Raw genomic sequence first — 109,761 nt, 5'->3', positions numbered from 1 at the left:
GACTTGCTCATGCACAATGATGCAAGCTGCACGCGCCGAACAACAAGGATAGAACAATGGAACGCGTCCGTCTCGGGAGGAGCTCACTCGAAATCACCCGCCTCGGCCTTGGCACGGCGCCGCTTGGCGGCCTGTTCGAGCCGGTCAGCGATGGCGATGCCGAGGCGACGATCGCGGCGGCGTGGTCGCGCGGGGTGCGCTTCTACGACACCGCGCCGCTCTATGGCTTCGGTCTCGCCGAGCAGCGGCTGGGCGCGTTTCTGCGCAAGCAGCCGCGCGACAGTTATGTGATCTCGACCAAGGTCGGCCGGCTGCTGCGACCGGACCCGACGGCATCGGACGAAGATCCGCACTACAAGGGCACGCCGCCGCTGCGGCCGCGCTTCGATTATTCCTATGATGGCGTGATGCGCTCGGTCGAGGAGAGCCTGGTTCGGCTTGGTCTCGATCGCATCGACATCCTGCTCGTGCATGATCCGGACGATCATTACAATGACGCCGTCGCCGGCGCCTTCCGCGCGCTGCAGCGGCTGCGCGACGACGGCAGCATCAAGGCGATCGGCGCCGGCATGAACCAGTCGGAGATGCTGACGCGCTTTGCCGAGGCCGTCCCGGTCGACTGCTTCCTCCTCGCCGGCCGTTACACGCTGCTCGACCAGGGCGCGCTGACGGCGCTGTTCCCGATCTGCGAGAGGCAGAACGTCGCCATCATTCTTGGCGGCATCTACAACAGCGGCATCCTGGCCAACCCTCATGGCCAGGCGAAATTCAACTACGAAGATGCCGACGCGAGGCTGGTGGCCCGCGCGCGCGAGCTCGATGCCTTGTGCAGGCAGCACAACACCGAGCTCAAAGCCGCGGCGATCCAGTTCTGCCTCGCCCATCCCGCCGTCACCGTCGGCCTGCAGGGCGCCCGCACGGCTGATGAGGCCGCCGACAATATCGCGATGGCGCAAGCGCTGATCCCCGACGCGTTCTGGCGCGACCTGCGCGCCCGCAATCTGGTCGATCCGCGCGCGCCGCTGCCGGGAGATGCAACATGAGCCGCGTCATCGATGCGCATCAGCATTTCTGGGACCCTGATCGCGCCGAGTATTCCTGGATGGCCGGCGACGCGCTGGCGCCGATCCGCCGCGCTTTCGGTCCCGCAGACCTCGCCCCGCTGCTCGCCGAGAACGGTCTGGACGCCAGCATCCTGGTGCAGACCCGGTCGTCGCTCGACGAGACCGAGGAATTTCTGCGCGTCGCCCACGCGACGCCGTTCATCGCCGGTGTCGTCGGCTGGGTCGACCTGACCGATCCTTCCGTGGGATCCACGATCGACCGGCTGCGCCGACTGCCCGGCGGCAACAAGCTGGTCGGCATCCGCCATCAGGTCCATGACGAGCCGAACGCGGACTGGCTCCTGCGCAGCGACGTCCGGCACGGGCTCGAAGCCGTGTTCGCGCACGATCTGAGCTACGATCTGCTGGTGCGCACGCGCGAGCTGCCCTTGGCGACCGCGACGGTGCGTGCCTTCCCGCGGGCGCGCTTCGTGCTCGACCATTGCGCCAAGCCGCCGATTGCAACGGGCTTCGACCGCAAATGGGCCGACTGCATCACGGAGCTCGCCGCCTGCGGCAACGTCTGGTGCAAGGTCTCGGGGCTGGCGACCGAGGCGGTGTGGGCCGATTGGGACGCCGCGCGGCTGCTGCCCTATGTGACGCATGTCGCCCGCAGCTTCGGCGAGGACCGGCTGATCTTCGGCTCGGACTGGCCGGTCTGCCTGCTGGCCGGCAGCTATGGTGCGATCAAAAAGGCGATCGAGCACTGCCTGGCGCAGCTTGGTCCGACCATACCTACCAAGGCGTTCGGTCCCAACGCTGTCACGGCCTACCGGCTGGCACCGTAGCGGCGCTCAGAACCGCATCACCATGCCGATATGGCTGCGGGCAAAGCCGAGGCGCTCGTAGAAGCGCTGCGCGTCGGTGCGGCTCTGATGCGTCATGAGCTCGATCAGATTGCAGCGGCGGCTGCGCGCCTCTGCGATCGCCCATTGCAGGAGCTGCTCGCCGATGCCACGGCTGCGGCGGTCCGTTGCGACGCGAACGTCCTCGACCAGCGCCCGCGACGCCCCTTGCGAGCTCAGGCCCGGCAGGATGCAGAGCTGCAGAGAGCCAACCACGCGGCCAGCCTCCTCGGCCACCACGAGCGTGATGTTCGCATCCCGCGAGATGGCGTCGAAAGCCGCGAAATATGGCTCCGGCAGCGGGTCCTCGACGCGCTCGCGCGCCCGGCCGAGGTGATCGTCGGCGAGCATCGCGACAATGGCGGCGACATCCTCGCGGCGCGCGCGCCGAATCGTGATCGACATGGACTCTGACATCATCCGTCACTCACCCCGCCGGCGAAAGCCCGAGCAGCGTCTCCGCCTCGCCAATCCAGCGCCTGACTGCGCCGCGGTGCGAGAGATCGAAGCCGCCTTCATGGGCGAGCCGGGTATAGGCCAGCAGCGCGATGTCGGCCAGCGACAAGGTCTCCCCCGCGAGGAAACGCGAGCGTTCGAGCTGCCGCTGCATGTGATCGAGCGCGGCATAGCCACGCTTCACCTTCTCCGGGTCGAGCTCGGAGGCCGGCTTGCCGAGATAGACCATGTGGAAGCGGCACGTCGCGACGTAGGGTTCGTGGCTATATTGTTCCCAGAACAGCCACTCGTCCATCTTCGCCTGCGCATAGGCATCTGCCGGGATGAGCCGGCTGTCCCGCGCCAGATAGCGAATGATCGCGTTCGACTGAGCAAGGGGGCGGCCATCGTCGAGCACGATCGCGGGGACCTGCCCCCATGGATTGAGCGCGAGAAAGTCCGGCGTGCGGCTCCCGCCTTTCATGATATCGACATCGACCCAGTCGTACGGGAGCGCGAGATGATCGCACACCCATTTCACCTTCAGGCAATTGCCCGACTTGAGATCGCCGTAGATCCGCATTCCCGCTCCCCTGTCCGTCGACTGGAGAGCAGCAGGCGCCGCGGAAACTGTCAACCGGCAGGACCGCCGGGCGATCCCGCGGCAAGCTCAGAACTTGTAGCCGAGACCCGCGCGCACGGTATTGATGTTGGTGTCGACGGTGGTCGCGAAGCGGACATATTCATATTCAAACCGGGCAAACAGTCCCGCGTAAAGGTTCACGTCGACACCAAGTCCGGCGGAATAGCCGTAGATGAGGCGATTATGCTGGCCTTCCGCCGCGCTCAACGTCGCACAGAACGGCGGCGTCGCACTATTGCAGGATGAAACCGCAACGGCGTAAGTCGCTGCATAGTTGTCGTCGACGGATACGCTCCGGGTCGTATCGGCTTTTCCCAATGCCAGCCCGAAGAATGCGTAGGGCAGGAAGCTTCCCATGGCGTAGCCAGCCCGGCCGCGAATGGTGGCCACGTCTGAGATCGATATCGACGAAGCTGCGTTCGACGTGACGGCGTGATAGAAGCCGGAAATCGGGGTACTGAACGAACGCGACATGCTTGCCGAGGCGGTGCCGCCGAAAGATCCGTGCATATAGCTCATTTCGACGCCGAGCACGACATCATCCCACTGCGAGTTATAGCCCGCAAAGGCTCCAAAGGCACTTGTCTTCCCTGTTGTCTTTCCAAACGGAAGTGGCCATTGCGACACGCCGTAGGCGCTTTCGATCGCTGTGTTGGCGAGCAGAGCGGCGGTCATCGTCTGATTGCTGCCGCTGAACTTCTCGTCGGACGCGCCATAGCCGGCCTGACCACCGACGTAATATCCGTCCCAGTTGACCCTGGAATTGGCCAGGCCTTCGGTGAGGCCGCCCCTCAGGATCGGAAGGTCGGACAAGTCGGCGGCCTGGGCAGCCGAGACCATGCCAAACACCGAAACCGCCACAACCAGGCTACGCATCGCAACGCTCCAATCAGCTACTTGAACTCTCAGTCGCGATCATCGCGTGTTAACCTTAATCATTCGTTGTCGCAAAGCTTCGCGCGGCAATTCTTTCAGCGCGAAAGCGATCGAACGGACACGCGAAAAGCGAAACGGCGCAGGAGACCCGCGCCGTTCGTCCATCACTGGAATGATTAGTTCAGACCTCAGCCCTTGCGGATCAGCGGCGGCATCGGGGGCGGCGGCGGGTTGTCGAAATTCCAGCGCACGCCGAGCTTCAGGTCGTGCGAGGTGATGTCCTTGAACTTGAAGACGTTGCCGGTGGTGTTGCCCACGTAGTCCGACAGCACGCCCGTTTGCCCCTGGCCGAGATCGACGTAGCTGTAGGCCAGTTCGAGCACGAGGTTCGGATTGACGGCGTAGGCGAGACCGGCGTGCGCCGCCCAGGCGAAATTCCACTTCGAAGCGGTCGGCGCCGTCGCGAAGCTCGTCGTCGTGAACGGCAGGTTGTTGATGCCCGTGTCGGTGAAGTTCGCGATCGAGACTCGCGCGCCGCCGACGCCGGCGCCGATGAATGGGGTGACGCACCACCAGGTGCCGAGATCGACATAGGCGTTGGCGAGCACCAGCCACTCGGACTTGGTGCCGTTGTAGTTGTCGATGCCGTTGTAGGGCACGCCGCCGGCGGTAGCCGTGAAGCGGTCAGTGGCCTTGAAGTTCGAATTGCCGCGATACTGGCCCGTCACGTCCATGCGGAACCAGCTGTTGAAACGATAACCGAGGCCGACGCCGTAGATGCCGGCAGTGTCGAACGCGGATGTCTGGTTGAACGAGGTCATCGGCGTATAGGCCGACTCGCGCGTATAATGGACGTCCTTGACCTTCTGATTGCTGAACCCGATATCGCCGCGCAGGTACCAGCCGCCAAAATCGGCCGCCGGGGGCGGCGCGTAGACTGGAGGGGGCATGATGGGCATGTCGGCCGCAAAGGCCAAAGTGGAAAACAGAGAGGCCGCTCCGGCGGCGATCAAAGACTTAACGCTACGCATTGGCTTCGTCCCTTTGGCCGGTGAGGCGTTCGGAAATGGGCCCCACATCACAACTGACGGCTGTACAATCGCACCAAATGCTTAAGCGGCGCTTAACCCTAATAATTAAGGTTGACATTCCATGAGCACGCCGGAACCGTTCACTGCTGCGTAACATCTCCTAACGATTCGTTAGCAAGCAACAGGGCGATGCGATCGACACAGCTGATTAGTTCTGCGTCCGCCGCCAACTCACACGAACGACCGCCTCGATCGCCGACATGAAAAACCTGCCGTCGGGACGTGACGGCAGGCTCGAAACAGACGATATGGTTTGCCGATGCCTATGCTGCCGCGGCGGCCGCGTTGCCGACGGCAGCGACGATCTCGTCGACCACCTCCTCGACCAATGACCGGTCGTCGCCCTCGCCCATGACGCGGATCACGGGCTCGGTGCCGGAGGAGCGCACGAGCAGACGGCCGTGGCCGTTGAGACGCTTCTGCCCGGTATCGATCGCCGACTTCACTTCGTCGGCTTCCAGTGGCCTGCCGCTGCGATAGCGTACGTTCTTGAGGATCTGCGGCAGCGGATCGAAGCGGTGGCAGACCTCGGAGACCGGACGGCGCAGCCTCTGCACCGTTGCCAGCACCTGCAGGGCAGCGACGAAGCCGTCGCCCGTCGTCGCGTAGTCCGACAGGATGATGTGACCGGACTGCTCGCCGCCGAGATTGTAGCCGTCGGCCAGCATGCGTTCCAGAACATAGCGGTCGCCGACCGGCGTGCGCACCAGTTCGAGCCCCTGCCCCTGCAGGAAGCGCTCGAGCCCGAGATTGGACATCACGGTGGCGACGATGCCGGGCTGCGCCAGGCGACCGTCTTCCTTCCAGCTCTGCGCGATCACCGCGAGCAGCTGGTCGCCATCGACGATGTGGCCGCGCTCGTCGACCAGGATGACGCGATCCGCATCACCATCCAGCGCGATGCCGATGTCGGCGCGCATTTCACGGACTTTCCGACAAAGAGCTTCCGGCGCGGTCGAGCCGCATTCCTTGTTGATGTTGAAACCGTCGGGTTCGACGCCGATCGAAATGACGTCGGCGCCGAGCTCCCACAGCGCCTCGGGCACCACCTTGTAGGCCGCACCGTTGGCGCAATCGACGACCACGCGCAGACCGTCGAGCGAGATGTCGCGCGGCAGGGTGCGCTTGGCGAATTCGATGTAGCGATCGTGCACGCCGTCGATGCGGCGGGCACGCCCGAGGCTCGCGCTCTGCGCCAGCTTCTTGTCGAGCGATTCATCGAGCAGTTGCTCGATCTGCCTCTCGACGTCGTCGGACAGCTTGAAGCCCTGCGGACCAAACAGCTTGATGCCGTTGTCCTCGAACAGATTGTGCGACGCCGAGATCATGACGCCGAGATCGGCCCGCATCGACTTGGTCAGCATCGCGACCGCAGGCGTCGGCATCGGGCCGACCAGCAGCACGTCCATGCCGACCGAGGTGAAGCCGGCCACCATCGCGTATTCGATCATGTAGCCGGACAGGCGGGTATCCTTGCCGATCACGACCCGGTGGCGATGCTCGCCGCGCTGAAACAGAAGACCAGCCGCCTGCCCGACCTTGAGCGCGAGTTCCGGTGTGATCAGGCCATTGGCGCGGCCGCGAATCCCATCGGTCCCGAAATAGTTACGGCTCATATGACCCCCAGCAACGGCTTTCTGGATTTCCTTAGCGGGCGGGCACGAATCACGACATCGGTCCGCCCGGTCAGCCCGCGGGTTATAGTCGCCTTAAAGCTAAGATGGCTTCAAAAAATGTGATCAATCATTACCAGGAAACTGCCACGACATCCATAAGCTATTGTTAAGGCTAATTTTTCCCCTGGTCGGAGCCGGCAGGCAGGGCTCGCGCAGCGCTTCGGCGCCGTCTCCGCGACGGTAAAGTCTATCACCTTCGCCGAAGTTCCTCAGTCGGAGGACAACCGAAGGTGCGCTGTCGCACGGCGGCCCACAGCTTGCGGTGTCTGCCTCAACCGCCTTGCCGTTCCAAGTTGGATTTGGCAGCCGCCGCAAAGATGCTAGATGACGGGCACGCCCAAGAAACGACCGTCGGTGGGGAGCCGAAGACTGCGATGAAACACATCACCTGCATTGAAGACCTGCGCCTGCTGCACAAGCGCCGCGTGCCCAAGGCATTCTTCGACTACGCCGACCGGGGCTCCTATGCGGAAGAGACCCTGCGCGCCAATCGGGACGACCTGCAGAACATCAAATTCCGTCAGCGCATCCTGGTCGACGTCTCCAAGCGCGATCTGTCGACGACCATCCTCGGCGAGCCCTCGGCGATGCCGCTGGTCCTGGCGCCGGTCGGCCTTCTGGGCATGCAGCACGGCGACGGCGAGATTCACGCCTGCCGCGCCGCGCAGGCCGCCGGCATCCCGTTCACGCAGAGCACGATGTCGATCTGCTCGATCGAGGACATCGCCGGCAGCGTCGAGAAGCCGTTCTGGTTCCAGCTCTACGTCATGAAGGACCGCGGCTTCATCAAGGAGCTGGTTGAGCGCGCCATCGCGGCAAAGTGCACCGCGCTGTGCCTGACCGTCGACCTGCAGGTGATCGGCCAGCGCCACCAGGACATCAAGAACGGCATGAGCGTGCCGCCGGAATGGACGCTGTCGAAGCTGTTCGACTTCGCCACCAAGCCGGCCTGGGTCTCGGGCGTGCTGCAGGGCAAGCGCCGCACCTTCGGCAACATCGCCGGCCACGTGAAGAACACCGAGGATCTCACCAAGCTCTCGGCCTGGACCGCGGCGCAGTTCGACACCTCGCTGAACTGGAAGGACGTCGACTGGATCCGCTCCATCTGGCCGGGCAAGCTGATCATCAAGGGCATCCATGACATCGAGGACGCCAAGCTCGCCGCCGAGACCGGCGCGCAGGCGCTTGTCGTGTCGAACCATGGCGGCCGTCAGCTCGACGGCGCGCCGTCGTCGATCCACGTCCTGCCGGGCATTGCGGAAGCGGTCGGCGACAAGATCGAGATCATGTTCGACGGCGGCATCCGCTCCGGGCAGGACGTGATGCGCGCGCTCGCGCTCGGCGCCAAATCCTGCATGCTCGGCCGCGCCTACGCCTACGGCCTCGGCGCCGGCGGCCAGGCCGGCGTCGCCAAGGCCATCGACATCATCCGCAACGAACTGCTGACGACCATGGGCCTGTGCGGCGTCAACACGGTGGCCGAGATCGACCGCAAGGTCGTGGCGAGTTAGCTCGCCTCAAGTCCGACAATCGTCCCGGGCGAGCGCCGGTTTGGCGCGCGTCCCGGGGCTAGACAGCGAGATTTATCAGGACACGCGACAGCACGCTCTTGCACGGCAACATCCGCCTCGGGCCTGGGGCTCCCAACTTTCGCAGCGACGGCACCATTGTTGTTGCCCGGCATTCAGCGGAACGACCGCAACGCGCTCACATTGGCGGCGTGATGCCATCGCGGCCGACATTGACGCGGTTGGCCTCCAGCACGTCGTCCTTCTTCACCGCTCCGAAAATGATGATGTGGCTGCCGGCCTTGACCTCGGACTTGTCGCTCGCGACGAAGGTGACGATCGGCGTCTCCGGCGGCACAACGACCTTCTTCTCACCGTCCTTGTACTTGACGGTGATGTTCTGGCCGTCGGTGCCCTTCACCGTCTGCGCAACGGTCGCATTGGTCATGGTCGAATTCGGCTGACGGTCCCAGGGACGAAAGCCTTCCGCCGCGCCGCGCTGGTTTTCCGGGAAGATGTGAACCGCGATCGCCTTCTGAGTGCCGTCGGGCTGCGGCATGCCGGTAACGCCGATATAGGAGCCATCCTTGATCTCCGACAACGAGGTCTTGACTACGGCGAACACGGCGACATCGTCGGTCATCTTGACCTTCATGTCGGTCCCCTCACGGGTCTTGATCGAGAGCATCGGACCGTCGACGGCTTCGATGGTGCCGCGAATGCGAACCGTCGACGGCTGCTGCGCCAGCGCCAGCGTGGAAACCAGGCTCAGCGCAAGCATTGCGAGGCCCGACTTCAATGACAAAGACTTCGACATAACCCCTCCCAACGGGATGTTGATACGATCAATCACGCACGCGGGCCACTCCACCGGAGGAGCCATTCCCAAGTCGACGCCGCGGCTGGCCACAAGCGAGTTACGAGCCGAGACGTCGGTTGTTACATCGGCGGTGTCACACCATCACGGCCGACGCTGACGCGGCTGGTCTCGAACGAGCCGTCCGGCATTGGCTTGATGAAGGCGATCACCTTGGCGCCGGCCTTCAGCTCGGATGTCTCGCCGGGCACGAAGGTCACGATCGGAGTGTCAGGCGAGATGTCGACCTTCTTCTCGCCGCCCTTGTATTTGATCAGCAGCGTGTGGCCGTCGCTCGACACCGAGCTTTCGGAGACGGTGGCGTTGGTCATGCTGGAATTCGGCTTCAGATCGTAGGGCCGTGAGCCCTCGCCGGTGCCCCGCATGTCCTCCGGGAAGATGTGAATTTCCACTGCCTTCGGCTCGCCGTCCGGTCCGGGCACCGTGGTGGCGCCGATGAACGACCCGAGCTTGATGTCGGACAGCTGCGCCTTGATGACGCCGACCACGCGCAGATCGCTGGCCATGTGCAGCTTGAAGGCCTCGCCGCTGCGGGACTTCACCGTCAGCATATCGCCGCCGACGTTTTCGATGGTGCCGCGGACGCGCGTCGGCACGGGAACCTGTTGGGCAATCGCGAGCACGGAGGTCGCCGCAACCATGACGAGTGCAGCGACGGGGCGGATCAGGGCGAAACGAGCAGACATGAAGGGGGCTCCGGGGCTCTATGGCTTGGACTCTCGTTCAGGTCCGCTAACGGACCGTGCGCGAGCAACGTGGATTGAGACGCCGCTCAGCGACGCTTATTCCATTCTCAAGCCAATGTGAAAGCGGCTGCGTCCATCCGCGCGGACCTGTCCGGGATAGAGCCGGCGCAGGCCGCTGGCGCTAGCGGATGCTCAACGGGACTGCTGCGGCAGCAGTTCCGGCCGGTACTCGAAATGCATGGTGTCGTAGTGATACCATCTGCCGCCCCAGATGAACCCGTGCCGCTCGAAGATCTCGACGATCTGCTGCGGGAAACGATTCTTGTAGGGAATGGATGGTGACGACTTGGCGCCCCAAAGCCAGTAGTCGGAATAGCCCAGGTTCAGATCGATCGCCGCCGCATAGCCATGCATGCTCATCCGGCCGGTGTCGGCAACCGGGCGGCAGGAGAGAACACCCGCGATCGGAAAGGCGGCTCGTTTGATTTTGGGGTCGAGATCGTCGATCTCCCTGGAAATCTCCTTCAGCCGTTCGGCGACGCCGTTGACGCGTGTCACGCTGACGGTCTTGCCCCAGCTCTTCGGCAGCCAGGTGATCGAGACCAGATTCGGCGTCACGCCACCTGCGCTGCAGTCGCCATACATCTTCTTGAAAAAGGCCTCGTTCCTGAAGCGGCCGGGATCGGCGTCGACGGACGGCGCGGACGGTTCGCCGCGAACATAGGGCTGGCTGAGCTGATCGAGGATGGTCGCGTTGCGCAGCTTGTCCGCGAAGGGCCGCTGCGTATCGGGCCTGCCGACCGGCATGCGCGTGCCGTCGCGCCAGATGATGAAGTCAGCGTCATGTCCGGCCAGGGCTTGCGGATAGGCAAGCACGAGCCGATCCAGCATGTTGCCGATCGTTTCACATCGCGCGACCGAGGCCGACAGCAACGGCAGGCAGGCGCCGATCGACCGGAGAAGAATGGCTACCGAACTGGTCACGGTCGCTTGCCGATCTGATCCATCAATTTGACGTTGGCCTCTTCGATCCCGTTCAGGGTCGGATTCCAGGTCGACGGCACGTACCAGGCGAAGCGTCCGAAATGGGCTTTGAGATCCGGCGCATCGAAGAAGCGCCCGCGCCGGGCGAAGATCTCGTTCTTGGCGAGTCGGAGCTCGGCCTTGGACAGCCGCGCCAATTCGCCTGATGTCACCAGGCGCCTGTCGGAGTCGGGAATGATGAAATCGCTCGCCGGCCCCCCGCCCTTTTCGGCACGATCGAGAAAATCGACATTGGCCGCCTCGATCGGACTCAAGGCAGGATCCCACGTGCTCGGCGCGTACCAGGGGAATCTATTGAAATAGGCGGTGAGCTCGGAAGAAGAGAAATAGCGGCCGCGCCGCGCAAAGATCTCATTGCGGGCGACGCGAAGCTCGTCCTTCGTCCGTCCCTTCACGTCGACGGGCGACAGCAGACGCTGGTCGGAGTCCGGGAACACGAAATCGGCAGCTGGCCGAGCGCTTGCCAAGGCAGGCGCCGGTCCAGGTGATGGCGTGACGGCTGCGGTGACCGGCGCGGCCGGCTGCCCGCCGGATGGTCCAGCGAAATAGAATGCACCGTCGATCGGCGAAGACGCGATCCAGGGCTGCTGTGCGCTGGCCGTGGCCTTCTTCACCGTGAGGCCGACCTGATTGAACGCCTGCAGGACGTCCAGCCCCGGCCGCTGTACCGCGTCGACCAGGGCTCTCGTGTACGGGCTGTGTCCGTCATCGCCATCGAGCGCCACATTGCCGGGCTGCGTCGCATAGGACAGGATCGTCCCCTCGGGTGCACGGATCTGCGCGAGGCCGCCATCGCCCGACCTCAGGCCGCGTCCGCCGAACGGATTGTTGCGGCAGGCGTCCAGGATCACGATGTTCAGCTTGGTGCCGGCGGCTTCCATCTGCCGCAGGATGAGGCCGACATCGACCATCATGAAATCCACATCGGCTTCGCGTGAAGGGTTCGCGCTGACCGGAACGAGATAGTTGGTCCCGCGCAGCTGGATGCCATGGCCCGCGTAGTAGAACACGGCGACCTCGGCGCCCAGCAGCTGGCGGCCGAATGTCTGCACCACCTGGTCGAAACGCGGCTTGTCGAGATCGAGTTGAGCGCCGCCGCCGATCAGGGTGAAGCCCAGACGTTGAAACGTCTCGGCAACCAGGCGTGCATCGTTGGCGGGATTGGCGAGCTTGGATACGCTTTGGTAGTCGGAGTTGCCGACCACCAGAGCGACATGCGTCCCTGCCGCGCACGGCGCAACGCCGAGCAACAAGAAGACCAAAATACCGATAGCCGATCGTCCCATCGTCCGTCCTCATATCCGGACGTCGTTCTAACTTGCCCGGCGGGCCAAATCGACTGTGCCATTGCGGCCAGATTGCATCGCCGACGCGACGTCGGCGGAAGCGTCGGAAGGCCCCCTATCGCCGCCTGAGATCGACCTCGACCAGCGCGCGCAACTCGGGCGTGACCTGAGGCCGTCGGCCAAACCACAGTTCGAAGCCGCGCACCGCCTGGTACAGCAGCATGCCGAGCCCGTCGGCGGTGCGCAGGCCCCTCGCCCGCGCCGCTCCGAGCAACTGCGTCTCCAGCGGCACGTAGACGATATCGGCGACGACGGCGTGCGCCGACAGCAGGTCGATGTCGAGCTCGAGCGGCGGCTGACCGCTCATGCCGAGCGAGGTGGTGTTCACGAACAGACCCGCGCGCGGCAGCAGCGCGCCGACACGATCCCAGCCTTCTGCAACGACACGGCTGCCGAACTGATCGGCCAGCGCTTGGGCACGCGCGGCGGTGCGGTTGATGACATGGACGCGGCCGATGCCGCGCTCGAGCAGGCCGAACACGACCGCCCGTGCCGAGCCGCCAGAGCCCAGCACCAGGGCTTCGTCGGTGCGGTCCCAGCCCGGTGCTGCGGCATCCAGATTGTCGATGAAGCCCTCGACGTCGGTGTTGGTGGCGCGCAAGCTGCCGTGCTCGTACCAGAGCGTATTGGCGGCCCCGACCGCGCGGGCGCGCGCGTCCGGCTCGGTCAGCTGCAGCACGCGCTCCTTGTGCGGGATCGTGACGTTGGCGCCGACGAAGCCGCGCTGATCGAGATGGCTGACGAAGTCCGCCAGCTCCTCGGGCGGCACCGCCTCGATGGTGTAGCCGCCGGGGATGCCGAGTTCGTGCAGCCAATGATGATGGATCAGCGGCGAGCGCGAATGCGCGGCAGGCCAGCCGATCAGGCAGGCGGCGCGGGGTTGGGCGGCGCGGGTCATGGCCGTGACATCGGACAAGGTCCGGCCTGAGTCAATGCCGGACCGCTCGCACGGGATTCAGCTTGCCGCCAGCCCGTCGGCGGAGATGTCGTCCGTGGGCGTTTCCTTGCCCTTGATATCGGCCACGGCCCGCTCGATGGTCTCGCGGAAGCGCACCAGCGGCGGCCGCACGCCATGGGTCAGCAGCGCCCGGCGCACGGTCGGCGAGGCCCCGGTGATGAACAGGCGGATGCCCTGGCGCTTGGCCTTGGCGGCGACGCGGCTCATGGCGTTGGCCGCGGTGGAATCCAGGAACGGCACGGCGGCGAAATCGACCACGAAGGCCTTACGGCGGTCGGCGATGGAGTCGAGCACGGTGCCGACGGTCGAGGCCGCGCCGAAGAAGAACGCGCCGGTGATGCGATAGACCAGCACGTCCTTGTCGGCGCTGAGCTTGGAATTGTAGGGCACGCGCGCGCCGTCCTCGAAGTCGGCGCGATCCTTGGCGACCAGCGGGGTGCCGTCCTCGACGCCGGTCATCTGCGCCATGCGGTTGATGAAGATGACGGCGCCGAGCGCGAAGCCGACCAGGATGCCCTCGGTGAGATCGCGGAAGATGGTCAGCCCGAAGGTGGCGAGCAGCACCGTGGCGTCGCCCCAGGAGGAGCGGATCAGCGTCGCAAATTCATGTCTCTCGGCCATGTTCCAGGCCACGACGACCAGCACCGCGGCCAGCGCTGACAGCGGGATGTAGCTCGCCAGAGGTGCGGCGATCAGCATGAAGACGAGCAGAAACACCGAATGCAGCATGCCCGACACCGGGCCACGGGCGCCGGCGCGGACGTTGGTCGCGGTGCGCGCAATCGTGCCAGTGACGCAGATGCCGCCAAACAGCGCCGAGCCGATATTGGCGAAGCCCTGCGCCACCAGCTCGCAATTGGAGCGATGACGGCGGCCGGTCATGCCGTCGGCGACGACGGCCGAGAGCAGCGACTCGATGGCGCCTAACAGCGTGAAGGCGATCGCGCTGGGGAACACCGCCTGGATCTTGGCGAGCGACACGGCCGGCAACGACGGCGCCGGCAGCTCGCGCGGGATGCCGCCGAATTTGGTGCCGATGGTTTCGACCGGGAGCTGCAGCGCATAGGTGAAAACTGCCGCGACCACGACCGCAATCAGGATGCCAGGCCAGGTCGGCCGCAGCCGCTTCAGGCCGACGATGATCACGATCGACAGCGCGGCAAGCGCGACTGCCGAGATGTTTGCAGTCGGCACCCCATGCGCAAGCGTGGTGAGCTTCGGGATCAGCTCGCCCGGCTCCTTGGCCGTGAGCGTGATGCCGAACAGATCCTTCAGCTGGCTCGCGAAGATGATGACGGCAATGCCTGCGGTGAAGCCGACCGTGACCGGATAGGGGATGAACTTGATGTAGGTGCCGAGCCGCAGGTACCCGGCGATCACCAGCATGGCGCCCGACATCATGGTCGCGAGCAGCAGGCCGTCGAGGCCCTGGCGGTCGACCGTGGCGGCAACCAGCACGATGAAGGCGCCGGCGGGACCGCCGATCTGGAACCGGCTGCCGCCGAGCAGCGAGACAAGAAAGCCGCCGATCACGGCGGTGTAGAGGCCGCGGCCGGGCGAGACGCCCGAGGCGATCGCAATCGCCATCGACAGCGGCAGCGCGACGATCGCGACTGTCAGGCCCGAGAGCGCGTCCGCGCGGAAATCGCTGAGGCTATAGCCTTCGCGCAGGACCGTCAGCAGTTTCGGCGCGTAAAGCTCGGCGAAGGTGGGCTCATGATGTCCGCCCCGCCCCCGCGCGCCGTGCTCGCTCGCAATGCTCATGCCCATCATGCTCCCGTCGCATCATCGGGCTGCTATGCCGATGATGATGCGTCTCACACGGACCGGCTGAACGCCGTCTGCCGTGCCGCGCGATGAGCCTCAAGCCGCGCCATCGCGCGCAGTCTCAGTTTGACGGCCCATGCGGCGGGGCGATCCCGGGTCTTTCAGGCGAACACCGCGCCCGCCATCCTCACTGCGGGCATGCTCGCCGATCAGATCCACGCCCGCACGATTGAGCGCATCGATGACCTTGGTCAGCGAGTCCACGACGCCGCGGACGTTGCCCGTGGAGGCTTCCATCCGCTGGATCGTCGGCAACGACACGCCGGCCAGCTCGGCCAAGGTTTTCTGATCTATCCCGAGCAGCGCTCGCGCTGCCCGCATCTGGAACGACGTGATCACGATGGCCTCACGTGGCACACACCATAATTGATGCATGAAACAAAGACAATGATGTAAAATACATCACATCTAGTCACGTGAAGCAAGTGGAACCCAGCCATGGCCGACCGTTCCCGGCGCCCTGCAAACCGCAGAAGGCCACAAAGCCATCGGCCCGCCATCCCCCATGTGATGGGGGTGACGGGCCGACGATGGTCAGATCAGAGACGGGGGCCTACGCCGCGTCGCGGTGCGAGGCGATGATGTGATCGGCGGCGCGGCCGGTCACTTCGGCCATGTGGTCGAACTGGCGGGTGAAGCTGCCGGCGCCGGCCGTGGCCGAGCGCAACTCGACGATCAATTCGCCGATCTCGGCCTCCGGCATCATGGCGCGGACGCAATCCCAACCCGGCCAACCGTCGCGGGTGTCGAACGACAGGATCTGGCCGCGCCGCGCCGACAGGATCGCGTTGATCCTGGCGGTCGCCTCCGTCGGGCAGACGATCTCGACGGTGTGGATCGGCTCGAGCAGCACCGGCTGGCACTGCGGCAGCCCCTCAGCGACTCCGCCCCTTGCCGCGGTCCGGAACGCGAGGTCGGAGGAATCGACGCTGTGATAGGAGCCGTCGGTCAGCGTCACCGCGACGTCGATCACAGGGAAACCAAGCGGGCCGCGGGCCATTGCATCGACCACGCCCTCCTCCACCGCGCCGATATAGTTCCGCGGCACTGCGCCGCCGACCACCTTCTCCTCGAACCGGAAGCCCTCGCCCCGCGGCAGCGGCTTGATCTCAAGCACGACATCACCGAACTGGCCGTGGCCACCCGACTGCTTCTTGTGGCGGCCGCGCTGCGTGATCGTCTTGCGGATGGTCTCCTGATAGCCGATCGCAGGCGTGTGCGATTTGACGTTGATGCCGAAGCGGTCGCGCAGCCGCTCCAGCGCGACCCGCAGATGCATCTCGCCCTGCCCCCACAGCACGATGTCGTGGGTGCGCTGGTTCTGCACCATCGACAGCGACGGATCTTCCTCGTTGAGCCGCATCAGCGCCTGACCGAGCTTGACGTCGTCCTTGCGGTCGACGGCGGCGATGGAGATCGCCAGCACCGGCGGGCAGGCTTCGAGCTTTGCCAGCGCCTGGGGCGCCGTCTTGCCGGTCGCGACCGTATCGCCGGTCTTGACCGTGTCGAGCTTGCCGAGCGCGACCGTGTCGCCGGCCTCGGCCGCCGCGCGCTTGCTGTCATTGGCGCCGGTGGTCGCGAGGATGCCGGACACGCGCGCGGTCTCGCCCGAGGCGGCATGCACCGTCGCACCGTCGTCGAGATGGCCCGACAACAGCCGCGTCAGCGACAGCTTGCCGCCGTGCTGCAGATGCAGTGTCTTGAACACATAGCCGAGCGCCTCCTTCGTGTCCTTCACGCCGAGCCGCTTCGCGGTCTCCGCCACGCCGGGCGCCTCGTGGCGCAGCGCCTTCATGAGTCTCAGCACGCCATTCTCGCGTAGCGCCGAGCCGAGCAGCACCGGGCAGATCAGGCCGTCGCGCAGCTCTTGGGCGAGATCGTCGAACACGGCATCGCGCGGCGGCGGGATATCCTCCAGCAATTGCTCCATCAGGGCATCGTCATGGTCGGCGAGCTTCTCCAGCATCGAGAAGCGCGCCTCCTTCTCGCGGTCGAGATCGCCGCCTTCGAGCGCGATCACCTCGGAGGCCTTGTGCTCGCGATAGATGAAGGCGCGCTCCAGCGCGAGATCGACGAAGCCTTCGATCAGTTCGCCGTTCCAGATCGGGATCTGCCGGAGCACCAGCGGCACGCGCGAGGCCGGCTGCAGGGTTGCGAGCGTCTCGCGGATCCGCGCATTGGCGCGGTCGATCTTGTTCAGGAACAGGAAGCGCGGAATGCGCAGCTCTTCGAGCTCGCGCAGAATGATCTGCAGCTGCGGCAGCTTCTTCTCGTCGGCCTCGCAGACCACGATCGCGGCATCGACCGCCGGCAGCGCGGCGCGCATGTCGTGCGCGAATTCGATCGAGCCGGGACAGTCGAGGAAGGTGTAGCTGTCGCCCATGAAGGTCGTGGTCGCCGCCGTCACCGCGACGCTCATCTTGTGATGACGCGCCTCGGGGCTGGCGTCGCCGATGCACGTACCGGCATCGACGCTGCCGGCGCGCGGGATCGCGCCCGTCCGCGCCAGGATTGCCTCCAACAGAGTGGTTTTACCGCTTTGGAAAGGGCCCACCAGCGCAATGCACCGTGGACCGCGGGGACTTCTCAGGTCTTGTCCCATTCGCCGCCTCCTTCTTCTGGAGCTCGGCCCGTGATTGGGTCGGCAAAGCCGAATGCTCTGCCTGACCAGCCGCTTTGGCAAGCGGGAAGGACGCGAAAAACGTTGCTGCGGTGCGGGGCCTGCGCCACTCCCTCCCGCACAATTGCGGGAAGAATGCCTATCGGAAGCAGTACCTGTTCACCACAAAGGGCAGATCAGCGGCCGGGACGCAGCTCGAGGCTTTCCAGTCCCGCCGAGACCGCGAGGCCGACCTGGCCCTGCACGCTGAGCGGCTGCAGCGCGATCGAGTTGGCCGAGCCGCCGATCAGGACGTTGCCGCCAAGGCCGACGCCGACCGAAGCCGAGCCCTGCGCGCCGGCATAGTCGCCGGAGAGATCGCCTGCACCCAGCCGCGCGACCGGCGCATAGACCACCCAGGCGAGCAGCGATTCCTGCGTGATGCCGAGATCGACGCCCACCTTGCGGATGGTCGCGACATAGCGGTCCTCCGGCAGTCCGTCGGCGCGCAGCACGCAGCCGAGATGGGTGACCGAGCCGACGATGAACCCGATGCTGGCGCCGCCGCGGCATTCGAGGACACCGATCCGCACGCGATCTTGCGCCTGGGCGGCGCCGGCGATGCAGAGGACCATAGCGGCGAGCCCGGCGAGGATGGTCGAGCGCATGAATAAACTCCGGCTGAAATGAAAGAGGTGATGCAGGCCCGTCGATCGGGAGCTTGATGGCAGGCCGTCACATCTATGGCACAGGGCGCATAGCTGCACCAGATTCGTCGCGCGTTGATCTTGCGCGGTTCAATCGCGTTGCTCGAACGCAACGGCGCATGCGAGGCGTTCGCCTGGACGAGACGATTGCACGCGTGGCGAGATCGCTCAGCGATAGAACCTGGAGAAGTACGATGATGAACGGCTCGGACTCGGGTGCATCGGCAGCACCGGCACCAGCTCGACCTCGGTGACGCCGGCAGCCAGATTCAAGCCGGTCTGACCCTGCAGGCTGATCGGCTGCAGCGCCGGAGCCCGGTTCGATCCGCCGAGCAGGAAGTTGCCGCCGAAGCCGACAATGGCCGCGGCATTGGCGGCCAATCCGCCGTAGCGTCCGCGCAGCTCGCTGCGACCGAAATCGTTGACCGGCGCGTTGACGGCCCACGCCATCCGGGTCTCGTCCGTCAGTCCGAGGTCGACGCCGTAACGGCGGACCTTCGCGACATAACGTTCCGGCTCGTGACCCTGGCTGCGAAACATACAGCGCAAGCGGGCGTGCGACGTCACGAGCTGGCCGGAATTCCTGCGCCCCAGGCATTCGAGCACGCCGGCGCGTGTGGGCCCGTCCTGACGGGCCTGCGCGAGCGGCATGATCATCACTACGAACGCGATCGACAGCAGGAGCAGCCGCATCGAACTCCAATCCCACACCACTGAACTTACCGCCGGACACAAGAAAAGCGCCATGTTCAAAACATGGCGCTTTTCTGGGCGGAACTTGGCTGCCGGAGATTCGGAGGTCGCTGTTGCCAGATTACCTCAGATTGCCACAGAAGCGCTGAATGCGCTTGCAGGCGTCTTCCAGGTCGGAGGTCTTGGTCGCGTAGGAGATGCGGAACGCCGGGCCGAGGCCGAAGGCCGAGCCCTGCACGACGGCGACGCCTTCGGTCTCCAGGAGCTCAGTGACGAAGGTCTCGTCGTCACTGATCACCTTGCCCGACGGCGCGGTCTTGCCGATCGTGCCGGCGCAGGACGGGTAGACGTAGAACGCGCCTTCCGGCCGCGGGCATTCGATGCCATTCGCCTGGTTCAGCATCGACACCACGAGGTCGCGGCGCTCCTTGAACACCTTGTTGTTCGCCGGGATGAAATCCTGCGGACCATTCAGCGCTTCCACCGCGGCCCATTGCGCGATCGAGCACGGGTTCGAGGTCGACTGCGACTGGATCGTCGCCATCGCCTTGATCAGCTGCGCCGGGCCGCCGGCATAGCCGATGCGCCAGCCGGTCATGCAATAGGCTTTGGAGACGCCGTTCACGGTCAGCGTGCGGTCATAGAGCGACGGCTCGACCTGCGCCGGGGTCGTGAAGACGAAGTCGTCGTAGACCAGGTGCTCATACATGTCGTCGGTCATGATCCAGACATGCGGATGCTTGACCAGCACGTCGGTCAGCGCCTTCAGCTCGGCCTTGGTGTAGGCGGCGCCGGTCGGGTTCGACGGCGAGCACAGGATCAGCCATTTGGTCTTGGGCGTGATCGCCTTCTCCAGCGCTGCCGGCTGCAGCTTGAAGCCATGGGCAGCGGTGCAGACCACCGGCACCGACTCGCCGCCAGCGAGCGCCACCATCTCCGGATAGCTGACCCAATACGGCGCCGGGATGATCACCTCGTCACCCGGATTGATGGTCGCCATCAGCGCATTGTAGAGCACCTGCTTGCCACCGACGCCGACGATCACCTGGTTCGGCTTGTAGGTCAGGCCGTTCTCGCGCTGGAACTTGCCGATGATGGCTTCCTTCAGCTCCGGAATGCCGTCGACCGCGGTGTACTTGGTCTTGCCGTCCTGGATCGCCTTGATGGCGGCTTGCTTGATGTTTTCGGGCGTGTCGAAATCCGGCTCGCCGGCCCCGAGGCCGATGACGTTGCGGCCCGCCGCTTTGAGCACGCGCGCTTTATCCGTGACCGCGATGGTTGCGGACGGCTTCACACGGTCGAGCGCAGCGGCGAGAAAAGGCATCATCAGCTCCTATGCAGGCGTCGTGGATCACTGTTCGGCCACGACCAGTCATGTCAGGGAAACGCCCGTTTGTAAGGCCCGCAGCGCGGCATCGCAAGAAGCTTGGGCACATGGCTCCCAAGACTTTAGGGAACGTTAAAGCCGCCCCGGCTAGGCTGCCGGAACGATCGTTCACATTTTCAGGCCGAAATGACCGATATCGGGTGCGCTCTGCGATCAGGCGGCTGGCTGACGCCGGCGCGGATCACGACCTACAGCCGGCTCCTGCTCGCGCTCACGATCGTTGCGATCGCAGGCTGGATCGCGCTGTCCGATGGACTGGTCGACCGCAATGGCAAGCCGATCGGCACCGACTTCTCCAACGTGTATGCGGCAGGCGTGCTGACCCTTCACGGCAAGTCGGCCGACGCCTACGACCCGCCGCTGCAGCATGCGATGGAAAAGGCCGTGTTCGATGGCCGCGACGTACCGTTCTTCGGCTGGCACTATCCACCCTTCTTCTTCGCGATCGCCGCCATCACGGCCATGCTGCCCTATGCCGGCGGGCTGGCGCTCTGGGTGGTGTCGAGCCTGCTCGCCTATCTGGCTGTCATGCGCGCAATCCTGCCGCGTCGCGAAACTCTCCTGGTCGCTGCGGCCTTTCCTGCCGTCTTCGTCAACATCGGCCACGGCCAGAACGCGTTCTTCACCGCAGGCCTGCTCGGCGGCGCGCTGCTGCTCATGGAGCGGAGCAGGCCCTGGGTCGCGGGCATTCTGATCGGGTTTCTCGCCTACAAGCCGCAATTCGGCGTCCTCATCCCGGTCGCGCTGGTCGCGGGCGGACGCTGGCCGACGATCGCAGCCGCAGCCGCCACGGTGACAGCACTGGTCGCGATCAGCTTCGCCGCGCTCGGCAGCGAGGTCTGGCATGCCTTCTTCCAGTCGATGACATTCACCCAGACGGTCGTCCTCGAGCAAGGCGGCACCGGCTGGGAAAAGATCCAGTCGGCATTCTCGGCTGCGCGTCACTGGGGCGTCGATGTTCGTACCGCCTATGCGGTGCAGGCCATGCTGGCGGTGTCTCTCGCGGCCGGCCTCGCCTGGCTCTGGCAGAGCGACACGGCCTTCGATCTCAAGGCCTCGGCGCTGGCAAGTGCGAGCCTGCTGGCGACACCTTACGTCCTCGACTATGACCTCGTGGTGCTGGCGGTCGCGATCATCTTCTTCGTCCGGCATGGCTTGGCCCACGGCTTTCGGGACTATGAGCTCAGCCTGCTCGCGGCCGCCTGGATCGTGCCGCTGCTGTCACGCAGCGTCGCCGGGCTGACGACCATCCCGCTCGGCCTGATCGTGCTGATGGCGCTATTTGCACTGACCTTGCGCCGCGCGCTGACCGATCGCGCATCCGAGATCGGAGAACAGGCGCGCATCGCGCGGGCGTGATCTCGATTGTTTGAAGTTGATGGAAAGTTGTTGTTTGAGAGTGCACTGCAGTAGCGCTTTTCGACTTTTTCCATCCGTCGGCTCTTGCGGCCTGCGCCCATCGGCATCATTGTCTGGCCGCATTGCGGGACGATTTGGCGTCCAGATGTACGATGCTTCGAACACGATGATTCCTCGAACTCGAAATGGCCGGATGTATAAGCTCTATTCGATGCAGCGGTCGGGCAACAGCTACAAGGTCCGCCTTGCGCTCGCGCTTTTGAACGCGCCTTATCAGGCGATCGAGGTCGACATCCTGCGCGGTGAGAGCCGCACGCCGGAATTCCTCGCCAAGAATCCGAGCGGCCAGGTGCCGCTGCTGGAGGTCGGCGACGATCGCTACATCGCCGAGTCCAATGCGATCCTCTGGTACGTCGCGGGCGGCACCCCGTTGGTGCCGGAGGCGCGAATCGAACGCGCCGAAGCGCTGCAATGGATGTTCTTCGAACAGCATGCGCTCGAGCCGAACATCGGGGCGGCCTATTTCTGGCTGCTGCTCGTGAAGGGCGGGCGAGACCTGCAGACCCATGCGCTGGAAGACTGGATGGAGCGCGGCTACGCGGCGCTGCAGGTGATGGAGAACCACCTCAAGAGCAACGACTACTTCGCTGCCCGACAGCTGACGGTCGCCGACATCGCGCTCTACGGCTACACCCACGTGGCCGACCGCTGCGAGTTCGATCTGTCGACGTTCCCGAAAATCCGCAGCTGGCTGCGCCGGGTCGAGCAGGCGCCCGGTTTCGTGACGATGAACTGGCAGCCGGCGCTGATCGACTCGGCCGGAATCGCGGCCGACTACGATTGATCCGTCACCGTAAGACTACCGCCTCCCCGTAGAGCAGCGGGGAAAATACACCCCTTGGCGGGAACAAATACCGCAACCGCCACGCTTTTGCCGCTTTCAGCAGCCCACCGCCGCAATCCTGCCCAGCGTTACCTTAGAATTTACCTCTGCGAGTGATTCGCTCGCGGATGTAGGGGTAAGGGATTTCGACTTCATGTACCGGTGGCGTCGTGCTTCGGTTTCGAAGTTCAGTTGGGTCCGCGGCCACACGTCGCCGCAGGAACCGGAACACCGTGAAGAGCCCTTCCACGCAACGATCAGCGGCTTTCACCACAACGCCACGCTCACCCTCTCACCCCGCCTGACGACCGCAGTGGTCGCAACCATCGCGGCGAGCACACTCTCGTTGGGTGTCAGCGTCACCATCGTCATGGTGTCGTTCCGGGCCATCATGTCAATACCCGCTTAGCAGGAAGCCCTTTTGACAACCCTTCGCGGATTTCGCGACAACAGGCGATGATTGTCTCGCGCTCCAAATGGCGATGAAATCAACGGTCGTAATCGTTGCCTTGACTCTGGCACTCGCGATCCTGCTGGCGGCGTCACTGCTGCTCCTGATCGAGCGGCGTGGCGAAGTATCGCTTTGGCCGCTCAACGAAGGGCCGGTGGTCCAGGCACAACTGATGAACCCGAACCTCTGCGATGCGCCCGTGACCGATTGATCGGAGGCGCAACGGCGCGTATCGAGGGCTATCGAACTTCGAACAGGCGGCGAAGCCCTGATGACTGACGCGCTCACCATTCGTGCCATTGCGCGCGAGGACTACGATCACTGGATGCCGTTGTGGGACGGCTATAACGCCTTCTATGGCCGGTCAGGGCCGACCGCGCTGCCCGCGGAGATCACAGCCGCGACCTGGACGCGCTTCTTCGACGCCGACGAGCCGGTGCATGCGTTGGTGGCCGAGCGCGACGGAGAGCTGCTCGGCCTTGCGCATTATCTGTTTCATCGCGCCACGACCTCGATCGTGCCGCTCTGCTATCTGAACGATCTCTTCACGACCGAAGCCGCGCGCGGCAAGGGCGTGGGGCGCGCGTTGATCGAAGCGGTCTATGCGCAGGCGCGGACGGCCGGCGTCGCGCGCGTGTATTGGCAGACCCACGAGACCAACATCACGGCGCAGGCCCTCTACGACAAGGTCGCCGAACGCTCGGGCTTCATCGTCTACCGCAAGACCGTGTGAGCCGCGAGATGCTGTCACGCGGCCGTCACGCCGCGCGCCTACGCTCCATCGAGCGCCTGATCAGACCCCCCGTCACCGGTCACGCGTTTCAGCGGTCCCCGTCAGTCGCCGTCTCTGACCGGGGCCGCATTTTTTTTGGCGTTGACCGAAGTCCTGATATTCGGATTGGAGCCGCAACCGCGAGCACGGTGCGCTCCCTCTCCCCGTTCTTTACGGGGAGAGGGTTGGGGTGAGGGGCAGACGCACGGGAAGTATTAGTCTCAAGACGAGCTACTCTTCGCTCATCAGCTCGCGCTGAATTGCCAAGAGTACACCCTCGATGTTTCCCAGAACATCGTTGTTCCAGAAGCGGAGAACCCGATATCCTTCCTCCGCCAAACGACGGTCGCGAACAACATCCTGCTTCGACTCGCTGTGCTGCCCGCCGTCGACCTCGATGATCAAGCATTTCTCTCGACACACGAAATCGCAGATGTATCCGGCAACGGAAGCTGCCGAACGAATTTATGACCGTCAACCTGGCGGTTTCGAATCTTGTTCCACAGCACCGTCTCCGCGTTCGTCTGATCGACGCGGAGACGCCGTGCGAGTCCGATGGACTTCCGATCTTGGCCCCGCATATGCCATGCCCCTCACCCGGATTGCTTGCGCAATCCGACCTCTCCCCGCAAAGAGCGGGGAGAGGTTGCACCGTCCGTGCCGGGACAGCGTGCCTCAGTGATACAACAATCTCACTTCCTCCCGCCCACCGTCTGGCGCACCTCGAAACCCTCGAACTGCGGCGGGCCGAGATAGAGCGGCTTGTTGTCGCCGGCGCCCTTGTGCGCGGCGCGGAAGGCGTCCGACTTGGTCCAGTCTTCGAAGGCGGCTTTCGACGCCCAGATCGTGTGCGAGGCATAGAGCGTGTGGTCCTCGGCCTCGGGTCCTCTCAGCAGATGAAATTCGACGAAGCCCGGCACCTTGTCGAGATGGCTGTCGCGCGACAGCCAGACCTGCTCGAAGGCGGCCTCCGAACCCTTGGCAATCCGAAAACGATTCATGGCGATGAACATGTTGATCTCCTGAGGGGTACTTGCCGCTGTCCCCAGGGATAGCAGACTTCACGCCGCGATGCGCCTGCGGTGATCGTCGCCGATGCCACGATGTTTTGAGCAACCGACGGCAGCCATGATCCACGCGGATGCCGGCTGGCGCTACGCGACGAGCCCCTTGATCGGCTTCAGGGCTGTGCTCTCGGGAAATACGTTGTCGGCCAGTGCGCGCTCGCTCAGCCCGAGATGGTCGGCGAGCACGCCCTTGAACACCGCGCGCAGATCCGTCGTCGGCGCGAGGTCGCGGCCTTGATAGAGGCTCGCCATCTTGAGCGTCGGCCAGTCGGCAATCACCCGGCCGCCCTTGACCGCGCCGCCGGCCAGCAGCGCAATCGTGCCCGTACCGTGATCGGTACCCTGCGTGCCGTTGATCTTCGCCGTGCGCCCGAACTCGGTCGCGACCACGACCACCGTATCGCGCCAGCGCGGCCCGAGCCCGCTCTCGAATTCCGCAAGCGAACCATCGAGGCCCGACAACAGCTGCGCGAGCCGTCCGGCCGCGCCGCCCTCGTTGGCGTGCGTGTCCCAGCCGTCGAACGCCAGCGCCGCAATGCGCGGGCCGTCATCGGCCGCCATCAGTTTCGCCGCGCCGCGCGCCACCTGGCGCATCGCCGTGATCTGGTTGCCGCCCGGCTTCGGCTTCATGTCGTCGCCGAACGCAACTTTCTCCAGCTTCAGTCCCTGCGACAGCGCCGCGGCGAGTGCGGGATCGCGATGCGCATAGAGATCGACCAGCCGCATCGCGGTGTCGTCGTCGGCCTGCGGCAAGGTCACCGGCGCCCAACCGACCGTGGGCGCGGCGCCGCGCAGCACCAGCGGTGCCGTCGGTCCAACCGCGAGCGCACCGGCGACGCGTGGGCCGCGCGGCAGCGCTTCCAGCGCACGGTTGAGCCAACCCGATTGCACGCGACCGGGACCGGCGAAGCCGCTTTCGAGCACGTCCTGGCCGTCGAAATGCGAACGTTCGCGATAGGACGTTGCGACCGCATGAATGACCGCCGCCTGCTTGTCGCGGTACATGCGCGCGAATTCCGGCATCGACGGATGCAGCGCAAAGAACGAATCGAGCGGAAGCGCCGGATGCGGCCCGTCCGCCGTGAGCGCGATCGCGCCATGCAGGCCGGCGTAGTCAGGGTCGCCGATCGGCGCGACGGTGGCGAGCCCGTCGAGCGCGCCACGCAGGATCACGACGATCAGCCGCGGGTCGCGCTGGTCGGCGGCGCGGGCGAATTTCGGCACGTAGGCCCAGGCGGCAAAGGACGCGCCCGCCAGCAGCAAGTGCCGTCGCGAGGTCAACAGCGAAGGCGTGATCCGATCCATCGTCATCTCCTCTGGAATTCCGGCGACATCAGCAGCAGTGCCAGCGCCTGCTGACGGGATTCGGCGCGCTCGATCGTGCGCCGCGTTTCCGTCGAGGCGGCATCGGCCGCGACGAGATCGAGCAGGTCGCGGGGATCGAGATTGTTGCCGAGACGCGAGGCCAGTTGCGCCGAGATGTCCAGCCGCAGCTTCATGCCTTCCGGCGCGGCCCACATCGCGCTGGTGTCGGCAAATCCGTTCGGGCCCGCCGGCGCCCATAGCGGCTGGCCGAGTGTGCCCAGCGAGTTGAGATAGAACCCGGGATCTTCGGGCACGCGCGCCAGCAACCGGCCGCCTGCGACCAGGAATTCATAGGGCGAGCGGATCTTGGTCAGCGGCGCCGACCAGGCCTCGTCGGAGTCCAACAGCGCCAGTGTCACCGCCTTGAGGTCGCCGTCGCTCTTCTTGAACACGGATTCCAGCCGCGCCACCAGCGCAGGCGGCGGATCATCGGCAACGAAATGGCGCGCGAGCTTGGTCGCAATGAACTTCGCCGTCGAGGGATGCTGGGCGATGTCGGAGAGCGCCGCCTCGCCCTGCGCGAGGCCATCATCCTGGTAGATCTTGCCGAGCAGGGTCTGCGGCCCCGGCTGATGCGCATTGGCGTTGAACACGAAGCTGCCGGGCGCGCCGTTCCGGCTGTTGCGGCCGGCAAAGCTCCAGCCGGTGATGATGCGCGCCAGCGACGTCACATCCTCCTGGCTGTAGCCGCCGCCGACGCCGAGCGTATGCAGCTCCATGATCTCGCGCGCGAGGTTCTCGTTAAGGCCGCGCTTGCGATTCTGGCCGGCACGCGAGTCCGGTCCGAGCGATTCCTGGTTGTCGAGAAAGAACAGCATCGCCGGATGCTGCTCGACCGCCTTCAGCATGTCGGCGAAACGCCCGAGCACATGCGGCCGGATCGCCTCGCGCTCGAACGACCCGGCCCACATCCGCGCCAGTTCGCCCTTGCCAGCGGAGATGCAGAAATGGTTCGACCAGAACGCGACGAGCCGCTCCGTGAAGCCGCAATCGGCGAGCACCGCGCGCTGCAACCGCGCCAGCGCTTCGGCACGAAACGTCTTCTGGACAACGTTGGGCGGCTGCTGCGGTTGCGCCGGCTTGGCAGGCGCCGCCTGCATCGCTGGCGCGGGCTCACCTGCCGCCATGCCGGCGCCCGTCGCCATCGCTGATGGCGGTAGCGGCGCCGGCGTATCCGCGCCATTCGTGGAGAGGCCGCGCGTCTGGCCGGGCTGGTCCGGTGGGGTCGCTTCCGACGCCGACTTCGCCGCGGCTTCGCGCGCCTGCTTGACCTCGTCCTGATAGGCAAACACGGCGTCGGCGAGCGCGGGCGTCGGCTGCAGGCCCGGCACCTCCAGGAGCGCACCGTTGGGACGGCCGAGCTCGGCCTTGACGAAGCCGCGCGGATCCGACGCGGCATTGACGAGATCGCCCGAGGCGCCGCCGCGTGCGCCGAAGCCGAAGCGGTTCAAGGCCACGAGAGCTGCCAAGGGATCACGGGCCATGCCACGTCCTCATCAATCGCTGCGCCAGAGTGAGTGCGCCAACATCATGAGTGGGTTCGGCACCGGCGTGCTGGCGCCGGGTGTTGCTGCGCACTATACTTGCTGTGGCAGATGAACCGGACATGAAAAGGACTGGTCGGACGTGGTTCCGAACGTGACAAATCGTTTAGCAAACGTTACCGCGCGACAACTGACGTGCGAGTCGTGCGGGGCGGAATTCACGTGCGATCCCGGCGGTTCCTGCTGGTGCTTCGACGAGGCCGTTCGCCTGCCGCTGCCGAAGGCCGGGCAGAGCCGGTTCAAGGATTGCCTGTGCGCCAAATGCCTGATGAAACTGGCCCGCGAGTCGGAGACCGGTTCATGACGCGCTGGCACGTCGCGGCCGTGCTGCTGGACATGGACGGCACCCTGCTCGATACCGAGAAGGTCTATCTCGAAGCGTCGATCGCGGCCCTTCGTACACTCGGCTACACCGACGGCGTGACCGAGCTCTGTCACGCCATGATCGGCATTCCCGGACCTGACAACGAACGAACCTTGCTCAACCATTTCGGCGACGACTTTCCGCTCGACGACGTCAACCGCCTGTTCGCGGTCAATGCCGCCGAGATCCTGCATGCGGGGATGCCGCTGAAGCGCGGCGTCATCGACCTGCTCGATGCGATCGAAGCGGCCGGCCTGCCCAAGGCGATCGTCACCTCGTCCTCGCGCAGCACGGCCGCGGAACATCTTCGCCTGGCTCGCATCGACCACCGCTTCGACGCGATCCTGACGCGCGACGATGTGAGTCGCGCCAAGCCGCATCCCGACCTCTATCTGCTGGCGGCCAGCCGTCTGGGGACCACGGCGAACGCCTGTGTCGCGATCGAGGATTCCAACCCCGGCGTCGCCTCTGCGCATGCCGCCGGCGCGATCACTCTGATGGTGCCCGACATCGTGCCGCCGACCGAGCAATCGCGCGCCAAGTGCGCGGCCGTGCTGCCCGATCTGGATGCCGCCATCGCCCTGCTCGCAACGCGGTCGGTGTTGCCGGTCAGGGCTTAACGCGGGATCGCGAAGCCAATCCTTGCAGCGGCATTACCAGTCGCCCTTCTGATGTCTTCAAAAGCCCTCGAAAACGGTCATGATCGATTCACGCCGTCGTGCGTGGCCTGCGGAATTGGTCCATGCATTAACCCGAGCAAACTAACTTGCGCACCGCTTCTGGGTGGGCTTCTTTCATGTTGCGATTTATCGGTGCCGTCGGCGCTGCATTCGTGGTTGCGTTCGCGGGCGTGAGTTGGGCGGTGAGAGGCTTTCCCTCTCCAAATGGAATGCTGCGGAGCACGATGTGGACATCATCGTCCGAAACTGCCTCCGTCCAAGCTGCGCCAGCGCCGGGGAGCGGGGGTATCGTGGCTCCTCTGTCGCCGCTGGTGGATAAGACCTTTGGCGGTCCAGACTCAAAGGAGTTCGAGCGCAAGGCCTGGATCGCGCAGCATACCTCGCAGAGCGACAAGAACCCCAAGCTCGATAAGTTGCGCATGGATGCGCTGCAGGCCGCAACGGCCTACAAGCTGTCGCCATGCGACAAGACCATGAAGAAGAACCTGGTCGATGCACTGACCGCCTACACGCGGGCCTGGGTCATGAAACTGGACTGCACTCGTCCGATGGGCATGATGCTGTTCTGTAGCGACAAGAAGATGCAGGACGCGGCCGAGACCTTCGACACGCCGCTCGACAAGCGCGTCCAGGAGGCGCTGCACGAGGCATTCGACGAGCAAGGTATCATCAGGGCCGATTTTCCGGCCGATATCCGTGAGGATGTCCTCCAATTCGCAGGGCCGGGGCTCTGGTCGGACGAATCGCCCGTCTGCCGCGCACGGCGCGTGCAGATTGAACCGCGATAGACGGCGAACAAGGACACCGCAATGCGCCGGCTTATCTTCATCATCGCGGCAATCGCGATCTTGCAGGTCGCGGGACGCGTGTTCCTCCCGGACGCGACGACCGCCGTGGCGTCGTTTCCGCCAGTGACCGGCGCGGAGTTCCAGGATCACGAGAAATACATCGAGGACGCCCGGAGATCGCAACGCAAAGACGCGCTCAGGTCGCTCGATCTGCCCTGGAGCGACCGCTGCGGCGCGAATCGCAGGAGCTTCATCAGCGGCCTCAATCATTACTACTATCATCGCCAAAACCAGCACGATCGCTATCCCGAGACCTATGGTCCGGCCGGCGCTACCTACATCGCGGGCGTATGGACGACGGCCGAGGATCGCAGAATCGAACGTTTGACCCAGGAAGCCTATGCCGCAGGCTATCTCAAGCCATCCGATTTCGATGGCATGGCAAGCCAGATGGTTGCGGCCATCGTCCGCGACGAGCGGATCAGGGGACGCGGCTGCGCCGACTGATTTGGCGGTGGATGTCGAGCCGCCCGCCGGCTGGCAGCGCCGCCGCGACCAGCGCCCGCGCTGCTTCGCCTGCGGTCTCCATGTAGCTGGCGTCACGATGCAGCAGCACGACGGCGAACGAGCCGTCGAGCAGCAGCAGCATCTGGCGCGCGAGTTCGCCTGAGCCGGCGATCCCTTCAGCTTCGAATATCGCCTGCAGCCAGGCTTCGAACTTCTTCTTGTGCGCGGCGCCGATCCTGATCGCGGGATGGCCGGGCAGATTGGCGAGCTCCGCGGTCGTGCGCAGGAAACCGCAGCCGCGCCATTTCGGATGCCGCGCGGCGCGCGCAAGCTGCCGGAAGATCGCCGCGATCTTGTCGGGCAGCGGTCCCGTGGCCTCGTCGAACCAGCGCTTGAACAGCTCCAGGTTGGGCTGGTCGCGCGCGGCGAGGTAGGCCGCGACCAGATCGTCCTTGCTGCGGAAATGGTAGTACAGCGTCTTCTTGGTGATGCCCGCCGTCTCGGCCACCGCATCGACGCTGACGGCGCGGATGCCCTCGGCATAGAACAGCTTGCTCGCGGCGGTGACGATGCGCGCGCGGGTCGGATCGGAGGAACGGGCCATGGCAGCGCTCGGCTTTGGTATACTGACCAGTGAATATACCTTGTGCGGCGACGCGCCTAGTCTGGGCCGGCTTCAATTGTCAGCCCGCAAGGAGCCGCCATGACCGATCCCGTTCTGCTCGACATCTCCGACCGCGTCGCCCTGCTCACGCTCAACCGGCCGGAGCGGCTGAACGCGCTCAGCTATGCCTTGATCGATGCGCTGATGGCCGCGCTCGATCGCATCGAGACCGATCCCGGCATCAGGGCCGTGATCCTCACCGGTGCCGGCGACCGCGCCTTCTCGGCCGGCGCCGACATCGATGAATTCACCGACAGCGTCCGCCACGGCCGCGCCACCGCGCTGCGCGACTTCGTGCGCCGCGGCCAGGCGATGACCGCGCGGCTCGAAGCGTTCAGGAAGCCGGTCATCGCCGCCGTCAACGGGCTCGCCTTCGGCGGCGGCTGCGAGATTACCGAGGCCGTGCATCTGGCGGTGGCGAGCGAGCGCGCCAGCTTCGCCAAGCCCGAGATCCGGCTCGGCATGCCGCCGACCTTCGGCGGCACGCAGCGGCTGCCGCGGCTCGTGGGCCGCAAGCGCGGGCTCGAACTGCTGCTCACCGGCGATCCATTCTCGGCACAGCGCGCCCTCGACATCGGCCTCGTCAACGCCGTCGTGCCGCATGACGAGCTGCTGCCGGCGGCGCGCGCGCTCGCGCAGCGCATCATCCGCCACGGGCCGGATGCTGTCGCCAGCGTCATCACCGCCGCAACCCGCGGCCTCAACATGGCGATCGGCGAAGGGCTGCAGCTCGAGAGCGAGCAGTTCGCGAGCCTGGTCGGCAACCGCGACCTCGACGAAGGCTTGGCGGCGTGGCGCGCACGCCGCCCGCCGCGCGCCTCCTGATCAGACCGGATAGCCTGGCGATCTGCGCGCCAGCCCGCCGAACGCATCGAGCAGCCGCTCGCGCCAGGCATGGACGCTGTCGGTCTCCTCCAGCAGGCTGAACGGGCTGACGACGCGCGCCCATTGGAAGCCGCCGAACACGATGTAGTCGGCATAATCGGGCGCATCGCCGCCGATGAAGGGCTGCGCCTTGAAAGTCTGGCGCAACGGCTCGAGCGATTTGCGGAAGCCGACCACGGCCTGGTCGCGCGACGCCATGACCTCTTCGAGGCGCTTGCCGAACCGCGCCTCGCGCGAGGCCCGGAAATAGGCGGCGTCTTCGACGGCGAGGTTGGTCGGGATGTCGGCGATGATCAGCGGAAAGATGCCGCCGACAATAGCGATGTCGCCCCACGCGTTGATGAAACGCGCCGTTGCGCGGCCGCCGGCGCCGCCGAACAGCGACGGCCGGTCCGGATAGGTATCCTCGAGGTAGTTGGCGATGGCCCATGAATCGACCACCGTCCGGTCGCCGTCGAGCATGACCGGCACCTTCTCCGATCCATGCGGCGCGATCGCCGCCTTCTCGGTGAAACGCCAGGGAATCGATTCGGCGGTCAGCCCCTTGTGGGCCAGCGCCATGCGCGTGCGCCAGCAAAAGGGACTGAACGGGCGCCCCGCATCGGTGCCGACGAGCTCGAACAGTTTCAGTGCCATGCGCGGTCCATCCTCCGGTTGCGGACCGTTCTTACCCGACGACGCGGCCGCTGTCGCGCAAGAGCTGCGCGCCGGCGTCGGTGACCATGACGAAGAGCCCCCGCCCCGCGATCGCCTCCCGCGCGACATAGCCGAGGTCGGCGGCATCCTCCCACACCGTCAGCCGAGGGCAGCTCGTGCGCCAGGTCTCAATGACCTCGGCATGACTGCGCGGCGCGCGCGCGACCCATTCGACGAAGTCCAGCACCAGGGGATCTGCGGTCACAGCCATGATGTATGTCCTCATTCCGCCGCGACGGAGCTCTGCGCCAGCACCAGCCAGCCGCCATAGAGGATGTAGTAGCTCGCCACCGCCGTGATGATGCGGTTGGCCCAGGTGCGGAACTGCTGCTCGCTCATCGCCTCGAGGATGCGCCGCGCCAGGGTCGTGCCGAGCATCGAGGCGGCGACTGCCACGAGCGCGAGCACGGGATCGACGCTCGCGGCCTGGTCGATGATGCCGCCGAAATAGATCAGCTTGGTGAGATGGCTCGCGACCTGGCAGGTCGCCTTGGTGGCGACGATGGACCTGCGGTCGAAGCGCGCGCCGAGGAAGAACGTGTCGAGCAGCGGTCCCGACACGCCGGTCATCAGCATCAGCCCCATGCAGATCGTGCCGTAGATCGCGCCCTGCCAGAGGCTGTCCGGATCCGGCCGCAGCCGGGCCGGCATCAGCCGCGCCATGAACGGCGTGACTCCGAGCAGCAGCAGCGCGGCCGGCTTGTCCGGCACGTAGCGCACCAGCGACCACAGGCCGAGCGCCAGCGCGCAACCGACGAGATACACCGCGACCGGCCGCCAGCGGATGTGCCGGCGCCACAGCACGGCGCGCCAGCCGTTGGAGGCCATCTGCGTGATCGCGTGCAGCACCATCGCCGCCGGCAGCGGCATGATCGCGAGCAGCACGCCGATCAGGATCAGTCCGCCCGCCATGCCGAACAGGCCAGACAGGAACGCCGTTACCACCATCAGCAATCCGAGCGCTGCAATCAGGGCGGGCGTCATGGCTGATCTCCTTCACCCGCAAGGATGTTGCACTGGCGGCGGCGGCGCAAACCGAGTTATCTTGCCCTCCATCAGTTTTCCTGAGGGCTGGCATGCGGCGGCTTCTGTTCCTGAACGGCATCAAGGCATTCGAGGCGGCGGCGCGCACCGGCAGCTTCGCCGCGGCCGGAACCGAGCTCAACGTCTCGGCCGCCGCGATCAGCCGGATGGTCAACCTGCTGGAGCAGCGGCTGGGCGTGGTGCTGTTCGAGCGCAAGGCCAACCGGCTGGCGCCGACGGCGGCCGGCCGCGCCTATCAGAGCGGGCTGACGCCGATCTTCGACGCGCTGTCGAGCCTGACCGCGCAGATCATGGCGCCGTCGACGATGCGCGTGCTGACGCTCGGCGTCGGGCCGACCTTCGCGATGAAGTGGCTGATCCCGCGGCTCGCGGATTTCAGCAAGGAGGAGCCCGACATCGAGGTCCGCATCACCACCGGCGGTGCGGCGGTGCCATTCGGCGACGATTGGAGCTGCGGCATCAGGCTCGGTGACGGTGCCTGGCCGGGTCTCGTCGCCGAGCCGCTGTTCGCCGCCGACCTCGTGCCGGTGTGCACGCCGCGGCTGGCGGCGACCTTGAAGCGGCCGGCCGACCTCAAGGGCCCGAGCCTGTTGCGGGTATCACATGCCGCCAAAGACTGGTCGCTATGGCTGAAGGCGGCCGGCGTCACCCGCGTGGTCGCGCGCGGTACCGAGTTTCAGTATTACGGCCATGCGCTGCAGGCCGCCATCGACGGGCTCGGCGTCGCGATGGGCATCCGCCCCTATATCGATGACGATCTCGCGGCGGGACGCCTGGTTGCACCGTTCGCGCTGACCGTCCCAAAAGGCGAGCGCTGGTATCTGGTCTACCGCAGCTTCCAGGCCGGACAACGCGATTTCGCCGCGTTCCGGCGCTGGATCATGCGCGCGGCGGCGCAGTCCGCGACGCGGAATTCACCGCGAAAGGACTCGTACAAAAAAGACGCCATCGTGTGAACCGGTTCACAATTGGCATGACCAATCCATGTTGTTGTCGCTGTTCGGGTTATCCAGGACTGCGCAATGACGTACTTGTATGAGGATTTTGCCATCGAGCCGTTCGAAGCAGGAAAAGGCTTATGGCACGCGCGGATTCGCCGCGCGGACATGACTCCGGTGGTGATCAATGGTGTTTCGTTCCCCTCTCTCGAAGTCGGCTTCGCATGGTCGGATGCGGAAATGGCGATCGCCGATGCCAAGAGCCACATCGATCGCTTCCGCAAGCGATGGGGATAGTGCCGCCGATGCAAAGTGCGGCACCGGATTCGAGAGTTTCTAGTGCGCTGAGTTTCCAAGGCTCGTGAGAACTGGATGGCCGAGACGGTGCACGAGCTGCGGAAAGTGGGTTCTGGTGCGGCGAATTTACAGCTACTGGAGGATATCGAGCGAACCCCGGGAAAAGACGGATAGCGTAGTGTGGAACAATCTCCGAGAGTGAAGTCCCCGAGAGTCCACCCCCGCTCCCCGCGGTTCCAAGCCCCAATTCGAAAAGCCAACATTCGAAACGCCAATTCGAAATGCCGAGTGTATTCGTAATGCGGACTGCAATTCATGGCTGAGCCTGCCGTCAAACACCTCACTTATTCGGTTCGTACCAGATGCCCGGACTGCGATGCGGAACTGAGCATCCTGAGCGTGATCAACGGCCGCGGCGGTGCTGAGTACTGGGCTCTGCAATGCGTGGCCTGCCACGGCGTGCATCTCGACATCGTCGAACTGCCGACCCGGCATTGACCTGCTGACGGCTGCGCCCGCGCGGCCGCGCCAATCACCCTGACGGTTGGTCATCCGATTGATCACCTCGCGTGATCGCCGGCACTCGCGAACGATTCGTCCACAGGACGCGCTGCTGCCACCATGCTGTCAGCAGGGCTGGTGATGACCGGCGTTCGCTCTTTCATGTCGGCGCCATCGGTCCCATATTCGGGCCATGGCGAAGACCCCAGAGACCCCCAAAAAGCCCGGCCGCACCCCGAAATCGAAAGCCCACCGGCCCGACGTGCAGCCGATCGGGCCGGCGCTCGCCGAGCTGCTCAATCCCGCCATCAACCGCGGCGAGAGCGGCATCGGTTCCTCGACCGGACTGAAGCCCCCGCCGGATAATTCATGGGACCGCCGCGCCGGCGGCGAAGCGGCCGCGCATCGCGCGCGCGCGTCGACCAAGGGCAAGAGCGAGGATGCGGCGAAGCGGGATGCGTCGGGTCGTCCGATGCCACTCCGGCCGAATCCGCAGCCGGTTGAAGGGCGTTCCATATCAGACGACGCGTCGCGCGGCTTTCCCCCACCCAACCCTCCCCCGCAAGCGGGGGAGGGCTCCAGGCGGCGAGAGCCGGGCGCCGCGGCAAGCAATGATCACGAGACCGCGCCGCTTGCGTCCCCTCCCCCGCCTGCGGGGGAGGGCCAGGGTGGGGGCCTCTCTCCTCCCCACCGGCCCCTCATGGAGGATGACGCCAACACCCACCCCGGCCTCGCCGAAGCCCCGCAGGCCAACTACGGCACGACAGCCACCATCCCCACGCTCGATCCCGATCTGGCGCGGCAGCTCGGCCTGCCCACGGCCGAGGATGACGACGAAGCGCTGGCACGGCCGCCGCGCAGCAAGATGGAGGCGCTCGGCGTCAAGGCCACCGCGGAAGCGCTGGAGGCGCTGATCCGCGACGGCCGCCCCGAGTTCCGCAGGGACGACGGCTCGCTCCAGGTCTGGACGCCACACCGGCCGCCACGCCCGGAGAAGAGCGAGGGCGGCGTCCGCTTCGAGATCAAGTCGGCCTATGAGCCGAGGGGCGACCAGCCGCAGGCGATCGCGGAGCTGGTCGAAGGCATCGCGCGCAACGACCGCACGCAGGTGCTGCTCGGCGTCACCGGCTCCGGCAAGACCTACACCATGGCCAAGGTGATCGAGGCGACGCAGCGTCCGGCCATCATCCTGGCGCCGAACAAGACCCTGGCCGCGCAACTCTATGGCGAGTTCAAGAGCTTCTTCCCCGACAACGCGGTCGAGTACTTCGTCTCCTATTACGACTACTACCAGCCGGAGGCCTACGTCCCCCGCACCGACACCTATATCGAGAAGGATTCCTCGATCAACGAGCAGATCGACCGCATGCGCCACTCGGCGACGCGCGCGCTGCTGGAACGCGACGACGTCATCATCGTCGCCTCGGTGTCCTGCATCTACGGTATCGGCTCGGTCGAAACCTACACCGCGATGACTTTCGCGCTGAAGAAGGGCGAGCGCATCGACCAGCGTCAGCTGATCGCCGATCTCGTCGCGCTGCAGTACAAGCGCACCCAGCACGACTTTACCCGCGGCACCTTTCGTGTGCGGGGCGACGTCATCGACATCTTCCCGGCGCACTACGAGGACCGCGCCTGGCGCGTGAACCTGTTCGGCGACACCGTGGAGAACATCGAGGAGTTCGATCCGCTCACCGGCCACAAGCAGGACGAGCTGGAATTCATCAAGGTCTACGCCAATTCGCACTATGTGACGCCGCGCCCGACCCTGGTGCAGGCGATGAAGTCGATCAAGTCCGAGCTGAAGATGCGGCTCGACCAGCTGCATGCGCAAGGGCGCCTGCTCGAAGCGCAGCGGCTGGAGCAGCGCACCACCTTCGACATCGAGATGATGGAGGCCACGGGAAGCTGCGCCGGCATCGAGAACTACTCGCGCTATCTCACCGGACGCCGCCCCGGCGAGCCGCCGCCGACCCTGTTCGAATACGTCCCCGACAACGCGCTGGTGTTCGCCGACGAGAGCCACGTCACGGTGCCACAGATCGGCGGCATGTTCCGCGGCGACTTCCGCCGCAAGGCGACCTTGGCCGAATACGGCTTCCGGCTGCCCTCCTGCATGGACAACCGCCCGCTGCGGTTCGAGGAGTGGGACATGATGCGGCCGCAGACGGTCGCGGTGTCGGCGACCCCCAGCGGCTGGGAGATCAACGAGGCCGGCGGCGTGTTCGTCGAGCAGGTCATCCGTCCGACCGGCCTGATTGATCCCCCCGTGAACATTCGCCCCGCCCGCACCCAGGTCGATGATCTCCTCGGCGAGGTCCGCGCCACGGCGCAGGCCGGCTACCGCTCGCTGATCACGGTGCTGACCAAGCGCATGGCCGAGGATCTCACCGAATATCTGCATGAGCAGGGCATCCGCGTCCGCTACATGCATTCGGACATCGACACCATCGAGCGCATCGAGATCATCCGCGATCTCCGCCTCGGCGCGTTCGACGCGCTGGTCGGCATCAACCTGCTGCGCGAGGGCCTCGACATTCCCGAATGCGCGCTGGTCGCCATCCTCGACGCCGACAAGGAAGGCTTTTTGCGCAGTGAAACGTCACTCATTCAGACCATCGGCCGCGCCGCGCGCAACGTCGACGGCAAGGTGATCCTCTATGCCGATCAGATGACCGGCTCGATGGAGCGCGCCATCGCCGAGACCAACCGCCGTCGCGAGAAGCAGGTCGAGTACAACACGGCCCACGGCATCACGCCGGAGAGCGTCAAGAAGTCGATCGGCGACATCCTCAACTCGGTCTACGAGCGCGACCACGTGCTGGTCGAGACCGGCAGCGGCACCGCCACCGACGACGCCATCTCGATCGGGCACAATTTCGAGGCCGTGCTGGCCGATCTCGAAACCCGCATGCGCGAGGCCGCAGCCGACCTGAACTTCGAGGAAGCCGCCCGCCTGCGCGACGAGGTCAAGCGCCTGCGCGCCACCGAGCTCGCCGTCGTCGACGATCCCACCGCCAAGCAGCGCACCGTACAGGGCAAGGCCGGCGCCTACGCCGGCGCCAAGAAATACGGCGACGCCGCCAATCTGCCGACGACAGCGTTGAAGGGCCGCGGCGGCTCGCGCGGCGGCGGTGCTTCTTCACCCTCCTCTGGAGGGGGAGGGTCGGCCGCCCAAGGCAGCCGCGGAGGGGCGAAGCCGCGCGACAGAGACCCCCTCGCGCCACTCCTCGACGAGCTCACGGGCGGCTCTTCACGCCGCGCGGACGGTCCCTCCTCCCCCTCTCCCCGTTCTTCACGGGGGCGGGACGAGCGAAGCTCGCCCTTGGAGGGTCGGGGTGAGGGGCGCCCCATGGGCAGTCCCTCCGGCTCCAAAGTCCACAAGCCGCATCTCGACGAGATGCACGGCCCGGAGTCCCTGCCCTACCGCCCCAACCCCAAGCTGCCCGAAAAGCCATTCGGCGGCAGCAGCAAGATCATCCAGCCGACCAACTCGCGCGAATCAGGCCCCGAATTCGGCCCCGCCCCACGCTCGACCGGCGGGCAGCCAGGCAAGCGGGGCGGGTGGAAGAAGCGGTGAGCGTGGAGGGGCACGCACGGCGCTCCCCCAAGGCACGCCGATGCAGAGACGCAGCGTGCGGACCCGCGCAATGCTCTCGTGATCCCCGCCACCCACACCGCTGTCATTCCGGAAGCCGCGCAGCGGTTATCCGGAATCCACGCCTCCACCCGCTCTGCGGCCCGACGGATTCCGGGGCGCGCGCCGCGCCTCGTAATGTCAGCAAGACGAAGTTGAAGAGGGGTAACACATGTGTTACCCCTCAGGTATGGTTGAGATCCGCTACTATGTCAGTGCGGGCGGCGACGAGCCCTTCGCCGATTGGTTCGCGGATTTGGAAGCAGTTGCGCGCGCCAAGGTGACACGAGCAATTGCTCGTATGGAGCAAGGCAACTTCTCCAATGTCAAAACAGTCGGAGAAGGCGTGCTGGAATATCGGATCGATTTCGGTCCGGGCTACCGGGTCTATTTCGGGCGCGACGGCGATACCCTGGTGATCCTTTTGACAGGCGGCACCAAGAAGCGGCAACAGCGCGACATAGAGACAGCTCGCACCTATTGGCGGGACTACAAGCAGACCAAGTCGAGACGCTGAGCGGAGATGCTGATGGCAAAGACAAAGAGCTTCAAGGAGCTGGTACAGAGCCAGGCCAAGGCAGACAAGGCCTTTGCCGAGGCGCTGCTTCGCGAGGGCGTCGACGCGATGCTCAGCGGCGACATGGAAACGGGGAAAACCATTCTTCGCGACTACATCAAGGCGACCGTCGGATTCGAAAAGCTCGGTGAGGCGATCGATACACCGCCCAAGAGCCTGATCCGCATGTTCGGCCCGCAGGGCAATCCCCAGGCCAAGAATCTCTTCAACGTGATCGGCTATCTGCAGAAGCAAGCGGGATTGCAGCTTCACGTCACGGGTTAGACGATCGACGAGCGGAGACCAAGTCGACAAGCCGCATCTCGACGAGATGCACGGCCGGAAGCCCTGCCTACCGCCCCATCCGCGCGCTGCCCGAAAAACCTTTCGGCAACAGCCGCCGCATTGTCCCAGTCGACCAACTCGTGAGTCCTGCCCCGAATTCGGCCCCGCCCCGCGCTCGACCGGCGGCCAACCGGGCGAGCGGCAACTAAGATGACGCGGTTACTACTGCGTCGATGAGCCCATTTGCCGATCGCCCGTTCACTGTCATTCCGGAAGCCGCGTTAACGGCTGTCCGGAATCCATCTCTCAACGCAATATGCGGCCAAATGGATTCCGGGTTCGCGCTTACGCGCGCCCCGGAATGACGTGCCGAAAAGCCACATCTTACGATGAGCAGCGAACCGCAGCCCTTACTCCCTGAAAGTAGTCGTTGCGGTTGGCGCCGTCGTAGACGCCGGACTTCATGCAACAGGCTTTGAAACCTGCGTCCGGAGCCGCATGGGCACAGGTCGTTGCGGCCGAGCTTCTCGCTCAGCTCGACATTGCCATGGACGAACCGTCGTCCACGCTTGACGTGGGTTTCTGAAGGGAAGGATTTCCGCCGCTTACGCGTGATGCTGAAAGCTGGGGAGGTTTTCGAGATCATGGATTTTGCGCATGATGACCTCCATCGGTTGGGCGCGCGGCAGATCGCCGCGCGCTTCTGCTATCAGATGCAGCCGAGATTGCAAAGCCCACAGCGAACTGGGCTGCCGTTCGTCCCCGCGGAGCAATTGTCTATCTCAACTCAATACGTCCGCCCCTTCGGCGCCCGCGCGTCATAGTGAAAGCGCTTGCCGCCCTCGGCAACGCCGTCGAGAAACGCGCCGACCTCGCGGTTCAGGAACTCCACATCCGCCGGAAACAGCCCCGCGGCGGAGGCGTGGCCGGTGACGCTGCCGGGCGAGATCGTCTTCATGGTCACATCGGGAATGTTCTTCCCCATCTCGATCGGCTCGAACTCGGGATTGAGCAGGTCCTTGGTGCCGGTGAGGATCAGCGTCTTCGCCTTGATCGACGCCAACGCCCTTGCGGTGTCGCCATTGAAGCCCGGCGTAGTGCCGACATCGTGCTGTTCATAGGCTAGGGTCTGATAGATCCAGTCGTTGGCATCGAACGCCTTCAGCGCGGCGGTCTCCTGCTGCTCCATCCAGGGCAGCACGTCGAGCCCGTTCTTGAACTGCGCCGCATACATGTCCGGCGTGCGCGCGGCGAGCAGGGTGACGATGTCGCGCCAGACCCGGATGCCCTGCTCCGGCGGCGTATCGTAGTTGCCGCCCTTCCAGGCGGCATCGGCCATGATCGCCTTGCGGGAGGCCGCCAGCACCGCGACGTTCCAGGCCGGCGTTTTCGCCAGCGGCACGATGGCCACCAGCGCATCCATCATGTCGGGATGGCTGACGCCCCATTGCAGGGTCTGCATGCCGCCCATCGACGGCCCGATCACCGCCACCACATGGTCGATGCCGAGCTTCTCCTTGAGCAGCCGGACCTGCGACTCCACCATGTCGCGGATCGCGAACTTCGGAAACGCCATGCGCGGCTGCAGCGTCGAATTGCTCGGCGAGGTCGACAGCCCGTTGGCGATCGCATCGGTGCAGATCACGAAGTACTTGTCAGTGTCGAGCGCCTTGCCCGGCCCGATCATGAAGTCGAGCCGGTGATGATTGCCCGAGATCGCCGTCACCATCAGGATGACGTTGGACTTCTGCGCGTTGAGCGTGCCGTGGGTGACATAGGAGATGGCGAAGTCCCTGATCACCTCGCCGCTTTCGAGCTTGAGGTCGCCCTCGGCGTAGAGCTGGTGCGGCGGCTGCTGCGGGGTGTGGGCGGCGGCCGGCCCTGCGATCAGCAGCAGCGCGGCACATGCGGCAATGCACGATCTGGTCGTCACGTGGAACCTCCCATCATGATCGAAGCGCTTGATGCGCGCCTTCTCGCGTAAGGCTGCGGAAGCATAGATGCGGCGGGCCGCGCCGCAAGCCCATCGCGCCATCAATTGCGACGGGCGGCGACGGGAATAAAACCGGCCGCGCGCTGTTACGCCGCGCATCCGCGCGCGACGAAGTGTGACGCGTGTGTAACTGCCCGTCGCGTTACCGTGTCGCAGCCGAAAGGCCTTGCACCGTAGGGCAAATCAGAACGATCTTCTCCGCCGTTCCGTGCTCTCTGAGGAGGGGCGTACGCGTCGTCACGATACGTGGAGCGCGGGATGCGGTGGACGGGGTCGCCTGCACGACGAGCAGGCCGGCCGCGGACGGCGAAGTCGCGTGGTCCTGATACTCCGATGCTAGTATCAAGTCGGCGAAGACGCTTGCGCGTCGCGCTGACGACGGGGGCAATAAAGCCGGTCCCCGGGGAGATCGCGTATAAGCCGTAACCCATCGCGCAGGGAAGGCCGGATGATCGGCTCGTACCTGTGGTTCTGCCGCGTGCTTTCTTTCGCACGCGGACCATGGGTGCGGTCGGCACCCGGCCTTCCCTGCGCCCTCCCACTCATCGAGGGCGAGACCAGATGCAAAAGCCCGGGCGCGATCAGCGCCGCGGGGCTGCGGCAGCGTGTTCGCTCGCGACGGCGACATGACGACGGGCTGTTTGACAATCAAATCAGATCGACGCACGCATGTTCACCGCGGCGTCACCCGGTGGCGAGCGCCGCGATCGACAGCAGCGACAGCATCACGGTGGAGCCCAGCAGCTGCAGCGAGGCCAACGGCTGCATGCGCCAGCGCAGCACCTTGTCGGCAAGACCGAGCGTCGCGTCGTAGAACTCCGCCGCATAGGCCTGCCTGGCGAAATGCGGATAGCGCGGTCCCACGCTCGTCACCAGCAGCACGTGCAGGACGGTCGCGATGCCGACGAATCCGACGATACCCGGCCGCAGCGCGGTGCTGTGCGCGACCTTGAGGATCAGCGCAGCGGCAGCATAGGTCGGAATGGCCTGAAACAGCGCGGTCAGCGCCATGCCCTCGACCAGGTTGACGAATGGCGATTTCGGCGCAGACGGGCTGGCAGAGAGGACGGCTTGCATGGTGTGACATCCGGTGGCGGGAGTCCCGGGCCGGGACCTGACCGCATCCGTGTATCTGGCAAACACCAGGCGAACCGTGAGCCGCGTCACGCGGCCGATGTCGCAATCGGACTGACGTCACGAGGCGTCAAAACAGCACGACGCGCGACTACATCCGTCCCTGGCCGTTGACCTGGCTCTGCTGCTGACGCTCCTGCTCCTTGGCGCGGTGGCGTCCGTAGAGGCAGCCGGCAGCGGCGCCGAGCATGCCGTGACGACCGGCGTAGTGGCCGGCGACGCCGCCGACGATGGCGCCCTTGATGCAGCCCTTGGCTTCGGCGGCCTGGGTGGAGAGCAGCGCGACAGCCGCGACGGACAAGGCAAGCAGGGTCTTCATGATCGAGCTCCACAGGGATGTTGCTCTCTAACTGCAGCATCGCGGCCCGGTTCCCGCATGCAACCGATGTGAGCACTCACGATCCGTTCACGCGAACCTTTTGGCCGTGCCCGTGACCTACGGCTTGAGAGAATTGATCGCACCGAGCTCGTCGCCAAGCTTCCGTTCACCGTGCCGACGCATTTTGCAGCAGGATGTCAGCGCAGGTGATTGACGGTCGCGCGCCGATCTCCACAACAACCGATGGCGCCGACGCGGGCATTCCCGTCAGCGGGAGACAGGATGATCGAGCACATCAACAAGCAGCGCGTGCGCAAGCTGCTCGAGGCCCATGCCGCCGGCGATTTCGACAGCGTGCTGGCTCATTGCAGCGACGACATCGAGCACTTCGCTTCGGCTCCGATCGATATCTTCCCGCATCTCGGCCGCCGCCACGGCAAGGCCGAAGTGCGGCAGATGTGGGAGACCGCGCGCAGCCGCTACGCCGAGGTCAGGCACGAGATCAAGACCATGATCTGCGAAGCCGACCAGGTCGCGGTGGATCTGCGCATCTTCCTGCGCAAGCGCGACAACGACCGCATCGTGCAGTACGACCTCGCCGCCTTCTACACGCTGCGCGACGGCCGCGTCATTCGCATCCGCGAGATCATGGACACGTTCGACCTCGTGCAGCAGGTGCTCGAATGCGATCTCAGCCGGCTGCTGATCGCCCGCACCGCCCGCCCCTGATCCCGCGCCCCGGGGCGCGCCGGCCCGGCTCCGGCGGCGCTGATCACGCAAACGTCAGCACAAAGCCTGTTCGGGCTTTGAACCTGCCGTCCCCGGTGTGGACCCATCAGCGGTGGTATACGGGGCATCGTTGACATGAGAATCGCATTCCTGGCGATGGCAGGACTGGTGATGGGGGTCGTGGGCGGCGCCACGCTCGGGATCGGCCTCGGGCTGGCGTGGATCGAGCTGTTCAACACCAGCGAGTTCGAGGGCTATGCCGGGATGCTGGTGTTCTTCACCTTCATGCCGCTCGGCGCCCTGATCGGCGGGCTCGGCGGCGCCACCCTGTTCGGCATGGCGGCTTTCCGTGACCACGAGGTCGCGGTCGCGCGCCAGCGGGTGCCGCGCGAGGGCGTGAGCCGGATGTGAACGCGCCTGCATCTCCGCGCCGGCCGCGCAGTCAGGCGCATTTGTGCAATGCAAAAACAACCGTTGCGCGTGCGGCCGGTTGGTCTATCTGGGCGGCCAGAGAGTTGAATTGGGCGCCCCGGCGCGACGTCATCGGCGACGTCGCCTCAAGGCCGGCGTGCCCCTCAAGAGCCAGATCAGGATCTCGACCACGATGACAGAGCACAGCCTCTGGCGTCTGTCGCGCGCATTGCATGGCGCGATCAACGAACGCCAATTCGACCAGTTCGCCGAGCTTCTCGACGACGATATCGACTGGGCCATCTACGGCCCGATCGACATGTTTCCCTTCCTCGGCGCGCGGCTCGGCAAGAACGCCGTGCTCGACGCGGTCAGGCAGATTGCCGACAACGTGCACATCCGAAGGCTCGAGCGCGAAACGCTGATGCTGGAGGAGAGCGCCGCCGCGACGATGGTCCGCTGCGCGATGACGACGCAGGATTCCGACAAGCCGATCACGGCCCGCCTCGCGCAATTCCTGCAATTCCGCGCCGGCAAGCTGGCACGGCTGCGTATCCTGATCGACACGTTCGATCTGGTCGAGCAGACGCTCGGCCATCCGATCGACCTGCCGCGGATCGGCAGCTTCGCCTGACGAGTCGCGCCGCGGCGCTGGATTGCGGCCACGATCACCCACAACCCAACACATCGTGACTGGCGCGGTCATAATTTTGCGCCAAGATTCGACCATCTTTCAGCAGACAGGTTCGGGCGGCGGGGGTTGCTCTCATGACATCGCGTGGTTGTGTGCTGGCGGTTTTCACGGCCGGCTTGGGCTTCATTGTGTCTGCGGCGCAGGCCCAGACATTGATGCAGGCCCCTCAACCGTTGCAGATCGCGCCGTGGCAGCAGATCGCGCCGCCGCCGCAGGATGACGACGACGACAAGCCCGACGAACAGGCTGCGGCGATTGACCCGATGAAGGACATCGACGTCAGCAAGCTCGACTGGAGCCAGCTCGCGATCGACGAAACGACGTTCCTTGATCGTCCCGAAGCCGCCGCGGCGAAGCGCAAGGCGGCTGCGGAAAAGGCTGCCGCGCTCGACTGGTCCAACCAGAACAAGGGCAGCGCCGCCTCCGGCGTCTCGGTCAAGCAGTCGGTTTCACCTTTCTGGGACGCGCGCGTCGGCGCCGATATGACCGTCGCGCGGCAGCCGACCACGATGTCGGAATTGCTGGCGGAGAAGGCCGAGAACGGCGGCAGCGCCCCGCAATCGGGCGGCTCGGCCTGGGCCGCCGTCACCGCACCGGGCGCCGGCTCGATCTGGGACAAGACCGCGATCGAGGCGCGCGTCGACCCCGGCTCCGACCAGAGCCGGCTCGGCACGACCATCACCAAGGCGGTACCGATCGACCATTATAATCTGACGCTGCAGAACGGTTATAACGTGACCCAGCAGGGCATGATGCCGATCCCCGGCGCGGCCCCGAAGACCAGCCGCAGCTTCGACACCGAGCAATCCGCGAAGCTTTCGATCGGCGAGACGGGCACGAGCGTCACGGCCGGTCAGACCTTGTCGTCGAACGACGACAAATGGCTGCGCAAGCTCGGCGCCGAGCAGAAGCTCACGGATGGGCTCAGCGTGTCGGGCGCGATCGGCGAGACCGCGCAGGGCGGGACGAGCAAGAGCATCTCGGCCGGGTTCAAGCGGAGCTGGTAATCGTTACGAATTGCGGCAGCCTGCCACGAATGATCGAACCGCCGCCGCAGCTTCGCCGCGTTGCGGCCCAATTTGGCCGCACTGATAGGCTTTGAGAAAGTTCGTCGTGCGGGGACACCGCGCTCGTTTGAACGCGAAATGAGGAAATAGCCGATGAATGTCATTCGTCCGGACAAGATCGATGGAACTGAAGCCGAGCTGGACACGGATCTCGCTGCGGTGTCCGAAGTCGAGGCCGGCATTCGTGATTTCGTTCGCAATGATATCGCCTATCTGCGCCGTCCCAACGCAGCTGCCACGGCCGAGGCTGCGATCGATGCCGACGCGGCGGTCAACAGCGTCACCTCGCTGATCCAGCGCGTCGCCGGCACCTCGCTGTCGGAGATCGAGAACCTGATTTCGGAGCTGGAGGGCCTGCGCGAGCTGCTGCATGCCGAAGGCCAGCGCGTGCAGCGCGAGATCGCGAGCTATGCGCAGCTCAGCCAGGCCGCGATGAAGTCGACCCGCGCCATCGCCGAGAACGTGACGATGTGGAAGCGCGCCGCCGACGGGCTCCGCAACGGCTGAATTCGTTGACGAATTGATCTGGAGCCGTCGTGCGAGGACATCGCGCGGCGGTTTTCGGCTTTCGATCAGCTCTTCTTTGAACGTCTTGTGACGCGCCCGCGACCAACACGTGCCCCTCTTTTTGCGGGCACGTTGCGCCAGGGGGCGGTCATCTTCATGGAAACGATCCGGCCTGAAACCACCGATCCCATTCCTCTGCGGCGAGCGCCTCAGCGGATGGGGACCATCATGGTCCGCTTCGTCGGATTGCTACTGATTGCCGTCGTGGTCATGGCGCTCATCTGGAGCCGCTAGCTAGATCGTTCCAGGAAAGACTGCGCCGTTCGTCGCGGTTAACGAATGCTTAAACGATCACTGGTCGACGGATGCCGCCGACTCCAGCGAATACGAGCCGTCAGCATAGCCTTTAACGACCATTCCGGTGGCGAGCATGACCGCGAGCGTCACGCTGGCAAAGATAAAGCCGAGGAGTTTCAGACCGCCGCGATCTGCCATGCTCTTCCCCACATCCTGATCCCTGATGAGCTGTCTTATAGAGTCGGGGTTCAGAATGCGTTAGCGCGGAGTTCGTTCCGTGCAGACATTCCCACGTAGCGTGACCTTTTCGCCTCAACCGTTGTTCCGCCTCGGCACGAAGGCCGACGCAAGCACCGAGAATACCACCTCGCCGCGCTGGTTGCTGCCGGCATTGCGCGCTTGCAAGATGCCCCATTCAGGCCGTGAAGCAGATACACGAAGCGACTCGATCTCGCTGGAGAAACTGATCGTGTCGCCCGCGAGCACCGGCTTCAGCCAGCGCAGATCCCGAAACCCGGGCGATGGACCGCCAACCGCAATCGGTTCGCCGCGCGAACGCGCGACCTCCAGGAGCCGCTGGTTGTCGGCGACGATCAGCTTCATGCAGACCGAGCCGACATGCCAGCCTGACGCGGCAAGTCCGCCGAACAGCGATTTGCGGCCTTCCTCCTCGTCGAGATGAAAGCGCTGCGGATCGAACTGCACGGCAAATCGCTTGATGTCAGCGGCGGTGAAAGTAAACGAGCCGAGTTCGCGGCGCTGCCCGACCTGGAGATCCTCGAAGAAGCGCATCAGCCCACCTGTCCGCTGCTCTCGCGTCGCTCGACAATGATCGGCGAGACCATCTCACAGAGTTTCTCGCCGGCCGCATTGCGCACGCCGCACTTGAAGGTGACGATCCCCGTCGAAGGACGGCTTCGCGATACACGCGCCTCCACGACCTCGACGTCGAGCATCAGCTTATCGTCGGGTCGCAGCGGAGACAGCCACCGGACCTCATTGACCCCGGGCGAGCCGAGCGAGGCGGTGCGCCCGATGAAGCCGTCGAACATCATGCGCATTGTCAGTGAGCAAAGATGCCAGCCTGAGCCGGACAGGCCCTTGAGCATCGACTGCCGCGCGGCCTCTTCGTCCAGATGCATCGGCTGCGGATCAAACTCGGACGCAAAGGCGACGATCTCGTCGCGGGAGACGCGTCGCGGGCCAAAACTGCCGAAAGGGCCTTGCGGAAAATCTTCGAAGGTGAGTGTCATGGGGTCTGAATGGCTGAAAGAAGCCCGATTGTGGCCGCACTTTGCAGCAATCACAACCGGGCCGCTCGCATGGCTGACGTCCGGCCCGCTCGCACGAGAATTCCAGAAGGCTCCACATACCGGGGAGGATGCCGACCGCAGGCCGCGTCATCTGGCGCGGGATTCGAGCACGACTTAAAGACAGATTCGACTTTCGATTCGGAAGTGGCTGGGGGATCAGATGTTGGAATTTCGCGATTTGTTCCAGTGGGACCGCTTCATCACGCCCACGATCATCAAGACGTTCTATTGGCTCGTCATCGCGCTGATCATCCTCTCGGGAATCCGCGGTATCTTCGTGGGCCTGACGGAGATGGCGATCAGCCCGTTCGGTGGCTTCCTGATGCTGCTGTCCTCCCTCGCCGGCATCGTCGTCGGCATGGTGTTCTCCCGCATCGCCGCCGAATTCGTCCTGATCGTCTTCCGCATCAACGAGCATCTCGGCGCGATCCGCGAACAGGGGCGGATGTAATCGCCCGGCAGCGCCTCAGTTGTTGAAACGGAAGTGCATCACGTCGCCGTCGGCGACGACATAGTCCTTGCCCTCGAGGCGCAGCTTGCCGGCGTCGCGCGCGCCGGCCTCGCCGCCGAGCGCGATGTAGTCGGCATAGGCGATGGTCTCGGCGCGGATGAAGCCCTTCTCGAAATCGGTGTGAATGACGCCGGCTGCGGCCGGTGCCTTCGTGCCGCGGTGAATGGTCCAGGCACGCGCCTCTTTTGGACCGACGGTGAAGTAGGTGATCAGGTCGAGCAGCTGGTAGCCGGCACGGATGAGTCGATCCAGGCCCGCCTCTTCGAGGCCCAGCGTCTCCAGGAAATCCACGCGCTCCTCGCGCGACAAGGTCGCGATCTCCGACTCGATCTTGGCGGAGATGACGACCGCCACGGCGCCCTCCTCCTTGGCACGCGCAAACACGGCCTGCGAGAAGCCGTTGCCGTCCTTGGCCGATCCTTCCTCGACATTGCAGACATAGAGGACCGGCTTCGACGTCAATAGCCCGAGCATGCCGAAGGCGCGCTCCTCCTCGGGCTTGCGCTCCAACAGCCGCGCGGGCTTGCCGTCACGCAGCAGCACCAGAGCCCGAGTGACGAGCTCGTACTGCTCCTTGGCATCCTTGTCGCCGCCCTTGGCCTTCTTGGACAGGTTGTCGACCCGCTTCTCGAGGCTGTCGAGATCGGACAGCATCAGCTCGGTCTCGATGGTCTCGATGTCGGCGAGCGGCGCGATCTTGCCCTCGACATGGGTGATGTCGGAATCCTCGAAGCAGCGCACCACGTGCGCGATCGCATCGACCTCGCGGATGTTGGCGAGGAACTGATTGCCGAGCCCTTCACCCTTGGAGGCGCCGCGCACGAGGCCGGCGATGTCGACGAAGGTCAGCCGCGTCGGGATGATCTGGCCGGACTTGGCGATCACCGCGAGCTTCTCGAGCCGCGGATCGGGCACGGCAACCTCGCCGACATTCGGCTCGATCGTGCAGAACGGATAGTTGGCCGCCTGCGCCGCCGCCGTCTCCGTCAGCGCATTGAACAGCGTCGACTTGCCGACGTTGGGCAACCCGACGATTCCGCATTTGAAACCCATGATCTGTCCTGCATCCTCTTGGGTTACGGTCCGAGGCGCCTCAGGCAGCGCCGACGTCGCCCTTGTCCAGAAAACCCTTGGCCTGAAGCGCCAGATGCACCTTGTTCGCAAAGGTGGAGTCGCGCCGGCCTATCAACAAACCTGCATTGTCGGCGACCGCATCGCACAGCGCCTCGACCCAGGGCATGTCGGCCTTGGCGAAATCCGACAGGACGTGGCCATGCACCAGCTCCTTGACGCCGGGATGACCGATCCCGAGCCGCACGCGGCGGTACTCGTTACCGATATGGGCCGAGATCGATCGTAGCCCGTTATGGCCGGCAATGCCGCCCCCGACCTTCACGCGCAACTTGCACGGCGGCAGCTCCAGCTCGTCCTGGAAGACGGTGACGTCGCCGACGCCGAGCTTGAAGAAGCTGGCCGCCGCCTGCACCGAGCGGCCCGACTCGTTCATGAAGGTCTCGGGCTTCAACAGGATGACGCGCTCGGAGTCGAGCGTGCCTTCCGAGGTCTCGCCCTGAAACCTGCGGCGCCAGGGCGAAAAGCCATGACGCCGCGCGATCTCATCCACGGCCATGAAGCCGATATTGTGCCGGTTGCGCGCATATTTCGCGCCGGGATTGCCGAGGCCGACCAACAGCAGCATGACGCGGCATCCGCACCCGCCGTCGCTTTCGGGAGCACGGGACGAGCCCGCGCGTCCCGGAAGCGGACCGGCTTACTTCTTCTTGTCGCCGCCAGCCGGGGCCTTCGCCGCGGCCGCAGGGGCCTTGGCAGCGGGGGCCTTGGCAGCAGCAGCCGGGGCAGCAGCAGCCGGAGCAGCGGCGGCAGCGCCTGCGGCCTTCTGCTCCTCGCCGTAGCCGGACGGCGGCACGATGGTGACCAGCGTGGCGTCGTCGCGCGACAGCGTCTTCACGCCGGTCGGCAGCTTGACCTCGGAAATGTGCAGCGAGTGGTTGATCTCAAGCGCACTGACGTCGGCCTCGATGAACTGCGGAATGTTCTCCGCAAGGCACTCGATATCGAGCGTGTGGGTCACGATGTTGACGGTGCCACCGCGCTTGACGCCCGGCGCGCCTTCCGACCCCACCACATGCAGCGGCACGCTGACGCGAATGGTCGCGCCCTGGCCGAGCCGCATGAAATCGACGTGGATCGGGAAATCCTTGACCGGATCGAGATGGAAGTCGCGCGGGATCACCCGGTGCTTCTTGCCGTCGAGGCTGACGTCGAAGATCGTGGTCAGAAACCGGCCCGCCAGGATGCGCTGGCGCAGCTCGCGGTCCTCGACCGAGATCGGCAGCGGGGGCTGGTTGTCTCCATAGATTACTCCGGGCACTCTCCCGGCGCGACGCTCTGCCCGTGCGGCCCCCTTGCCGACTGACGGACGGGCGGTCGCCTTCAGTTCTCTGACGGTCGCCATCGTGTTAAGTCCTTGTTTCTAAAAAGTTAAAGGCCGCAGCGCGGCCCGTTTGCGTCACGTCCGAGGCGAGCCTCCAGGGGTGCGGGGGCCGCAGACGTGGCCGCCTTCTAGCGGCAAACCGCCGAAATGACAAGGAAATGAAGGGATCTTTGTCGGCCCCTTCCCTATTCCCCGCCGCCGATCCCGGATCGGCACCGCCGCGCCAGGCCCGCCTGACGCACGGTGCCACCCGGTCAGCCGTCCGTGTTGCCGGCGCCCAGCTTGGCCTCGAGCGCCGTGATCCGCGCCTTCAGCGCCTCGTTCTCCTCGCGGGCGAGCCGGGCCATGTCCTTGACCGCCTCGAATTCCTCGCGCTTCACGATGTCCAGGTCGTTCAGGATCTTTTCGGCCTGGTTGCGGACGACCGCATCGACTTCCCGCTTCACGCCCTGAGCGGCGCCGGCGGCGTCGTTCATCAGGCGGCCGAGTTCGTCGAAAAACCGGTTGGTGGTCTGGGTCATGCTAAAACTCTCCGTGTCCCGCACCGCGCACGACAATGGCAGACAGAATGGCGATCCGTCCCCCCGCCTTCAAGATGGGCCGTCTTGTCATGCCGCAGTTTCCTTGTCATCGTACTTGTCGCGTGGGCTCGCCCTGCGGCATAAGCGGCCCAGAGATCAACATCGCGCCGCGCACGGTCATGTGGCGGGGCCCCCTCGCGAAGCCCGCATCGTCCGAGTGCTTCCCGAAGCCGAATGCCGCGTCCACGAAAGCCTCTGAATGACGCCTCTCCTCGTCGACTTTCCCGTGTTCGATCCGGTTGCGATCGCGGTCGGTCCGTTCGCGATCCGCTGGTACGCGCTCGCCTATATCGGCGGCATCGTGCTGGGCTGGCTCTATGCCCGTTCGCTGCTCAAGAAGGAGCGGCTGTGGGGCGGCCCGGCGCCGGTGTCGCTGGTCCAGCTCGACGACTTCATCCTCTGGGTCACGCTCGGCATCATTCTCGGCGGGCGCACCGGCTACGTGCTGTTCTACAATCTGCCGTTCTTCATCGACCATCCGCTGGAGATCTTCGAGCTGTGGAAAGGCGGCATGTCGTTCCACGGCGGCTTCATGGGCTGCGTGCTTGCCGTGATCTGGTTCAGTCGCCGCAACGGCCTGCCGATCCTCTCGCTCGGCGATCTCACCACCGCGGTCGCTCCGATCGGCCTGCTTCTTGGCCGCATCGCCAATTTCATCAACAGCGAGTTGTGGGGCCGCACGGCCGATCCCAGCCTGCCCTGGGCGATGATCTTCCCGCGCGATCCGACCCACCTGCCGCGCCATCCGAGCCAGCTTTACGAGGCCGGTCTCGAAGGCATCGTGCTGTTCATCGTGCTGGCGATCATGATCCGGTTCGGCGCGCTGAGGCGGCCCGGCCTGATCCTCGGCAGCTTCATCGGCCTCTATGGCACAGCCCGCATCATCAGCGAACTGTTCCGCGAGCCGGACGAACAGCTCGGCTTCTTCTGGCGCCACCTTACCATGGGCATGCTGCTGTCGGTGCCGATGCTGATCGTCGGCGCGATCCTGGTGGCGCGGGCGCTGCGCAAGCCTGACACGCATCAGGCCACTCCCTCGCTGCAGGCCAATCCGTGATCGAAACGTCTCCGCTCCACACCGAGATCAAGCGGCTGATCAAGGCGTCCGGCCCGATGCCGGTGTGGCGCTACATGGAGCTGTGCCTGATGCACCCGGAGCACGGCTACTACATCTCGCGCGATCCGCTCGGGCGCGAGGGCGATTTCACCACCGCGCCGGAGGTGAGCCAGATGTTCGGCGAGTTGCTCGGTCTGTGGGCGGCTTCGATCTGGAAGGCCACAGGCTCGCCACAGCAATTCCGTCTGATCGAGCTGGGACCCGGCCGCGGCACCATGATGTCGGATGCGCTGCGCGCCCTGCGCGTGCTGCCGCCGCTCTATCAGACCATCTCGGTGCATCTGGTCGAGGTCAATCCGGTGCTGCGCGAAAAGCAGAAGGCGACGTTGACGGGCCTGCGCAACGTCACCTGGCACGACAACTTCGACGACGTGCCGGAGGGCCCCAGCGTCATCTTCGCCAACGAATATTTCGACGTGCTGCCGATCCACCAGATGGTGAGACGCGAGTCCGGCTGGCACGAGCGCGTGATCGAGCTCGACGAGGAGGAGAACTTCGTCTACGGCACGGCCGCGGATCCGACGCCGGGCTTCGAGCTGCTGCTGCCGCCTCTGGTGCGCGCCGCGCCGCCCGGCGCAATCTTCGAATGGCGGCCGAACACCGAGATCATGGCGATCGCCAGACGCATCCGCGACCAGCACGGCGCCGCCGTGATCATCGACTACGGCCATGTCCGCAGCGACGTCGGCGATACCTTCCAGGCGATCGCCCGGCACAGCTTCGCCGATCCCTTGAAGACGCCGGGCCTTGCCGACATCACGGCGCATGTCGATTTCGATGCGCTGGCACGCAGCGCTGAGGCCGTCGGGGCCCGCGTCCACGGCCCGGTGACGCAGGGCGAATTCCTGCAGCGGCTCGGCATCGAGACGCGGGCGCTGACCTTGATGCAGAAGGCTGCTCCTGACGTGTCCGAGGACATCGCGAGCGGGCTGAAGCGCCTGACCGGAGGCGGCCGCGGCGGCATGGGGTCGCTGTTCAAGGTGCTCGGCGTGTCCGATCAATCCACCCCCGCGCTGGCCGGGATCAGCGACGAGCACACAGGCGACAAGACGGGAGGCGCATGATGCTGGTGTCATCGGATGTGATGTCCGCGATTCCGGGCCTGCGCCACGCCTTCTTCACCCGCGAGGGTGGCGTCTCCGACGGCATCTATGCCGGGCTGAATGGCGGACTGGGATCCAGCGACGCGCCGGAGAATGTCCGGGAAAATCGCCGCCGCATGGCGGCGCATCTCGGCGTGACGCCCGAGCAGTTCCTCAGCCTGCACCAGATCCATTCGCCCGATGTCGTGGTTGCGGCCGGGCCATGGGATGGTCCTGTCAGACCGAAGGCCGACGCGATCGTGACTGCGACACCGAATCTGGCGATCGGCGTCACCACGGCCGATTGCGGGCCGATCCTGTTCGTCGACCCCGACAAGCGCGTCATAGGCGCGGCTCATGCCGGCTGGAAAGGTGCACTCACCGGCGTGCTCGAATCCACGCTGCAGGCGATGGAGGAGCTCGGCGCGGAGCGCGGCCAGATCATTGCCGCGATCGGCCCGCTGATCCGCCAGCCGAGCTATGAAGTCGGCGCCGAGTTCGTCACGCGCTTCCTCGACGACGACGCCGAGCATGCGCGCTTCTTCCTGCCCTCGACACGCGACGGTCACGCCATGTTCGACCTCGCCGGATTCATTCGGATGCGGCTGGAACGAGCCGGCGTGCTGCTGATCGATGATCTCGGGCTCGACACCTATGCCGACGAGCGCTTCTTCAGTTACCGCCGCTCGGTCCATCGCAACGAGCCCGACTATGGCCGGCATGTCCACGCGATCATGCTCGAAGGCTGAAGCTGGGCGCGATTGTGGCCGCATGTGGATTGCTTAACCGTTTCTCTACAACTGAAGACATTCTGTCCCGATCTGTGGCACCCGCGACCTAGACGTTAATCGATTTTAACGATATCGCTCCCGATGATGAGGGGAGCGTCGACACCACTTCGAATGATCAGCCGCGTGACGCAGCACGCCTGCGTTGCCGCTGCTCTGATCATGTCCGCCGCAACGCTCGGCGGCTGCGCGAGCGGCAGCGGCGGTGGTCCGGCGAACGCCTATGCGATGGCGCCGACCTCGGACGGGGCCACGATCGCCTTCGAGCAGATCGACGGCCCGCCGCCGCAAGTGTTCGACCGCATGGTCAACGTGCTCGACAGCGAATCCAAGCTGCGCAGCCTCGCCATCGTCTCGCGCGAGGCGCCGGCGGCCTATCGCGTCCGCAGCTATCTCTCGGCGCAGGTGGTCAGCGGCAAGAGCGTGATCGCCTGGGTCTGGGATGTCTACGATCGCAACCAGCAGCGCGCGCTGCGCCTGTCGGGCGAAGAGCAGGTCGGACGTGGCGGCCGCGACCCCTGGAACTCCGTCGACGACATGGTGCTCAGGAAGATCGCGCAGGCTGGTTTCAGCGGGCTCGCGAGCATGCTTAACGGCTCCGCGCCGGCCGAGAGCGCACCACCGGCGGCTCCGGCCACGCGCGGCCCTGCGGTCGCGGCGACCGAGCCGGCATCGCCTTCCTCCGGCGGCACCAGCGTCGCCGCCCTCGGCTACACCGACCATTAGCCAAAGAGGCGCAATTTGCGCCCCTTTTTGACCGGGAAAACAGCTGCGGCGGGTTGCCAGCTGCGCTGTGTCCTTGATATCACCTCGCCCGTGCAACAGTGCCGGTTCCACGGATAGCCCGATATGCTGAACAAGGTCTCCAGCGAGACGCGAGGAGAATTCGCGATGTCGGCCAAGAACGGCTCCATCAAGCTCGTAGCGGGCAACTCCAATCCGGCGCTGGCCGCCGGCATCGCCGCCGAGCTCGGCCTGCCGCTGACGAAAGCCGTGGTCCGGCGCTTCGCCGACATGGAGATCTTCGTCGAGATCCAGGAGAACGTGCGCGGCTCCGACGTCTTCATCCTGCAGTCGACGTCGTATCCGGCGAACGACCTGCTGATGGAACTGCTGATCATCACCGATGCGCTGCGCCGCGCCTCGGCGCGCCGCATCACCGCCGTGGTGCCGTATTTCGGTTACGCCCGGCAGGATCGCAAGTCCGGCTCGCGCACGCCGATCTCGGCCAAGCTGGTCGCCAATCTGATCACCCATGCCGGCGTCGACCGCGTCATGACGCTCGACCTGCATGCCGGCCAGATCCAGGGCTTCTTCGATATCCCGACCGACAACCTCTATGCCGCGCCGCTGATGGTGCGCGACATCAAGGACCGGTTCGATCTCTCCAACGTGATGGTGGTGTCGCCCGACGTCGGCGGCGTGGCGCGCGCGCGCGGCCTCGCCAAGCGCATCAACACGCCGCTCGCCATCGTCGACAAGCGCCGCGAGCGCCCCGGCGAGTCCGAGGTCATGAACGTGATCGGCGAGGTCTCGGGTCATACCTGCATCCTGATCGACGACATCGTCGATTCCGGCGGCACCTTGGTGAACGCGGCCGATGCGCTGCTCAAATACGGCGCCAAGGAAGTCTACGCCTACATCACCCATGGCGTGCTCTCGGGCGGTGCTGCGACCCGTATCACCTCGTCGCGGCTGAAGGAGCTCGTCATTACCGACTCCATCATGCCGACCGAAGCCGTCCGCAACGCCCCGAACATCCGTGCGCTGCCGATCGCGCCGCTCATCGCCGAAGCGATCGGCCGTACGGCGGCGGAAGAATCGGTATCGAGCCTGTTCGACTGAGGCTTGTCGAGTAGGATTGTTCGGCTGAGACTGCTTTCCGGCCAAACTGATTTTCGGAGCACCGAGAACGCCGCATAGACTTCCACTGTCATACCCCGCGAAGGCGGGGTATCCAGTACGCTGCGGCTCTCGATCCATCACGATCATCTCCCCGTACTGGATCGCCCGGTCGAGCCGGGCGATGACGGCCGAGCTTGTGGCGCTCTGCCTGCCCCAGACTCCGTCATTGCGAGGAGTGCAGCGACGAAGCAATCCAGACTGCCTCTGCGGGGACATCCTGGATTGCTTCGCTGCGCTCGCAATGACGCCCCGTGGCATCCTTCATCGCGACAATCTCCGACAGCGTCTGCGGATGAACGTCATTGATCTCGCGGCGCGCTTCGCGTCCGAGCTTTGCGATCTCATCACCCTCGCAAAGGAGAGGGTGCAGGGAAGGCCGGACCTCGACTGAGGCCCGTGGCCCGCCTGCTCAAAAAAATGCAGGCGGCAGGTACCACAGGTTCAGCCGGACGACCCGGCCCTCCCTGCGCGATGGCTTTAACGGCTGCTTCGCGTTCTCCCCGGTGCGCCGGGCTTTCTGGCCACCGTTGCCTGCGCGACGCGTGAGCGTCGTCGCGAGCGTGATACCAGCATCGGGGTATCAGGACCGCGCGACTTGACCGTGCGTGCCGGATTGTTCGTCGGCGCGAAAACGCGCTGCAACCCGACACGCCCACCACATTCCGCTGCCGACGTCCATGACGACCGCGATACGTCCCCTCCGACGCAACGGAACGAGCGGGACAATAATGCTGATTTGGCGAAGTCGTCCAGAGATTTATTTTTTCCGAAGGTCTGGACAGAACTCTGCGAGGCGACCTGATTTGCCCGGCGGGCAGCCCTCGCATACGATATCCGGTAGATTCAGACGCATCAGGAACGATCGATGAAGTATCCCGATGGGCAACAAGTCGCACTGGGAGATCGCGTTCGCCTCGGCGTGAATGACGGCGGCCTGGTCGTCGCGCATATCGATGCAAACGAGTACAACGCCGACTACCCGAAGGAGCAATGGGCCTACCTCAAGAAAGGCGCTCTCATTACATTTCCGGAGTACGGATTGCTTCACTACGAAGTGGCAGAGTCCGATCTCCAGCTTGTTTCTCGCGCTGCGCCGGACCAATGAGCCAGCACGCGACCCGGCAAAACAGGTGATGGTCGGCGCGGCCATCAATCTGTCAGACACAGCGCCAGTGGTCCATCCTTCGCTGCCAGTCGCGACCAACCGGGTTTGCTGCCGTCCTTCAATTGTGCCACCGGCATCTCCGACACAAGCACACGGGCTATCAAGTCGGCGTTTACCCGGAGCCATTCGACGGTGAAGCAAGATGCCGAGGTCGGCGGAGAAAACTCGATAGCCCCGTCGACAAACGGCGCCGGATTGGCGTAGGGCGCCGCGTCGCGAGCGTCCCATTCGGGCTGCTCCGGCGCTAGACAGCGGTTGTAGAGCCAGACGTCGCCGCGGATCGCTCCCCCGGCATCCAGCCAATAGGCGTAAGCGACGCGACCGTCATCCTCGACGTCAATCGTAGCGGCGTCGTCTGGTGAGGCAAACTCGCATAAGAATCCTTCACTCAAGATCTCGCCCTTTCGTAAACGGTCGACAGCGAGAGCTTGAGCCGCTGTCGTCCACCGGCTCTGTTCGGAATATTGACACTCCATGATTCGTGTGTATAAATACACACCATGAACAGTCGGGACGTCATCTCTGCTCTCCAGCGGGACGGATGGTTTCAGGTGGCTCAGAAGGGCAGCCACGTCCAGTTCAAGCATCTCAGTAAGAGGGGCCGCGTAACCGTTCCTCATCCCGAACGGGACCTTCCGATCGGCACACTGAAGAGCATCGAGAAGCAGTCAGGGTTGAAACTGAGGTGAGCACGATGCGGCATTACATCGGTCTGATCCATAAGGATGCTGACAGCCATTTCGGGGTCTCGTTTCCCGATCTGCCGGGCGTCGTGACCGCCGGCACCAGCCTGGATGACGCGCGCATGATGGCCGAAGAGGCCTTGGCTTTGCATATTGAAGGCCTGATCGAGGACGGTGAAGCGATTCCCGAACCGTCGTCGCTGGAGCAGATCATGTCCGATCGGGACAACCGCTCCGGCGTCGCCGTTCTCGTCCCGGCGAAGATCGATCAGCCGAAAGCGGTCCGCGTCAACGTCACGCTGCCGGAGGAAGTGCTGGCTCAGATCGATCAGTATGCAGAGGCTCACGGCTTCACCCGATCCGGATTGCTTGTCCAGGCCGCCAAAAGGCTGATGACCGACGAGGCGGCCTGAGATCGCCCGCGCATCTGATACGCTGTCAAAACCGGTTTGATTGCTGATGAGATCGAACTACGCCGACTCAGCTTCATCCCCGAGCCGCTCGCAGGCAAAGCCGGATTGGACTGGATCGCCCGGTCAAGGCCGGGCGATGACGGCGAAATTAATGGCGCACTGCCAGCCCCAAACTCCGTCATTGCGAGCGAAGCGACGCAATCCAGGACATCTCCGCGGAGGCAGTCTGGATTGCGTCGCTTCGCTCGCAATGACGCGTGGCATCTTTTATTGCAACATCTTCTGCCGACATCTGCGGATCAGCCCCCGCGATCTCGCAGCGCGTTTTACGTCCACGCATGCGGCCTGAGGTCGCCCTCTCACCCAGTATGCTATCTGAGGCAATTCGAATTTCGTGATCCGATCGAACTACACCGTTTCGGCCTCGTCCCCGAACTGCTCGATGGAACCAAACTCCAGGCGCAACAGTCTCTCCATCGCCGCACCCATGCTGGGAACGACGGTGCCGTAGGCAACGTGGCTGGGTGAAGCAATCACCCCGCGCAGATGATCTCCGAAGCAATAGACCGCGCGGACGTTCGGCCCGAGCCGATCGAGCGTCGCCTTGATCGGATCCAGAGGCGTGTCCGTTTCCAGCGGAAAGACGGCGGACACGAACGAGGACAGGACGCTCTCGACGATGGCGCCCTCGCGCAGGATCAGCTCGACGGCATCGGAGCGAGATTTCGGAATCGTCTCGGCCGTGTCGTCGCGAACCTGAAGCAGCACATGGCACAGTCTCGTGCGCTGGAGAGGAGGAATGGATAGCTCGCGTTGCGCAAGCGCATCCAAGGCATCTTCGGGCAGAAAGTCACCGAAGGCAGCGCGAAGACGTTTCCTCGTGAACCAACTTCTCATGAACCAGCTCATGGGGTTCGAACCCATGGCGACGCGCCATCCTTCCGCTCGGCATTGCACCCTGCAGGCAGGTCCGAAATCTCATGCAGTGTCGGATCGAACTGCAGCAACCCGCCGACATGGACGAAATGACCGTCCGCAGCGCTGTAATGATCATTCTCGCCGCACATGAATTGCCAGCCGTCAGGTTCATGCACAGCATATCGCACCTCCCGCTCGCGACGGAACACGTGGCCGCAGCAGATGACGCCAAGCCGGAGATTGGGAAAACTTGAAGGCATCTTCATCAGCGCGCGGTGAAACTCAAGATGTGCATCTGACCCCTGTCTCTCCATGAGATTTACGATCGCCAGCCCAGAACGCCAGCCGCGCGCGCGATAGGCGGCCGCCTTGCACACCTCATGCGGTTGGTTCACAACATCCCACGAGACGCCCCCGACAACAACAAGAACACCGCCCGAGCCCCTGCCCTCCATGCTCAACGCCATTGAACGCCCCGCGGGCTCGCCGCCCAGCGCCGCCCAGATTATCAGCGACTTCGGCCCGCTCTACGCCTCGCATGGCTTCATCGGTTGGCTGTTCGCAATCACCGGGCCGGTCGCGATCATTCTCTCGGTCGGCGCCAATGGCGGGCTGTCGCAAGGCGAAATCGCGTCGTGGATCTTCGGCGTGTTCTTCATCAACGGCCTGATCACGATGCTGCTGTCGTGGCGCTATCGCGAGCCGCTGGTGCTGTTCTGGACCATCCCGGGCACGGTGCTGGTCGGCCAGTCGCTGACGCATCTGACGTTCCCGCAGGTCGTCGGCGCATTCTACGGCACGGCGCTGCTGATGCTGATCCTCGGGCTCAGCGGCTGGGTCAAGCGTGCGATGCAGCTGGTGCCGATGCCGATCGTGATGGGCATGGTCGCCGGCGTGTTCCTGCGCTTCGGCCTCGATCTCGTCCGCGCCGTCATCACCGACGTCGCCGTCGCCGGCCCGATGGTCGCGGTCTGGCTGGTGCTGACCGCGCTGCCCGGACTCGGCCGGCGCTGCCCGCCGATCATCGGCGCGCTCGTCGTCGGCACGCTCGTCGCGCTCGTGTTCGGCAAGTATGATCAGACCACGGCGCTGCGGATCGAACTGATCCGGCCGGTGATCCAGACGCCGTCCTGGTCGCTTGCCGCCATGATCGAGCTCATCGTGCCGCTCGCCGTGACCGTGCTCGTGGTGCAGAACGGCCAGGGTTTTGCGGTGCTGCAGGCTGCCGGCCATGCGCCGCCGATCAATCTCGTCACTGTTGCCTGCGGCATCGGCTCGGCGCTATCAGCCGTGGTCGGTGGCGTCTCGACCTGCCTGACCGGACCGACCAACGCCATCGTCGTCTCCGGCGGCGAACGCAAGCGTCATTATACCGCCGCGATAGCGGTGGGCGTGCTCGCGCTCGGCTTCGGCCTGCTGGCGCCGACCTTCACGTCGCTGCTCCTGATCGCGCCCAAATCATTGATCACCGCGCTGGCCGGGCTCGCCATGCTGCGGGTGCTGCAGACGGCGTTCGTGACCGCGTTCAAGGCACGGTTCTCGCTCGGCGCGCTGATCGCCTTCCTGGTCACGGTCGCTGACGTGCCGCTGCTCAACATCGGCGCTGCGTTCTGGGGACTTGTTGCAGGCTTCGCACTGTCGTGGCTGCTGGAGCGAGCGGATTTCGCGGCCAACGCTCGGGCCTGAGCGATCAATTCGCCCGCCGCTGCGCTGCATCGCGTCACGCTGATGTCGTGACATCTGCGCACATCGTCGATCGTCCTGTTGCAGTGCCAGCGGATCGCGCTACACTTCCCGGACGATAACAAAAAGACTTTCTCGGGAGGATACGAATGACCGCGATCACGCGCCGCAACATGCTTGCAGGCACAGCAGCAGCAGGCGCGCTGGCGCTGACCGGCAGGCCTGCCTGGTCCGAGCCGCAGTGGAAGAAATATGCCGGCACCAAGCTCGAGGTGATCCTGGCCAAGGGCCCGCGCGGCGACAATCTGCAGAAGAACATCAAGGAATTCACCGCCCTGACCGGCATCGAGGTGGAATCCGAGCAGATCCCCGAACAGCAGCAGCGCCAGAAGGTCGTGATCGAGCTGTCGTCGGGCAAGCCGAGCTTCGACGTCGTCCACCTCAGCTATCACGTGCAGAAGCGGCAGTTCGAGAAGGCCGGCTGGCTCGCCGACATCACCGACTTCATGAAAGATCCGAACCTCACCGCGCCGGACCTCGTGCCGAGCGATTTCTCTGCCGCTGGGCTGACTTACGCCAGCAACGACAAGGGCCGCATGTTCTCGCTGCCGTGGTCGGTGGACTACTTCATCCTCTACTACAACAAGGAGCTGTTCGCGAAAAAGGGCGTCGAGGTGCCGAAGACGCTCGACGAGATGGTCACGGCGGCGCAGAAGCTGACCGATCCCAAGGACGGCACCTTCGGTTTCGTCGGCCGCGGCCTGCGCAACGCCAACATGACCCTGTGGACGAACTTCTTCCTCAACTATGGCGGCGAGTTCCTCGACGCCAAGGGCAACATCCTGACCGACGGCCCCGAGGCGATCGAGGCCACCAAGCTGTATCAGAAGCTGCTGACGACCTGCGCGCCTCCGGGCGTGGCCGGCTTCAACTGGATGGAGTCGATGGCCTCGTTCACGCAAGGCCGCTCCGCGATGTGGATCGACGGCGTCGGCTGGGCGCCGCCGCTGGAGGACCCCAACGCCTCGCGCATCGTCGGCAAAGTCGGCTACACGGTGGTGCCGGCCGGTCCCAAGGGACAATATTCGGCAACCTACGGCGACGGCATCGGCATTCCCGCGGCGTGCAAGAACAAGGAGGCCGCCTGGCTCTTGTGCCAGTGGCTGGTGTCGAAGCCGCAAGGCGCCCGGCTGGTGCAGGCCGGCGGCGGCGTCCCATTCCGCAACTCCGTGCTCAACGACGCGGAGGTTCAGGGCGGCGTGAAGATGCCGAGGGAGTGGCTGCAGTCGGCGATCGACTCCGGCAAGATCTCCAAGCTCGGCCTGCCCGTCATCATCCCGGTCGCTGAATTCCGGGATCTCGTTGGTGCTGCGCTGACGGCCACGCTGTCGGGCGCCGACCCGGCGACCGAGCTGAAGAAGGCGCACGAGCAGTTCCGCCCCATCCTGGAGCGCAGCGAAAAAGCGTGAGCACCATCGTCGAACAGGCTGGCGCGGCGGCGGAGGCCGCTGCGCCGGAACGGGCGTTGCGGCCGCCATCGTACTGGCCGTTCGTGGTGCCGGCGCTGGTCACCGTGCTCGCGGTGATCATCTTTCCCTGGCTGTTCACAATCTGGATGAGCTTCCAGGAGTGGAAGGTCGGCGCGCCCACGACCTTCGTCGGGCTGTCGAATTATCTGCGGCTGCCGGCCGACCCGCGCTTCGTCGAGTCGATCGGGCACACGCTGTCCTACACCGCGCTGTCGGTGCTGCTGCCGCTGGTGCTCGGCACCTTCGCCGCGGTGGTCTTCCATGCCCGCTTCCCCGGGCGCGGGCTGCTGCGCGCGCTGTTCATCATGCCGATGATGGCGACGCCGGTCGCGATCGCGCTGGTGTGGACCATGATGTTCCACCCGCAGCTCGGCATCCTGAATTACCTGCTGTCGCTCGCCGGCCTACCGCCGCAGCTGTGGGTGTTCCACCCGGGCACGGTGATCCCGTCGCTGGTGCTGGTCGAGACCTGGCAATGGACACCGCTGGTCATGCTGATCGTGCTCGGCGGCATCGCCTCGCTGCCGACGGAGCCATATGAGAGCGCGCAGATCGACGGCGCCAGCACCTGGCAGATGTTCCGCTACATCACCTTGCCGCTGATCATGCCGTTTTTGTTCATCGCAGCGATGATCCGCGCCATCGACGCGATCAAGAGCTTCGACATCATCTTCGCGATCACCCAGGGCGGCCCGGGCTCGGCCTCGGAGACCATCAACCTCTATCTCTACAGCGTCGCCTTCGTCTATTACGACCTCGGCTACGCCTCGGCGATCGCGGTGGTGTTCTTCGCGCTGATCATCGCACTGACGGCGCTGCTGCTGGTGCTGCGGCGGCGCGCGCAGTGGAATGCGCTGGGGAGCGACACATGAGTGCGCGCACTATCCTCGGCCGGCTCGGCCTCGCGCTCGGCGTCTTCCTCATCGTCTCGCCGGCGATCCTCTTCTTCCTCTGGATGATCTCGCTGTCGGTCAAGTTCGAGGTCGACAACGCCGCCTATCCGCCGGTGTTCTGGCCGGAGCATTTCGCCTGGAAGAATTACGGCGACGTGCTGTCATCGAACCGATTCTTCACCTACTTCAAGAACAGCGTGCTGGTGACCGGCGGCGCGACGGCGCTGGCGATGCTGGTCGGCGTTCCCGCCGGTTACGGCATTGCGCGGATGGCGGCGCACAAATCGGCGATCGTGATCCTGATCGCGCGCATCACGCCCGGCCTGTCCTATCTCATCCCGCTGTTCCTGATGTTCCAGTGGCTCGGCCTGCTCGGCACCTTGTGGCCGCAGATCATCATTCATCTCGTCGTCACCGTGCCGATCGTGATCTGGATCATGATCGGCTATTTCGAGACCACGCCGATCGAGCTCGAGGAGGCCGCGCGCATCGACGGCGCCACGCGCTGGCAGGTCTTCCGCCACGTGGCATTGCCGGTCGCCAAGCCCGGGCTCGCCGTCGCCTTCATCCTGGCGGTGATATTCTCGTGGAATAACTTCGTGTTCGGCGTCGTGCTGGCGGGACGCGAGACCCGCACACTGCCGGTGGCGGTCTACAACATGATCTCGTTCGATCAGCTGAGCTGGGGTCCGCTCGCGGCGGCGGCGCTGATCGTCACCTTGCCGGTGCTGCTGCTGACGGTATTCGCGCAGCGGCAGATCGTGGCGGGCCTCACGGCAGGCGCGGTGAAGGGCGGTTGACGGTAGCGGCGTCGGCCGCGGGCGACTTCTTCGATATAATGCATGCCAGAGAGAACCTGCGGCAGAATGTCGAAATTGCCTTGGTCAGGCCATAGTCTGCCCCTTGGTTACCTGGATGGAACCGGGATTCTCCGCCGCGCGTGAAGCGGCGGTGATCGCGTTGACGGTTTCATCTGTGCCGGCTTCGTTCCAGCCGAACTCCACCGCGTCGCACGACCGTCCAGTGCCGGACTGGCATCCCGCTCGGTTAGTCGTGCTGCCTGTCGTCACCGGCTGAACCGCCCGACCAACGAAGACCCTTATGCCGCCCGATCGCGACGCTCCCGCGCCAGACCGTTTGACTGCCCTGTTGCAGACCGACCTGCTCGACTCGCCGCCTGAGCCGGGCTTCGATCGCGTGACTCGGCTGGTCACGCGGCTGCTGCAGGCGCCGGCCTCGATCATCGCGCTGGTCGATCGCGACCGGCAGTTCTTCAAGAGCTCGGTCGGCCTGTGCGAGCCGTGGGCTTCGCTGCGCGAGACGCCGCTCAGCCATTCGTTCTGCCAGCACGTGGTCACGACGGCACATCCGCTGATCGTGAGCGATGCGCAGCAGCACCCGCTGGTGAAGGACAACCTCGCAATCCCCAGCCTCGGCGTGCATGCCTATCTCGGCATTCCCTTGAAGTTGCCGGGCGGCGAAGTGATCGGCGCGCTGTGCGCCATCGATCACGTGCCGCGCGCCTGGAGCGACGACGACATCGCGCAACTGACCGAGCTCAGCGAGATCGTCATGGACGAGATCGCGCTGCGCACCGAGAATGCGCGCCGACGAACCATCGAGCAACACCAGCGCGTATTGGTCCATGAGCTCAATCACCGCGTCAAGAACACGCTGGCCCTGGTCGACAGCGTGATCGCGCTCAGCGTCCGCGCCGATGCGGCCTTCGCTGATTTCGGCGAGGTCTTGCGCGGCCGCATCGCGGCGCTGACGCGCAGCCACGCGCTGGCGCTCGATCGCGGACGCGAGGCGATTACGCTCGATGAGCTGGTGCAGGCCGAGCTCGCACCGCTGCAAGGCGAACGCGTCGCCGTCGACGGCGCTGCCGTGAAGCTCGCGCCGAGCGCCGCGCTCTATCTGTCGATGGGGCTGCACGAGCTCGTCACCAACGCGGTGAAGTATGGCGCGCTGTCGAACGATGTGGGGCGCGTGGCGCTGGGCTGGACGTTCGCCGACGGACGCCTCAAGTTGTCCTGGCAGGAGAATGGCGGACCACCGGTCACGCCGCCGGCCCGCAACGGCTTCGGCTCGCTGCTGTTCGAGCGCATTATCGGCGCGGCGTTGAAAGGCCAGGTCACGCGCGACTTCGCCGCCGACGGGTTGAAGGTGACGTTCGATCTGCCGCTGACGGCGTGAGCGGACTCTGCCTGTCCGGCACATGATCTCAACCGCGCTGTCCCGTCGCGCAGCCGCCGCCGAGATCGCGCGAACGACGGTGGCGGGCACGACGCTCTCACCACGCTCCGCGTAAAGCAGCGCATTGCCGCGGTCAGCGAGTTTGCCCACCCTACCGATCTTCCACAGCTCTACCAATTCCCCCCGACGCGGGTCGCGTTGGAATGTCCCTCGCGCCGCGGCAGCTTGGCTGCGCCCAGCCAGAAATCCTCCATCACGCGCACGAGCGAACGGTACTCCTTCAGATCGACCGGCTTGACGATGTAGCAGTTGGCGCCGAGATGATAGCAGCTTGTGATGTCGCTATCGGCGTCGGATGACGACAAGATCACGACCGGAATACGTCTGAGATCGTCCTCGCTCTTGAGCACCGCGAGCACTTGTCGTCCATCCTTGCGCGGAAGATTGAGATCGAGCAAAATCAGCGTCGGGCGGCCCGGCTCGGACCAATTCCCCTTGCCATAGAGAAAGTCGATCGCCTCGACGCCATCCTTGGCGACCGATATCTGGATGTCGAATCGCGTCTGGTCCAGGGTCGCGCGCGTCAGGTCCACGTCGGCCTCGTTATCCTCGACGAGCAGAACATGAATAGGATCGCTCATGGCGAGACATCCTCCGTTGCAGGTATTGTGAAGTAGAACGTAGTGCCATTGCACGGCTCCGACTCGAACCAGATGCGGCCGCCATGCCTTTCGACGATCTTCTTTGCAATGGCGAGGCCGATACCGCTGCCCTGATACCTGCTGCGCTCGTGCAGGCGCTGGAACATCTGGAACACACGCTCCGAATATTCCCTCTCGATGCCGATGCCGTTGTCCTGGACATGGAACAGCCACTTGCCGTCTTTGCGACTGGCACCGATGCGGATGCTTGGCGGGCTTTCGCCATGAAACTTCAGCGCATTGCCGATCAGGTTCTGGAACACCTGTGCAAGCTGAACCCGGTCGGCGTGCACGAGCGGCAACGTGCCAAACTCCACCGCGGCGTGGCTTTCCTCGATCGCCCCCCTCAACCCCTCCAGCACGTGCCTCACCACGCCCTCCGAACTGACCGGAGCGAGGCTCTTTCCCTGTGCGTCCACCCGCGAATACGCCAGCAAATCCTTGACCAACCGCTGCATGCGTTTGGCGCCGTCCACCGCATAGCGAATGTACTTTTCGGATGTCTCGTCGAGCGTGTCCTTGTAGTGCTCGGCAAGTAGCTCGGTGTAGCTCGACACCATACGCAACGGTTCCTGGAGATCGTGCGACGCCACATAGGCGAACTGCTCGAGGTCGGCGTTCGAGCGCTGCAATTCCTCGGTACGCGCGGCAAGTGCTTGCGTTGCCCGCTTGCGCTCGGCGATGTCGGTGATCGCGCTCAGGATCATCAATCCGTCGTTCGTCCGGATCGGGTTCAGTCCAATTTCAATGGGAATTTGCGTTCCGTTCTTTCGCACGCCGTAGAGATCGCGACCGACGCCCATGCGTCGGGCTTCCGGCTGGGTGAGAAATCCATCGCGGTGCTTGGCGTGCCCGGCACGAACCGCAGAAGGAACCAGGATGTCGATCGACTTGCCATAGAGCTCCTCGCGTGCGTAACCGAACAGGCGCTCGGCTTCTGCGTTGACGAGGACAATCTTGCCGCTGGCATCCGTCATGATCATGCCGCTCGGACACGCCTCAACGACGAGCCTGAATCGCTCCTCCGCGAGCTTGCGTTCGGTGATGTCGGTGATCGCACTGAGGATCATCGATCCATTGGCGGTCTGTATCGGATTGAGTCCGATTTCGACCGGTATCTGCGTGCCGTCCTTGCGCACACCATAGAGGTCGCGGCCGACGCCCATGCGCCGAGCCTCCGGCCTGACGAGAAATTCCTCGCGATGCCTGGCGTGCCCGGAGCGAATCGCCGAGGGCACCAGGAGATCGATCGACTTGCCGTAGAGTTCCTCGCGTCCGTAGCCGAACAGCCGTTCGGCCTCGGCGTTAACCAGGACGATCTTTCCACCCGCATCGATCATAATCATGCCGCTGGGGCACGCCTCGACGGCGAGATGAACGATATCTTCGGGAGTAAATTTGTTCATCCCTGCCCCCATCTCCACATCGGCGGAAGGACGCTCGACAGGCTAACAGTCCGCAGTATCGCAAACGTAAATCCAGCCATCGTACGATACGCAAACCGCCGCTCGTCGCGGACGGCGAAAGCACATCGATCTCGACCGATCTGGAATAGCGAACGTCGGTGTCGCAGATTCGACTGTCGTAGCTCTACAGCAGCTACGGCAGGCGTAGTTTTACGGACAGGACAACTGACGCAACGATCGCAACAACGAATTCGATCTGCTCGTCTTCAACGACAGGAACACGAATTCATACACCAGTCAAAGCCCCGAGACGAGATACGGCTCATCGCGGTACCCACGCAGCCGTCATCGTGGAAATGAGACCCAGGTGTCACTTGTACCTTAGTGCAAGCTTCGGCGGACAAGAAAGCTTGTCGGGCTGCGCGCGCGGCTCAGTGATTCGGCCACTCAGCGTGCCGATGCTCCTGCTTCACGTTGCCCCCTTCGGCGCGTCAGCGTGATCTCGGCCAGGATCGACATCGCGATCTCCTCCGGCGTGATGGCGCCGAGGTCGAGCCCGGCGGGGGCCTTGACCCTGTCGAGCAGCGCGGCGTCGATGCCATCGCTGATGAGCTTGTCGCGCAGGCTGTCCATCTTGCGGCGGCTGCCGACGAAGGCGTGGTAGGCGGCGTCGCAGGCGAGCGCGGCGCGCAACGCCGCCTCGTCGCCCTTGCCTTGCGTCGACACCACCACGAAGCGGCGGCCTCCGGCGAGTTGATCCAGTGCGAAGCCATCGACCAGCACATCGGCCTCCGGCGTCGTGACCAGATCGGACGCCGGCGCCGCCAATGTCACGTGATAGCCGAGCGTGCGGGCCTGCGCGGCGAGCGCCAGCGCCACCGGACTCGCGCCCAGAATCACCAGCGCCGGATGCGGCAGCACCGGCTCGACGAAGATGTCCATGGTGCCCTTGCTCGGGCACATGTTGGAAGCGAAGCGCACGCCCTCTTTCGTTTCTCCGGGTTTGACGCCGAGCTCGGCGAGCAGATTGTCCGGCTGCACCGAGACCATGCGCGGGACGCCGTCGGCGAGCGCCTCGCGCGCCGCCTTCAACACAGCACCGCGGGCGCAGCCGCCGCCGATCCACCCGGCGACGATGGTGCCGTCCGGACGGATGATCGCCTTCGCACCGGCCTTCGCCGCCGTCACCGACACCGTACGGACGACGGTGGCGAGCACGAAGCTCTCGTCGTTGGCCTTGAGCTGCGCGGCGAGATCGAGCAGTTCGGGGGAGGCGGTCATGTGCTCCTCCTCTCACGATTGTCGAAAGCGCATTGTTTCGACAGAGAAGATCTGTTCCCTCCCTCCTTGTGGGCAGGGCTATCGCATATGAATATCTGAGTCGTTTCGCTCCGCTGCCTCCACGTCGTCATGCCCGGGCTCCGTCCCGGGCATCCACGTCCTTCCCAGGATGCCGAACGACGTGGATGGCCGGGACGGAGCCCGGCCATGACGGTGTGGAGGGAGCCGAACTCAAAGTTGGACCGTCATATGCGATAGCCCTGCCCTGAAGGAGGAGGGAGCGGACTGCCGATGCCGCAACAGCACGCCCTGCACGCACATCCATGTTGCTATTTCCTGACATCACAACCTCGCCAGATACGGCTCGAGCGCCGCGAGCGACGACAGCGTATGCGCAGGCGCGTAGAGATCGACAAAGGGCAGCGCCGCTTTGATGCCGCGCGCTTCCGGCGCGTAGCCGTCCCAGCCGAGCATCGGATTGAGCCAGACGATGCGGCGGCAGCGGCGCTTCAACTGCGCCATCTCGCGCCCGAGCAAAGCCGGATCGCCCGTGTCATAGCCGTCGGAGACGATCATCACGCAGCTGCGCGAATGGATGACGCGCGATGCGTGCCAGCGGTTGAAGGTCTGCAGGCTCTCGCCGATCTTCGTGCCGCCACCGGCGCCCTGCGCCATCATCGACAGCCGGTCGAGCGCGCGCGCGGCATCCTTCTCCTTCATCGCATCGGACACGTAAGCGAGGCGGGTGTGGAACAGGAACGCCTCGGCCTCATGAAAGGCGTCGAGCACGCCATGGATGAAGCGCAGAAACACCGCCGTGTAGGGGCTCATCGAGCCGGAGGCGTCGAGCAGCACCACCAGTCGCAGCGGTTTGTGCTTGCGGCGGCGGTGCACCAGCGCGATCGGCACGCCGCCATGGCTGATGTTGCGATGGATCGTCCGCCGCAGGTCGAGCCGCTCGCCGCTGCGGCGAAGCTGATCACGGCGCGTCAGCCGCGTCCGCATCGCCTTGGCGAGCCGCGCCGCCGCCTCATGCGCGAGAGCGACCTGGTCGGGATCAGCGAGCTTGCGGAAGTCGGTGTCGGCCAACGTCTCGACGCGCGAGGCGCCCTCGCTGCGTCCCTCCCCGCCTCCCTCGCGCGGCGTCTCGTCCGAGGGAATCTGATCAGTCGCACCCTGCGGCCCCTGTTGAGCGGCATTGGTATCCTGCAGACTCTTCAACGACGGGCTGTTCGCAAACTGCGGTGATCCAGAGGTGAGACTACGTGAGCGCACGCGCTTGCCCAGCCAGAACGCATCGAACAAGCCGTCGAAGCGATCCCACTCGCTCTTGCGCGCGGAGAACAGATGCTTGAAGGCGGAACGCAGCAGGCCGGGCCTGTCGGCATAACCTTCGGCCATGACGGCCGCGGCGTCCTGACCTTCCGACAGGCCAACCGCAAAGCCATTGTCGCGCAGGGTCTTCAGGAAAGCGCCGAGCCGACCCGCGACCAGCCGCGCCACCGCCTCCATGTCCTCGTGGTCGGGTGTCGCGCCACAGCAGCTCATGCCACCTTCCCCAACAGCCGCGCCGCGACCTCGCGCGTGACGCGAGAGCGATCCTCGTGAGTCTTGAGCAGGCACATCAGGGTCTCATACACGACCTCGGGCTGGTCCTTGAGATCGCGCACGTCGAGCCCGACCAGCGCAGCCGCCCAGTCCAGCGTCTCGGCCACACCGGGCACCTTCCGCAGCTCCTCCTTGCGCAAGCCTTCGACCAGCCGCGCGATCTGCAAAGCGAGCTGCGCCGACGTGCCATCGACCCGCGCCAGGATGATGCGGGCCTCACGATCGACATCGGGATAATCGACATAATGATAGAGACAGCGCCGGCGCAGCGCGTCAGACAACTCGCGGGTACCGTTGGAGGTCAGCACCACATGCGGAATGCTGGTGGCCGTGATGGTGCCGAGCTCGGGGATCGAGACCTGGAAGTCGGACAGCAGCTCCAGCAGGAATGCCTCGAACTCGTCGTCGGCGCGATCGATCTCGTCGATCAGCAGAACTGGCGGGGTGGCGCGTCGGATGGCGGCGAGCAGCGGCCGCTCCAGCAGGTATTTCTCCGAGAAGATCTGGTCCTCGATTCCCTCGCCGTGGCCGCGATGCGCCTCGATCGCGAGCAGCTGGCGCTGGTAGTTCCACTCATATAACGCGGAACTCTGGTCGAGCCCCTCGTAGCATTGCAGGCGGATCAACTCGGTGCCGTGCACGCAGGCCAGCGCCTTGGCCACCTCGGTCTTGCCGACGCCGGCCTCGCCCTCAAGCAGAAGCGGGCGCTTCAGCAGCTGCATCAGCGAGAGCGCGGTCGAAAGCTCACCGTCAGCGATGTAGCCGCAGGTGGCGAGGGATCGGGCGATGTCGTCGCGGGTTTTCATGTCGATGATCTGATTGGTCAGAACTCTGGGCACGGCGCCAGTCCGTTCCCTCCCCCTTGTGGGAGGGTTAGGGGGGTGCCCCAAGCGAGACTGCCGCTGGGGACCCCCACCCCCGCCCCCTCCCCGCAAGGGGGAGGGGAGCGCACTGCCGAGGCGGTTACAGAGTCGTTTCTCTCTACGTCATTGCGAGCGCAGCGAAGCAATCCAGGGTGGTGGGCGGGACTCTGGATTGCTTCGTCGCTTCGCTCCTCGCAATGACGACGACACAACGGATCGTATCTACCCCAACACACCCAGGCTCTTCGCCGCCTGCCAGTTGCGCCAGAAGTCGTGCGGCATCTGGATGTGCGTGGAGCCTAGGAACGAGAACGCATCGTTGACCGCGTTGGAGAACGCCGGCACGCCGCCGACATTGGGGCTTTCGCCGACGCCCTTGGCGCCGATCGGGTGATGCGGCGACGGAGTGACGGTGAAGTCGGTCTCCCAATGCGGCGTCTCGACGGCGGTCGGCATGAAGAAGTCCATGAACGAGCCGGTGACGACGTTGCCTTCCGAGTCGTAGCGGATCTCCTGGCCCATCGCGATGGCGAAGGCTTCGGTGAGGCCGCCGTGAATCTGGCCCTCGATGATCATCGGGTTGATGCGGGTGCCGCAATCATCGAGCGCATAGAAGCGCCTGATCTTGTAGACACCGGTATCGACGTCGATCTCCATCACGCAGAGATAGGCGCCGAACGGATACGTCATGTTGGGCGGATCGTAGTAGCTGACCGCCTCCAGCCCCGGCTCCATGCCGGGCGGAACGGAGTTGTACGCCGCCCAGCAGATGTCCTTCATCGACATCACCTTCTCCGGAAGACCTTTCACCCGGAAACCGTCGATGTCCCATTCGAGATCGTCCTCGTGGACCTCGAGCTTGTAGGCCGCGATCATCTGCGCCTTGGCTTTGATCTTGCGCGCCGCCATCGCGATCGCGGCGCCCGCGACCGGCGTCGAGCGCGAACCGTAGGTGCCCAGGCCATACGGCGCGGTGTCGGTGTTGCCCTCCTCCACCATGATGTTGTCGGCGGGAATGCCGATCTCGGTGGCGATGATCTGCGCCCAGGTGGTTTCGTGGCCCTGGCCCTGGCTCTTGGTGCCGACGCGCGCGATGCCGGACCCGGTCGGGTGCAGGCGGATTTCGCAGGAGTCGAACATCGCAATGCCAAGGATGTCGCAGTTCTTCGACGGGCCGGCGCCGACGATCTCGGTGAAGAAGGAGACGCCGATGCCCATGATGTCTCGGGTCTCGCCGCGCTTGAACGCGGCGCGCTTGTCCGCCTGCTCCTTGCGCAAGCCGGCGTAGTCCACGGCCTCCATCATCTTGCGCATGGCGGTGTGGTAGTCGCCGGAATCGTATTCCCAGCCCAGCGCCGAATGATAAGGAAACTGCTCCGGCCTGACGAAGTTCTTCAAGCGAAGCTCGGCCGGGTCCATGCCGAGCTTCTGCGCCAGAATGTCCATCGCGCGCTCGATGCAATAGGCCGCTTCGGTGACCCGGAACGAGCAGCGATAGGCGACCCCGCCCGGCGCCTTGTTGGTGTAGATGCCGTCGACGACGCAATGCGCGACCGGGAAATCATAGGAGCCGGTGACGATGTTGAAGAAGCCGGCCGGCCATTTCGACGGATCGGCGCAGGCGTCGAACGCGCCGTGATCGGCCAGCACATGGACGCGCAGGCCGGTGACCTTACCCTCCTTGGTCGCGGCGAGCTCGGTGGTCATGTGGTAGTCGCGCGCGAACGACGTCGCGGTCAGGTTCTCGATGCGGTCCTCGACCCATTTCACCGGCTTGCCGGTGACGATCGAGGCCACCGCCGCACAGATATAGCCGGGATAGGCGCCGACCTTGTTACCGAAGCCGCCGCCGATGTCGGGCGCGATCACGTGGATCTTCTGCTCCGGGATCTTTGCGATCAGCGACACCACGGTCCTGATGACATGCGGCGCCTGGAACGTGCCCCAGATCGTCAGCTCGCCCTTGATCTTGTCGAACGAGCAGACGCACTGGCAGGTTTCCAGCGGCGACGGATGGGTGCGGTGATAGGAGATCATCTCCTTGATGGTCACCTCGGCCTTGGCGAAGGCCGCATCGGTGAGGTCCTTGTCGCCGATCGCCCATTCGAAGATGTGGTTGTGATGCTTGCGCGGCCCATGCGCGCCCGATGTCTTGCCGGCGAGATCCTCGCGCAACACGGGTGCATCCGGATCCATCGCCTTGAACGGATCGACCAGCACCGGCAGCGCCTCATATTCGACGACCACCTTGTTGACGCCGTCATCGGCCGCGTAGCGGTCGGTCGCGACCACGAAGGCGACCTCCTGGTTCTGGAACAGCACCTTGCCGTCGGCGAGCACCATCTGCACGTCGCCCGCGAGCGTCGGCATCCAGGCGAGATTGACGGTTTTCAGGGTCTCGGCGGTGATCACCGCGAGCACGCCCGGCACCTTCAGCGCCTCGGTGCTGTCGATCGACTTCACCCGTGCGTGGGCATGCGGCGAGCGGACGAAGTCGCCATGCAGCATGCCGGGCAGCTTGACGTCGTCGACGTAGTTGCCCCGCCCTTGCGTGAAGCGGATGTCCTCGACGCGCTTGCGCTTGCAGCCCATGCCTTCGAGCGCGGCTTCACGTTGTTCCCGCGTGGGAGTGAGATCGTTCATTCCGCGGCCTCCTTGTAGTCAACGCCGTTGATCTTGGCGGCGGCGTATTGGATCGCCTTGACGATGTTCTGATAGCCGGTGCAGCGGCAGATGTTGCCGGAGATGCCGGCGCGGATCTCGGTCTCGGTCGGAGAGGGATTTTCCTGCAGCAGGCGATGCGCGCGGACAATCATGCCCGGCGTGCAGAAGCCGCATTGCAGGCCGTGCATCATCCGGAAGCCTTCCTGCAGCGCCGACAGCGAGCCGTCGACATTGGCCATGCCCTCGATGGTGGTGATCTCAGAGCCATTGGCCTGCACCGCGAGCATGGTGCAGCTCTTCACGCTCATGCCGTCGATGTCGATCGTGCAGGCGCCGCAATGGCTGGTCTCGCAGCCGATATGGGTGCCGGTGAGCTGGGCCTGCTCGCGCAGGAAATGAACCAGAAGCGTGCGCGGCTCGGCGAGGCGTTCGACCTCGCTGCCGTTCACCTTCATCGTGACGTGGGTTTTGGGCATTCGTTGCTCCCTGACATTCTTGAAACTTGGGCTCCACGCGAGCCACGCTCTCGGTGCGCTCCCTCTCCCCGTTCTTCACGGGGAGAGGGCTGGGGTGAGGGGCAGACGCACGGGCGGTGTGAGTGGTGAGACCTGTCCCCCCTCACCCGGATTGCATCTTGCGATGCAATCCGACCTCTCCCCGCATCCGCCTTCGCTCTACGAGCTACGGCGGACAAGAGCGGGGCGAGGTGCACCGCGCGTGCGGCGCCGGCGTTGCCAAACACGAACTACTTGGCCCGGCTCGCCGCGCGCTGCAGCGCGCGCATCACCATGATGCCGCCGACGTGCTTGCGGTATTCGGCCGGTCCCCGCGCGTCGGAGGCCGGCTGCATGATCGCCCGCGCGGCGCCCGCGGCCGCCTTCAGCGCGGCATCATCCAGCGCGGTGCCGATCACGGCATTCGCCGCGTCCGTCGCCAGCAGCGGCGTCTCGTGCAGATTGGTGAGCGCGATCACGCACGTCGCGACCTTGCCGCCGGCCATCGTCAGCACGACGGCCGCAGCCGCCGTCGCATAATCGCCGACCTTGCGCTTCAGCTTCTCATAGGCGTAGCCGTGCCCCGCAGCTGGAACCGGGATGCTGATGCCGGTCAGGATCTCGCCCGGCTCGAGCGCGGTGAAATAGGCGCCCTGGTAGAAGTCGCGCGCGGCAACCTCGCGGGCGCCATTCGGCCCTTCGAGCCGATAGCTCGCGTCCAGCGCCAGCATCAGCGCCGGCATGTCGTTGCCGGGATCGCCATTGGCGACGTTACCGCCCAGCGTGCCGCGATAGCGCACCTGCGGATCGGCGATCACGAGCGCCGTCTCGTGCAGGATCGGCAGGCTGCTGCCGATATCGGCGGAGGCCAGCAGCTCGGCCTGCGTGGTCATCGCGCCGATGATGATGCGGTTGCCGTCGCGGCGGATGCCCTTCAAGCCGGCGATGCCATGCAGATCGATCAGATGTGCCGGGGTCGCCAGCCGCAATTTCATCATCGGCAACAGGCTGTGACCGCCGGCGAGCGGACGGGCCTCGTCGCCGAGATCGGCGAGCAGCCTGATCGCGTCGGTGACGCTCGCGGGCCGGTGATAGTCGAACGGGCCAGGAATCATCGCGTTTCCCCTCCTGTGCTGGCATGCCTTGTCGGCTCGGCCGTTTGCGCCGTTGCGACTGACGTTCGTGCTGCGAGAGCGAAGTACGAACGCTGGCGCTTGGCGCTGTTGGCGCGGAAGGTCGATCGGGATGGCGACAGGCGCAACGAGGCCGGCACGGACAACCGTGAAATCACACGAAATGCAGGAGAACGCGCACGAACTGCGTCAGCGAAGGCGTCCCAATCGCGCGCGCCGAGGCTTGAGCCTGCGCGCAGCGCCGCACGCATCCCACGACGGCAGCCTCTCGTGCCGTCCATCGCTCTGCGTGCGTTGCGGAGAATGAGCGCGCAACCTCGCTGCAGCTGCGAACGGAAGAGTGGCGATCAGGCTTGCCGACGCACCAGACCGAGCCGCGCCTTGACCTCGGCGACCTTGGCGCGGCTGACCGGGACGCGCGGCTTCGACGGACCATCGAGCTCGATGATCGCGCCCTCGCCCTCCTTGCCGACGAAGGTCACGTGCTCGATCGCGACGATGTGGCTGCGATGCACGCGGATGAAGCGGCCGGGGTCGAGCTGCGCCTCGGCCTCGGAGATCGACCAGGGACACATGCGTTCGCGGGTGCCGTCGTGCACCCTTGTATAGTGCGCATCGGCACGGACGCTGCGCACCTCGCCGGCATCGATGAAATGGGTTCCGTTGGCGCCCTCCAACGGCAGCCGCGCTGCGGTCACGCGCGGCGGCTGGCCGATGCCGCCGAGCGGAGCTGCGGTGACACGGCCCGGCGCAGCGATCTCGACGGCCGGCTCGACAGCGATCGGCGTCGCTACCGGCTCCGGCGCCAACTGCGGCGCGGCCTCGGCAAGGGCCGGCGTCGGCCCCAATTGTCGGCGCGGGTCCGGCACCAGCGACAGCAGGAAACCCGCGGCGATGACGAAGCACAGCACGGCGACGACGATCGCGAGCACTTGCTGCGACGCAGCAAGTCCGGTTGCGGCATGATGATGTGCTTCGCCGTCCGGCACGACATGCATCCCCAGCATCGCCGTATAGTGCATGCCGGAAACGGCGATGCCGAACGCGACCGCGCTGATGGCGAGCCGCAGCCCATCCTGGCGCGCCAGGAAGATGCGCAGGCCGCCATAGGCGGCGATGATCGCGATCGCGACCGACAGCGCCACCAGCGCAGGATCATGCGTCAGCCCGAAACGTCCCGACAGCCCGTGCATGCCGACATAATGCATGCTGGCGATACCGGCACCGAGCAGCAGCGCCGAGGGAATGAGGCGCGTTGGACTGGGATCGCCAATGCTGACGAAGAACAGCGAGACGCCGACGACGAGCGCGCAGATCAGGAACGAGATGACGGTCGGCAGCACCAGATAGACGGCGTCGGCCGGCAGCGGCGCCGCCATCATGCCCACGAAATGCATGGTCCAGATGCCCACGGCCAGAATGCCTGCGGCGCCGGACAACAGCACGCGCGCATCAGCTCCCGGCCCGCTGCGGATGCGCGCGGTGAGACTGAAACCGGTATAGCCACCCAGGCTCGCGATCACGACCGAGAGCGCGACGAGATAAGGATCGTATCCTTCGATCATCCTTGTCGGCTTGCCCGTCGCCACGGGCAAGCCTCCTCCCGCCGGCGATTTTACAGGCGTGGCGAGGAGAATGACAACACAAGGAGCGGAGCTTGAGCGGGCGTGGTGTCGCTGGCGTGAGGGAAAGCGGCGGCGTGTGCGAGAGAGCTCTGCGTTTGGAGTGTTGCGAGCGCGCCTGCCGCCACAATGGCACTGCACCCTCTCCCCTTGTGGGAGAGGGTGGCATGATCGAGCGAAGCTCGCTCATGTCGGGTGAGGGGTCTGTCTCCGCGGATGCAGACCCCTCACCCGGCGCGCATTTCGCTACGCTCAATGCCCGCCACCCTCTCCCACAGGGGGAGAGGGTGCACCGAGTTCGCGGCTGACACCGCGATCCGACAACCGTCGACGCGCCTCAAATGATCCCCGCCGCCACCTGGCCGCGCAGCCGCTCCAGGCTGAGCAAGGTCTCGGCGCAGGCCTCCGCCACCTCGACACCCTTGGTGGAGAAATGCTTGCGGAAGAAGTCGAAATGCGCCTGCGTCTCGTGGAATTGCTGCGGCGTCAGCACGGCGGAGAACACCGGCACCTCGGTGCGCAGCTGCACGTCCATCAGCGCCTTGATGACGGTGTCGGCGACGAACTCGTGGCGATAGATGCCGCCGTCGACGACGAGCCCGGCCGCGACGATCGCGGTGTAGCGCCGCGTCTTGGCGAGCAGCTGCGCATGCAGCGGGATCTCGAACGAGCCCGGCACCTCGAAGATGTCGACACGGTCGCGCGGGATGTGCCGCGCCTCGATCTCGTCGAGAAACGCGATACGGCATTCGGCGACGACATCGCGATGCCAGGCCGATTGCACGAAGGCGACGCGCTGCGGCTTGGCGAAGTGCGGATGCGAGCGCGCCGGCGGCGACGCCTCGGGCGGACTCGTCGTGGGGAGCCTGTCCGGCGGCGGCGAGCCGTCGGCTGCGGTGGGGTCGATTGTGGCGGTGTCGATGGAAGTGTCTTGCAACATCTGATTCATGGTTGTCCTCGTCAGAGACCAGAATCAGGGCATACGGAACGACGACGCCCCCGCGCTGAATTGCGCGGGGTGCCGGGACCCGTTCTCTTTCATCCGGACTGTGACCGTCGGCTTCGGAGTCGCACCGAATCTGCTGACCCTTCTCCATTTGGTGCGATCCGGGGAACAGGATTTCCCGAATCACGCCGCAGAGAGAAGGCGCTCGCGGGCTCGCGCCTCGACAGAGAACGCTTACCGCCGGTGGGGAATTCCACCCCGCCCTGAGAACATGAGCCGCCCGGATGGACGGCCCAAATCAACTATGCAGGGGGTCTTGGAGCCCGACAAGCCCTGACGTCGGCGATCCGCGAGGGGCCGCCATGCGGTCACGGCGCAGCCGCCTGGACGGTTTGCGCGCCCTCCCGCCGCGGATCGGCGCCGTTCGCCGCCGTCCGATTCCGTTTTGTTCTCTTTTGCCAATGATTCCACAGGCGGACAGGAGTTGTGGACGAAACGGTGTTTGGCTGTGGACGGACTCACCCCCCCGTTGCGCGGATTCCGCAAATCACATCAGTTTGTCCTCGCACGCCCCGGGGCACCTCCGGGACTGCAGCCGGGTCTCGAAGCGCCGACAGGGCGCGGGCCGGGTCGCCGCGTATGTACCAACGAGATCAAGAAGACGAGGTCGAGACGGCATGTCCCTGCTCGAAAGCACTATCGATTCCGGAGATCATCCATTGAGCGTGGTCGAGAATATCGCTTCCGACAACAACTGGATGTTCGAGCGCTCCGGCGAGGACGAGATCACGATCGCCTCCAAGGGCCAGTGGACCGACTACCAGCTCTCCTTCACCTGGATGCCGGAGATCGAGGCGCTGCATCTGGCCTGCGCCTTCGACATGAAGATTCCGGAAGCGCGCCGCGCCGAGGTGCAGCGGCTGATCGGCGCCATCAACGAGCAGCTATGGCTCGGCCATTTCGACATCTGGACCCACACCGGCATGGTGATGCACCGCCAGGCGCTGGTGCTGCCGGGCGGCATCACCGCCTCGGGGCCGCAATGCGAGAGCATGCTGGCCGGCGCCATCCACGCCTGCGAGCGCTATTTTCCGGCCTTCCAGTTCGTGGTCTGGGCCGGCAAATCGACCCAGGACGCCATGGCGGCGGCGCTGTTCGACACCGAGGGCGAGGCGTAAGCGCCCAAGGCCTCCCCTCGTCATGCGCGGGCTTGACCCGCGCATCCATCTCACATCTAAGAGCCCCTCCCCAATATTGATGGATGGCCGGGTCAAGCCCGGCCATGACGACGGTCGGGTGGTGGCGCAATGACTTCCGTTTCCGAACTCCAGACCCTTACCGGCACCATCGTGCTGGCCGGCGCCGGCAAGATGGGCGGCGCGATGCTGACCGGCTGGCTCGCCGGCGGGCTGGACCCGGCGCGCGTCGTCGTGATCGAGCCGATGCCGTCGGCCGAGATCGCGGCGCTGGCGGCCGGGGGCGTCCGCCTCAACCCGTCCGAGGCCGCGCCGGCCGGGACGGTCGTCGTCGCCGTCAAGCCGCAGATGTTCCGCGAGGTCGGGCCGGCCCTGAAGCCGTGGGTGGGTGATTCCACGCTGGTGCTGTCGATCATGGCCGGCACGCCGATCGCGGCGCTGCAGGACGTCGTGGGCGGCGCGGTGGTGCGGGCGATGCCGAACACGCCCGCGGCGATCGGCCGCGGCATCACCGTGGCGGTGCCCGCCGCCAATGTGAGCGCCACGCAGCGCGCGCTGACCGACGCGCTGCTGCGCGCCACCGGCGCGGTGGAATGGGTCGATGACGAGGCGCTGATGGACGCGGTGACCGCCGTGTCCGGCTCCGGCCCCGCCTACGTGTTCCTGCTGGCCGAGGAGCTCGCCCGCGCCGGCATCGCCGCCGGCCTGCCCGAGGCGCTGGCGACCAAGCTCGCGCGCGACACCGTCTCGGGCGCCGGCGAATTGCTGCATCGCTCGGAGCTGTCGTCGGCGACCCTGCGCCAGAACGTCACCTCGCCCGGCGGCACCACGGCGGCGGCGCTGGCGGTGCTGATGGGCGATGACGGCTTTCAGCCGCTGCTGACGCGGGCGGTTGCGGCGGCCACGGCACGGTCGAAGGAATTGGCGAAGTAGTTTCTCTCGTCATTGCGAGCGAAGCGAAGCAATCCAGAGTCGCGCGCGGGGCTCTGGATTGCTTCGTCGCTTCGCTCCTCGCAATGACGGCGAGACGCGCAGCTACGGCACCGCGAACCGCTTCTTGAACTGCGCGACATTGATCAGGCCGCGGCCGTGGCGGCCGTCGCCGATCTTCACGTCGCCATGATAGGCCTCGACGCTGAAGCGGATGACGCGGCGCTCGACCTCGATCACTTCGGCGACGGTGCGGATGGTGGCGCCGACCGGCGACGCCGCGAGGTGGCGCACATTGACCTCGGTGCCGACCGTGACCCAGCCCGGCGGCAGCACCGGGTTGATCGCATCGCCGGACGTCATCTCCATTTCCAGGATCATCATCGGCGTCGCATAGACCATGGGCATATGAGGAACAAAATGCCCAACCGTGCGCTCCGGCGGCACCACCAGCAGGCGCTCGGCGCGCATGCCGGGCTTGATGATCTCACGTGCGTCCATCGACTGCTCCGAACTCCCCTGTCGTCCCGGACAAGCTGCGCCGCGCGACAGCGCGGCGTAGCGCAGATCCGGGACCCATATGTGGACGGCCCCCGTGGCACAAGAGCGGTGTTGAGGTTCGATCGGATCGCTTGCATCCATATGTCCGGCCTTTGGATGTGGCCTGTTGGGCCGCTGGCCAAGATGGTTTCCGCGACACGGGTTCCAAACACGCCAGCGACCTTGTTCGGCCAATGGGTCCCACGGATTTGCCCGCATCTCGGTTCGATCGATCGCACCATCTCCTCTGCTCTTGCAGCTCCGGTTCGGCCGGTGGGATCGCCCTCCGGTCGGCCGAATCCTTTTGTTTGTTACGCGGCGGCCGCTACGGGGGCCTTCGCCAGGCCAGCCAGTCGTGCGCCATCAAAGGTCTCTCCCGTGGTCATCAGCTTCCACGCGATGCGGGCGATCTTGTTGGCGAGCGCCACCGCGGCAAGCTTGGCCGATTTGCGCTTCAACAGCTCAATGAGCCAGCCCGGCCCTTGCCCCTTCGCCTTTGCCACTTTGATGACCGAGGTCGCGCCCACCACGAGCAGCTGGCGCAATCGCTCGTCACCGGCGCGCGTGATCTTGCCGAGCCGGGTCTTTCCGCCGGTCGAATGGTCCCTCGGCGTGAGGCCCATCCAGGCTGCGAACAGCCGGCCAGAACGAAAGGCGTGCGGATCTGGCGCCTTCATCACCAGCGCTGCGGCGGTGACCGGGCCCACTCCCGGGATCTGTGCCAGACGCCGGCTCATGGCATTGGCGCGGTGCCAAGCCAGAAGCTTGGCCTCGATCGTCTTCAATTCCTCCTGCACCCAGGCGTATTCACGAGCCTGCATCGCAAACAGCTCACGCGCCATCTCCGGTACGCTGTCATCCTGTTCGATCCTGGTCAGCAACGAGGCGAGCTTGTCGAGCCCTCTGGCCTCGGTCAAACCGAACTCAGCCGCGTAACCACGGATCATGTTGCTCAGCTGGGTGCGACGGGTCACCAGCTGCTCACGGATGCCCAGCAGCATCAAGGCGGCCTGCTGCTCCGCCGTCTTGACCGGCACATAACGCATCCGCGGCCGGCTCGATGCCTCGCACAGCCCCTCTGCGTCTCGCCCGTCGTTCTTGTTGCGCTCGACATAGGGCTTCACCAACTGCGGCGCGATCAGCTTGGCCGTGTGACCCAGCTTGCCAAGCTCGCGCGCCAGGTGGTGCGCGGCCCCGCACGCTTCCATCACCACCACCGTCGGCGGCAATTTGGCAAAGAAATCCAGCATCACCTTGCGCGTGAGCCGCTTGCGCAACACCACACGCTCCGATCCATCCACCCCATGCAGTTGAAAAATATACTTCGACGTATCCAGCCCAATGCGGATAATCTGGCTCACGGACGGCTCCCAAGTATGAGACTTCGACAACCTCATTCTGGCACAACTGATGCCGTAGGGGGCCGTCCACACCATCACGCCGCGGCGGTCGTGATGGGCAAAAGGCCAATGACCAGCCTGCCTCAAACTGCTCCCTGGGGTTATGGGTCCCTGCGTTCGCAGGGACGACAGCGGTGTTTGTCGAGACAGACGTTATGGCTTCGCTTCGCCGGGACGACCAGCTACTTCTTCTGCTCAGCCGCGCGCTCGACGAAGGTCTTGCCGCCCTTCATCTTGTGCGCCAGCGGCGCCTCGTTGATCTGGATCACGACCGCCTCCGGATCGACGCCGAGATGCGTCACCAAAGCCTGGGTGATGTCGCGCATCATGTTGGCCTTCTGCTCGTCGGTGCGGCCGGCGGCCATGCTCACGGTGATCTCGGGCATTCGTTTCCCTTCCCTTATCGAAATTACTTTCGCCACTCGGCGCACTGCACCCTCTCCCCCTGTGGGAGAGGGTGGATCGCCGACGCGGAAGCGGCGGCGAGCCGGGTGAGGGGTCTGCATCCGCGGAGAGAGACCCCTCACCCGGTTTCTCACTTCGTGAGAAACCACCCTCTCCCACATCGCGACGATCGCTTTGCGATCGCGCTGGGGAGAGGGTGCACTTCCCCCGACTACCCCCAGCTCACGTCATGGCGCGCGAGCACCTCGCGCACGCCGGCGATGAGCTCGTCCTCCTTGCAGGAGAACTGCGCGGGGCGGCTCTCGCGCCATTCCTGGTTGGAGGCGATCGCGGCGGCCGCCTTGGCGCCCTCGATCAGGTCCTTGATCTGCACCTCGCCGCGCGCCTTCTCGTCCGAGCCCTGGATGATGACGCAGGGCGCGTTGCGGCGATCGGCATATTTGAGCTGATTGCCCATGTTCTTCGGGTTGCCGAGGTAGAGCTCGGCACGGATGCCGTGATTGCGCAGGGTCGCGACCATCTTCTGATAGTCGACGACGCGGTCGCGGTCGAACACGGTGACGACGACAGGCCCGAACGCCGGCTTCGTATCGAGCTTGCCGAGCATCGTCAGCGCGGCCTGCAGACGCGACACGCCGATGGAGAAGCCGGTCGCCGGCACCGGCTCGCCGCGGAAGCGCGAGACGAGGCCGTCATAGCGCCCGCCGCCGCCGACCGAGCCGAACACCACCGGCTGCCCCTTTTCGTTGGGAATCTCTGCGAGCAGCTGCGCCTCGAACACTGGCCCCGTGTAGTATTCGAGGCCGCGCACCACGGACGGATCGACCATGATCTGGCTGTGATAGCCGGCGGCATCGACCAGACGTGCGATCTCGACGAGCTCATTCAAACCGTCGATTGCAAGCTTCGAGTCGGCAAAGGTTTCGCGCAGCATGTCGACGATGCGGCGCGCGACGTCGTACTCATTGTGCTTGCGATCGGGGTCGTCGGCGAGGCGCTGCTGGACATCCTTGTCGCCGGCATAGGCGAGCAGCGGCGGCGCGACCAGCGCGCGCGCATTGACGAAGGTCTCGATCTTCTTGATCTGCGCATCGTCGAGACCAGCGCCCTTGGTGAAATCACCGCTGTCGTCCTTGCGGCCGGCACCAAGCAGCTCACGCACGCCGCGCTCGCCGAGACGGTCGAGCTTGTCGATCGCGCGCAACACGATCAATCGGCGGCCAAAATTCTCGTCGCCGCCAAGCCCTATCGACTCCATGACGCCGTCGAGCACCTTGCGGTTGTTGACCTTGATGGCGTAGTCGCCCCGGGCAATCCCCAGCGCCTCCATCGTATCGGCTGCCATCATGCACATCTCGGCATCCGCTGCCGGCGATGCGGAGCCGACCGTGTCGGCGTCGAACTGCATGAACTGGCGGAAGCGGCCGGGGCCGGGCTTCTCGTTGCGGAACACATAGCCCGAACGGTAGCTGCGATACGGCAGCACCAGGCCATCGGTGCCATATCTTTCGCCGACATAGCGCGCCAGCGGCGCGGTGAGGTCGTAGCGCAGCGAGATCCACTGCTCGTCATCGTCCTGGAACGAGAACACGCCTTCGTTCGGACGATCCTGGTCGGGCAGGAACTTGCCGAGCGCGTCGGTGTATTCGAACGCCGGCGTCTCCACCGGCTCGAAGCCGTAGCGCTCATAGACGGCGCGGATCTTCTCGACCATCTCGCGCGTGGCTGCGATCGCGGCCGGGCCGCGATCCTCGAGCCCGCGCGGCAGCCGCGCCTTCAGCTTCTGGGGTTTTTTGGGTTTGTCGGACATGACGGGTTGGTAGCAGCCGGAGCGAGGTGCGGCAACCCGCGGGGGCGGCACCCGCCCGTTCACAGGTTGGCGCGAGCATCGCCAATGGGAACGCATGCTCGCGCCTCCCATGCGGTGTTCTCCCTCTCCCGCTTGCGGGGGAGGGCTGGGGTGGGGGCGCCTCAGCGGCAGTCGTCGTGGGGCTCCCCCACCCCGACCCTCCCCCGCAAGCGGGAGAGGGGGCGCACCATCAGCGCGGCGACGGCTCGGCTCTCATGGGTAGGCGCGAAAGATGGGCAGGCGCGAAAGTTCGCCTCCCCTACTTCACATCGCGGATCCACTGATGCGGATCGGGGCTGCGGCCGTACTGGATGTCGACCAGCTGCTTGCGCAGGCCCATCGCGACCGGGCCGGCCTCGCCGCCATTGATCAGGACGTCGCCGCTGGCCGAACGCACCTTGCCGATCGGCGAGATGACGGCGGCGGTGCCGCAGGCGAACGCCTCCTTGAGCCGGCCGCTCTTGGCGTCAGCGCGCCACTGGTCGATCGCATAGGCCTCCTCGCGCACCTCCTTGCCGGCATCGCGCGCCAGCGCGATGATCGAATCACGGGTGATGCCCGGCAGGATGGTGCCGAGCGGCGGCGTCGACAGTGAGCCGTCGTCGAACACGAAGAACACGTTCATGCCGCCGAGCTCCTCGACATAGCGGCGCTCGATCGCATCGAGGAACACGACCTGGTCGCAGCCATGCTCGATCGCCTCGGCCTGCGCCCTGAGGCTTGCCGCATAATTGCCGCCGCACTTGACGCCGCCGGTGCCGCCGACCGCGGCGCGCGTATAGTTCTCCGACACCCAGATCGAGACCGGCGCAGGGCCGCCCTTGAAATAGGAGCCGACCGGCGAGGCGATGACCGCGAAGATGTATTCCGCCGACGGCTTCACGCCGAGGAACACCTCGTTGGCGATCATGAACGGGCGCAGATACAGGCTGCCCTCGCCGCCCGGGATCCAGGCGCGATCGATGCGGACCAGCTGCTCGACCGCCTCGATGAAGACGGCGTGCGGCAGCGGCGCCATCGCCATGCGTTCGGCCGAGTTCCAGAAGCGCTTGGCATTGGCGTCGGGACGGAACAGATTCACGCCGCCGTCGTCGCGCTTGTAGGCCTTGAGCCCCTCGAAGATCTCCTGCGCGTAGTGCAGGACGGCCGCAGCCGGATCGAGCGGAAAGTTGGCGCGGGACTCGACGCGCGCCGCATGCCAGCCCTTCTCCTGGTTGTACTGGACCACAGCCATGTGATCGGTGAAGACCCGGCCGAAGCCTGGGTTGGCGAGCTTGGCGGCGCGCTCCTGGTCGGGGGTCGGATTGGTCGTCGGCTTGATATCGAATGTCACAGTCATGTCCTTGCTTCCCCCGCTGCAATCGCCATTCGCGAGTTCTGGTGCCGACCCGTCGGTTCGGCCCGGTCGGCTTCTTGAACTTTCGGACCTGCCATGACCAGCCCGGAGGGGCCGGTCGCCGTGCAAGCCTGTCACGAGGACATGCTTTTGCGCCCGGCGGAAGTCCAGTATGGTTTGCCGAAATGCCGCTCGACAATCACACGGTCGTTAGATGCACGGCCTCATCTGCCCGTTCGGGTTGCTTACGGCCCGCTCAGACACGTCCCGAGACCTTCGCCCGCCAATGAAACGATCTAAAATTTCGTGGCCGGCGATTGTTTTGTAACATTGAACCGCAGAAACGTCAATATGGCTGACATAAATTTCTCGTCTCCGGTATTGAGCCCCGAGCTGCGGGCGTCAGAGGCCCATTCGGCTGCCGACGCGCAGCCGCTGCGCTGGGACATCATCGAACTCTTGTTCTTCGCCTATCGCGACTTCGTCGGCGATGCCGACCATGAGCTGGAGGCGTTCGGCTTCGGCCGTGCGCATCACCGCGTGATGCATTTCGTCACCCGCTATCCGGGCCTCAAGGTCGCCGATCTCCTGGACGTGCTGCGCATCACCAAGCAGTCGCTGGGACGCGTGCTGAAGCAGCTGCTCGACGAGGACTACATCGTGCAGAAGACCGGCAACAACGATCGCCGCCAGCGCCTTCTTTTCGCCACGCCAAAGGGCGAGGCGCTGGTGGCGAAGCTGGCCGGGCTGCAGACCAGGCGCATCGACCGCGCGCTGGAGCAGGTCGGTCCGGCCGGCGCCGAGAAGGTCCGCCAGTTCCTGCGCGCGATGATCGATCGCGATGACCCCGACAAGGTGCTGGAAGCCATTTTCAGGACGCCCCAGGCCAGCACGAATTCGACCGCCGCAAAGGAGTGACCGTGTCGATTGCCGCCATCGCCACCCGCCCGCCGCAGACGCCGGCCGACGACGCGCCGCATCTGCTGCTCGTCGACGACGACCGCCGCATCCGCGATCTCTTGTCGCGCTTCCTGCGCGGCGAAGGCTATCGCGTCACGACGGCGGCGAGCGCGAGCGATGCCCGCGCCAAGCTCACCGGCCTGCATTTCGATCTGCTGATCCTCGACGTGATGATGCCGGGCGAGAGCGGCTTCGATCTCGCCCGCTTCATCCGCACCCAGTCTTCCGTGCCGATCGTGATGCTGACCGCGCGCGCCGAGCCGGACAGCCGCATCGAAGGCCTGCAGCTCGGCGCCGACGACTACGTCGCCAAGCCTTTCGAACCAAGAGAACTCGCGCTGCGAATCGGCAACATCCTCAAGCGCGCGGCGCCGCCGCCGGCCGAGGAGGTCATCGAGCAGATCACCTTCGGGCCGTTCGTCTATCATCTGTCGCGCGGCGAGCTGAAGCAGGGCGAGGAGATCGTCCACCTCACCGACCGCGAGCGCGAGATGCTGCGCATCCTCGCCAATGCCCGCGGTGAGACCGTGCCGCGCGGCGCGCTGACCGGCAACGGCACCGTCAACGAGCGCGCCGTCGACGTGCAGATCAACCGCCTGCGCCGCAAGCTGGAGAGCGATCCGGCCAATCCGCTGTTCCTGCAGGCGGTGCGCGGCATCGGCTACCGGCTGATGACGTCGGGTTGAATGGCGGCGGATGACATGTGGGCCCACTCAGAAATTATAAGCGTCTCTTGCGGGGACGATGGTGCTCACCCTCCGTTGAAGGCCGTGGCAGGCGACGCTCTGGCCGCACGATCGGTGCACCCTCTCACCTTGTGGGAGAGGGTGGCGGGCATGAGCGCAGCGAAATGCACGCCGGGTGAGGGGTTCTTTCCGCGGAGGCAGACCCCTCACCCGGCTCGAACTCGCTGCCGCTCGTTCGATCCACCCTCTCCCACAAGGGGAGAGGGTGCACCGAGCTCGCCGCGCGCGATCGTGAAACAACTAACAACTCTTCACGCATGAGCACGCTCGACACCGGCCTCACCCTGATCCGTACCGCGTCGCGGCGCGTGTCGCGCGTCAACAGCGTGGTCGGCAACGCCTTCAAGGGCTGGATGCCGACCGGTCTCTACGCGCGCGCGCTGCTGATCATGATCGTGCCGATGGTGATCCTGCAGACCGTGGTCGCCGGCGTGTTCATGGAGCGGCACTGGAACACGGTGACGCGGCGACTGTCCGCCGCGGTGGTCCAGGACGTCGCGGCGCTGATCGACATCTACAAGGGCTATCCGCAGGACAAGGACCGCACCATGCTGCGTCGTATCGCGCAGCAGCGGCTCAACCTCGTGGTCGACTTCCTGCCCGCCGGCGACATGCCGCCGCCCGGGCCCAAACCGTTCTTCAACCTGCTCGACCAGTCGCTGTCCGGCCAGATCGGCCGCCAGATCAGCCGCCCGTTCTGGATCGACACCGTTGGCCGCTCCAATCTGGTCGAGATCCGCATTGCGCTCGACGACGCCGTGATGCGCGTGTTCGCGCAGCGCGGCGCCGCCTATGCGTCGAACACCGACATCTTCCTGTTCTGGATGGTGGGGACGTCGTCGATCCTGCTGATCGTCTCGGTGCTGTTCCTGCGCAACCAGATCAAGCCGATCCTGCGGCTGGCGGATGCCGCTGAGAGCTTCGGCAAGGGCCGCGAGGCGCCGAACTTCCGGCCGCGCGGCGCGCGCGAGGTCCGGCGCGCGGCGCAAGCGTTCCTGGAGATGAAGGCGCGCATCGAGCGCGCGATGGAGCAGCGCACCGCGATGCTGGCCGGCGTCAGCCACGACCTGCGCACCATCCTCACGCGCTTCAAGCTGGAGCTGGCGCTGCTCGGCGACAGCCCCGAGATCGACGCGATGCGCAAGGACGTCGACGAGATGTCGCACATGCTGGAGGATTATCTGGCGTTCGCGCGCGGCGACGGCGGCGAGATCGCGCAGCCGACCGATATCTCAAACGCGCTGGAGGATCTGCGCAGCGACGCTGAGCGCAACGGCCATTCTGCGACGGTGTCGTTCCATGGCCTGCCGGTGGTCACCGTGAAACCGCAGGCGCTGAAGCGCTGCCTCGGCAACCTCGTTTCCAACGCGGCGCGCCATGCCGACGCGATCGCCATCACCGGCCATCGCGATCACCGCTACCTCACCGTCACCGTCGACGATGACGGTCCGGGCATTCCTGCCGCCATGCGCGAGGAGGTGTTCAAGCCGTTCCTGCGCCTCGACGATGCGCGCAACCAGGACGAGGGCGGCACTGGCCTCGGCCTCGCGATCGCGCGCGACATCGCCCGCTCCCACGGCGGCGACATCACCCTCGGCGACGCCCCGATGGGCGGGCTGCGCGCGACGGTAAGGATCCCGGTGTAGGGCGAAGCTGTCGCGATGAGATGGCGGTGCAATGAACTCGTATCTTACTTGCTTCGTAAATTCACGGGCGCCTCGACCACCTACTGCTTCGCGCCGGGGATCAGGTTCTTCAGCTTGTCCATGTCCTTGATATTCATCTTCATGCCGCCGGGCATGACGATGTCGCCGGGCTTCTGATCAGCCTTGCAGGCGCCGAGCCATTTGGCCTCGATGGTCATGGCCGTGTCCTTGCCGGCCGGCCCCGTCATGCCGCCCTGGATGTGGGATGTCGTCTTGACCGTGTAGGCGGAGTTGAAATCGCCGGTGATCTCGGCATGCGCCGTCGTGTTCATGCCGCCGAAATTGCAGACGGAATCGCTGACGTAGCCGGTCGCCGTCTTCTGGACGTCCTGCTTGGAGCAGGCCTGCTTGGCCATCGGCGAGGCCATGTTGTTCATGTCCTTGTCGGTGCTCTCGTCGGTGCAGTGCTGCATGGTCATTTCCGGCAGCTGCCCGCCGGACCTGACCATCTTCAATTCCCACAGCCCGGCTTTGCGCACCGGCAGGTCGACGGCACGGGCCTGCTGGCTCGCGGTCACGCTCAAGAGGCAGCAGGCAAACAGCCCAGTGGCAATGCGTGTGCAGGTCATGTGTCCCGTTCCGGATCGTTCGTCGATATCGGAGCGATGCCGTCGAAAGATGGCAATTAGTAGAGCGTCCGCAACGGCCGCTGCGCCGAGCCATAGGGCACCCAGCGGCAGGCGAACGAGACGTAGCCGCCGTAACGCGCATCGACCGCGAGGAATTTCGCGACCTTGCCATAGGAGGCGCAGTGATCGACCGCGAGCTGGCGCGCATCCGTGGTCTGGGCCAGGGGATAGGCGATGATCCCGCCGGTGTCGTTGCCCTTGAAGGCCGGCACGACGTCGGCCCGGGCCGGCGCGACAGCCAGCAGCCCCGCCACGGCAATCAGGCCGGCCGTCTTCACGAATCGGGCCTTCGCGAACCCGTCCTTCAACATCCGCATTGCATTCTCCTTGCGCTGGCGCGCCATCCTAAAGGTCCTGTCCCGCCAAGAAAAGAACACCGGCCTCGGGTTAACAGGACTAATCGTGGAGTGTTGCCGCGTTGCACTTGACCTCCCGTGGCAGTCGCGGCACGGTCCACGCTCCCGGATCAGACTTGCGGACGGCACATGCGCGACTTCAGCACACATTTCAAGACGTTCGGTGCCGCCTGCGGCGCGCTGCTCGCGGCCATGATCGTGACGGCCCCGGCTCACGCCGCCAACCCGCTCGAGATGAACTTCTGGCTGTCGGGTCCGAAATATGAAGGCCGGGTGGCCCCCTGCGAGGCGGCAATTCCGACCATCGTGTCGCGGTTCCAGGACAAGGAGAGCACCTTCTGGAATTCGTCGCTGACGATCACCGGCGTCGCCAACGTCCGTGAGATCGCTTTCCGGCCCTGGCAGTCCGACAACATTCCGCGCCGCTTCTGCACCGGCAGCGTGATGGTCAGCGACGGCAAGGTGCGCACGGTCAACTATTCGATCATCGAGGATGGCGGCTTTGCCGGCTATGACCAGGGCGTCGAGTTCTGCGTCGTCGGCCTCGATCGCAACTGGGCCTTCAATCCGGCCTGCCGCGCCGCCAAGCCCTGAGATTCGCTATCCAGGCTTTCTGATCGGCTGCCTTCGGGCAGCCGTTTTTGTTCTTGAAATGTTCCGAAGGGCTGGTAGGTTCCTGGAATAGTCCGGGGAGTTCGCCATGTTCGATTGCCTTCGCCGACCTGCCGTCGTCGTCTCCACAACGATTGCCTGTTTTGCCCTGCTGCTCGGCGCGCTCGCCGCTGCGCCGGCGTCGGCCCAGGACGGCCGCCAGAACGCGCCGGGCGCGTTCGACTTCTACGTGCTGTCGCTGTCCTGGTCGCCGTCCTTCTGCGCCGAGGCCGAGGAGCGCGGCGGCCGCGGGAGCCGCTCGCAGCAATGCAGCGGACGGCCCTACTCCTTCGTCGTGCATGGGCTGTGGCCGCAATATGAGACCGGCTATCCCGAATATTGCGAGCAGCCGGCGCCGCGCCTGCCACGCAACATCATGACCTCGATGCTGGATCTCATGCCGGCGCCGGGCCTCATCTACAACGAGTGGGACAAGCACGGCACCTGCGCCGGCCTGCCCGCCAAGGCCTATTTCGAGACCATCCGCAAGGCCCGCGCCGCGATCAAGATCCCGCAGGAATTCCTCGATCTGGCACAGGCGAAGACGGTGTCGCCGGCTGCGGTCGAGGACGCCTTCATCAAGGCCAATCCCAAGCTGACGACGTCGGCGATCGCCGTCACCTGCAACCGCACCCGGCTGAGCGAGGTGCGGATCTGCCTGTCAAAGGATCTGGAATTCCGCAACTGCGACGAGATCGACCGCCAGGCCTGCCGGCGCGACGAGGTCAACATGCCGCCGGTGCGAGGCGGATAGCGGATCTCGCGAATCAGCGACTGCGGCGCGCCCGCGCCAGGAGCGGGGCGAGCGCTCCCCGTTGATATCGAGAGGGTACCCTTTTGACGCGGAACGGCGTAACTCGGGCGACATGAACTACCGACATGCCTTTCACGCCGGCGGCTTCGCCGACGTCATCAAGCACATCGTGCTGACGCGCATCCTGGTCTATCTGCAGGAGAAGCCGGCGGCGTTCCGGGTCATCGACACCCATGCCGGCGCCGGGCTCTATGATCTCACCGGCGACGAGGCAACGCGCAGCGGCGAATTCCTCACCGGCATCGCCCGCGTGCTGCAGGCGCGCTTTTCCGAGCAGGCCTATGCACTCTTGTCGCCATACCTCGACATCGTCAGATCGTTCAATCCGAAGGCCGAGCTCGTCACCTATCCCGGCTCGCCACTGATTGCCCGCGCACTGCTGCGGCCGCAGGACCGCATGACCCTGTGCGAGCTGGCACCCGTTCCACGCAAGCAGCTGATCGATGCGCTGCGCCGCGATACCCAGGCCCGCGTCGTCGATCTCGACGGCTGGGTCGCCCTGCCCGCCTTCGTGCCACCGAACGAGCGCCGCGGTGTCGTGCTGATCGATCCGGCCTTCGAGGCGAAGGATGAGTTCGAGCGCCTCGCCGAGCGCTTCGCGGCAGCCTTCGTCAAGTGGCCGACTGGTATCTACGTGCTGTGGTACCCCGCCAAGAGCCGGCGCGCGACCGAGGAGCTGGCGGACCGCGTCGCCGATCTCGCAGCTGCCGCCAAACCGCCGGGCAAGGTGCTGCGGCTCGAGTTCAGTGTTGCGCCGCAGATCGAAGGCGAGGCGCTGACCTCGACCGGACTGTTGATCGTCAACCCGCCCTGGACATTGCATGATGAGCTCAAGCTGATCCTGCAGGAGCTGCAGAGGCCGCTCGGCCAGGGCGGCGCCGCACGCTTCCGGCTCGAATTCCCCAAAGCTTGAGGTCGGTGTTAGTCGAAAAGCCATGGTCAATCGGCGCGGAACCGTATTACAGTGGTTGATTGTAAGACTGGCTTTACGTTCCGCTTCCGCGAATGGTTGCGGCGGGGTGATCAAGGCCTAACAAGATCCAGACGATCCGGCGTGGCGAGCGCTGGTCGTTAAGGTGGCCAACGCTTTCCGATCAAAGTGATGTCCGGTCGGACGCTGCGCAGGGCGCGCAGTGGAGGAAGCAATGCGGGGGAGGAGTTTCCCGATGGCCATGACTGGGACGGTCAAATTCTTCAATGGCGAGCGCGGCTACGGCTTCATCAAGCCGGATGACGGTGGACGCGACGTGTTCGTGCACATCACGGCGGTGGAGCGCGCAGGCCTGAAGGATCTGACAGAGGGACAGCGTATCAGCTTCGAGGTCGAGCCAGACAAGAAGGGCAAGGGTCCCAAAGCGGTGAACCTCGTTCTGTCGTCGTAGAGCAGGCCCGCCGGCGACGGCCGCGCCCACCGGCACGGCCGCCTGACGCGGGCGCCTCGCGCGGCCATTCAATCCTGTCCGTGAAGCTGCCGGCAGCGGCGCCGGCCCGGATGCGAGGCGTTGTCCCGCCTGGACCGCGCGCGCGTCCATGCGCGCCGTGCACGAGACAAAAAAATCCCGGCCGCGCGAGCGGCCGGGAGTCGTGGTATCGACGTTTCTTCTTCCTAGACCTTTTTTATTCCTGCTATCAGAAATGGAAGTTGATGCCTGCGCGCACCAATCCAAAGCGATAGTCGTTCTTCGCCCCCGTGATCACGAAATTGCTGCTGTCGAGATCGACATAGAGATACTCGATCTTGGCGGTCCAGTTCTGCGCCAGGCCGAACTCGGTGCCGACGCCGAGCGTCCAGCCGACCGTGGTGTGGGATTCCGACAAGCCGAAAGTCTCGGCGCGCAACGAGCCGAAGGCGAGACCGCCGGTGCCGTAGAACAGGATGTTGTTGAAGGCGTAGCCGGCGCGGCCGCGCAGGGTCCCGAACCAGGGGTTCGAGAACTTCCACGGCGCGAAGGTGTCATTGGCGCCGCTGAGGTTGATGTCGCCCTCGGCGCCGAACACCCACGGACCGGTCTGCCAGTTGTAGCCCGCGGTCACCCCGCCGATCAGGCCGGACGGCTTGGTCGGGTTGTTGCCGACCGTGCCCCATTCATAGCCCAGCGTGCCGCCGAGGTAGGGCCCCGCCCAGCTGTAGGCATTGAGCGGCTGGCTCACGGTATAGGGTGCGCGGGGCGCATAGTTGAGATCAGCCGCCTGCGCCGACACCGATCCCAAGACTACAGACCCGAAGACTGCAGACCCGAAGACTGCGGATCCCAAAGCCGCTCCCACGCCCGCGCCGACAACCAACCGTCTCATCGCACACTCCACGCAACTCGCCGTTCCCAGCCGGGGCATGCGCCGCACAACGTGGTGCGCGGGCCGGCATGGTTACGGAACTCCGTCTTTTTTCGTGAGCATTTATCGAGAGTTTTAGGTTAAGCCGTTGTTAAGCCCGGTTACCCGTCGATTAATGTGCTTAACGGCGCGTTACCGCCTGCCCTGTGCATGGCGCGACCGCAAGCTGGCGGGAGCGGCCTCCAGCGCTTAATTTGCGTGACATGACCACCGATAGCTCCGATCCACCCAAGGCGCCGGCGCCCGCAAGCCGGCGCGGCGTCACCGCCGACCTGCCACCCGACCCGATCGACGCCCCGGATCTCGATCCGGCAGCCGCGGCTGCCGACGAGGACGATGACGCACGCCTGCCGGAGCTGACCGAGGAGAGCCTGGAGACGGTCGGCGAAGGCCCGCTCGCGGTCGGCCATGCCGCCATCGAGAATGCCGTACGGCTCGCGCCGACCTCGCCCGGCGTCTACCGCATGCTCAATGCGGCCAGCGACGTGCTCTATGTCGGCAAGGCCAAGAACGTCAAAAAGCGCTTGTCGTCGTATGCCCGGGCCAATGCGCCGCTGCCGGCGCGCATCCTGCGCATGATCGCGGCGACCGTGAACGTCGAGATCATCTCCACCGGGACGGAGACCGAGGCGCTGCTGCTGGAAGCCAATCTCATCAAGCAGCTCAAGCCGCGCTTCAACGTGCAGCTGCGCGACGACAAGTCGTTCCCCTACATCCTCATCACCGGAGACCATTGGGCGCCGCAGATCCTCAAGCACCGCGGCGCGCAGTCGCGCCCCGGGCGCTATTTCGGTCCGTTCGCCTCGGCCGGCGCGGTCAACCGCACCATCACGGCACTGCAGCGCGCGTTCCTGATCCGCTCCTGCACCGATTCGTTCTTCGAGAGCCGCACCCGCCCCTGCCTGCTGCACCAGATCCGCCGCTGCGCCGGGCCCTGCACCCAGGAGATCGATTTCCCCGGCTATACCGAGCTGGTGCGCGAGGCCACCGACTTCCTGTCCGGACGCAGCCAAGCAGTGAAGGCGCTGCTGGCCACCGAGATGGAGACGGCGTCAGCCGAGCTCGAATTCGAGACCGCCGCCGTCTATCGCGACCGCCTCGCCGCGCTGTCGGCGATCTCGTCGCAGCAGGGCATCAACCCGCGCACGGTCGAGGAGGCCGACGTGTTCGCGATCCACCAGGAGGGCGGCTATTCCTGCGTCGAGGTGTTCTTCTTCCGCACCGGCCAGAACTGGGGCAACCGCGCCTATTTTCCGCGCGCGGAAAAGAGCTACCTGCCGGAAGAAGTGCTGTCCGCCTTCATCACGCAGTTCTACGACGACAAGCCACCGCCCAAGCTGGTCCTGCTGTCGCACGAGATCGACGAGGTCGAGCTGTTGTCCGAGGCGCTGTCGGTGAAGGCCGGCCACAAGGTCGAGGTCTCCACGCCGAAGCGCGGCGAGAAGAAGGACCTGGTGACGCATGCGCTGACCAACGCCCGCGAGGCGCTGGGGCGCAAGCTCGCGGACACCGCGACCCAGAGCCGGCTGCTGGAGGCGATGACCGCGACGCTCGCTCTGCCGCAGATCCCGAAGCGCATCGAGGTCTACGACAACAGCCACATCCAGGGCACCAACGCGGTCGGCGCGATGATCGTCGCCGGCCCCGATGGCTTCATGAAGAACCAGTACCGCAAGTTCAACATCAAGTCGGAGGGCCTGACGCCCGGCGACGACTACGCGATGATGAAGGAGGTGCTGCAGCGCCGGTTCAAGCGGCTGGTCTCACCGTCGGAGAAGGATAACGCGCGCGCCGCCAAGGAGGACGACGTGCCGCAATGGCCCGACCTCGTCATCATCGACGGCGGCCGCGGCCAGCTCAACGCCGTCCGCGAGATCTTCACCGAGCTCGGCGTCACCAACGTCGCGCTGATGTCGGTCGCCAAGGGCCCGGATCGCGACGCCGGCCGCGAGACGCTGTTCATCCCGGAGCGCGAGGCGATCAAGCTCGAGCCGCGCGACCCCGTGCTGTATTTCATCCAGCGCCTGCGCGACGAGGCGCATCGCTTCGTGATCGGCTCGCACCGCAAGCTGCGCAAGAAGGACATCCGCGAGGCCGGCCTGCAGGAGATCCCGGGCATCGGCCCGTCGCGCAAGCGCGCGCTGCTGCACCATTTCGGCACCTTGAAGGAAATCGAGCGCGCCTCGATCGCCGATCTCGGCAAGGTGCCCGGCGTCAGCGCGGAAAGCGCGCGGAAGATTTTTGAATACTTCCACAGCAACGCCGGCTGACAGAGTGCCCTCCTCCGTCCGCGCCAGCCGCTCAGAACGGCTTGACGACGACGAGAACGGCGATCGCCGTGGCGCCGCCTGCGATCAGCGGCGGCACATGAGAGAACCAGCGCGGCACCGCCGCGTCCGAGCGGGCAAGCCGCCGCAGCATCCCCGCCAGCACGCCGTGCAGCGCGGACAGCCCGACCACGATACCGAGCTTGACCGTCAGCCAAAGCGAGCCGAACCATGCGCCCTGCATGGCGAGCGCCAGGCCTGCGCCCCACACGATCAGCATGGCCGGCGTGGTGACCCGCCGGTCCCAGCGGCCGACGGTCTCGATCATTGCCGTGCCCCCTGCCGCGTCTGCCCTGGCCGCATGCGCAGCGATGGTCACCGCCGCGGCCAGCATCCCGCCGCTCCAGCACAGCACGGCCGCGACGTGCAGCGCCTTCAGCCAAACATAGATCATGGCGCGGCCAGCCGCGTCTCGCGTCGTGCCAGAACGCGGGCATTGACGAAGCCACCGAACGGCACGAGCGCGGCCACCGTCATCCGGATGATCTCCGCCCTCGGCCAGCCGCCACTGGTTGCGAGCTGGATCAGCATCCAGATGTAGGCCAGGAAAGCGAGGCCATGGATCGGCCCCATGATCCGGGTCGCGATGGCCAGGCCGGCAAAGTGCTTCAGCGGCACCGCCACCAGCACCAGCAGCAATAACGTGCTGCCTTCGATCAGCGAGAGGGCGCGCATCCGCCTCAGCTCCGCCAATTCCTCCGCCCGCTGGTGAGGGGTCATCATTCGACCTCCTTCAGCACCTTTTCGACCTGGGCGAGCCGCAGCTCGATCTGCCCGAGACTGCCCTTGAGGGCGGCGAGCAGCTCTGCACTCGTCTCCTGCGCCCGCACGGCCCTCTCGGTCAGGGCGCGATAGCTCTCCGCGGTCGCGACCTGCAGTCCGGCCTGACGGGCGGCTGCGAAATACTTCATCGCAAACACCAGGATGATGGTGACGAGCACGAGGATCGTCACCAGCAGGAAGATGGCGGCCTTGTCAGCCATGAGGGTCTCCTTCCGGTTTCATGGAGGGTCGAATGATGGTCAGCGTCTGCGCCGCCTCGGCGATCGAGGACGGCGTGAGCACGATGTCGAACGGAGCGACCTCGAAGTAGTTCAGCGCCTTGCCGTCGGCGGAGAGCTCCAGCCGGCTAGTGACGAGTCCCGCCTCTTCGAGCTTGCGGAGATGGAGGTGCAGCAGGGGCCGGCTGATGCCGAGCTCTCGCGCGAGCTGGCTGACATAGGTCCGCCCCTTGCTCTGAAGCGCCGCCAGCACCCGCAGCCGATGCGGGTTGGCCAGCGCCGCCAGCCTGTCCAGCAGTTGATCGCCCGTGTTCGGCACGCGCCGCACTCCACCTGTCAGACTTTTCTTACAGGTAGAGAGCGCCAGACGTCAATCATCTCAAACATATGTCATAAAAATATTTCACATGACGCTTCGGTTCGTGATCGACCCACACCGCGAGCTGCCACAGCAACGCAAATGAGCCGGTCGCCGGCTCACGCCTCAGCCCGCGGCTCCTCCTTCACCGCATCGGCGAACTTCCGCATCAGCCGCACCAGTTCGTCGATGTCACGGGCCTCCCAGGTTTCGAAGATGGCGCGGCCGATCCGCTCGCGGGCGGCATCGACGAGGTTGGTCATGGCCTTGCCCTTCGGCGTGATCACCGCCTCGCGCACCCGCCGGTCCGCGGCGCTGGACTGCCGTGCAACCAGCCCGAGGCTCTCGAGCTTGCCGACCTGCCGGCTGACGGTGGTGTAGTCGCGGCCGACTCGGTCGGCCATCTCCACCACGCCGATCGGGCCGAAGCGCTCGATTCCCACCAGCAGCGGAAACAGCGCGCGATCGAGCGCAATGCCGGCCTCCCTGATCAGCACCTCGTCGCGCTGCGGCCGGTTCATCACGGCGACGATGTCGAGCAGCGCCCCGTGCAGGACGCGGAGCTGGTCACTTATATGTGTATTTTGCACATTATTTCTTGCCGGCATTCGCGATCTCCGTATATATGTGCATTATACACATATAGTGAGGAGTACCACCATGAAAGCCGCTATCGTCCAGCAAACCGGGCAACCGCCGGTCTACGGCGATTTCGCCGACCCGATCGCTGCTCACGGTGAGCATCTGATCACCGTGACCGCCGCCGCGATCAGCCAGATCACCAAGGGCCGCGCCTCCGGCACGCATTACAGCTCCAGCGGCGCATTTCCCTTCGTGCCCGGGGTCGATGGCGTCGGCCGCTGCGAGAACGGCAGCCGGGTCTATTTCGTGCTTCCCAGGGCTCCTCATGGCGGCATGGCCGAACAGACGGTGGTACCTCGAGAGCGATGCCTCGCTTTGCCCGACGGCCTCGATGACGTCACCGCGGCAGCCATCGCCAATCCCGGCCTGTCGTCCTGGGCGGCGCTGCGCGAGCGCGCAAAACTCCAGGCCGGTGAAACTGTGCTGATCAATGGCGCCACCGGGACGGCTGGGCGGCTCGCGATCCAGATCGCCAAATATCTCGGCGCGGCCAAGGTGATCGCGACCGGGCGCAACGCCGAGACGCTGCAATCACTGACTGCGCTCGGCGCCGACGTCATCATACCCCTGGCGGGCGATGGCGACGCGCTGGAGGAACGCTTCAAGCCTCAATTCGCTGAGGGCGTCGACATCGTGCTCGACTACCTCTGGGGCGATAGCGCCGAGCGGCTGTTGATTGCAGCGGCCAAGGCGGGGGCGGAGGCGAGGCCGATCCGTTTCGTCCAGGTCGGTTCCGTCAGCGGCGGCGACATCACGCTGCCGAGCGCGGTTCTGCGCGCATCGGCCATCGAATTGATAGGCAGCGGCATCGGCAGCATCCCGCTCGAACGCCTGATCGCGGTCACCGGTGAGCTGTTGCAGGCGACCATCCCTGCGGGGCTCAAGATCGCGGTCGATCCCGTGCCGCTGCAAGACATCGAACAGGCCTGGCGCAGGGACGACAGTTCCAAGCGGATCGTGGTCACCATGGGGATTTGACTCGCTCAAGATCCCATACCGGTCAGGAAGACGATTTACCCGGATGAAATTATCGGCTAATATCATCCGGGTATTAATATGGAGATCGTCTGATGACCCCCGACCAGCGCAAGGCGGCTGTCGCCGCCTACAAGGAACGCAAGACCGCAGCCGGCATCTTCGCCGTGACCTGCGCCGCCACGGGCGAGCGCTGGATCGGCTACGCGCAGGACCTGAGCACCATCCAGAACCGCCTCTGGTTCACCCTGCGCCAGGGCGGCCACCGCCGCGGCGGGCTGCAGGCGGCCTGGACCGCACACGGTCCCGAGGCGTTCGGCCTCGAGGTGGTCGAGACACTGGACGAGGAGACCCTCGGCTACGTGCGCGACCGCGTGTTCATGGAGCGTCAGACCCATTGGTGCGCGGTTCACCAGGCTGAGGCGATTTGACGAAATGTGGGGCGGACGTTCGCTTCGCTGTCATTGCGTCGCAATAGGGTCGGCCGCCGAGCGCGTCGCCACGGACCGATCAGGAGACTGGCGCGACCGCCTCGGGTTGCTTAAGGAAGCGTAATCGCTCTCTTTGTCGTTGGCGGGAGAGTTCCTATCTCCGCAGGACTTCGTTGCGATTCGCGTCATATCTGCGTCATCCTGCCGGAGCGGTCGGCTCAAAGGTTGACGTTCGGACGGCGGCAGTATTGGTACACCGGATGAACATTGCGACCACACGCGTGCCCAGCAAGACGTCGACGTCCCTGCCGAACATCCTGACCTATACGCGCATCGCCGCGATACCGGTCGTGGTCGGCTGCATCTACGCCCAGTCCATCATGGACTATCCGCTGTGGCTGCGCTGGGTCGCGGTCGCCGTGTTCATCGCGGCCGGCGTCACCGACTACCTCGACGGCTATTACGCCCGCATCTGGAACCAGCAGTCGGCGTTCGGCCGCATGCTCGACCCGATCGCCGACAAGCTGCTGGTCGCCTCGTGCCTCTTGATGCTGGCGGCCGACAACAGCATCCATGGCTGGACCTTATGGGCCGCGATCGTGATCCTGTGCCGCGAGATCCTGGTCTCGGGTCTGCGCGAATATCTCGCCGCGCTGCGCGTCAGCGTGCCCGTGACAAAGGTCGCGAAATGGAAGACCACCATGCAGCTGGTCGCGATCGGCTTCCTGCTGGCGGGTGAAGCCGGCGACCTCATGGTGTCGGCGGTTTCCACTCAGGTTGGCCCGCTCGTTACCCAGATCGGATTGCTGCTGCTGTGGGCCTCGGCGATCTTCACGATCTATACCGGCTATGACTACTTCCGCGCCGGCATCCACCACCTCATCGAGGAAGACTCGCGATGAAGGTGAAGTATTTCGCCTGGGTGCGTGAACGCATCGGCAAGGCCGAGGAGAAGATCGAGCCGCCGGACAGCGTTCGCACGGTCGGCGAATTGATCGCCTGGCTGGCCGGGCGCGGCGAAGGTTACGCCTATGCGTTCGAGAAGCCGAAGGTGATCCGCGCGGCGATCGACCAGACCCACGTCCAGCCCGACGCCGCGATCTCAGGCGCCCGCGAGATCGCGTTCTTCCCGCCGATGACCGGCGGCTGAGCCGGCGCGAGCAACACGCGAGCAGAAGCAGACCAGTCCATGACCGCGATCGTCACCGTCCGGGTGCAGCAAGAGGATTTCGACACCGCGGGCGAGATCGCAGCGCTCACCCGCGGCCGCATCGACATCGGCGCCGTCGTCAGCTTTTCCGGCCTGTGCCGCGGCAACGACCATGACAGGCCGATCACGGCACTGACGCTCGAGCACTATCCCGGCATGGCGGATGCGGAGATCATGCGCCACGCCGAGGAGGCGATGGCGCGCTGGCCGCTGCAGGGGCTGACGGTAATCCACCGCTTCGGCCGCATCACGCCGGGCGAGAACATCGTGCTGGTGGTCACCGCCTCGAGCCACCGCCAGGCGGCGTTCGAGGCCGCGGAGTTCCTGATGGATTATCTCAAGACCAACGCCCCGTTCTGGAAGCGCGAGGAGACCGAGGACGGCGGCAGCTGGGTCGAGGCCAAGGGCCACGATGACGCCGCCGCGGCGCGCTGGACATCGTGATGGCGAAGAAGGTCAAGACCGCAGCGCCGCGCAAGGCGCCGGCCCCCAAGCTGCCGAAGGTCAATGCCGGCGAGCTCGTGAGCCTGCTCGACTATCTGCGCTATGCCGTCAGCGGCTTCCAGGAGGCCGACCTGGTGTTCGCGCACGGCACCACCGACCCGGTGTCCGAGGCGGCCTTCCTGATCGGCGAGGCGCTGCATCTGCGCCCCGATCAGTTCGAGACGTTCATCACGGCGCGGGTCACGGCGGCCGAGGGAAAGGCGATCCTCGACCTGATCACGGCCCGAATCACGACGCGCAAGCCGGCAGCCTATCTGGTCAACAAGGTCTACATGCGCGGCCTGCCGTTCTATGTCGACGAGCGCGTCATCGTGCCGCGGTCGTTCATCGGCGAGCTGCTGGAGACGCATTTCGGCGGCGCCGAGGGCGACGGCACTTCGCTGATCGACGATCCCCTCGCGGTCGACAGCGTGCTCGATCTCTGCACCGGCTCCGGCTGCCTCGCCATCCTGGCCAGCCGCCATTTTCCCAACGCCGTGATCGATGCCGTCGACATCTCCAAGGATGCGCTCGCGGTCGCCGCGCGGAACGTCGCCGACTACAACCTCTCGGAGCAGATCTCGCTGCATCGCGGCGACCTGTTCGCGCCGCTCAGCCAGCGACGCTATGACCTGATCATCTCCAATCCGCCCTATGTCGATGCCGAGGGCATGGCCGGACTGCCGAGGGAATGCCGCGCCGAGCCGGCGCTCGCCTTCGACGGCGGCTCCGACGGGCTCGACATCATCCACCGCATCCTCAGCCAGGCCCGCGACCATTTGACCGCCGAGGGCGGGCTGCTCTGCGAGGTCGGCCGCGACCGCCCGCAGATCGAGGCCGCCTACCCCGACCTGCCGCTGCTCTGGCTGGATACCGAGGACTCCGAGGGCGAGGTGTTCTGGATCACGGCGCGGGATCTGGTCTGACGACGGCCGGCGCGCGTCTGGCACGAAATGACGCAGCGACTTCCAATAAACGGCACTTTCTGCTGTTGCTGTGCAGAAACCGCTCACCAGGGCAGCAGGAACGCCGGACCTTTGACATTTCCGTCCGCGCGCGAAACTGATAGCTTGGCGCTGGCCCGGATCATCGGCTGACCACGTCGGCGCGCGCATTCAGGCCCATCAAGCACGATCCGTTTTGTGTCTCGGCAACCGGTTCGCCATCTTTCCGGATCATGCTGCCGCCGTCGCCCACTCTGCCTTGAACGTCCGAAGAGGTCCCCATGCTGGACAAGAGCCCCCGCCCCGCCGTTACCGTTCCGAATGATCTTGCCGCGCATTGGATGCCGTTCACTGCGAACCGCGCGTTCAAGAAGAACCCGCGCCTGCTCGCCGGTGCCAAGGACATGCACTACATCACGGTCGACGGCCGCAAGATCATCGATGCCGCCGCCGGCATGTGGTGCTGCAACGCCGGCCACGGCCGCACCCAGATCGCCGAGGCGATCGGCAAGCAGGCCGCAGCGCTCGACTACGCGCCGCCGTTCCAGTTCGGCATTCCCCAGGCGTTCGAGCTGGCTACTCGCATCGCCGACCTCGCGCCGGCCGGCCTCGATCACGTGTTCTTCTGCAACTCCGGCTCGGAGGCCGCAGACACCGCGCTGAAGATGGCGCTCGCCTATCACCAGATCAACGGCCAGGGCAGCCGCACCCGCCTGATCGGCCGCGTCCGCGGCTATCACGGCGTCGGCTTCGGCGGCACCTCGGTCGGCGGCATCGTCAACAACCGCAAGCTGTTCGGCACGCTGCTGACCGGCGTCGATCACATCCCGGCCACCTATGACCGCGAAAAGCAGGCCTTCACCAAGGGCGAGCCGGAGTATGGCGCGCACTTTGCCGACGAGCTCGAGAATCTCGTCAACCTGCACGGTGCCAACACCATCGCCGCCGTCATCGTCGAGCCGATGGCCGGCTCGACCGGCGTGATCCCGGCGCCGAAGGGCTATCTCAAGCGGCTGCGCGAGATCACCCAGAAGCACGGCATCCTCCTGATCTTCGACGAGGTCATCACCGGCTTCGGCCGCCTCGGCTACGCCTTCGCCGCCGAGCGCTACGGCGTGACGCCTGACCTCCTTACTTTTGCCAAGGGCGTCACCAACGGCGCCGCGCCGATGGGCGGCGTGCTGGTGCGCGACACCATCCATGACGCCTTCATGAGCGGCCCGGAGCACATGGTGGAGTTCACCCATGGCTACACCTACTCGGCGCATCCGATCGCGTGCGCCGCAGGTCTCGCCACGCTCGACATCTATCGCGATGACAAGCTGTTCGAACATGCCCGCGCCATCGAGCCGAAATTCGCAGACGCCGTCATGACGCTGAAGGGCCTGCCCAACGTGCTGGATATCCGCACTATCGGTCTCACCGCCGGCATCGACCTTGCCTCGCTGCCGGACGCGGCCGGCAAGCGCGGCTACTCCGCAATGGAGGCGGCGTTCCACGACAACGACCTGATGCTGCGCATCGCCGGTGACACGCTGGCGCTGACCCCGCCTCTGATCATCAACGAGGACCAGGTCGGCGAGATCGTCGAGAAGGTCGGCAAGGTCATCAAGGCCGTGGCGTAATTCGCCAACATCTCTCGCTCGAGATCATCCCCTCCCCCGCTCGCGCGGCGGAGGGGATTTTCTTTGGGCGACGGCTTTAGGGCGGCTTAGCGGGGCACCATCAGCGGGAACCTTCGCAAAGCCTCCACGTTCATGTCGCGCGCCGGCGATTCGCGCGCGGCAAACGGACTTTCGGAGGACGTGCATGCTCGCACCGCCAGGAGAGCTCTTGCGATTGGGGCTCGAGCAGAGGCTTAACCGCGTCCGGCGCGCCACTCAATCCTACATGCGCGACCGCGCGCGCCAGGCGACGGGAACGGTGACGTCCTATGCAGCTGCCGCCGGCCTGTTTGCCGCGGCCGGCATCTTCCTGATCGCTGCCTGCATCGTCGGACTGGCCGCGTTGTTCCGCTGGGTGGAAATGAGCTACGGCCTGTTCACCGCGTTCGCCGTGGTCGGCGGCATCCTGGTCGCGCTGGCGCTGCTCTGCGCGGTGATTGCGGCCGTCAAGCTCCGTAGTCCGGCGCCGCATTATCCCTCGCTCGGCAGCCGGCTGCGCGTCGCGATCGCCTCGCCGGTGGCGCGGGAGCCCGACGCCGATCAGATCGATCCCGACACCATTCCGCTCGCACCCTCGGCCTCATCGGGCAACCCCACGGGCGGGCTCGGCCGCGTCAATATTCCGGTCGGTGTCGCCGTTGCGGCCCTGCTGCTGGGCGTGGCCGCCTTGCGCCGGCGCCGGCATCGCGACGTGTGAAGCGCTGATGACGTCGAGCTTGGCGCATTCCTGGCGAAATCACTTGAGCTGATCAGCATCCGCAGGGACGCGCATCAAGCGCTCCGCGCGCCGATGATGTCGAAATGTTTCCCGCCTTCACCGGCGAGCGTCTCCGTTGTTCTACGGGGGATGCAACACGATGAAGACACTCCACCTCATCGCATGAATTTGCGTAAATGACACGCTGGCGGGGAAATCATCGGCGCCTCCCGGTATTTGAATCCTGCCGACTATCCTCGCGAATCAACAGAGGTGCTAAGGTTGCGTTCGGTTGGGAGCGGCGCGCAGCATGATTCGTATTTCCACGATCTTCATTGCCATCTGCATGGTTCTGGTCGCCGCGTCGCTCGGCCTGATCCTGTATTCGATGGCCGGTATCAGTGGCTCGGAGTCGGCGATCGTCGCGCTCACCGCATTGACCTTCCTGATTCTCTACAATGCAGTTTCGATGCGGCTGCGCGATCGCACCGACGTCGGCAGCCAGATTGCCGACCTCTCGCGCGGAACTGCAGACCTCGCACGTCAGGTGGCGGAGTTCGGCCGGCGGCTGTCGGCGCTCGAAGGGCGCATGGTCTCGTCGAATTCGGTCAGCGCCGACCGCTTGCATGGAGTGATCGGCGAGATCACTGAGCTCGGCGGACTGATGAAGCAGCTCGCAGTCACCGTGGCCCAGCACGAGGATATCATCGCGACCATCCCCACCGCCTCGACGGCAGATGCCGACGCACCAGCCGCGACTCGCGATGCGAATCGCCCGCTGCCCGCCGCCCCTTCCTTAGGCCAGGCCCCGGAAACGAAAGCCGCTTCGTCGAGCAACCCTGACGTCAAGACGACCGAGACCACGGCGACGTTCAGCGCGCCACCGGCGCCAGCCCCCGTCGTCGCTCCGCAGGCGCCGGCCGTCGCCGTTTCGCCCGTGACTGCGGTCAGCGCCCCTGCGCCGTCGACTCCCGCGAGTCCGCCCGCGTCGCGCAGCCAGCCGCAGATCCTCGCCGCGGTCAAAGGCGCGATCGAGGACAACCGCCTCGACATCTACCTGCAGCCGCTGGTGACGCTGCCGCAGCGCAAGGTGCGCTTCTACGAAGCGGTGACGCGGCTGCGCGACGATAGCGACCATGTGCTCGCTGCCGAGGACTTCATCGGCATCGCCGAAGCTGCCGGTCTGGTCGGGCGCATCGACCACATGGTGATGCTTCGCTGCGTCCAGGTGCTGCGCCGCCTGATGGTGCGCAACAAGGACGTCGGCATCTTCTGCAACGTCTCGGCGGCGACCCTGAGCAGTCCGTCAAACTTTTCCCAGTGCCTGGACTTCCTTGAAGCCAACCGCGCGCTGGCGCCGTCGTTCGTTCTCGAGTTCAAGCAGGCGACCTTGCGCGCCCTGGGGCAGACCGAGACCGAGCACCTCGCAGCCCTCGCGCAGCGCGGCTACCGCTTCTCGATCGACCACGTCACCGACCTGCGCTTCGAGCCGCGCGAGCTCGCCGATCGCGGCGTTCGCTTCATCAAGGTGCCCGCCGCGCTCCTGCTCGATCCGAGGCAGGGCTCGGTGTCGGACATCCATCCGACGGATCTGTCCGACCTGCTGGGCCGGTTCGGCATCGACCTGATCGCCGAACGGATCGAGGGCGAAAGCAGCGTCATCGACCTGCTCGATTACGACGTTCGCTTCGGCCAGGGCTTCCTGTTCGCGCCGCCCCGCCCATTGCGACCCGAGGGCGCATCTGCTACCGGCGGAGCCATTTCCGGCCCCGGAGGCGGGCAGGACATCAAGATTCAGGACCCCCATGCCGCCGGCAACACGACATCCGACGCGTCAACCGCCAACGCCGCGACGCGCAGCGGCAACGCCGCGCTGGCCCGCCGTATCGCCGGGACCATCTGATCTGCGACGGCCGTCATGACCGTGCTCCGCTTCGCAGAGCGGCTGCGCGACCTCATCGGCCGCAAGCGGGTCGTTTTGAGCGACATCTGGGGCGTGGTCCATAACGGACTCGAATCCTTCCCCGAGGCCTGCGAGGCGCTGCATCGCTTTCGCGGCGAGGGCGGTACGGTGATCCTGATCACCAACGCGCCACGGCCGGCCGATTCGGTGCAGCGGCAGCTACGCAAGCTCGGCGTCGCCGACGAGGTCTACAGCGCCATCGTCTCGTCCGGCGACCTGACGCGGCACTATGTGGCGGAGCACCCCGGCGGCAAGGTGTTCTGGCTCGGCCCCGAACGCGACAGCTCGATCCATCGCGGCCTCGCGGTGACGTTGTCGCCGCTCGAACAGGCCGACTACATCATCTGCACCGGCCTCTATGACGACGAGACCGAGACCGCCGAGGACTACCGGCCGATGCTGCTGCGCGCGCGCGAGCGCAAGCTGCCGCTAATCTGCGCCAATCCGGACATCGTGGTCGAGCGCGGCGACCGACTGATCTACTGCGCCGGTGCCATCGCCGAGCTCTATCGCGAGCTCTCCGGCGAGGTGATCTTCTACGGCAAGCCGCACCGGCCGATCTATGATCGCGCCATGGCGCTGGCCGGGCAGCATGCGGGCCGGCCGGTCACGCGCGAGGAGGTGCTGGCGATCGGCGATTCCGTGCGCACCGACCTCGCCGGCGCGCACGGCTTCGGCATCGACTGCCTGTTCGTCACGCGCGGCATCCATTCCGAGGAATTCGCCGGCGTCGAGCAGCTCGACCCGGCCTCGGTCAAGGAGCTGTTCGGCCACCCGCCACACGCTTTGATGCGCGAACTGAAGTGGTGACAAGGTTCTGAAACGAAAGACGCCCGGCTGATCAGGCCGGGCGTGTTTCATCTTGGATCGGAACGCCCGTCGAGCGCTCAGGCCGTCGCCATGTCCGGGAACACGGCGTCGATCTTGGTCTTCAAGGTCGCGGCGTTGAACGGCTTCACGATGTAGTTGTTCACGCCGGCTTTCTTGGCCGCGATCACGTTCTCGGTCTTCGATTCCGCCGTGATCATGATGAACGGCGTGGTCGCCAGATTGGGGTCGGCGCGCACCTCGCGGAGCAGGTCGTAGCCCGTCATCGGCTCCATGTTCCAGTCGGAGATCACGAGCCCGTACTTCTTGGCGCGCATCTTGTTGAGCGCCATCGAGCCGTCGCTCGCATCGTCGATATGCTCGAACCCAATCTGTTTCAGAAGATTCCTGATGATACGGATCATGGTGCTGTAATCGTCGACGACGAGCACCTGCATCGTCAAATCAACCGCCATCTTGACTCCCCCACACGCGAACAAAACGCGCAGACTGTTACCAAAAACTCTACTGCGGCTCGGGTCCGGAACGACCACCGCTATCCGCTCCCACGAGTAGCATCAGCCGTTAAACAGCGCGTTAACTGCCCCGCGGCTGCATGTCGCTATTGCTGCACTGCATGCGCCGGGGAACCTGGGCGGCTTGACTTCGCGGAGCCGGCCGCCCACGGTCGGCAGCAGCCACCGCCGGCCGGCGGTCTTACGAAATCCGCGAGATATTTCCGTAACATGCCTGCTTTCACGATCATCCGCGATTCCACGCCGCCGTCGGACATCCTCAAGGGCGCGGTGGTGGCGATGGGCAATTTCGACGGCGTCCATCTCGGTCACCGGGCCGTGATCGAGGCCGCCATCGAGATGGGCAAGGCGCACGGCCGCCCGGCCCTGGCGCTCACCTTCGAACCCCACCCGAGGCGCTTCTTCAGCCCGAATACGCCGCAGTTCCGGCTCACCGACGAGACCGCCAAGCTGCGGCTGCTGGCCGGAATGGGGCTGGCCGGGGCGGTCGTCATGACCTTCGACAAGGGCCGCGCCCAGACCTCGGCGCAGGACTTCATTCACCATGACCTGATTGGCCGGCTCGGCGTGTCCGGGATCGCGGCCGGCTACGACTTCCATTTCGGCAAAGGCCGCGTCGGCTCGCCCAGCCTGCTCGCCAATGAGGCCCCCAAGCTCGGCATCGAGGTCGACGTGCAGGCCCATGTCGACATCGACGAGCGGCCGGTGTCCTCGACCGCGATCCGCGAGGCGCTGGCCGAGGGCCAAGTGACGGAAGCCACCGCGATGCTCGGCGGCCCCTGGTTCGTGACCTCGGAGGTCATTCATGGCGAGAAGCGCGGCCGCGACCTCGGCTATCCCACCGCCAACATGCGGCTGGACCGCGATTGCGGCCTCAGGCACGGGATCTATGCCGTCCGGGTCGGCCGCGGCCGCGGCGCCGACCGGGTGCTGATCGACGGCGTCGCCAATTTCGGCCGCCGGCCGACCTTCGACAACGGCGCGCCGCTGCTCGAGACCTTCCTGTTCGATTTCAAGGACAGCCTCTATGGCGAGGTCCTGGATGTCGCCTTCATCGGCTTCATCCGTGAGGAGGCCAAATTCACCTCCATCGAGGCCCTGATCCGGCAGATGGACGACGACAGCGCCAAGGCGCGCGCGCTGCTTGCGGCCTCGCCCGGCCTCTTCCCCCGGCTCGGCGAGATCG

At 65.3% G+C, this 109,761-nt stretch carries 121 protein-coding genes, 1 pseudogene and 1 riboswitch (1 of these 123 running past the window's edge); of the genes and pseudogenes, 60 read left to right on the top strand and 62 right to left on the bottom strand.

The window, feature by feature from the left end; translation table 11 throughout:
• Positions 1-56 precede the first annotated feature (56 nt).
• Together LQG66_RS31280 and LQG66_RS31275 are read left to right on the top strand one after the other, a co-directional pair.
• The gene (locus LQG66_RS31280; protein WP_231319670.1) at positions 57-1,043 is read left to right on the top strand and encodes an aldo/keto reductase; all 987 of its coding nucleotides are present in this window, start codon (positions 57-59) and stop codon (positions 1,041-1,043) included.
• Positions 1,040-1,891: an amidohydrolase family protein gene (locus tag LQG66_RS31275; protein WP_231319669.1), complete on the top strand. Its 852-nt coding sequence runs from the start codon at positions 1,040-1,042 to the stop codon at positions 1,889-1,891. The genes LQG66_RS31280 and LQG66_RS31275 overlap by 4 nt, the downstream gene beginning before the upstream one ends.
• 6 nt (positions 1,892-1,897) lie before the next feature.
• Here the strand turns inward: LQG66_RS31275 and LQG66_RS31270 are convergent, their stop codons facing one another.
• From LQG66_RS31270 to glmM, 5 genes are all read right to left on the bottom strand, one after another.
• Positions 1,898-2,353 carry a GNAT family N-acetyltransferase gene (locus LQG66_RS31270; protein ID WP_231319668.1) on the bottom strand — a complete coding sequence of 152 codons (456 nt, stop codon included), beginning with the start codon at positions 2,351-2,353 and terminating at the stop codon, positions 1,898-1,900.
• Between the two features lie 22 nt (positions 2,354-2,375).
• Complete coding sequence (locus LQG66_RS31265) at positions 2,376-2,966, bottom strand: glutathione S-transferase family protein (RefSeq protein ID WP_231319667.1); 591 nt, start codon at positions 2,964-2,966, stop codon at positions 2,376-2,378.
• An 87-nt stretch (positions 2,967-3,053) separates the two neighbouring features.
• A complete protein-coding gene (locus LQG66_RS31260; RefSeq protein WP_231319666.1) occupies positions 3,054-3,902 on the bottom strand; it encodes an outer membrane protein in 849 nt (282 codons plus the stop codon).
• Positions 3,903-4,090: 188 nt separating this feature from the next.
• Positions 4,091-4,933: an outer membrane protein gene (locus tag LQG66_RS31255; protein WP_231319665.1), complete on the bottom strand. Its 843-nt coding sequence runs from the start codon at positions 4,931-4,933 to the stop codon at positions 4,091-4,093.
• Positions 4,934-5,256: 323 nt separating this feature from the next.
• Positions 5,257-6,609 (bottom strand): phosphoglucosamine mutase, encoded by a 1,353-nt coding sequence (glmM, locus tag LQG66_RS31250; RefSeq protein ID WP_231319664.1) that lies wholly within the window; start codon positions 6,607-6,609, stop codon positions 5,257-5,259.
• Positions 6,610-7,043: 434 nt separating this feature from the next.
• Between glmM and LQG66_RS31245 the strand changes: the two genes are divergently transcribed.
• Positions 7,044-8,180: an alpha-hydroxy acid oxidase gene (locus LQG66_RS31245; protein WP_231319663.1), complete on the top strand. Its 1,137-nt coding sequence runs from the start codon at positions 7,044-7,046 to the stop codon at positions 8,178-8,180.
• Positions 8,181-8,376: 196 nt separating this feature from the next.
• Here LQG66_RS31245 and LQG66_RS31240 read toward each other — a convergent pair whose 3' ends face one another.
• The 11 genes from LQG66_RS31240 to LQG66_RS31190 form a co-directional block, all read right to left on the bottom strand.
• Positions 8,377-8,994 (bottom strand): single stranded DNA-binding domain-containing protein, encoded by a 618-nt coding sequence (locus LQG66_RS31240; RefSeq protein WP_231319662.1) that lies wholly within the window; start codon positions 8,992-8,994, stop codon positions 8,377-8,379.
• Positions 8,995-9,116: 122 nt separating this feature from the next.
• Positions 9,117-9,695 carry a hypothetical protein gene (locus LQG66_RS31235; RefSeq protein WP_231328018.1) on the bottom strand — a complete coding sequence of 193 codons (579 nt, stop codon included), beginning with the start codon at positions 9,693-9,695 and terminating at the stop codon, positions 9,117-9,119.
• A gap of 237 nt (positions 9,696-9,932) precedes the next feature.
• Positions 9,933-10,724, bottom strand: coding sequence for a M15 family metallopeptidase (locus LQG66_RS31230; protein ID WP_231319661.1), 792 nt, complete (start codon positions 10,722-10,724; stop codon positions 9,933-9,935).
• Positions 10,721-12,070, bottom strand: coding sequence for a caspase family protein (locus tag LQG66_RS31225; protein WP_231319660.1), 1,350 nt, complete (start codon positions 12,068-12,070; stop codon positions 10,721-10,723). The genes LQG66_RS31230 and LQG66_RS31225 overlap by 4 nt, the downstream gene beginning before the upstream one ends.
• Positions 12,071-12,185: 115 nt before the next feature.
• Entirely contained in the window at positions 12,186-13,028 is an 843-nt protein-coding gene (locus LQG66_RS31220) for a shikimate dehydrogenase (RefSeq protein WP_231319659.1), read from the bottom strand.
• A gap of 57 nt (positions 13,029-13,085) precedes the next feature.
• Positions 13,086-14,852 (bottom strand): SulP family inorganic anion transporter, encoded by a 1,767-nt coding sequence (locus tag LQG66_RS31215; protein ID WP_231319658.1) that lies wholly within the window; start codon positions 14,850-14,852, stop codon positions 13,086-13,088.
• 99 nt (positions 14,853-14,951) lie between these two features.
• On the bottom strand, positions 14,952-15,254 hold the full coding sequence (locus tag LQG66_RS31210; RefSeq protein ID WP_231319657.1) for a helix-turn-helix domain-containing protein: 303 nt from the start codon (positions 15,252-15,254) through the stop codon (positions 14,952-14,954).
• A gap of 214 nt (positions 15,255-15,468) precedes the next feature.
• On the bottom strand, positions 15,469-17,517 hold the full coding sequence (locus LQG66_RS31205; RefSeq protein WP_231319656.1) for an elongation factor G: 2,049 nt from the start codon (positions 17,515-17,517) through the stop codon (positions 15,469-15,471).
• 194 nt (positions 17,518-17,711) lie between these two features.
• Entirely contained in the window at positions 17,712-18,182 is a 471-nt protein-coding gene (locus tag LQG66_RS31200; RefSeq protein WP_231319655.1) for a DUF992 domain-containing protein, read from the bottom strand.
• A gap of 207 nt (positions 18,183-18,389) precedes the next feature.
• Positions 18,390-18,914: a DUF992 domain-containing protein gene (locus LQG66_RS31195; RefSeq protein ID WP_231319654.1), complete on the bottom strand. Its 525-nt coding sequence runs from the start codon at positions 18,912-18,914 to the stop codon at positions 18,390-18,392.
• Between the two features lie 121 nt (positions 18,915-19,035).
• On the bottom strand, positions 19,036-20,238 hold the full coding sequence (locus LQG66_RS31190) for a pyridoxal phosphate-dependent aminotransferase (protein ID WP_231319653.1): 1,203 nt from the start codon (positions 20,236-20,238) through the stop codon (positions 19,036-19,038).
• 189 nt (positions 20,239-20,427) lie between these two features.
• On the opposite strand from LQG66_RS31190, the gene LQG66_RS31185 reads away from it, so the two are divergent.
• The 5 genes from LQG66_RS31185 (at position 20,428) to LQG66_RS31165 (ending at position 23,727) form a co-directional block, all read left to right on the top strand.
• Positions 20,428-21,660, top strand: coding sequence for a glycosyltransferase family 87 protein (locus tag LQG66_RS31185; protein WP_231319652.1), 1,233 nt, complete (start codon positions 20,428-20,430; stop codon positions 21,658-21,660).
• Between the two features lie 193 nt (positions 21,661-21,853).
• Positions 21,854-22,504 carry a glutathione S-transferase family protein gene (locus tag LQG66_RS31180; protein ID WP_231319651.1) on the top strand — a complete coding sequence of 217 codons (651 nt, stop codon included), beginning with the start codon at positions 21,854-21,856 and terminating at the stop codon, positions 22,502-22,504.
• Positions 22,505-22,697: 193 nt separating this feature from the next.
• A complete protein-coding gene (locus LQG66_RS31175; RefSeq protein ID WP_231319650.1) occupies positions 22,698-22,952 on the top strand; it encodes a hypothetical protein in 255 nt (84 codons plus the stop codon).
• Positions 22,953-23,019: 67 nt separating this feature from the next.
• Positions 23,020-23,205, top strand: coding sequence for a hypothetical protein (locus LQG66_RS31170; protein ID WP_231319649.1), 186 nt, complete (start codon positions 23,020-23,022; stop codon positions 23,203-23,205).
• A gap of 60 nt (positions 23,206-23,265) precedes the next feature.
• On the top strand, positions 23,266-23,727 hold the full coding sequence (locus LQG66_RS31165) for a GNAT family N-acetyltransferase (protein WP_231319648.1): 462 nt from the start codon (positions 23,266-23,268) through the stop codon (positions 23,725-23,727).
• Between the two features lie 270 nt (positions 23,728-23,997).
• Here the strand turns inward: LQG66_RS31165 and LQG66_RS31160 are convergent.
• The 4 genes and pseudogenes from LQG66_RS31160 to LQG66_RS31145 form a co-directional block, all read right to left on the bottom strand.
• Positions 23,998-24,347, bottom strand: a pseudogene (locus tag LQG66_RS31160) (endonuclease domain-containing protein).
• A 111-nt stretch (positions 24,348-24,458) separates the two neighbouring features.
• Positions 24,459-24,779 carry a heme-degrading protein HmuQ gene (gene hmuQ, locus LQG66_RS31155; protein ID WP_231319647.1) on the bottom strand — a complete coding sequence of 107 codons (321 nt, stop codon included), beginning with the start codon at positions 24,777-24,779 and terminating at the stop codon, positions 24,459-24,461.
• A gap of 141 nt (positions 24,780-24,920) precedes the next feature.
• Complete coding sequence (locus tag LQG66_RS31150) at positions 24,921-26,144, bottom strand: DUF1501 domain-containing protein (RefSeq protein WP_231319646.1); 1,224 nt, start codon at positions 26,142-26,144, stop codon at positions 24,921-24,923.
• Positions 26,141-27,682: a DUF1800 domain-containing protein gene (locus LQG66_RS31145; RefSeq protein WP_231319645.1), complete on the bottom strand. Its 1,542-nt coding sequence runs from the start codon at positions 27,680-27,682 to the stop codon at positions 26,141-26,143. Before LQG66_RS31145 ends, LQG66_RS31150 begins: the two co-directional genes overlap by 4 nt.
• Positions 27,683-27,824: 142 nt before the next feature.
• Here LQG66_RS31145 and LQG66_RS31140 point away from each other — a divergent pair, with 142 nt between their 5' ends.
• From LQG66_RS31140 to LQG66_RS31125, 4 genes are all read left to right on the top strand, one after another.
• Positions 27,825-28,046 carry a cysteine-rich CWC family protein gene (locus tag LQG66_RS31140; RefSeq protein ID WP_231319644.1) on the top strand — a complete coding sequence of 74 codons (222 nt, stop codon included), beginning with the start codon at positions 27,825-27,827 and terminating at the stop codon, positions 28,044-28,046.
• Positions 28,043-28,726, top strand: coding sequence for an HAD family hydrolase (locus LQG66_RS31135; protein WP_231319643.1), 684 nt, complete (start codon positions 28,043-28,045; stop codon positions 28,724-28,726). The genes LQG66_RS31140 and LQG66_RS31135 overlap by 4 nt, the downstream gene beginning before the upstream one ends.
• A 146-nt stretch (positions 28,727-28,872) precedes the next feature.
• Entirely contained in the window at positions 28,873-29,574 is a 702-nt protein-coding gene (locus tag LQG66_RS31130) for a hypothetical protein (RefSeq protein ID WP_231319642.1), read from the top strand.
• A gap of 21 nt (positions 29,575-29,595) precedes the next feature.
• Positions 29,596-30,081 carry a hypothetical protein gene (locus LQG66_RS31125; RefSeq protein ID WP_231319641.1) on the top strand — a complete coding sequence of 162 codons (486 nt, stop codon included), beginning with the start codon at positions 29,596-29,598 and terminating at the stop codon, positions 30,079-30,081.
• On the opposite strand, the gene LQG66_RS31120 is transcribed toward LQG66_RS31125, so the two are convergent.
• Entirely contained in the window at positions 30,056-30,685 is a 630-nt protein-coding gene (locus LQG66_RS31120) for a TetR/AcrR family transcriptional regulator (protein WP_231319640.1), read from the bottom strand. The genes LQG66_RS31125 and LQG66_RS31120 overlap by 26 nt on opposite strands.
• A 99-nt stretch (positions 30,686-30,784) precedes the next feature.
• On the opposite strand from LQG66_RS31120, the gene LQG66_RS31115 reads away from it, so the two are divergent.
• Positions 30,785-31,570, top strand: coding sequence for a crotonase/enoyl-CoA hydratase family protein (locus LQG66_RS31115; protein WP_231319639.1), 786 nt, complete (start codon positions 30,785-30,787; stop codon positions 31,568-31,570).
• Here LQG66_RS31115 and LQG66_RS31110 read toward each other — a convergent pair whose 3' ends face one another.
• From LQG66_RS31110 to LQG66_RS31100, 3 genes are read right to left on the bottom strand one after another with little or no spacing between them, the layout of a single operon-like run.
• The gene (locus tag LQG66_RS31110; RefSeq protein ID WP_231319638.1) at positions 31,571-32,266 is read right to left on the bottom strand and encodes a glutathione S-transferase family protein; all 696 of its coding nucleotides are present in this window, start codon (positions 32,264-32,266) and stop codon (positions 31,571-31,573) included.
• A gap of 31 nt (positions 32,267-32,297) precedes the next feature.
• Positions 32,298-32,537, bottom strand: coding sequence for a hypothetical protein (locus LQG66_RS31105; RefSeq protein ID WP_231319637.1), 240 nt, complete (start codon positions 32,535-32,537; stop codon positions 32,298-32,300).
• 11 nt (positions 32,538-32,548) lie between these two features.
• Complete coding sequence (locus LQG66_RS31100) at positions 32,549-33,310, bottom strand: sulfite exporter TauE/SafE family protein (RefSeq protein ID WP_231319636.1); 762 nt, start codon at positions 33,308-33,310, stop codon at positions 32,549-32,551.
• 92 nt (positions 33,311-33,402) lie between these two features.
• Here LQG66_RS31100 and LQG66_RS31095 point away from each other — a divergent pair, with 92 nt between their 5' ends.
• The 6 genes from LQG66_RS31095 to LQG66_RS31070 all read left to right on the top strand — a co-directional run bounded on the left by LQG66_RS31095 (position 33,403) and on the right by LQG66_RS31070 (position 39,584).
• A complete protein-coding gene (locus tag LQG66_RS31095; RefSeq protein ID WP_231319635.1) occupies positions 33,403-34,326 on the top strand; it encodes a LysR substrate-binding domain-containing protein in 924 nt (307 codons plus the stop codon).
• Positions 34,327-34,392: 66 nt separating this feature from the next.
• Entirely contained in the window at positions 34,393-34,605 is a 213-nt protein-coding gene (locus tag LQG66_RS31090; protein WP_231319634.1) for a hypothetical protein, read from the top strand.
• A 315-nt stretch (positions 34,606-34,920) separates the two neighbouring features.
• Entirely contained in the window at positions 34,921-35,103 is a 183-nt protein-coding gene (locus LQG66_RS31085) for a hypothetical protein (protein WP_231319633.1), read from the top strand.
• A gap of 196 nt (positions 35,104-35,299) precedes the next feature.
• Complete coding sequence (uvrB, locus tag LQG66_RS31080; protein ID WP_231319632.1) at positions 35,300-38,686, top strand: excinuclease ABC subunit UvrB; 3,387 nt, start codon at positions 35,300-35,302, stop codon at positions 38,684-38,686.
• 247 nt (positions 38,687-38,933) lie between these two features.
• Positions 38,934-39,260 carry a type II toxin-antitoxin system RelE/ParE family toxin gene (locus LQG66_RS31075; protein WP_231319631.1) on the top strand — a complete coding sequence of 109 codons (327 nt, stop codon included), beginning with the start codon at positions 38,934-38,936 and terminating at the stop codon, positions 39,258-39,260.
• Positions 39,261-39,272: 12 nt separating this feature from the next.
• Positions 39,273-39,584: a transcriptional regulator gene (locus LQG66_RS31070; protein ID WP_231319630.1), complete on the top strand. Its 312-nt coding sequence runs from the start codon at positions 39,273-39,275 to the stop codon at positions 39,582-39,584.
• Between the two features lie 205 nt (positions 39,585-39,789).
• Here the strand turns inward: LQG66_RS31070 and LQG66_RS31065 are convergent, their stop codons facing one another.
• The 4 genes from LQG66_RS31065 to LQG66_RS31050 form a co-directional block, all read right to left on the bottom strand.
• The gene (locus LQG66_RS31065) at positions 39,790-40,230 is read right to left on the bottom strand and encodes an SEC-C metal-binding domain-containing protein (protein ID WP_231319629.1); all 441 of its coding nucleotides are present in this window, start codon (positions 40,228-40,230) and stop codon (positions 39,790-39,792) included.
• Between the two features lie 141 nt (positions 40,231-40,371).
• Positions 40,372-41,517, bottom strand: a complete 1,146-nt coding sequence (locus tag LQG66_RS31060) for an alpha/beta fold hydrolase (protein WP_231319628.1) — start codon at positions 41,515-41,517, stop codon at positions 40,372-40,374.
• Positions 41,518-42,261: 744 nt separating this feature from the next.
• Positions 42,262-42,654: a hypothetical protein gene (locus LQG66_RS31055; protein ID WP_231319627.1), complete on the bottom strand. Its 393-nt coding sequence runs from the start codon at positions 42,652-42,654 to the stop codon at positions 42,262-42,264.
• 148 nt (positions 42,655-42,802) lie between these two features.
• Positions 42,803-43,030 (bottom strand): hypothetical protein, encoded by a 228-nt coding sequence (locus LQG66_RS31050; protein WP_231319626.1) that lies wholly within the window; start codon positions 43,028-43,030, stop codon positions 42,803-42,805.
• A gap of 282 nt (positions 43,031-43,312) precedes the next feature.
• On the opposite strand from LQG66_RS31050, the gene LQG66_RS31045 reads away from it, so the two are divergent.
• From LQG66_RS31045 to LQG66_RS31025, 5 genes are all read left to right on the top strand, one after another.
• Complete coding sequence (locus LQG66_RS31045; RefSeq protein ID WP_231319625.1) at positions 43,313-43,759, top strand: nuclear transport factor 2 family protein; 447 nt, start codon at positions 43,313-43,315, stop codon at positions 43,757-43,759.
• A 135-nt stretch (positions 43,760-43,894) separates the two neighbouring features.
• A complete protein-coding gene (locus tag LQG66_RS31040) occupies positions 43,895-44,170 on the top strand; it encodes a hypothetical protein (RefSeq protein ID WP_231319624.1) in 276 nt (91 codons plus the stop codon).
• A 193-nt stretch (positions 44,171-44,363) separates the two neighbouring features.
• On the top strand, positions 44,364-44,804 hold the full coding sequence (locus LQG66_RS31035; RefSeq protein WP_231319623.1) for a nuclear transport factor 2 family protein: 441 nt from the start codon (positions 44,364-44,366) through the stop codon (positions 44,802-44,804).
• 134 nt (positions 44,805-44,938) lie between these two features.
• Positions 44,939-45,871, top strand: coding sequence for a hypothetical protein (locus LQG66_RS31030; RefSeq protein ID WP_231319622.1), 933 nt, complete (start codon positions 44,939-44,941; stop codon positions 45,869-45,871).
• Between the two features lie 153 nt (positions 45,872-46,024).
• Positions 46,025-46,438 (top strand): hypothetical protein, encoded by a 414-nt coding sequence (locus LQG66_RS31025; RefSeq protein WP_231319621.1) that lies wholly within the window; start codon positions 46,025-46,027, stop codon positions 46,436-46,438.
• 351 nt (positions 46,439-46,789) lie between these two features.
• On the opposite strand, the gene LQG66_RS31020 is transcribed toward LQG66_RS31025, so the two are convergent.
• From LQG66_RS31020 to LQG66_RS31010, 3 genes are all read right to left on the bottom strand, one after another.
• Positions 46,790-46,933: a hypothetical protein gene (locus tag LQG66_RS31020; protein ID WP_231319620.1), complete on the bottom strand. Its 144-nt coding sequence runs from the start codon at positions 46,931-46,933 to the stop codon at positions 46,790-46,792.
• A gap of 114 nt (positions 46,934-47,047) precedes the next feature.
• On the bottom strand, positions 47,048-47,527 hold the full coding sequence (locus LQG66_RS31015) for a MaoC family dehydratase (RefSeq protein WP_231319619.1): 480 nt from the start codon (positions 47,525-47,527) through the stop codon (positions 47,048-47,050).
• Positions 47,527-47,988, bottom strand: a complete 462-nt coding sequence (locus LQG66_RS31010; protein ID WP_231328017.1) for a MaoC family dehydratase — start codon at positions 47,986-47,988, stop codon at positions 47,527-47,529. Before LQG66_RS31010 ends, LQG66_RS31015 begins: the two co-directional genes overlap by 1 nt.
• A gap of 220 nt (positions 47,989-48,208) precedes the next feature.
• Between LQG66_RS31010 and LQG66_RS31005 the strand changes: the two genes are divergently transcribed.
• Positions 48,209-48,499, top strand: coding sequence for a DUF4282 domain-containing protein (locus tag LQG66_RS31005; protein ID WP_231319618.1), 291 nt, complete (start codon positions 48,209-48,211; stop codon positions 48,497-48,499).
• 15 nt (positions 48,500-48,514) lie between these two features.
• On the opposite strand, the gene ychF is transcribed toward LQG66_RS31005, so the two are convergent.
• From ychF to LQG66_RS30985, 4 genes are all read right to left on the bottom strand, one after another.
• A complete protein-coding gene (ychF, locus tag LQG66_RS31000) occupies positions 48,515-49,612 on the bottom strand; it encodes a redox-regulated ATPase YchF (protein ID WP_231319617.1) in 1,098 nt (365 codons plus the stop codon).
• Positions 49,613-49,652: 40 nt separating this feature from the next.
• On the bottom strand, positions 49,653-50,258 hold the full coding sequence (pth, locus tag LQG66_RS30995) for an aminoacyl-tRNA hydrolase (protein WP_231319616.1): 606 nt from the start codon (positions 50,256-50,258) through the stop codon (positions 49,653-49,655).
• 72 nt (positions 50,259-50,330) lie between these two features.
• Positions 50,331-51,035 carry a 50S ribosomal protein L25/general stress protein Ctc gene (locus tag LQG66_RS30990; protein ID WP_231319615.1) on the bottom strand — a complete coding sequence of 235 codons (705 nt, stop codon included), beginning with the start codon at positions 51,033-51,035 and terminating at the stop codon, positions 50,331-50,333.
• A 233-nt stretch (positions 51,036-51,268) separates the two neighbouring features.
• Entirely contained in the window at positions 51,269-51,535 is a 267-nt protein-coding gene (locus tag LQG66_RS30985) for an accessory factor UbiK family protein (RefSeq protein ID WP_231319614.1), read from the bottom strand.
• 259 nt (positions 51,536-51,794) lie between these two features.
• Here LQG66_RS30985 and lgt point away from each other — a divergent pair, with 259 nt between their 5' ends.
• The 7 genes from lgt (at position 51,795) to LQG66_RS30950 (ending at position 57,592) form a co-directional block, all read left to right on the top strand.
• Entirely contained in the window at positions 51,795-52,652 is an 858-nt protein-coding gene (gene lgt / locus LQG66_RS30980; RefSeq protein ID WP_231319613.1) for a prolipoprotein diacylglyceryl transferase, read from the top strand.
• Positions 52,649-53,776 carry a class I SAM-dependent methyltransferase gene (locus tag LQG66_RS30975; protein ID WP_231319612.1) on the top strand — a complete coding sequence of 376 codons (1,128 nt, stop codon included), beginning with the start codon at positions 52,649-52,651 and terminating at the stop codon, positions 53,774-53,776. The genes lgt and LQG66_RS30975 overlap by 4 nt, the downstream gene beginning before the upstream one ends.
• A 20-nt stretch (positions 53,777-53,796) precedes the next feature.
• Positions 53,797-54,543 (top strand): peptidoglycan editing factor PgeF, encoded by a 747-nt coding sequence (pgeF, locus tag LQG66_RS30970; RefSeq protein WP_425601367.1) that lies wholly within the window; start codon positions 53,797-53,799, stop codon positions 54,541-54,543.
• 126 nt (positions 54,544-54,669) lie between these two features.
• Complete coding sequence (locus LQG66_RS30965) at positions 54,670-55,308, top strand: hypothetical protein (protein WP_231328016.1); 639 nt, start codon at positions 54,670-54,672, stop codon at positions 55,306-55,308.
• 165 nt (positions 55,309-55,473) lie between these two features.
• The gene (locus LQG66_RS30960; protein ID WP_231328015.1) at positions 55,474-56,427 is read left to right on the top strand and encodes a ribose-phosphate pyrophosphokinase; all 954 of its coding nucleotides are present in this window, start codon (positions 55,474-55,476) and stop codon (positions 56,425-56,427) included.
• Positions 56,428-56,608: 181 nt separating this feature from the next.
• The gene (locus LQG66_RS30955) at positions 56,609-56,878 is read left to right on the top strand and encodes a hypothetical protein (RefSeq protein WP_231319610.1); all 270 of its coding nucleotides are present in this window, start codon (positions 56,609-56,611) and stop codon (positions 56,876-56,878) included.
• A 474-nt stretch (positions 56,879-57,352) separates the two neighbouring features.
• Entirely contained in the window at positions 57,353-57,592 is a 240-nt protein-coding gene (locus LQG66_RS30950) for a hypothetical protein (RefSeq protein WP_231319609.1), read from the top strand.
• A 44-nt stretch (positions 57,593-57,636) separates the two neighbouring features.
• Here the strand turns inward: LQG66_RS30950 and LQG66_RS30945 are convergent, their stop codons facing one another.
• The gene (locus LQG66_RS30945) at positions 57,637-58,239 is read right to left on the bottom strand and encodes a hypothetical protein (RefSeq protein WP_231328089.1); all 603 of its coding nucleotides are present in this window, start codon (positions 58,237-58,239) and stop codon (positions 57,637-57,639) included.
• Here LQG66_RS30945 and LQG66_RS30940 point away from each other — a divergent pair.
• Positions 58,153-58,341, top strand: coding sequence for a type II toxin-antitoxin system HicA family toxin (locus LQG66_RS30940; RefSeq protein ID WP_231319608.1), 189 nt, complete (start codon positions 58,153-58,155; stop codon positions 58,339-58,341). The two genes, LQG66_RS30945 and LQG66_RS30940, sit on opposite strands and share 87 nt — an antisense overlap.
• A 5-nt stretch (positions 58,342-58,346) precedes the next feature.
• Positions 58,347-58,748: a type II toxin-antitoxin system HicB family antitoxin gene (locus LQG66_RS30935; RefSeq protein ID WP_231319607.1), complete on the top strand. Its 402-nt coding sequence runs from the start codon at positions 58,347-58,349 to the stop codon at positions 58,746-58,748.
• Between the two features lie 408 nt (positions 58,749-59,156).
• Here the strand turns inward: LQG66_RS30935 and LQG66_RS30930 are convergent, their stop codons facing one another.
• Positions 59,157-59,657 (bottom strand): hypothetical protein, encoded by a 501-nt coding sequence (locus LQG66_RS30930; protein ID WP_231319606.1) that lies wholly within the window; start codon positions 59,655-59,657, stop codon positions 59,157-59,159.
• On the bottom strand, positions 59,654-60,133 hold the full coding sequence (locus LQG66_RS30925; RefSeq protein ID WP_231319605.1) for a hypothetical protein: 480 nt from the start codon (positions 60,131-60,133) through the stop codon (positions 59,654-59,656). The genes LQG66_RS30930 and LQG66_RS30925 overlap by 4 nt, the downstream gene beginning before the upstream one ends.
• Here LQG66_RS30925 and LQG66_RS30920 point away from each other — a divergent pair.
• The 5 genes from LQG66_RS30920 to LQG66_RS30900 all read left to right on the top strand — a co-directional run bounded on the left by LQG66_RS30920 (position 60,120) and on the right by LQG66_RS30900 (position 65,967).
• Positions 60,120-61,352: a benzoate/H(+) symporter BenE family transporter gene (locus LQG66_RS30920; protein WP_231319604.1), complete on the top strand. Its 1,233-nt coding sequence runs from the start codon at positions 60,120-60,122 to the stop codon at positions 61,350-61,352. The genes LQG66_RS30925 and LQG66_RS30920 overlap by 14 nt on opposite strands.
• 146 nt (positions 61,353-61,498) lie before the next feature.
• Entirely contained in the window at positions 61,499-62,818 is a 1,320-nt protein-coding gene (locus LQG66_RS30915; RefSeq protein WP_231319603.1) for an ABC transporter substrate-binding protein, read from the top strand.
• Positions 62,815-63,750, top strand: coding sequence for a carbohydrate ABC transporter permease (locus LQG66_RS30910; RefSeq protein ID WP_231319602.1), 936 nt, complete (start codon positions 62,815-62,817; stop codon positions 63,748-63,750). Before LQG66_RS30915 ends, LQG66_RS30910 begins: the two co-directional genes overlap by 4 nt.
• Positions 63,747-64,571 carry a carbohydrate ABC transporter permease gene (locus LQG66_RS30905; RefSeq protein WP_231319601.1) on the top strand — a complete coding sequence of 275 codons (825 nt, stop codon included), beginning with the start codon at positions 63,747-63,749 and terminating at the stop codon, positions 64,569-64,571. The genes LQG66_RS30910 and LQG66_RS30905 overlap by 4 nt, the downstream gene beginning before the upstream one ends.
• A 301-nt stretch (positions 64,572-64,872) precedes the next feature.
• Positions 64,873-65,967: an HWE histidine kinase domain-containing protein gene (locus tag LQG66_RS30900; protein ID WP_231319600.1), complete on the top strand. Its 1,095-nt coding sequence runs from the start codon at positions 64,873-64,875 to the stop codon at positions 65,965-65,967.
• A 170-nt stretch (positions 65,968-66,137) separates the two neighbouring features.
• Here LQG66_RS30900 and LQG66_RS30895 read toward each other — a convergent pair whose 3' ends face one another.
• From LQG66_RS30895 to LQG66_RS30850, 10 genes are all read right to left on the bottom strand, one after another.
• On the bottom strand, positions 66,138-66,608 hold the full coding sequence (locus LQG66_RS30895; protein WP_231319599.1) for a response regulator: 471 nt from the start codon (positions 66,606-66,608) through the stop codon (positions 66,138-66,140).
• Positions 66,605-68,086 (bottom strand): sensor histidine kinase, encoded by a 1,482-nt coding sequence (locus LQG66_RS30890; RefSeq protein ID WP_231319598.1) that lies wholly within the window; start codon positions 68,084-68,086, stop codon positions 66,605-66,607. Before LQG66_RS30890 ends, LQG66_RS30895 begins: the two co-directional genes overlap by 4 nt.
• 435 nt (positions 68,087-68,521) lie before the next feature.
• The gene (locus tag LQG66_RS30885; RefSeq protein ID WP_231319597.1) at positions 68,522-69,355 is read right to left on the bottom strand and encodes an XdhC family protein; all 834 of its coding nucleotides are present in this window, start codon (positions 69,353-69,355) and stop codon (positions 68,522-68,524) included.
• Positions 69,356-69,697: 342 nt separating this feature from the next.
• Positions 69,698-70,903, bottom strand: coding sequence for a vWA domain-containing protein (locus LQG66_RS30880; RefSeq protein WP_231319596.1), 1,206 nt, complete (start codon positions 70,901-70,903; stop codon positions 69,698-69,700).
• On the bottom strand, positions 70,900-71,769 hold the full coding sequence (locus LQG66_RS30875) for an AAA family ATPase (protein WP_231328014.1): 870 nt from the start codon (positions 71,767-71,769) through the stop codon (positions 70,900-70,902). Before LQG66_RS30875 ends, LQG66_RS30880 begins: the two co-directional genes overlap by 4 nt.
• Before the next feature lie 279 nt (positions 71,770-72,048).
• On the bottom strand, positions 72,049-74,469 hold the full coding sequence (locus LQG66_RS30870) for an aerobic carbon-monoxide dehydrogenase large subunit (RefSeq protein WP_231319595.1): 2,421 nt from the start codon (positions 74,467-74,469) through the stop codon (positions 72,049-72,051).
• Complete coding sequence (locus LQG66_RS30865) at positions 74,466-74,966, bottom strand: (2Fe-2S)-binding protein (RefSeq protein ID WP_231319594.1); 501 nt, start codon at positions 74,964-74,966, stop codon at positions 74,466-74,468. The genes LQG66_RS30870 and LQG66_RS30865 overlap by 4 nt, the downstream gene beginning before the upstream one ends.
• Positions 74,967-75,235: 269 nt before the next feature.
• Positions 75,236-76,099: an FAD binding domain-containing protein gene (locus LQG66_RS30860; protein ID WP_231319593.1), complete on the bottom strand. Its 864-nt coding sequence runs from the start codon at positions 76,097-76,099 to the stop codon at positions 75,236-75,238.
• Between the two features lie 365 nt (positions 76,100-76,464).
• Positions 76,465-77,682: an MHYT domain-containing protein gene (locus LQG66_RS30855; protein WP_231328013.1), complete on the bottom strand. Its 1,218-nt coding sequence runs from the start codon at positions 77,680-77,682 to the stop codon at positions 76,465-76,467.
• A gap of 394 nt (positions 77,683-78,076) precedes the next feature.
• Positions 78,077-78,688, bottom strand: coding sequence for a 6,7-dimethyl-8-ribityllumazine synthase (locus tag LQG66_RS30850; RefSeq protein ID WP_231319592.1), 612 nt, complete (start codon positions 78,686-78,688; stop codon positions 78,077-78,079).
• A gap of 77 nt (positions 78,689-78,765) precedes the next feature.
• Positions 78,766-78,960, bottom strand: a riboswitch (FMN riboswitch).
• 402 nt (positions 78,961-79,362) lie between these two features.
• Here LQG66_RS30850 and LQG66_RS30845 point away from each other — a divergent pair.
• Positions 79,363-79,863: a type III secretion system chaperone family protein gene (locus LQG66_RS30845; RefSeq protein ID WP_231319591.1), complete on the top strand. Its 501-nt coding sequence runs from the start codon at positions 79,363-79,365 to the stop codon at positions 79,861-79,863.
• 129 nt (positions 79,864-79,992) lie between these two features.
• Positions 79,993-80,814: a pyrroline-5-carboxylate reductase gene (gene proC, locus LQG66_RS30840; protein WP_231319590.1), complete on the top strand. Its 822-nt coding sequence runs from the start codon at positions 79,993-79,995 to the stop codon at positions 80,812-80,814.
• A gap of 102 nt (positions 80,815-80,916) precedes the next feature.
• On the opposite strand, the gene LQG66_RS30835 is transcribed toward proC, so the two are convergent.
• The 5 genes from LQG66_RS30835 to LQG66_RS30815 all read right to left on the bottom strand — a co-directional run bounded on the left by LQG66_RS30835 (position 80,917) and on the right by LQG66_RS30815 (position 86,344).
• Positions 80,917-81,312, bottom strand: a complete 396-nt coding sequence (locus tag LQG66_RS30835; RefSeq protein WP_231319589.1) for a thioesterase family protein — start codon at positions 81,310-81,312, stop codon at positions 80,917-80,919.
• Between the two features lie 350 nt (positions 81,313-81,662).
• Positions 81,663-82,712 carry an IS110 family RNA-guided transposase gene (locus LQG66_RS30830; RefSeq protein WP_231327954.1) on the bottom strand — a complete coding sequence of 350 codons (1,050 nt, stop codon included), beginning with the start codon at positions 82,710-82,712 and terminating at the stop codon, positions 81,663-81,665.
• Positions 82,713-82,933: 221 nt separating this feature from the next.
• Positions 82,934-83,137 carry a tautomerase family protein gene (locus tag LQG66_RS37480; RefSeq protein ID WP_231319588.1) on the bottom strand — a complete coding sequence of 68 codons (204 nt, stop codon included), beginning with the start codon at positions 83,135-83,137 and terminating at the stop codon, positions 82,934-82,936.
• Positions 83,138-83,367: 230 nt separating this feature from the next.
• The gene (gene hisS / locus LQG66_RS30820; protein WP_425601366.1) at positions 83,368-84,870 is read right to left on the bottom strand and encodes a histidine--tRNA ligase; all 1,503 of its coding nucleotides are present in this window, start codon (positions 84,868-84,870) and stop codon (positions 83,368-83,370) included.
• Between the two features lie 394 nt (positions 84,871-85,264).
• Positions 85,265-86,344, bottom strand: coding sequence for a branched-chain amino acid aminotransferase (locus LQG66_RS30815; protein ID WP_231319586.1), 1,080 nt, complete (start codon positions 86,342-86,344; stop codon positions 85,265-85,267).
• A 348-nt stretch (positions 86,345-86,692) separates the two neighbouring features.
• Between LQG66_RS30815 and LQG66_RS30810 the strand changes: the two genes are divergently transcribed.
• The 3 genes from LQG66_RS30810 (at position 86,693) to LQG66_RS30800 (ending at position 89,693) form a co-directional block, all read left to right on the top strand.
• On the top strand, positions 86,693-87,259 hold the full coding sequence (locus tag LQG66_RS30810; protein WP_231319585.1) for a MarR family winged helix-turn-helix transcriptional regulator: 567 nt from the start codon (positions 86,693-86,695) through the stop codon (positions 87,257-87,259).
• Positions 87,256-87,987, top strand: coding sequence for a response regulator (locus tag LQG66_RS30805; protein ID WP_231319584.1), 732 nt, complete (start codon positions 87,256-87,258; stop codon positions 87,985-87,987). Before LQG66_RS30810 ends, LQG66_RS30805 begins: the two co-directional genes overlap by 4 nt.
• A gap of 317 nt (positions 87,988-88,304) precedes the next feature.
• Positions 88,305-89,693 carry an ATP-binding protein gene (locus LQG66_RS30800; RefSeq protein WP_231319583.1) on the top strand — a complete coding sequence of 463 codons (1,389 nt, stop codon included), beginning with the start codon at positions 88,305-88,307 and terminating at the stop codon, positions 89,691-89,693.
• Positions 89,694-89,773: 80 nt separating this feature from the next.
• Here the strand turns inward: LQG66_RS30800 and LQG66_RS30795 are convergent, their stop codons facing one another.
• Both LQG66_RS30795 and LQG66_RS30790 read right to left on the bottom strand, forming a co-directional pair.
• Entirely contained in the window at positions 89,774-90,322 is a 549-nt protein-coding gene (locus tag LQG66_RS30795; protein WP_231319582.1) for a DUF3617 domain-containing protein, read from the bottom strand.
• A gap of 56 nt (positions 90,323-90,378) precedes the next feature.
• Positions 90,379-90,699: a hypothetical protein gene (locus LQG66_RS30790; RefSeq protein ID WP_231319581.1), complete on the bottom strand. Its 321-nt coding sequence runs from the start codon at positions 90,697-90,699 to the stop codon at positions 90,379-90,381.
• Between the two features lie 168 nt (positions 90,700-90,867).
• Between LQG66_RS30790 and LQG66_RS30785 the strand changes: the two genes are divergently transcribed.
• The 4 genes from LQG66_RS30785 to LQG66_RS30770 all read left to right on the top strand — a co-directional run bounded on the left by LQG66_RS30785 (position 90,868) and on the right by LQG66_RS30770 (position 93,585).
• A complete protein-coding gene (locus LQG66_RS30785; protein WP_231319580.1) occupies positions 90,868-91,332 on the top strand; it encodes a hypothetical protein in 465 nt (154 codons plus the stop codon).
• A 106-nt stretch (positions 91,333-91,438) separates the two neighbouring features.
• Positions 91,439-92,143 carry a ribonuclease T2 family protein gene (locus LQG66_RS30780; RefSeq protein WP_231319579.1) on the top strand — a complete coding sequence of 235 codons (705 nt, stop codon included), beginning with the start codon at positions 91,439-91,441 and terminating at the stop codon, positions 92,141-92,143.
• Between the two features lie 112 nt (positions 92,144-92,255).
• The gene (locus tag LQG66_RS30775) at positions 92,256-93,116 is read left to right on the top strand and encodes a 23S rRNA (adenine(2030)-N(6))-methyltransferase RlmJ (protein WP_231319578.1); all 861 of its coding nucleotides are present in this window, start codon (positions 92,256-92,258) and stop codon (positions 93,114-93,116) included.
• Between the two features lie 253 nt (positions 93,117-93,369).
• On the top strand, positions 93,370-93,585 hold the full coding sequence (locus LQG66_RS30770) for a cold-shock protein (protein ID WP_006612991.1): 216 nt from the start codon (positions 93,370-93,372) through the stop codon (positions 93,583-93,585).
• Between the two features lie 247 nt (positions 93,586-93,832).
• Here the strand turns inward: LQG66_RS30770 and LQG66_RS30765 are convergent, their stop codons facing one another.
• Positions 93,833-94,498, bottom strand: a complete 666-nt coding sequence (locus LQG66_RS30765; RefSeq protein ID WP_231319577.1) for an outer membrane protein — start codon at positions 94,496-94,498, stop codon at positions 93,833-93,835.
• Positions 94,499-94,740: 242 nt separating this feature from the next.
• Between LQG66_RS30765 and uvrC the strand changes: the two genes are divergently transcribed.
• Positions 94,741-96,807: an excinuclease ABC subunit UvrC gene (gene uvrC / locus LQG66_RS30760; RefSeq protein ID WP_231319576.1), complete on the top strand. Its 2,067-nt coding sequence runs from the start codon at positions 94,741-94,743 to the stop codon at positions 96,805-96,807.
• Positions 96,808-96,838: 31 nt separating this feature from the next.
• On the opposite strand, the gene LQG66_RS30755 is transcribed toward uvrC, so the two are convergent.
• The 5 genes from LQG66_RS30755 to LQG66_RS30735 all read right to left on the bottom strand — a co-directional run bounded on the left by LQG66_RS30755 (position 96,839) and on the right by LQG66_RS30735 (position 98,831).
• Positions 96,839-97,258: a CopD family protein gene (locus LQG66_RS30755; RefSeq protein WP_231319575.1), complete on the bottom strand. Its 420-nt coding sequence runs from the start codon at positions 97,256-97,258 to the stop codon at positions 96,839-96,841.
• Positions 97,255-97,587: a DUF3817 domain-containing protein gene (locus tag LQG66_RS30750; RefSeq protein ID WP_231319574.1), complete on the bottom strand. Its 333-nt coding sequence runs from the start codon at positions 97,585-97,587 to the stop codon at positions 97,255-97,257. Before LQG66_RS30750 ends, LQG66_RS30755 begins: the two co-directional genes overlap by 4 nt.
• Positions 97,584-97,847, bottom strand: coding sequence for a hypothetical protein (locus tag LQG66_RS30745; protein ID WP_231319573.1), 264 nt, complete (start codon positions 97,845-97,847; stop codon positions 97,584-97,586). Before LQG66_RS30745 ends, LQG66_RS30750 begins: the two co-directional genes overlap by 4 nt.
• Positions 97,840-98,184: an ArsR/SmtB family transcription factor gene (locus LQG66_RS30740; RefSeq protein ID WP_231319572.1), complete on the bottom strand. Its 345-nt coding sequence runs from the start codon at positions 98,182-98,184 to the stop codon at positions 97,840-97,842. Before LQG66_RS30740 ends, LQG66_RS30745 begins: the two co-directional genes overlap by 8 nt.
• 158 nt (positions 98,185-98,342) lie before the next feature.
• The gene (locus tag LQG66_RS30735; RefSeq protein ID WP_231319571.1) at positions 98,343-98,831 is read right to left on the bottom strand and encodes a MarR family winged helix-turn-helix transcriptional regulator; all 489 of its coding nucleotides are present in this window, start codon (positions 98,829-98,831) and stop codon (positions 98,343-98,345) included.
• Between the two features lie 52 nt (positions 98,832-98,883).
• Here LQG66_RS30735 and LQG66_RS30730 point away from each other — a divergent pair, with 52 nt between their 5' ends.
• From LQG66_RS30730 to LQG66_RS30685, 10 genes are all read left to right on the top strand, one after another.
• Positions 98,884-99,843 (top strand): quinone oxidoreductase family protein, encoded by a 960-nt coding sequence (locus LQG66_RS30730; RefSeq protein WP_231319570.1) that lies wholly within the window; start codon positions 98,884-98,886, stop codon positions 99,841-99,843.
• A 92-nt stretch (positions 99,844-99,935) separates the two neighbouring features.
• Positions 99,936-100,271: a GIY-YIG nuclease family protein gene (locus LQG66_RS30725; protein ID WP_231319569.1), complete on the top strand. Its 336-nt coding sequence runs from the start codon at positions 99,936-99,938 to the stop codon at positions 100,269-100,271.
• Positions 100,272-100,531: 260 nt separating this feature from the next.
• On the top strand, positions 100,532-101,173 hold the full coding sequence (gene pgsA, locus LQG66_RS30720) for a CDP-diacylglycerol--glycerol-3-phosphate 3-phosphatidyltransferase (protein ID WP_231319568.1): 642 nt from the start codon (positions 100,532-100,534) through the stop codon (positions 101,171-101,173).
• Positions 101,170-101,421: a molybdopterin converting factor subunit 1 gene (moaD, locus tag LQG66_RS30715; protein WP_231319567.1), complete on the top strand. Its 252-nt coding sequence runs from the start codon at positions 101,170-101,172 to the stop codon at positions 101,419-101,421. The genes pgsA and moaD overlap by 4 nt, the downstream gene beginning before the upstream one ends.
• A gap of 39 nt (positions 101,422-101,460) precedes the next feature.
• Positions 101,461-101,925, top strand: a complete 465-nt coding sequence (locus LQG66_RS30710) for a molybdenum cofactor biosynthesis protein MoaE (RefSeq protein ID WP_231319566.1) — start codon at positions 101,461-101,463, stop codon at positions 101,923-101,925.
• Positions 101,925-102,890: a 50S ribosomal protein L3 N(5)-glutamine methyltransferase gene (prmB, locus tag LQG66_RS30705; RefSeq protein ID WP_231319565.1), complete on the top strand. Its 966-nt coding sequence runs from the start codon at positions 101,925-101,927 to the stop codon at positions 102,888-102,890. Before LQG66_RS30710 ends, prmB begins: the two co-directional genes overlap by 1 nt.
• 299 nt (positions 102,891-103,189) lie before the next feature.
• Positions 103,190-104,533 (top strand): omega-aminotransferase AptA, encoded by a 1,344-nt coding sequence (aptA, locus tag LQG66_RS30700; protein ID WP_231319564.1) that lies wholly within the window; start codon positions 103,190-103,192, stop codon positions 104,531-104,533.
• Between the two features lie 184 nt (positions 104,534-104,717).
• Positions 104,718-105,269 (top strand): phage holin family protein, encoded by a 552-nt coding sequence (locus LQG66_RS30695; protein ID WP_231319563.1) that lies wholly within the window; start codon positions 104,718-104,720, stop codon positions 105,267-105,269.
• A gap of 310 nt (positions 105,270-105,579) precedes the next feature.
• Positions 105,580-107,172, top strand: coding sequence for an EAL domain-containing protein (locus LQG66_RS30690; RefSeq protein ID WP_231319562.1), 1,593 nt, complete (start codon positions 105,580-105,582; stop codon positions 107,170-107,172).
• Between the two features lie 15 nt (positions 107,173-107,187).
• Positions 107,188-108,042, top strand: a complete 855-nt coding sequence (locus LQG66_RS30685) for a TIGR01459 family HAD-type hydrolase (protein ID WP_231319561.1) — start codon at positions 107,188-107,190, stop codon at positions 108,040-108,042.
• A 77-nt stretch (positions 108,043-108,119) separates the two neighbouring features.
• Here the strand turns inward: LQG66_RS30685 and LQG66_RS30680 are convergent, their stop codons facing one another.
• A complete protein-coding gene (locus LQG66_RS30680; RefSeq protein ID WP_231319560.1) occupies positions 108,120-108,515 on the bottom strand; it encodes a response regulator in 396 nt (131 codons plus the stop codon).
• Between the two features lie 270 nt (positions 108,516-108,785).
• On the opposite strand from LQG66_RS30680, the gene LQG66_RS30675 reads away from it, so the two are divergent.
• A protein-coding gene (locus LQG66_RS30675) for a bifunctional riboflavin kinase/FAD synthetase (RefSeq protein WP_231319559.1) crosses the window boundary here: on the top strand, positions 108,786-109,761 show its 5' portion. Its footprint extends 5 nt past the window's final position; 976 of the gene's 981 nt are visible here — the first part of the coding sequence; the start codon lies at positions 108,786-108,788; its stop codon lies beyond the right edge, outside the window.

Source organism: Bradyrhizobium ontarionense, assembly GCF_021088345.1.
GTDB lineage: Bacteria > Pseudomonadota > Alphaproteobacteria > Rhizobiales > Xanthobacteraceae > Bradyrhizobium > Bradyrhizobium ontarionense.
This window is presented reverse-complemented; position numbering and strand designations above follow the sequence as displayed.

Bases quoted from the DNA above. Each gene is read 5' to 3' on its own strand.
- LQG66_RS30845 (WP_231319591.1), top strand. From the start codon at position 79,363: ATGTCCCTGCTCGAAAGCACTATCGATTCCGGAGATCATCCATTGAGC.
- pth (WP_231319616.1), bottom strand. From the start codon at position 50,258: ATGCTGCTGTTGGTCGGCCTCGGCAATCCCGGCGCGAAATATGCGCGC.
- pgeF (WP_425601367.1), top strand. From the start codon at position 53,797: ATGTCCGCGATTCCGGGCCTGCGCCACGCCTTCTTCACCCGCGAGGGT.
- LQG66_RS31040 (WP_231319624.1), top strand. From the start codon at position 43,895: ATGAGAATCGCATTCCTGGCGATGGCAGGACTGGTGATGGGGGTCGTG.
- LQG66_RS31270 (WP_231319668.1), bottom strand. From the start codon at position 2,353: ATGTCGATCACGATTCGGCGCGCGCGCCGCGAGGATGTCGCCGCCATT.
- LQG66_RS31165 (WP_231319648.1), top strand. From the start codon at position 23,266: ATGACTGACGCGCTCACCATTCGTGCCATTGCGCGCGAGGACTACGAT.
- LQG66_RS31090 (WP_231319634.1), top strand. From the start codon at position 34,393: ATGACGTACTTGTATGAGGATTTTGCCATCGAGCCGTTCGAAGCAGGA.
- LQG66_RS31235 (WP_231328018.1), bottom strand. From the start codon at position 9,695: ATGGTTGCGGCGACCTCCGTGCTCGCGATTGCCCAACAGGTTCCCGTG.
- LQG66_RS30710 (WP_231319566.1), top strand. From the start codon at position 101,461: ATGACCGCGATCGTCACCGTCCGGGTGCAGCAAGAGGATTTCGACACC.
- LQG66_RS30815 (WP_231319586.1), bottom strand. From the start codon at position 86,344: ATGACTGTGACATTCGATATCAAGCCGACGACCAATCCGACCCCCGAC.
- LQG66_RS30935 (WP_231319607.1), top strand. From the start codon at position 58,347: ATGCGGCATTACATCGGTCTGATCCATAAGGATGCTGACAGCCATTTC.
- LQG66_RS30735 (WP_231319571.1), bottom strand. From the start codon at position 98,831: ATGCCGGCAAGAAATAATGTGCAAAATACACATATAAGTGACCAGCTC.
- LQG66_RS30985 (WP_231319614.1), bottom strand. From the start codon at position 51,535: ATGACCCAGACCACCAACCGGTTTTTCGACGAACTCGGCCGCCTGATG.
- LQG66_RS31180 (WP_231319651.1), top strand. From the start codon at position 21,854: ATGTATAAGCTCTATTCGATGCAGCGGTCGGGCAACAGCTACAAGGTC.
- LQG66_RS30780 (WP_231319579.1), top strand. From the start codon at position 91,439: ATGTTCGATTGCCTTCGCCGACCTGCCGTCGTCGTCTCCACAACGATT.
- LQG66_RS31010 (WP_231328017.1), bottom strand. From the start codon at position 47,988: ATGACACTCACCTTCGAAGATTTTCCGCAAGGCCCTTTCGGCAGTTTT.
- LQG66_RS31055 (WP_231319627.1), bottom strand. From the start codon at position 42,654: ATGCAAGCCGTCCTCTCTGCCAGCCCGTCTGCGCCGAAATCGCCATTC.
- LQG66_RS31125 (WP_231319641.1), top strand. From the start codon at position 29,596: ATGCGCCGGCTTATCTTCATCATCGCGGCAATCGCGATCTTGCAGGTC.
- LQG66_RS31050 (WP_231319626.1), bottom strand. From the start codon at position 43,030: ATGAAGACCCTGCTTGCCTTGTCCGTCGCGGCTGTCGCGCTGCTCTCC.
- hmuQ (WP_231319647.1), bottom strand. From the start codon at position 24,779: ATGTTCATCGCCATGAATCGTTTTCGGATTGCCAAGGGTTCGGAGGCC.
- LQG66_RS31030 (WP_231319622.1), top strand. From the start codon at position 44,939: ATGACATCGCGTGGTTGTGTGCTGGCGGTTTTCACGGCCGGCTTGGGC.
- LQG66_RS30900 (WP_231319600.1), top strand. From the start codon at position 64,873: ATGCCGCCCGATCGCGACGCTCCCGCGCCAGACCGTTTGACTGCCCTG.
- LQG66_RS31045 (WP_231319625.1), top strand. From the start codon at position 43,313: ATGATCGAGCACATCAACAAGCAGCGCGTGCGCAAGCTGCTCGAGGCC.
- prmB (WP_231319565.1), top strand. From the start codon at position 101,925: ATGGCGAAGAAGGTCAAGACCGCAGCGCCGCGCAAGGCGCCGGCCCCC.
- uvrB (WP_231319632.1), top strand. From the start codon at position 35,300: ATGGCGAAGACCCCAGAGACCCCCAAAAAGCCCGGCCGCACCCCGAAA.
- LQG66_RS30890 (WP_231319598.1), bottom strand. From the start codon at position 68,086: ATGGGGGCAGGGATGAACAAATTTACTCCCGAAGATATCGTTCATCTC.
- LQG66_RS30835 (WP_231319589.1), bottom strand. From the start codon at position 81,312: ATGGACGCACGTGAGATCATCAAGCCCGGCATGCGCGCCGAGCGCCTG.
- LQG66_RS30685 (WP_231319561.1), top strand. From the start codon at position 107,188: ATGACCGTGCTCCGCTTCGCAGAGCGGCTGCGCGACCTCATCGGCCGC.
- LQG66_RS30875 (WP_231328014.1), bottom strand. From the start codon at position 71,769: ATGAAAACCCGCGACGACATCGCCCGATCCCTCGCCACCTGCGGCTAC.
- LQG66_RS31070 (WP_231319630.1), top strand. From the start codon at position 39,273: ATGGCAAAGACAAAGAGCTTCAAGGAGCTGGTACAGAGCCAGGCCAAG.
- LQG66_RS30905 (WP_231319601.1), top strand. From the start codon at position 63,747: ATGAGTGCGCGCACTATCCTCGGCCGGCTCGGCCTCGCGCTCGGCGTC.
- LQG66_RS31105 (WP_231319637.1), bottom strand. From the start codon at position 32,537: ATGGCTGTGACCGCAGATCCCCTGGTGCTGGACTTCGTCGAATGGGTC.
- LQG66_RS30765 (WP_231319577.1), bottom strand. From the start codon at position 94,498: ATGAGACGGTTGGTTGTCGGCGCGGGCGTGGGAGCGGCTTTGGGATCC.
- LQG66_RS30895 (WP_231319599.1), bottom strand. From the start codon at position 66,608: ATGAGCGATCCTATTCATGTTCTGCTCGTCGAGGATAACGAGGCCGAC.
- proC (WP_231319590.1), top strand. From the start codon at position 79,993: ATGACTTCCGTTTCCGAACTCCAGACCCTTACCGGCACCATCGTGCTG.
- LQG66_RS30855 (WP_231328013.1), bottom strand. From the start codon at position 77,682: ATGATCGAAGGATACGATCCTTATCTCGTCGCGCTCTCGGTCGTGATC.
- ychF (WP_231319617.1), bottom strand. From the start codon at position 49,612: ATGGGTTTCAAATGCGGAATCGTCGGGTTGCCCAACGTCGGCAAGTCG.
- lgt (WP_231319613.1), top strand. From the start codon at position 51,795: ATGACGCCTCTCCTCGTCGACTTTCCCGTGTTCGATCCGGTTGCGATC.
- LQG66_RS31215 (WP_231319658.1), bottom strand. From the start codon at position 14,852: ATGAGCATTGCGAGCGAGCACGGCGCGCGGGGGCGGGGCGGACATCAT.
- LQG66_RS30920 (WP_231319604.1), top strand. From the start codon at position 60,120: ATGCTCAACGCCATTGAACGCCCCGCGGGCTCGCCGCCCAGCGCCGCC.
- LQG66_RS31260 (WP_231319666.1), bottom strand. From the start codon at position 3,902: ATGCGTAGCCTGGTTGTGGCGGTTTCGGTGTTTGGCATGGTCTCGGCT.
- LQG66_RS30730 (WP_231319570.1), top strand. From the start codon at position 98,884: ATGAAAGCCGCTATCGTCCAGCAAACCGGGCAACCGCCGGTCTACGGC.
- LQG66_RS31150 (WP_231319646.1), bottom strand. From the start codon at position 26,144: ATGACGATGGATCGGATCACGCCTTCGCTGTTGACCTCGCGACGGCAC.
- LQG66_RS30915 (WP_231319603.1), top strand. From the start codon at position 61,499: ATGACCGCGATCACGCGCCGCAACATGCTTGCAGGCACAGCAGCAGCA.
- LQG66_RS31020 (WP_231319620.1), bottom strand. From the start codon at position 46,933: ATGGCAGATCGCGGCGGTCTGAAACTCCTCGGCTTTATCTTTGCCAGC.
- LQG66_RS37480 (WP_231319588.1), bottom strand. From the start codon at position 83,137: ATGCCCGAGATCACCGTGAGCATGGCCGCCGGCCGCACCGACGAGCAG.
- LQG66_RS31200 (WP_231319655.1), bottom strand. From the start codon at position 18,182: ATGCGCTCGACCATCCTCGCCGGGCTCGCCGCTATGGTCCTCTGCATC.
- LQG66_RS30800 (WP_231319583.1), top strand. From the start codon at position 88,305: ATGAGCACGCTCGACACCGGCCTCACCCTGATCCGTACCGCGTCGCGG.
- LQG66_RS30960 (WP_231328015.1), top strand. From the start codon at position 55,474: ATGTCGGCCAAGAACGGCTCCATCAAGCTCGTAGCGGGCAACTCCAAT.
- pgsA (WP_231319568.1), top strand. From the start codon at position 100,532: ATGAACATTGCGACCACACGCGTGCCCAGCAAGACGTCGACGTCCCTG.
- LQG66_RS31175 (WP_231319650.1), top strand. From the start codon at position 22,698: ATGTACCGGTGGCGTCGTGCTTCGGTTTCGAAGTTCAGTTGGGTCCGC.
- LQG66_RS31280 (WP_231319670.1), top strand. From the start codon at position 57: ATGGAACGCGTCCGTCTCGGGAGGAGCTCACTCGAAATCACCCGCCTC.
- LQG66_RS31120 (WP_231319640.1), bottom strand. From the start codon at position 30,685: ATGGCCCGTTCCTCCGATCCGACCCGCGCGCGCATCGTCACCGCCGCG.
- LQG66_RS31085 (WP_231319633.1), top strand. From the start codon at position 34,921: ATGGCTGAGCCTGCCGTCAAACACCTCACTTATTCGGTTCGTACCAGA.
- LQG66_RS31170 (WP_231319649.1), top strand. From the start codon at position 23,020: ATGGCGATGAAATCAACGGTCGTAATCGTTGCCTTGACTCTGGCACTC.
- LQG66_RS30690 (WP_231319562.1), top strand. From the start codon at position 105,580: ATGATTCGTATTTCCACGATCTTCATTGCCATCTGCATGGTTCTGGTC.
- LQG66_RS31255 (WP_231319665.1), bottom strand. From the start codon at position 4,933: ATGCGTAGCGTTAAGTCTTTGATCGCCGCCGGAGCGGCCTCTCTGTTT.
- LQG66_RS30810 (WP_231319585.1), top strand. From the start codon at position 86,693: ATGGCTGACATAAATTTCTCGTCTCCGGTATTGAGCCCCGAGCTGCGG.
- LQG66_RS30925 (WP_231319605.1), bottom strand. From the start codon at position 60,133: ATGGCGTTGAGCATGGAGGGCAGGGGCTCGGGCGGTGTTCTTGTTGTT.
- LQG66_RS31100 (WP_231319636.1), bottom strand. From the start codon at position 33,310: ATGACGCCCGCCCTGATTGCAGCGCTCGGATTGCTGATGGTGGTAACG.
- LQG66_RS31240 (WP_231319662.1), bottom strand. From the start codon at position 8,994: ATGTCGAAGTCTTTGTCATTGAAGTCGGGCCTCGCAATGCTTGCGCTG.
- LQG66_RS31195 (WP_231319654.1), bottom strand. From the start codon at position 18,914: ATGCGGCTGCTCCTGCTGTCGATCGCGTTCGTAGTGATGATCATGCCG.
- LQG66_RS31115 (WP_231319639.1), top strand. From the start codon at position 30,785: ATGACCGATCCCGTTCTGCTCGACATCTCCGACCGCGTCGCCCTGCTC.
- LQG66_RS31110 (WP_231319638.1), bottom strand. From the start codon at position 32,266: ATGGCACTGAAACTGTTCGAGCTCGTCGGCACCGATGCGGGGCGCCCG.
- LQG66_RS31245 (WP_231319663.1), top strand. From the start codon at position 7,044: ATGAAACACATCACCTGCATTGAAGACCTGCGCCTGCTGCACAAGCGC.
- LQG66_RS30940 (WP_231319608.1), top strand. From the start codon at position 58,153: ATGAACAGTCGGGACGTCATCTCTGCTCTCCAGCGGGACGGATGGTTT.
- LQG66_RS31275 (WP_231319669.1), top strand. From the start codon at position 1,040: ATGAGCCGCGTCATCGATGCGCATCAGCATTTCTGGGACCCTGATCGC.
- LQG66_RS30930 (WP_231319606.1), bottom strand. From the start codon at position 59,657: ATGAGCTGGTTCATGAGAAGTTGGTTCACGAGGAAACGTCTTCGCGCT.
- LQG66_RS30950 (WP_231319609.1), top strand. From the start codon at position 57,353: ATGAAGTATCCCGATGGGCAACAAGTCGCACTGGGAGATCGCGTTCGC.
- LQG66_RS30885 (WP_231319597.1), bottom strand. From the start codon at position 69,355: ATGACCGCCTCCCCCGAACTGCTCGATCTCGCCGCGCAGCTCAAGGCC.
- LQG66_RS31075 (WP_231319631.1), top strand. From the start codon at position 38,934: ATGGTTGAGATCCGCTACTATGTCAGTGCGGGCGGCGACGAGCCCTTC.
- LQG66_RS30850 (WP_231319592.1), bottom strand. From the start codon at position 78,688: ATGAATCAGATGTTGCAAGACACTTCCATCGACACCGCCACAATCGAC.
- LQG66_RS31225 (WP_231319660.1), bottom strand. From the start codon at position 12,070: ATGGGACGATCGGCTATCGGTATTTTGGTCTTCTTGTTGCTCGGCGTT.
- LQG66_RS30965 (WP_231328016.1), top strand. From the start codon at position 54,670: ATGAGGGGAGCGTCGACACCACTTCGAATGATCAGCCGCGTGACGCAG.
- uvrC (WP_231319576.1), top strand. From the start codon at position 94,741: ATGACCACCGATAGCTCCGATCCACCCAAGGCGCCGGCGCCCGCAAGC.
- LQG66_RS30990 (WP_231319615.1), bottom strand. From the start codon at position 51,035: ATGGCGACCGTCAGAGAACTGAAGGCGACCGCCCGTCCGTCAGTCGGC.
- LQG66_RS31025 (WP_231319621.1), top strand. From the start codon at position 46,025: ATGAATGTCATTCGTCCGGACAAGATCGATGGAACTGAAGCCGAGCTG.
- LQG66_RS31145 (WP_231319645.1), bottom strand. From the start codon at position 27,682: ATGGCCCGTGATCCCTTGGCAGCTCTCGTGGCCTTGAACCGCTTCGGC.
- LQG66_RS31095 (WP_231319635.1), top strand. From the start codon at position 33,403: ATGCGGCGGCTTCTGTTCCTGAACGGCATCAAGGCATTCGAGGCGGCG.
- LQG66_RS30955 (WP_231319610.1), top strand. From the start codon at position 56,609: ATGACGGCCGAGCTTGTGGCGCTCTGCCTGCCCCAGACTCCGTCATTG.
- LQG66_RS30860 (WP_231319593.1), bottom strand. From the start codon at position 76,099: ATGATTCCTGGCCCGTTCGACTATCACCGGCCCGCGAGCGTCACCGAC.
- LQG66_RS30695 (WP_231319563.1), top strand. From the start codon at position 104,718: ATGCTCGCACCGCCAGGAGAGCTCTTGCGATTGGGGCTCGAGCAGAGG.
- LQG66_RS31205 (WP_231319656.1), bottom strand. From the start codon at position 17,517: ATGGGACAAGACCTGAGAAGTCCCCGCGGTCCACGGTGCATTGCGCTG.
- LQG66_RS30755 (WP_231319575.1), bottom strand. From the start codon at position 97,258: ATGATCTATGTTTGGCTGAAGGCGCTGCACGTCGCGGCCGTGCTGTGC.
- LQG66_RS31065 (WP_231319629.1), bottom strand. From the start codon at position 40,230: ATGATCTCGAAAACCTCCCCAGCTTTCAGCATCACGCGTAAGCGGCGG.
- LQG66_RS30680 (WP_231319560.1), bottom strand. From the start codon at position 108,515: ATGGCGGTTGATTTGACGATGCAGGTGCTCGTCGTCGACGATTACAGC.
- LQG66_RS30870 (WP_231319595.1), bottom strand. From the start codon at position 74,469: ATGAACGATCTCACTCCCACGCGGGAACAACGTGAAGCCGCGCTCGAA.
- LQG66_RS31035 (WP_231319623.1), top strand. From the start codon at position 44,364: ATGACAGAGCACAGCCTCTGGCGTCTGTCGCGCGCATTGCATGGCGCG.
- LQG66_RS31005 (WP_231319618.1), top strand. From the start codon at position 48,209: ATGTTGGAATTTCGCGATTTGTTCCAGTGGGACCGCTTCATCACGCCC.
- LQG66_RS30725 (WP_231319569.1), top strand. From the start codon at position 99,936: ATGACCCCCGACCAGCGCAAGGCGGCTGTCGCCGCCTACAAGGAACGC.
- LQG66_RS31220 (WP_231319659.1), bottom strand. From the start codon at position 13,028: ATGACCCGCGCCGCCCAACCCCGCGCCGCCTGCCTGATCGGCTGGCCT.
- LQG66_RS30790 (WP_231319581.1), bottom strand. From the start codon at position 90,699: ATGCGGATGTTGAAGGACGGGTTCGCGAAGGCCCGATTCGTGAAGACG.
- LQG66_RS30880 (WP_231319596.1), bottom strand. From the start codon at position 70,903: ATGAGCTGCTGTGGCGCGACACCCGACCACGAGGACATGGAGGCGGTG.
- LQG66_RS31190 (WP_231319653.1), bottom strand. From the start codon at position 20,238: ATGCCTTTTCTCGCCGCTGCGCTCGACCGTGTGAAGCCGTCCGCAACC.
- hisS (WP_425601366.1), bottom strand. From the start codon at position 84,870: ATGGTCGAGAAGATCCGCGCCGTCTATGAGCGCTACGGCTTCGAGCCG.
- LQG66_RS30750 (WP_231319574.1), bottom strand. From the start codon at position 97,587: ATGATGACCCCTCACCAGCGGGCGGAGGAATTGGCGGAGCTGAGGCGG.
- LQG66_RS30770 (WP_006612991.1), top strand. From the start codon at position 93,370: ATGGCCATGACTGGGACGGTCAAATTCTTCAATGGCGAGCGCGGCTAC.
- LQG66_RS30775 (WP_231319578.1), top strand. From the start codon at position 92,256: ATGAACTACCGACATGCCTTTCACGCCGGCGGCTTCGCCGACGTCATC.
- LQG66_RS30865 (WP_231319594.1), bottom strand. From the start codon at position 74,966: ATGCCCAAAACCCACGTCACGATGAAGGTGAACGGCAGCGAGGTCGAA.
- LQG66_RS30745 (WP_231319573.1), bottom strand. From the start codon at position 97,847: ATGGCTGACAAGGCCGCCATCTTCCTGCTGGTGACGATCCTCGTGCTC.
- aptA (WP_231319564.1), top strand. From the start codon at position 103,190: ATGCTGGACAAGAGCCCCCGCCCCGCCGTTACCGTTCCGAATGATCTT.
- LQG66_RS31265 (WP_231319667.1), bottom strand. From the start codon at position 2,966: ATGCGGATCTACGGCGATCTCAAGTCGGGCAATTGCCTGAAGGTGAAA.
- glmM (WP_231319664.1), bottom strand. From the start codon at position 6,609: ATGAGCCGTAACTATTTCGGGACCGATGGGATTCGCGGCCGCGCCAAT.
- LQG66_RS31015 (WP_231319619.1), bottom strand. From the start codon at position 47,527: ATGCGCTTCTTCGAGGATCTCCAGGTCGGGCAGCGCCGCGAACTCGGC.
- LQG66_RS31185 (WP_231319652.1), top strand. From the start codon at position 20,428: ATGACCGATATCGGGTGCGCTCTGCGATCAGGCGGCTGGCTGACGCCG.
- LQG66_RS30795 (WP_231319582.1), bottom strand. From the start codon at position 90,322: ATGACCTGCACACGCATTGCCACTGGGCTGTTTGCCTGCTGCCTCTTG.
- LQG66_RS30785 (WP_231319580.1), top strand. From the start codon at position 90,868: ATGCGCGACTTCAGCACACATTTCAAGACGTTCGGTGCCGCCTGCGGC.
- LQG66_RS30945 (WP_231328089.1), bottom strand. From the start codon at position 58,239: ATGCTTGAACTGGACGTGGCTGCCCTTCTGAGCCACCTGAAACCATCC.
- moaD (WP_231319567.1), top strand. From the start codon at position 101,170: ATGAAGGTGAAGTATTTCGCCTGGGTGCGTGAACGCATCGGCAAGGCC.
- LQG66_RS31135 (WP_231319643.1), top strand. From the start codon at position 28,043: ATGACGCGCTGGCACGTCGCGGCCGTGCTGCTGGACATGGACGGCACC.